72 protein-coding genes, 1 tRNA gene and 1 pseudogene are annotated in these 81,444 nt (G+C 36.8%); 18 read left to right on the top strand and 56 right to left on the bottom strand.

Going from position 1 to position 81,444, the window contains the following annotated elements:
- Positions 1 to 191: 191 nt before the first annotated feature.
- The 9 genes from BLW28_RS10050 to dprA all read right to left on the bottom strand — a co-directional run bounded on the left by BLW28_RS10050 (position 192) and on the right by dprA (position 11,380).
- The gene (locus tag BLW28_RS10050) at positions 192 to 635 is read right to left on the bottom strand and encodes a hypothetical protein (RefSeq protein WP_073220022.1); all 444 of its coding nucleotides are present in this window, start codon (positions 633 to 635) and stop codon (positions 192 to 194) included.
- A 77-nt stretch (positions 636 to 712) separates the two neighbouring features.
- The gene (locus BLW28_RS10045) at positions 713 to 1,933 is read right to left on the bottom strand and encodes a peptidoglycan DD-metalloendopeptidase family protein (protein WP_073220020.1); all 1,221 of its coding nucleotides are present in this window, start codon (positions 1,931 to 1,933) and stop codon (positions 713 to 715) included.
- A 29-nt stretch (positions 1,934 to 1,962) separates the two neighbouring features.
- The gene (locus BLW28_RS10040) at positions 1,963 to 2,736 is read right to left on the bottom strand and encodes a DUF3108 domain-containing protein (protein WP_073220016.1); all 774 of its coding nucleotides are present in this window, start codon (positions 2,734 to 2,736) and stop codon (positions 1,963 to 1,965) included.
- Positions 2,737 to 2,886: 150 nt separating this feature from the next.
- Positions 2,887 to 4,047, bottom strand: a complete 1,161-nt coding sequence (gene hppD, locus BLW28_RS10035) for a 4-hydroxyphenylpyruvate dioxygenase (RefSeq protein ID WP_073220013.1) — start codon at positions 4,045 to 4,047, stop codon at positions 2,887 to 2,889.
- 171 nt (positions 4,048 to 4,218) lie between these two features.
- Positions 4,219 to 5,376, bottom strand: coding sequence for a homogentisate 1,2-dioxygenase (locus BLW28_RS10030; protein WP_073220009.1), 1,158 nt, complete (start codon positions 5,374 to 5,376; stop codon positions 4,219 to 4,221).
- Between the two features lie 226 nt (positions 5,377 to 5,602).
- Positions 5,603 to 7,837 carry a patatin-like phospholipase family protein gene (locus BLW28_RS10025; RefSeq protein WP_073220006.1) on the bottom strand — a complete coding sequence of 745 codons (2,235 nt, stop codon included), beginning with the start codon at positions 7,835 to 7,837 and terminating at the stop codon, positions 5,603 to 5,605.
- A 116-nt stretch (positions 7,838 to 7,953) separates the two neighbouring features.
- Positions 7,954 to 9,774, bottom strand: a complete 1,821-nt coding sequence (gene uvrC / locus BLW28_RS10020; protein ID WP_394331662.1) for an excinuclease ABC subunit UvrC — start codon at positions 9,772 to 9,774, stop codon at positions 7,954 to 7,956.
- A 158-nt stretch (positions 9,775 to 9,932) separates the two neighbouring features.
- Positions 9,933 to 10,160 carry a hypothetical protein gene (locus tag BLW28_RS10015; RefSeq protein ID WP_073220000.1) on the bottom strand — a complete coding sequence of 76 codons (228 nt, stop codon included), beginning with the start codon at positions 10,158 to 10,160 and terminating at the stop codon, positions 9,933 to 9,935.
- Positions 10,161 to 10,279: 119 nt separating this feature from the next.
- Positions 10,280 to 11,380, bottom strand: a complete 1,101-nt coding sequence (gene dprA / locus BLW28_RS10010; RefSeq protein ID WP_073220041.1) for a DNA-processing protein DprA — start codon at positions 11,378 to 11,380, stop codon at positions 10,280 to 10,282.
- A gap of 95 nt (positions 11,381 to 11,475) precedes the next feature.
- Here dprA and BLW28_RS10005 point away from each other — a divergent pair, with 95 nt between their 5' ends.
- From BLW28_RS10005 to BLW28_RS09965, 9 genes are all read left to right on the top strand, one after another.
- Positions 11,476 to 12,429: an HU domain-containing protein gene (locus BLW28_RS10005; RefSeq protein WP_234946492.1), complete on the top strand. Its 954-nt coding sequence runs from the start codon at positions 11,476 to 11,478 to the stop codon at positions 12,427 to 12,429.
- Positions 12,430 to 12,587: 158 nt separating this feature from the next.
- Complete coding sequence (locus tag BLW28_RS10000) at positions 12,588 to 13,097, top strand: acyl-CoA thioesterase (RefSeq protein ID WP_073219995.1); 510 nt, start codon at positions 12,588 to 12,590, stop codon at positions 13,095 to 13,097.
- An 82-nt stretch (positions 13,098 to 13,179) separates the two neighbouring features.
- The gene (locus BLW28_RS09995; RefSeq protein WP_073219992.1) at positions 13,180 to 14,052 is read left to right on the top strand and encodes an ATP-grasp domain-containing protein; all 873 of its coding nucleotides are present in this window, start codon (positions 13,180 to 13,182) and stop codon (positions 14,050 to 14,052) included.
- A 143-nt stretch (positions 14,053 to 14,195) separates the two neighbouring features.
- Positions 14,196 to 14,621: an ATP-dependent zinc protease family protein gene (locus tag BLW28_RS09990; protein ID WP_083540765.1), complete on the top strand. Its 426-nt coding sequence runs from the start codon at positions 14,196 to 14,198 to the stop codon at positions 14,619 to 14,621.
- The gene (gene rimK, locus BLW28_RS09985; protein WP_073219986.1) at positions 14,618 to 15,490 is read left to right on the top strand and encodes a 30S ribosomal protein S6--L-glutamate ligase; all 873 of its coding nucleotides are present in this window, start codon (positions 14,618 to 14,620) and stop codon (positions 15,488 to 15,490) included. The genes BLW28_RS09990 and rimK overlap by 4 nt, the downstream gene beginning before the upstream one ends.
- Positions 15,491 to 15,492: 2 nt before the next feature.
- A complete protein-coding gene (locus BLW28_RS09980) occupies positions 15,493 to 16,494 on the top strand; it encodes a succinylglutamate desuccinylase/aspartoacylase family protein (RefSeq protein ID WP_073219983.1) in 1,002 nt (333 codons plus the stop codon).
- 91 nt (positions 16,495 to 16,585) lie between these two features.
- Positions 16,586 to 17,167: a 5-formyltetrahydrofolate cyclo-ligase gene (locus tag BLW28_RS09975; RefSeq protein WP_073220038.1), complete on the top strand. Its 582-nt coding sequence runs from the start codon at positions 16,586 to 16,588 to the stop codon at positions 17,165 to 17,167.
- A 34-nt stretch (positions 17,168 to 17,201) separates the two neighbouring features.
- Positions 17,202 to 17,483, top strand: coding sequence for a CD225/dispanin family protein (locus BLW28_RS09970; protein WP_073219980.1), 282 nt, complete (start codon positions 17,202 to 17,204; stop codon positions 17,481 to 17,483).
- A gap of 103 nt (positions 17,484 to 17,586) precedes the next feature.
- Positions 17,587 to 17,886, top strand: coding sequence for a DUF2752 domain-containing protein (locus BLW28_RS09965; RefSeq protein ID WP_083540762.1), 300 nt, complete (start codon positions 17,587 to 17,589; stop codon positions 17,884 to 17,886).
- A gap of 34 nt (positions 17,887 to 17,920) precedes the next feature.
- On the opposite strand, the gene BLW28_RS09960 is transcribed toward BLW28_RS09965, so the two are convergent.
- The 34 genes and pseudogenes from BLW28_RS09960 to BLW28_RS09795 form a co-directional block, all read right to left on the bottom strand.
- The gene (locus BLW28_RS09960; protein WP_073219977.1) at positions 17,921 to 18,532 is read right to left on the bottom strand and encodes a lipoprotein signal peptidase; all 612 of its coding nucleotides are present in this window, start codon (positions 18,530 to 18,532) and stop codon (positions 17,921 to 17,923) included.
- Between the two features lie 209 nt (positions 18,533 to 18,741).
- Positions 18,742 to 19,938, bottom strand: a pseudogene (locus BLW28_RS09955) (serine hydrolase domain-containing protein).
- A gap of 182 nt (positions 19,939 to 20,120) precedes the next feature.
- Positions 20,121 to 21,410, bottom strand: coding sequence for a flexirubin biosynthesis putative acyl-CoA ligase FlxY (locus BLW28_RS09950; protein WP_073219975.1), 1,290 nt, complete (start codon positions 21,408 to 21,410; stop codon positions 20,121 to 20,123).
- Positions 21,411 to 21,494: 84 nt separating this feature from the next.
- Positions 21,495 to 23,153 (bottom strand): C45 family autoproteolytic acyltransferase/hydrolase, encoded by a 1,659-nt coding sequence (locus tag BLW28_RS09945; RefSeq protein ID WP_073219972.1) that lies wholly within the window; start codon positions 23,151 to 23,153, stop codon positions 21,495 to 21,497.
- A 104-nt stretch (positions 23,154 to 23,257) separates the two neighbouring features.
- Complete coding sequence (locus BLW28_RS09940) at positions 23,258 to 24,037, bottom strand: cupin-like domain-containing protein (RefSeq protein ID WP_317042282.1); 780 nt, start codon at positions 24,035 to 24,037, stop codon at positions 23,258 to 23,260.
- A 12-nt stretch (positions 24,038 to 24,049) separates the two neighbouring features.
- Positions 24,050 to 25,588, bottom strand: coding sequence for a phytoene desaturase family protein (locus tag BLW28_RS09935; protein ID WP_073219970.1), 1,539 nt, complete (start codon positions 25,586 to 25,588; stop codon positions 24,050 to 24,052).
- Complete coding sequence (locus BLW28_RS09930; RefSeq protein WP_073219966.1) at positions 25,585 to 29,283, bottom strand: MMPL family transporter; 3,699 nt, start codon at positions 29,281 to 29,283, stop codon at positions 25,585 to 25,587. The genes BLW28_RS09935 and BLW28_RS09930 overlap by 4 nt, the downstream gene beginning before the upstream one ends.
- Entirely contained in the window at positions 29,276 to 30,469 is a 1,194-nt protein-coding gene (locus BLW28_RS09925) for a DUF2062 domain-containing protein (RefSeq protein ID WP_073219964.1), read from the bottom strand. The genes BLW28_RS09930 and BLW28_RS09925 overlap by 8 nt, the downstream gene beginning before the upstream one ends.
- 140 nt (positions 30,470 to 30,609) lie before the next feature.
- A complete protein-coding gene (locus BLW28_RS09920; RefSeq protein WP_073219961.1) occupies positions 30,610 to 31,107 on the bottom strand; it encodes a hypothetical protein in 498 nt (165 codons plus the stop codon).
- Positions 31,108 to 31,191: 84 nt separating this feature from the next.
- Complete coding sequence (locus BLW28_RS09915; protein WP_073219958.1) at positions 31,192 to 31,560, bottom strand: ApeI family dehydratase; 369 nt, start codon at positions 31,558 to 31,560, stop codon at positions 31,192 to 31,194.
- A 4-nt stretch (positions 31,561 to 31,564) separates the two neighbouring features.
- Positions 31,565 to 32,188 (bottom strand): flexirubin biosynthesis protein LolB2, encoded by a 624-nt coding sequence (locus BLW28_RS09910; protein WP_073219955.1) that lies wholly within the window; start codon positions 32,186 to 32,188, stop codon positions 31,565 to 31,567.
- Positions 32,166 to 32,795, bottom strand: coding sequence for a flexirubin biosynthesis/transport protein LolA2 (locus tag BLW28_RS09905; protein ID WP_073219953.1), 630 nt, complete (start codon positions 32,793 to 32,795; stop codon positions 32,166 to 32,168). Before BLW28_RS09905 ends, BLW28_RS09910 begins: the two co-directional genes overlap by 23 nt.
- A complete protein-coding gene (locus BLW28_RS09900; protein WP_073219950.1) occupies positions 32,788 to 33,564 on the bottom strand; it encodes a polysaccharide deacetylase family protein in 777 nt (258 codons plus the stop codon). Before BLW28_RS09900 ends, BLW28_RS09905 begins: the two co-directional genes overlap by 8 nt.
- A complete protein-coding gene (locus BLW28_RS09895) occupies positions 33,558 to 34,622 on the bottom strand; it encodes a beta-ketoacyl synthase N-terminal-like domain-containing protein (RefSeq protein ID WP_073219947.1) in 1,065 nt (354 codons plus the stop codon). The genes BLW28_RS09900 and BLW28_RS09895 overlap by 7 nt, the downstream gene beginning before the upstream one ends.
- Positions 34,622 to 35,824, bottom strand: coding sequence for a beta-ketoacyl-[acyl-carrier-protein] synthase family protein (locus BLW28_RS09890; protein WP_073219944.1), 1,203 nt, complete (start codon positions 35,822 to 35,824; stop codon positions 34,622 to 34,624). The genes BLW28_RS09895 and BLW28_RS09890 overlap by 1 nt, the downstream gene beginning before the upstream one ends.
- A gap of 84 nt (positions 35,825 to 35,908) precedes the next feature.
- A complete protein-coding gene (locus BLW28_RS09885) occupies positions 35,909 to 36,166 on the bottom strand; it encodes a phosphopantetheine-binding protein (RefSeq protein WP_073219941.1) in 258 nt (85 codons plus the stop codon).
- Complete coding sequence (locus BLW28_RS09880) at positions 36,163 to 36,780, bottom strand: 3-oxoacyl-ACP synthase (RefSeq protein WP_073219938.1); 618 nt, start codon at positions 36,778 to 36,780, stop codon at positions 36,163 to 36,165. The genes BLW28_RS09885 and BLW28_RS09880 overlap by 4 nt, the downstream gene beginning before the upstream one ends.
- Positions 36,781 to 36,830: 50 nt before the next feature.
- Entirely contained in the window at positions 36,831 to 37,898 is a 1,068-nt protein-coding gene (locus BLW28_RS09875) for a class I SAM-dependent methyltransferase (RefSeq protein WP_073219935.1), read from the bottom strand.
- Positions 37,899 to 39,056 carry a beta-ketoacyl synthase N-terminal-like domain-containing protein gene (locus BLW28_RS09870; RefSeq protein WP_073220030.1) on the bottom strand — a complete coding sequence of 386 codons (1,158 nt, stop codon included), beginning with the start codon at positions 39,054 to 39,056 and terminating at the stop codon, positions 37,899 to 37,901.
- A 2-nt stretch (positions 39,057 to 39,058) separates the two neighbouring features.
- Complete coding sequence (locus tag BLW28_RS09865) at positions 39,059 to 39,487, bottom strand: acyl-CoA thioesterase (protein WP_083540760.1); 429 nt, start codon at positions 39,485 to 39,487, stop codon at positions 39,059 to 39,061.
- Positions 39,477 to 40,745 carry an ABC transporter permease gene (locus BLW28_RS09860; RefSeq protein ID WP_073219929.1) on the bottom strand — a complete coding sequence of 423 codons (1,269 nt, stop codon included), beginning with the start codon at positions 40,743 to 40,745 and terminating at the stop codon, positions 39,477 to 39,479. The genes BLW28_RS09865 and BLW28_RS09860 overlap by 11 nt, the downstream gene beginning before the upstream one ends.
- On the bottom strand, positions 40,738 to 41,481 hold the full coding sequence (locus tag BLW28_RS09855; protein WP_073219926.1) for an ABC transporter ATP-binding protein: 744 nt from the start codon (positions 41,479 to 41,481) through the stop codon (positions 40,738 to 40,740). Before BLW28_RS09855 ends, BLW28_RS09860 begins: the two co-directional genes overlap by 8 nt.
- 55 nt (positions 41,482 to 41,536) lie before the next feature.
- Positions 41,537 to 42,544 (bottom strand): BtrH-related acyltransferase DarH, encoded by a 1,008-nt coding sequence (locus BLW28_RS09850; RefSeq protein ID WP_234946491.1) that lies wholly within the window; start codon positions 42,542 to 42,544, stop codon positions 41,537 to 41,539.
- Positions 42,545 to 42,709: 165 nt separating this feature from the next.
- Positions 42,710 to 43,108, bottom strand: coding sequence for a flexirubin biosynthesis protein DarG (locus tag BLW28_RS09845; protein WP_073219924.1), 399 nt, complete (start codon positions 43,106 to 43,108; stop codon positions 42,710 to 42,712).
- Positions 43,109 to 43,110: 2 nt separating this feature from the next.
- Complete coding sequence (locus tag BLW28_RS09840; RefSeq protein ID WP_073219921.1) at positions 43,111 to 43,569, bottom strand: hotdog family protein; 459 nt, start codon at positions 43,567 to 43,569, stop codon at positions 43,111 to 43,113.
- Positions 43,569 to 44,006, bottom strand: a complete 438-nt coding sequence (locus tag BLW28_RS09835; RefSeq protein ID WP_073219918.1) for a hotdog family protein — start codon at positions 44,004 to 44,006, stop codon at positions 43,569 to 43,571. The genes BLW28_RS09840 and BLW28_RS09835 overlap by 1 nt, the downstream gene beginning before the upstream one ends.
- Position 44,007: 1 nt before the next feature.
- Positions 44,008 to 45,141, bottom strand: a complete 1,134-nt coding sequence (locus BLW28_RS09830; RefSeq protein ID WP_073219915.1) for a dialkylresorcinol biosynthesis protein DarB — start codon at positions 45,139 to 45,141, stop codon at positions 44,008 to 44,010.
- Positions 45,141 to 46,058 (bottom strand): hypothetical protein, encoded by a 918-nt coding sequence (locus tag BLW28_RS09825; RefSeq protein ID WP_073219913.1) that lies wholly within the window; start codon positions 46,056 to 46,058, stop codon positions 45,141 to 45,143. The genes BLW28_RS09830 and BLW28_RS09825 overlap by 1 nt, the downstream gene beginning before the upstream one ends.
- Positions 46,059 to 46,121: 63 nt before the next feature.
- Positions 46,122 to 47,003, bottom strand: coding sequence for an LpxL/LpxP family acyltransferase (locus tag BLW28_RS09820; protein WP_073219910.1), 882 nt, complete (start codon positions 47,001 to 47,003; stop codon positions 46,122 to 46,124).
- Between the two features lie 18 nt (positions 47,004 to 47,021).
- Positions 47,022 to 47,264, bottom strand: coding sequence for an acyl carrier protein (locus BLW28_RS09815; protein WP_073220025.1), 243 nt, complete (start codon positions 47,262 to 47,264; stop codon positions 47,022 to 47,024).
- Between the two features lie 2 nt (positions 47,265 to 47,266).
- A complete protein-coding gene (locus BLW28_RS09810) occupies positions 47,267 to 48,487 on the bottom strand; it encodes a beta-ketoacyl-[acyl-carrier-protein] synthase family protein (protein ID WP_073219907.1) in 1,221 nt (406 codons plus the stop codon).
- Between the two features lie 12 nt (positions 48,488 to 48,499).
- A complete protein-coding gene (gene fabG, locus BLW28_RS09805) occupies positions 48,500 to 49,252 on the bottom strand; it encodes a flexirubin biosynthesis SDR family reductase FlxB (protein ID WP_073219905.1) in 753 nt (250 codons plus the stop codon).
- Positions 49,253 to 49,311: 59 nt separating this feature from the next.
- The gene (locus BLW28_RS09800; protein ID WP_073219902.1) at positions 49,312 to 50,445 is read right to left on the bottom strand and encodes a WG repeat-containing protein; all 1,134 of its coding nucleotides are present in this window, start codon (positions 50,443 to 50,445) and stop codon (positions 49,312 to 49,314) included.
- Positions 50,446 to 50,506: 61 nt separating this feature from the next.
- Positions 50,507 to 52,033: a flexirubin biosynthesis tyrosine ammonia-lyase FlxA gene (locus BLW28_RS09795; RefSeq protein ID WP_073219899.1), complete on the bottom strand. Its 1,527-nt coding sequence runs from the start codon at positions 52,031 to 52,033 to the stop codon at positions 50,507 to 50,509.
- Between the two features lie 103 nt (positions 52,034 to 52,136).
- On the opposite strand from BLW28_RS09795, the gene BLW28_RS09790 reads away from it, so the two are divergent.
- From BLW28_RS09790 to BLW28_RS15725, 3 genes are all read left to right on the top strand, one after another.
- Positions 52,137 to 53,381 (top strand): NAD(P)/FAD-dependent oxidoreductase, encoded by a 1,245-nt coding sequence (locus tag BLW28_RS09790; RefSeq protein WP_073219896.1) that lies wholly within the window; start codon positions 52,137 to 52,139, stop codon positions 53,379 to 53,381.
- A 150-nt stretch (positions 53,382 to 53,531) separates the two neighbouring features.
- Positions 53,532 to 55,766 carry a T9SS type A sorting domain-containing protein gene (locus tag BLW28_RS09785; protein WP_073219893.1) on the top strand — a complete coding sequence of 745 codons (2,235 nt, stop codon included), beginning with the start codon at positions 53,532 to 53,534 and terminating at the stop codon, positions 55,764 to 55,766.
- 243 nt (positions 55,767 to 56,009) lie between these two features.
- Positions 56,010 to 56,168, top strand: coding sequence for a hypothetical protein (locus BLW28_RS15725; RefSeq protein WP_159431774.1), 159 nt, complete (start codon positions 56,010 to 56,012; stop codon positions 56,166 to 56,168).
- 1,022 nt (positions 56,169 to 57,190) lie between these two features.
- On the opposite strand, the gene BLW28_RS09780 is transcribed toward BLW28_RS15725, so the two are convergent.
- Positions 57,191 to 57,263 (bottom strand) — tRNA-Gln (locus tag BLW28_RS09780).
- A gap of 233 nt (positions 57,264 to 57,496) precedes the next feature.
- On the opposite strand from BLW28_RS09780, the gene BLW28_RS09775 reads away from it, so the two are divergent.
- Together BLW28_RS09775 and BLW28_RS09770 are read left to right on the top strand one after the other, a co-directional pair.
- Positions 57,497 to 60,820, top strand: a complete 3,324-nt coding sequence (locus BLW28_RS09775) for a DUF2723 domain-containing protein (protein WP_073219890.1) — start codon at positions 57,497 to 57,499, stop codon at positions 60,818 to 60,820.
- Positions 60,821 to 60,843: 23 nt separating this feature from the next.
- Positions 60,844 to 61,509, top strand: coding sequence for a polysaccharide deacetylase family protein (locus tag BLW28_RS09770; protein ID WP_073219887.1), 666 nt, complete (start codon positions 60,844 to 60,846; stop codon positions 61,507 to 61,509).
- 1 nt (position 61,510) lies between these two features.
- Here BLW28_RS09770 and BLW28_RS09765 read toward each other — a convergent pair whose 3' ends face one another.
- From BLW28_RS09765 to BLW28_RS09750, 4 genes are all read right to left on the bottom strand, one after another.
- Positions 61,511 to 63,010, bottom strand: a complete 1,500-nt coding sequence (locus tag BLW28_RS09765) for a hypothetical protein (RefSeq protein WP_073219884.1) — start codon at positions 63,008 to 63,010, stop codon at positions 61,511 to 61,513.
- Between the two features lie 57 nt (positions 63,011 to 63,067).
- A complete protein-coding gene (locus BLW28_RS09760) occupies positions 63,068 to 64,555 on the bottom strand; it encodes a hypothetical protein (RefSeq protein WP_073219881.1) in 1,488 nt (495 codons plus the stop codon).
- 107 nt (positions 64,556 to 64,662) lie between these two features.
- Positions 64,663 to 64,959, bottom strand: coding sequence for a thioredoxin family protein (locus BLW28_RS09755; protein ID WP_073219878.1), 297 nt, complete (start codon positions 64,957 to 64,959; stop codon positions 64,663 to 64,665).
- A 55-nt stretch (positions 64,960 to 65,014) separates the two neighbouring features.
- Positions 65,015 to 66,241: a metallophosphoesterase gene (locus BLW28_RS09750; protein ID WP_073219875.1), complete on the bottom strand. Its 1,227-nt coding sequence runs from the start codon at positions 66,239 to 66,241 to the stop codon at positions 65,015 to 65,017.
- Positions 66,242 to 66,569: 328 nt separating this feature from the next.
- Here BLW28_RS09750 and BLW28_RS09745 point away from each other — a divergent pair, with 328 nt between their 5' ends.
- Positions 66,570 to 67,571 carry a glycosylasparaginase gene (locus BLW28_RS09745; RefSeq protein WP_073219872.1) on the top strand — a complete coding sequence of 334 codons (1,002 nt, stop codon included), beginning with the start codon at positions 66,570 to 66,572 and terminating at the stop codon, positions 67,569 to 67,571.
- An 86-nt stretch (positions 67,572 to 67,657) separates the two neighbouring features.
- Here the strand turns inward: BLW28_RS09745 and BLW28_RS09740 are convergent, their stop codons facing one another.
- Together BLW28_RS09740 and cphA are read right to left on the bottom strand one after the other, a co-directional pair.
- The gene (locus BLW28_RS09740) at positions 67,658 to 68,479 is read right to left on the bottom strand and encodes an alpha/beta hydrolase (RefSeq protein WP_073219870.1); all 822 of its coding nucleotides are present in this window, start codon (positions 68,477 to 68,479) and stop codon (positions 67,658 to 67,660) included.
- 90 nt (positions 68,480 to 68,569) lie between these two features.
- Positions 68,570 to 71,206: a cyanophycin synthetase gene (gene cphA / locus BLW28_RS09735; RefSeq protein WP_073219867.1), complete on the bottom strand. Its 2,637-nt coding sequence runs from the start codon at positions 71,204 to 71,206 to the stop codon at positions 68,570 to 68,572.
- A gap of 96 nt (positions 71,207 to 71,302) precedes the next feature.
- Here cphA and BLW28_RS09730 point away from each other — a divergent pair, with 96 nt between their 5' ends.
- A complete protein-coding gene (locus BLW28_RS09730) occupies positions 71,303 to 72,175 on the top strand; it encodes a cyanophycinase (RefSeq protein WP_073219864.1) in 873 nt (290 codons plus the stop codon).
- Positions 72,176 to 72,274: 99 nt separating this feature from the next.
- Here BLW28_RS09730 and BLW28_RS09725 read toward each other — a convergent pair whose 3' ends face one another.
- Positions 72,275 to 73,207, bottom strand: coding sequence for an isoaspartyl peptidase/L-asparaginase family protein (locus BLW28_RS09725; RefSeq protein ID WP_073219862.1), 933 nt, complete (start codon positions 73,205 to 73,207; stop codon positions 72,275 to 72,277).
- Positions 73,208 to 73,400: 193 nt separating this feature from the next.
- Here BLW28_RS09725 and BLW28_RS09720 point away from each other — a divergent pair, with 193 nt between their 5' ends.
- Together BLW28_RS09720 and polA are read left to right on the top strand one after the other, a co-directional pair.
- Complete coding sequence (locus tag BLW28_RS09720; RefSeq protein WP_092842563.1) at positions 73,401 to 74,279, top strand: IS982 family transposase; 879 nt, start codon at positions 73,401 to 73,403, stop codon at positions 74,277 to 74,279.
- Positions 74,280 to 74,728: 449 nt separating this feature from the next.
- The gene (polA, locus tag BLW28_RS09715; RefSeq protein ID WP_073222273.1) at positions 74,729 to 77,605 is read left to right on the top strand and encodes a DNA polymerase I; all 2,877 of its coding nucleotides are present in this window, start codon (positions 74,729 to 74,731) and stop codon (positions 77,603 to 77,605) included.
- 196 nt (positions 77,606 to 77,801) lie between these two features.
- Here the strand turns inward: polA and tsf are convergent, their stop codons facing one another.
- The 5 genes from tsf to BLW28_RS09690 form a co-directional block, all read right to left on the bottom strand.
- The gene (gene tsf / locus BLW28_RS09710; protein WP_073222277.1) at positions 77,802 to 78,767 is read right to left on the bottom strand and encodes a translation elongation factor Ts; all 966 of its coding nucleotides are present in this window, start codon (positions 78,765 to 78,767) and stop codon (positions 77,802 to 77,804) included.
- A 97-nt stretch (positions 78,768 to 78,864) separates the two neighbouring features.
- A complete protein-coding gene (gene rpsB / locus BLW28_RS09705) occupies positions 78,865 to 79,749 on the bottom strand; it encodes a 30S ribosomal protein S2 (protein WP_073222270.1) in 885 nt (294 codons plus the stop codon).
- A gap of 226 nt (positions 79,750 to 79,975) precedes the next feature.
- Positions 79,976 to 80,362 (bottom strand): 30S ribosomal protein S9, encoded by a 387-nt coding sequence (gene rpsI, locus BLW28_RS09700; protein ID WP_073222268.1) that lies wholly within the window; start codon positions 80,360 to 80,362, stop codon positions 79,976 to 79,978.
- A complete protein-coding gene (gene rplM / locus BLW28_RS09695) occupies positions 80,362 to 80,817 on the bottom strand; it encodes a 50S ribosomal protein L13 (RefSeq protein WP_073222265.1) in 456 nt (151 codons plus the stop codon). Before rplM ends, rpsI begins: the two co-directional genes overlap by 1 nt.
- 292 nt (positions 80,818 to 81,109) lie before the next feature.
- The coding region (locus BLW28_RS09690) for a transposase (RefSeq protein ID WP_143036862.1) at positions 81,110 to 81,444 on the bottom strand (335 nt) is incomplete at its 5' end.

The raw sequence follows: 81,444 nt of genomic DNA, 5'->3' as shown, positions 1-81,444 counted from the left end.
TGAGTAGTCTTTTTGGGTACGTTTCCTATACCCACTGTTTTCTGATGTTTTCATTACTCTAAGGTTTTAGTGTATCGCTATTTCAGGACGGGACATTATACCATAAAAAGAGGCGTTCGAATTAACGGACGCCTATTTTTATTAATACAACTCTGTGAAATTACGTTCACAGCTATTTCATCAATCAATTATTAAAACCAAAGATTCCAAGGAATTCTACTTAGCATTAACACTAAAGCGATACTGTAGAAAATAGATAGGGTTTTAAATTTTTTATGCGAAAGCAAATTCTTTTTATGTTTTGAATACCCAATTGTTATAAAAACGACTGCTAAAATCATAATAAGAGGGTGTTCAACCGCAAAAAGACGTGCGGTAGAATCTTTCATAACTGCAGCCATTCCCATATTTGTAATGCTGCTTAATCCCCAAACTGGTGAGGTAAAATACAAAACCAATCCAATTAATAATTGAATATGTGTTACAATAAGTCCAAAAAGGGAAATTCTGAAGTCTTTCGGCGCATATTCCCTTTTTGAAAAGAATGCGGCAAGCGCATTAATTGTTGCAAGTACGACAACAAGCAACACTAGATAAGCCCAATAGGAGTGGATAATTTGAATAGATCTGTCCATTTTTTCGTTGATTTTTTTAGATTTTCAAAGATAGCGTTTATAAACAAAAAAAACGTCAGGAAAGATTAGATGTATTTCTAGAACACAATACAGTCCAACTTCTCTTTTAACGGTGTTTGAATTGAAAAATAAGCATCGTGTAATTCTTTTGGAAGTGGTTTAGAAAATGGAGTATCATCCTGAAACGGATCTACCTCTTTACCGTGTTTCCAGAAACGATAGCAAACGTGCGGACCGCTTGTATTTCCGGTCATTCCAATCCAACCAATAATATCCCCTTGACTTACATATTGGCCAACTTTTACATTTCTAGCTTTCATATGAAGGTATTGCGTTTCGTAGGTTCCGTTATGTCGGATTTTAACATAGTTTCCATTACCACCTCTATATTCCGATTTAGTAACAACCCCATCTGCCGTCGCTAAAATAGGAGTGCCAATAGGCGCAGCAAAGTCAGTACCTCTATGCGGACGTACTTTGTATCCATAATATTTAATTCTTCGGTTAAGGTTGTATCGAGAAGATATTCTACTAAATTTAACTGGCGCTTTTAAAAATGCACGTTTCAAATTATTGGCTGCTTCATCATAATATCCAGAAATTTTTTCAGGAGAATCTATGTCAAATTTAAAAGCATATAACGGTTTTCCACGATGTTCAAAGTATGCTGCTTTTATTTCTTTCAAACCAGCAGGGATGGTATCGTCTATAAATTTTTCAGTATAAATAACCTTAAACCGATCTCCAGGCTGAAGTTTAAAAAAGTTAATAGTCCACGCATAAATGTTTGCTAATTGATCGGTCATGTAAGGGCTTAGGTTTTGCTCTTCCATTGTAGCTGATAGCGAACTGCTTATTACCCCTGAAGCTTCACGTTCTTCATATCGAACAGGTTTTTGACGATTATTTATAGAAATAGAATCGCGAAAATCAACGGCTGCATAGTCTATTTTGTTAGATTCATAGATAAAAACCTGCGTGGTATTGAGCGAATCTTTCGAATTAAGTAAAACATAAGGCTTGCCAACAACCATTCGGCGCACGTCGAAACTATCTCTAAACTTGGTTGCCACTTCCATGATTTTATCGTGAGAAACTCCGTTGGCAAAAAGTATATCACCAAAAGTATCGCCCGGTCTAATTGTATCACGAACTACATTAAAGTCGTTAAGTAAGTAACCGTATTGCTCTATTAAAATTTCGGTTTCAATTTCTGTTGGTTCGACTATTTCATCAGTATGATTTTCGCAAGCTGTAAAAAGTGAAATAAACAGTACAGCTATAAATAAATTCTTCAATGCAGGGGAATTTTCAGTATTATAAATTATTATTTTGCTATTATTTTAAATGAGTGTTTTAACCCTTTAAATTCCGACAAGGTTGCTTTAAGCGATCCCACGGCCAAATTAGCTTTAATAAGTAAGGGGATTTTATTATCGTCGTCACTTACCCACACAGTTAGACTCTCTTTTTCTTTAAAAACACGACCAGATTGCACATACGGTCGAAAGATAAGCGTATTAACCCGGCCAAAATTAGTGCTTAAAACTTCTCGACCAATAAACTTTAACTGGAATTTGAAGTTTTCTTTATCAAAAAACATATTCATTTCAATAACATCACCTTCTTTTATTGTTTTTGTGTCTAAATTATTTCGAAGGTAGTAGAAAGCAGAAATCATGTCCTGCGTTTCCTCAGGGAACGAGAAAACTGAAGTTTCATTGTGTTTTTTATCTTTTACTGTCGCCTTTTTTAGGTTATGGTCAAAATCTACTTCAATATCTTTAGTATATCCACCTTCGTCTATTTTTCGTATAAATTTATAAGGGATATTTTTTTCGCTATCGATGTAAGATTGGTAATCGTCTTCTACTTTAAAAAACCATCTTGAAACCCCCACTGTTTCTCCAAATCCGCGTACGTGATACACTTCTTTCCCTTTTAGGGTTTTACTTTCAACTCCAAGGGTTGCATAACCAGCGGTTACGAAACCATAATGGACTCTAAATTTAAACCATTCTCCATCGCCATAGGCCTCTTTTTGCCCAAAGGATATTGCGGTTATAAAAAGGAGTAAGAATATTGGAAGTATTTTTTTCATAAGAATAATAAGTTCTGTTTCGAAGAAAATTACAATTACTGTTCCAAAAAAATGACAACATGTTTTTTAAGCAAGAAGGGCGTAAGAAAAAGAACCAAAAGTCCTCGATTATTTTCTTACGCCCTAAAACTTTAATGTACGTTGAGTAAGTTACAAAGTACCTCTTTGGGCTTGCTCACGTTCAATTGATTCGAAAAGTGCCTTAAAGTTTCCTGCACCAAAGCCTTTTGCTCCCATTCGTTGAATAATCTCAAAGAACAGTGTTGGCCTATCTTGAACAGGTTTGGTGAAAATTTGTAAAAGGTAGCCTTCTTCATCAGCATCAACCAATATTGAAAGTTTTTGAAGCTCTTTGATGTCTTCTTTCATTATTTTCATATGGTCTCCCAATCTACGCGGAATATCGTCGTAGTATGCTTGTGGCGGAGGTGGTAAAAACTCAACCCCACGAGATCTTAAATCTGCAACGGTTTTAATTATATCGTCTGTAGCAACTGCGATGTGCTGAACGCCTGGACCTTCATAAAAATCTAAATATTCTTCAATTTGTGATTTTTTGACTCCTTTTGCAGGCTCGTTAATAGGAAACTTGATTCGTCCATTTCCGTTACACATTACTTTACTCATTAGCGCTGAATATTCTGTAGTAATTTGTTTGTCATCAAACGATAAGAAGTTCACAAAGCCCATTACATCTTCATACCATTTTACCCATGTATTCATTTCGCCCCAGCCCACGTTTCCAACCATGTGGTCAACAAATTTAAATCCTGTTGGCGCTGGATTGTAATCTGAGTTCCATTCTTTAAATCCAGGTAGGAATTTTCCGTTATAATTCTTTCTTTCTACAAACATGTGAACGGTTTCGCCATAGGTATAAATTCCGCTACGCACCACTTCTCCGTGATCATCCTTGTCTACCGTTGGTTCCATAAAGCTCTTGGCACCTCGTTTGGTGGTTTCTTCATAGGCGGCTCTAGCATCCTCGACCCAAAGTGCAATAACTTTTACACCATCTCCGTGTTTTACTATATGGTCGTTTATTGGGGATTTGCTATTTAAAGGAGAAGTAAGTACTAAGCGAATTTTATCTTGCTTGAGCACATAACTAACAGTGTCTTTTGAACCGGTTTCCAGCCCTCTATAGGCAAACGATTGAAAGCCGAAAGCTGTTTTATAATAATGTGCTGCCTGTTTGGCATTTCCCACATAAAACTCGATATAATCTGTTCCCAACAGGGGCAGAAAGTCTTCTGCTCCTTCAAAAATTTTTTCTAGGCCGTACTCGACCGACTTAATTTCTTTACTCATAATATTCAATTAAATGATTTATTAATTAGCGGAATAATACTAATCAAAAGATTAGATTACCTAAATCCAACAAACCGCTAAAATAGCTTATTATTTCTTTTTACCCGAACTATTAACTTTATTCAAGATTTTCAAAATATCTTAAAGTAATCAGTTATAAAACCATAAGGATTACTCCAACCAACTTTGATAATATGTTCCATCAGAAAGTTTCATTCCATCTTCAGTAACTTGTAAAGGTTTAAATGTATCGACCATTACGGCTAATTCTTCAGTTTCGGTTTTTCCTATACTTCGCTCCGCTGCTCCTGGGTGTGGCCCGTGCACGATTCCTGCAGGGTGCAGCGTAATCTGTCCTTGTTTAATGTCGTTTCGGCTCATAAAATCGCCATCTACATAATACAACACCTCATCGCTGTCGATATTACTATGGTTATATGGGGCAGGGATGCTTTCTGGATGATAATCGTATAAACGTGGCACGAAACTGCATATTACCATTGCGGTCGTTTCAAATGTTTGATGCACCGGTGGCGGTTGGTGTATGCGGCCTGTTATTGGCTCAAAATCGTGAATTGAAAAGGCGTAGGGATAGTTATAACCATCGTATCCGACAACATCAAAAGGATGCGTGGCATAGACCATTTCAAAAATATCGTCATTCTTTTTTACTTTTACCAAAAACTCCCCTTTTGCGTCGTACGTTTCCAATTGCTCAGGTTTCCTGATGTCGCGTTCACAAAATGGCGAATGCTCGAGCAACTGTCCAAACCAGTTTCTATATCTTTTTGGTGTGTAGATGGGTTGTCTCGATTCTACAATAAAAAGCCGGTTGTCTTCGGAATCAAAATCGATTTGATAGATAATTCCACGCGGAATCACTAGATAATCGCCGTACTTGAAATCGATATTCCCTAAGAAGGTGCGCAGTTTTCCGCTGCCTTTATGGATAAAGATTACTTCATCGGCATCGGTATTCTTATAAAAATAATCTCTTAGCGACTCCTGTGGTGCGGCAAGGATAATACTACAGTCGCTATTTGTGAGCACTGTTTTTCTGCTGCTAAGAAAGTCTTTTTCCGGTTTTATAGCGAAGCCATCAAGTCGTAAGGAAAGCATATTATTGGCACTTGCAATTTTTGGCGCCACGCTGTACTGTTTTTTAATTTGCTTTACTTGCGTTGGTCTGTGCTCGTGATAGATATTGCAATACATCCCGTCGAAACCTACGGTGCCAAAAAGTTGTTCGGAATATAGACTTCCATCTGGCTTACGGAATTGAGTATGACGTTTAGGTGGAATTTTACCTAGCTTGTGATAAAAGGGCATAATTTCAAATGTTTATCCCACAAATATCGAAAAAAATATCCTGATATCGAATAAATGGAATACTAAAAGAAGCTTACCCACAATGCACTTATAAAGATTACGTAAAGACAGTCTAGTGCAATATATACATTGACTATATTCTTAATAATTTTAGATAATTCGACGCAACGTAATAACGCATACGAACCAATTAAGAAAAAGAACAGGTTTTAAACTTCTGGAACTCTTAAAAACGATATCCCAACGCTACATACCATTCGCTTTCAGCAAGCTCAGGAGAATAGGAGTATTTAATTTCCATTGGGCCCAGAATGGTTTCTAATCCATAGCCTAAAGAATAGCCTGAATAATCTATACCATCAATCCATTTTCCATCTTCAAAAAGATCATTTCCTACGTTGGCAATATTAACTCCAGCAGTGATATGGTTTTTTTTGAAAATTTCGTAATCTAACGTTAGAGATGATTTGAGATACGTGTTCCCTCGAATTGAAATAGCATCATACCCCAAAAATGGAATAATGTTGTTCATTTCTTTAAATCCATAACCGCCGAGAGCAAAATCTAGTGTAGATGTTTCATTTCCTCCCAATTTAAACCCTCCTTCGGCAGTTATATGAGCTGATAAATCTTCATAAAATGTATAGGCATATCCCATTTTTGCTTTTGCAATAGAAAATGGTTCAAAATCTATATTCATTCCATGCGAAAAAAGATACCAGTGAAAATCGCCAGAGAAATATGCTCCTGTTTTTGGAAAGAAACTATTATCGTAGCTATCGTACTTTAAAAAACCATAAGCGCTGTAGTAATTGGTGCTTTCAAAAACTGTGCGAGGCAAGTTGTTTCTGTCGGTTCCGATGGTTTCGGATAAGTATCGCAAGTATTTATGTTCTGCACCACCACCTAACACAAAGGTTCTTCTAAAAGGAGTTTGAAAATATAATTGATTGGTAAAATCGCTATACTTTATAGACAATTTATTAATTGGTAAAGGTGTATCTATTGGAGCATCTACATTGACAAAACTAAGTGGCACACCTGTTTCAAAAAAATGGTACTTGGAGCTAAAACCTACACTCCAGTAATACCCTTTATCTATATAATAATCAAAATTATACCGAAGATTATCTCCAGCAATAAGGTCTAATGAAGCAATATCATTGTTTGTAAACAATCGCTTGCGTGTAATATTAACAAGAGCGGCTGTTCGAAATAAATCGTCATAATGTGCACCAAAGCGTAGGAACATTTGAGAAGTATTTTCTTCCAACTGAACCTTTAATTTGTTTTTACCTTGATTGTCGATAACAAACTTATAATTAATACTTTGGAAATTACCGGTAGCCGAAATATTATTAATACCATCTCTAAACTCTTTATAAGATAGCTTGGCGGGCGTTTTTAGTTTCAGCTTTCCCATTACATAACTTCTTGTATAGCGCTTATTACCATAAATTTCTACTTCATCTATGGTAACAGTATCCAGATTTTTAAAAGTTATTTGCTCCTTTTTTACAGGTTTCTGAAGTTGTGCAAGTTGCTTTAACTCTTCTTTAAACTTAGATGCGCTTTCTTCTCCCGAAGATACTATATTACGACCCGCATCGAAAGAAATTACACTAAAATCATTTATGTCTGGGTCGATGTATATATCTGTTTTTTTACGTTTATCGATCATATCGTGAATGGTTCGGTAGTTATTTACCTGAACCAAAACCTGAAAAGCAGATTGCAGTTTGTCTCGCGTTTTTAGACTATCTTGTACATCAACTCCAATAATTATGTCCATACCCTTAGCCCGGACCTCATCTACGGGGTAGTTGTTTACTACGCCACCATCAAATAACACCGTGTCATTAATTACTACTGGTCTAAAAAGAGATGGCAATGCGCCACTAGCAGATACGGCTTGAGGAAGATATCCTTTATCCAAAATCACCTCTTTGCCCGTTTCTACATCGGTTGCGACGCAAAAAAAAGGAATTGGTAATTTTTCAAAGTCTGAAACATCGCTCACGTGGTTTGTGAGTCGGGATAGCAAGTTATACAGATTTTGACCCTTTGAAAGCCCCGAGGGAATACCTATTTTAAAATTCTCAAAAGGTAAAATAAGCGCATATTTTTCAGACTCCTCCTTTTCGTAAAAAGTTTTAGAACCACGCGGAATTTCATCTTGAATTAAAGTTCTAAAGTTAGTTTGCGTAAAAATACTGTCTAACTGTTTTGCCGAATAGCCAGAAGCATACAAAGCCCCAATTATTGCGCCCATACTAGTACCACCAATATAATCTATTCTAACGCCAGCCTCCTCAATTACTTTTAACGCACCAATATGAGCTAAGCCCTTTGCTCCTCCTCCACTTAACACCAAACCTACTTTTAGGTCGTCTTTCTTTGTTTCTTGTGCTAAAGAAATGCCCGTAATTATTACGAATAGTATTAAGAGTAGTTTTTTCATTTATTAGTCTTTTAAAGTGACGTTGGATATTAGATATTAGGAGTCCGAATGCGCATTATAGATGTTATGTTGCATAACACTTATGGTATTTCTTAAATCTCAAATCTCACCACGTCTCACTCCTTTTTGGCAAAGTGTTGAATCAATTTTTTAGCTCTACTCGCTCCTACAACTTTTGAAAGTTCTTCAAAGCTGGCGGCGGCAATTCGCTTTTTACTTTTAAAATGCCCCAAAAGCTGTACAATCGTTTTCTCGCCAATGCCCGGAATTGTTTCCAATTCGGTATCTAAAGCTTGTTTACTGCGTTTACTTCGGTGAAAGGTAATTCCAAAACGGTGTGCTTCGTTACGTAATTGCTGAATAATTTTTAAAGTTTCACTTTTCCTATCTAGATAAAGCGGAATGGGGTCATCGGGATAAAAAAGTTCTTCTAAGCGTTTGGCTATTCCTATTATTGCAATTTTTCCTCGTAAACCCAATTGGTCTAAGCTTTTTAAAGCCGAAGAAAGTTGTCCTTTTCCCCCATCTATGATGATTAATTGCGGCAAGGGATGCTCCTCTTCAAGCAATCTTTTATAACGACGATACACCACTTCTTCCATAGACGCAAAATCGTCTGGACCGACAACAGTTTTTATGTTGAATTTTCGGTAATCTTTTTTGCTAGGCTTTCCGTTTTTAAAAACCACACAAGCAGCCACCGGATTGCTTCCTTGAATATTACTGTTGTCAAAGCATTCAATATGGCGAGGTTCTTCAGAAAGGCGGAGATCTTTTTTCATTTGTGCCATAATGCGTTTTTCATGACGTTCTGGGTCGACTATTTTGGCTTGCTTAAACCGATCCATTCTATAATATTTCGCATTTCGTTTAGAAAGATCCAGAATATGCTTTTTATCACCGAGTTTAGGAACGTGGGTTTTTATGCCTTCGCCCAAATCTATTTCAAAAGGAACATACACTTCTTTAGACAAGGAATTGAAACGCTGCCGAAGTTCTACGATAGCAAGCTGCAACAGATCTTCGTCGGTTTCATCTAATTTTTTCTTAATTTCTAACGTATGCGAACGGATAATAGCTCCGTGTGAAATTTGAAGGAAATTTACATATCCATACAGCTCATCCGAAATAATGGAAAACACGTCTACATTGTTTATTTTTGGGTTTACAACGGTAGATTTTGCCTGATAGTTTTCTAAAACATCTATCTTTTCCTTTATGCGTTGTGCTTCTTCAAACTTTAAATCGGAAGCCAATTGTTTCATTTGGGATCTAAACTTGTGAAGCGATTCTTTAAAATTTCCTTTTACAATATTTCGAATGGCATCAATATTCTCGTTGTATTCGTTTTCAGAAAATAAATCTTCGCACGGCCCCAGACAGTTTCCTAAATGATACTCCAAACACACCTTGAATTTTTCAGCTTTTATATTTTTTACCGATAAATCGTAATTACACGTCCGCAACGGATATAATCCTCGAATTAAGTCCATTAGAATATGAACGGTTTTCATATTGGTATAAGGACCAAAATACTCCGAACCGTCCCGAATTACTTGGCGTGTGGAAAAAACGCGCGGAAAACGCTCTTTCTTAATACAAATCCACGGATAACTTTTATCGTCTTTCAGCAACACATTGTAACGTGGCTGATATTTTTTAATTAAGTTGTTTTCAAGTAACAGCGCATCGGTTTCAGTTTCTACAACAATATGCTTAATCGTCGCTATTTTTTTAACAAGAATGCGCGTTTTATTATTGTCGAACGTCTTGGTAAAATATGAAGAAACCCGTTTTTTAAGATTTTTCGCCTTACCTACATACAGAATTTTACCTTCTTTATCATAATATTGATAAACCCCAGGCGAATCTGGAAGCGTTGAAACTTGCAGGGTTATTGAAGCATTGTCCATAGGTTCAAAGATACTTGATTGCATCTTTTATTTGAAATGATTTAGGAATGATTTAGCAATGAAAGCAGATAGCTCGGAATTAAGATTTAACTCCTTTTAAACAATTATTGATTGTCCGCAAAATACCATAAAGCTATGAATAACAACTTTGATATAAAGTCTCCAACAACAAATACTTCCATTTATTCTGCGTTAATCCGCTTGATTGGCGGGATATATTTCGCATTCTCAGATTTTTGTTTCCCGCTGATTTGCTTCGCCAGTTCGCTATCGCTCGAGTCGCAGATATTCGCAGGCCTTTTTACTGGTATGACAAAAAACGGATATACAAAACAATTATGAACTAAAGTAGCATAGGCTTTAAAACAGACTGAAAGCCTGTCACTTTCGTGAAATAGATCGTAAATCATTTAAGCTAACGTTTTCAGAAAACGAGTGAATTCGTGAAAATTCATGATCCCGAACCTTCGGAAGTGGCTATATTTATTAAAAGTTAAAGCTAAGCCCTCTAGTTTAGGCCCAATAGTCTTCAAACCAACTGAAACAATTTCCCTGGCAAGGGCCTAATCACACCTTTTAGCTCCATATTCATCAAAATAGTTGCCACTTTAAAAACTGGCAGGCTACATTCAAGGGCGATAACATCCAACAGTTCTTTTTCCTTATCTTTTAAAAACCGAAAGATTATTTTCTCTTCTTCATCAAGTTCAACAAAAAGCTGTGTTTGCCTTGGTTTTGAAGCCTCCTTTAACTCCCATCCAAGTTGATAAATAATGTCTGCCGCCGTGGTAAGTACTTGTGCTTTTTGTTGTTTTATCAAATTATTACAACCTTTACTTTGCGGGTCTGTTGCTCTACCGGGAAGTGCAAAAACCTCGCGGTTATAAGAATGGGCTATATCGGCAGTAACAAGGCTTCCACCCTTCTCTGCAGATTCTATAACAATAGTGGCTTCCGAGAGCCCAGCGATAACTCGGTTACGTTTTAGGAAATTCGTTTTGTCAAATTTGTCGCTACTCCAAAACTCAGTATAAAAACCTCCGTTTTCTTCAATTTTAGCAATGTATTTTTTATGGTCTTTAGGATAGATTTGATCTAAGCCGTGCGCCAAACAACCTATTGTTTGAAGCTTGTTTTCGATAGCCGCTTTGTGGGCACAAATATCTACTCCATACGCCAGCCCAGAAACAATAACAGGATTCAAAGGCGCCAATTCTTCAATAAGGTTTTGACAGAAAGCGTTTCCATAACTTGTTATTTTTCGAGTACCGACAATACTGATGATTTTTTTGTTGCCCAAATCGATGTTTCCCCGCTGGAAAAGTAAAACAGGGCCATCTAAGCAGTGCTTTAATCGCTCTGGATAATTTTTATCCTGAAAATAACTCCATGCCACTTTATTGTCTTCAATAAACTGAAGTTCTTCATCAGCCTGCTCCAGTTGCTGTTTCATGTTTATTTCCCTGAGACGCACTACCCCAATGCCATCTATTTTGGCGAGATTGCTTTTTTTCTCATTAAAAACTCCTTCAGCCGAACCCACTTTCCGCAGAAGTTTCTTAGCGGAAACGTCTCCCAAATTAGGTATTCGTTGCAAAGCAAGGGTATATCGAAGTTCTTGTTTAGACAGCATAGTCATTGAGTTTCAGTGGGGAGGAAATTTAAAAATACAATAATTTTTGTTGTTAATAAATTCCGAAAACAAAAATTGGATAGCCCTTAAAAATGGCTAACTTTGTTTCTATGCAACTTTCCACATACATATCCGATTTATTGTACCGTTACGAGTGCGTAATTATCCCTGGTTTTGGCGCTTTTTTAACGCGATATAGACCTGCGTCTATCGACGAAAACTCCAATACATTTAACCCTCCATCAAAGGTTTTGTCGTTTAACAGGCAACTTCAGGTAAATGATGGATTGTTGGCTAACTATGTTGCTTCAGTGGAAAAATGCAGCTATGAAAGTGCGCTTCAGAAAGTTCGCAATTTTGCTGCTCGTTTAATTTCAGAATTAAATTCGGGAAATACTGTTTCGCTTGATAAAATCGGAAAGTTCTCATTGAATGAAGAGCACTCTATCCAATTTGAGCCACTTCATAAACAAAACTTCAACACTGCATCATTTGGACTTGCTAGTTTTGTATCACCACAAATCAGTCGTAAAGTTGAAACGGAAACTGTTTCAACACAAGAGAAAGCACCTATTGTTCTATCTCCCGAAAAGAAAGGCACAAGACCTTATTTAAAATATGCCGCCGTTGCAGCGATTGCAATTCTAGCAACAGGTTTTGGTGGGATGAAGTATTATGAAGGCGAAGTTCAGAAGTATAATTTTGCAGAGCGCCAAAAAGCCAATTCCTTAATGGAAAGCCAAATTCAGGAAGCTACTTTTGTTATTGAAAATCCGTTGCCAGTTGTAAGCCTTCAACTTCCAAAAGAAATTGGCAAATATCATATTGTCGCTGGAGCTTTTAGAATGGAGGAAAATGCAGACAAAAAAATAGATCAACTACGCGAAAAAGGATATTCACCTATGAATATTGGAACCACCCGCTTTGGTTTACACCAAGTAGTTTATGCAAGTTTTAAAGACAGAATTGAAGCTTTAAATAAACTTCGGGAAATACAAAGTAGCGAAAATCCTGATGCTTGGTTATTAGTGCAAGAAGTAGAATAAAGCTCTTTGGCTTTCAACTATTTTATTAATTTGGAAAGTTTGTTTTTTGAGCGATGAGTCCTTGTATTTCAAAAAACGAATAAACCTCTTTTATTCTATAACTTTTTTCTCCCTGCATCTTTTTATAGTTCGGTATCTTTGCGAAAAAAACATTGAAAATGACAGCCAAAACTCCAAGTGAATCTGCCACTATAATAACCGACTTGGTTTTGCCAAGTGAAACCAATCCCATTGGAAATATGTTCGGTGGTGAATTATTAGCACGAATGGATCGCGCAGCAAGTATTGCAGCCAGAAGGCACAGCAGACGTATTGTAGTTACTGCTTCGGTAAACCACGTTGCTTTCAGCAAAATGATTCCTTTAGGAAGTGTCGTTACCGTTGAAGCAAAGGTTTCCAGAGCATTTTCTACTTCCATGGAAATATTTATGGACGTTTATATTGAGGACCGTGAAAGTGGCGAACGAAGCATTTCTAACGAAGCAATTTACACTTTTGTAGCGGTAGACGAGACAGGGAGGCCTGTAAAAATCCCTGAGTTAATTCCAGAAACAGCTATTGAAAAAGAACGTTTCGAAGCCGCACTTCGCAGAAAACAGTTGAGTTTGGTGTTAGCAGGAAAAATGAAACCAAGTGATGCCACAGAGTTAAAAGCTTTATTCAAATAGCACTGATTAACAACTGTTTAATTGTCGAAAACGACTATAAACCATATCTTTTCACACTTAATTGCAACTATAATAACCCGCTATGAACATTGCCATTCTCTCTCGTGGGGAAGCTCTTTATTCCACAAAAAGTCTTTTCAATGCTGGTGAAGCACGAAACCATACTATTGAGGTTTTAGACCCCTCATATTGCAATCTTGGGATTGAAAACGGAAGAGCCTTTCTTCAAGCTCAAGGCGAGAGAGTGAAAGACCTTCACGCAATAATACCCAGAATAGGGGCTTCAACAACTAATTTTGGCGCAAATGTGGTGAGCCATTTTGAAGCTATGGGAGTTTTCACTGTAGCTTCTTCTGCTGGAATTTTAAACAGTCGCAATAAATGGACTTCTTTTCAAATAATGGCTAAAAACCAAATTCCAACGCCTAAAACACTTTATACATCCTTCTTTGATTACGAACAACAATTGGCAACATTCAATGGAAAGCCAATTGTTATTAAACTATTAGAAGGAACGCACGGCGAAGGAGTTATTTTAACCGAAAGCCCACAAAATGCTTTGGCTACCGTTGAAACATTAACCGCAACAGGTGCAAAGTTTCTGCTTCAGGAATATATTGAAGAATCTAAAGGAAACGATGTACGAGCCATTGTTGTAGACGGCGTAGTTGTAGCTGCAATGAAGCGCAAATCGAAGGTTGGTGAATTTAGAAGCAATCTACATCGCGGTGGCACTTCTGAAAAAATAACCTTATCGATTGCCGAGGAGAAAATAGCTATAAGTGCAGCTAAAGCAATTGGTCTCGGATTTTGTGGGGTGGACATTCTGCAATCTAAAAACGGGCCATTAGTACTTGAAATCAATAGCACTCCTGGTCTTGAAGGCATCGAAAACACTTCAGGTAAAAACATTTCAAAAAGTGTAATTGGATATATTGAGAGGAATAGTCGGTAGTCAATACTTAAAATCGATAATAACCTGATTTTTTTGTTTCACTTTCATCGTTACTGTTTATTTTAATTTGATGCGATTAATTATTCGTGATTTGTCTTTTGAAACTTATATTATTTATATTGCAATAACCAAAAAAATTTATATTGAAAATAAGCATAGGAAGAATAGACAAAGCGGATTTTCCACAACTAAATCTGTTTGATATCGAAGTTAAAATCGATACTGGAGCTTATACCTCTTCTATTCATTGTAAGAATGTAAAAGTGGAAGACGGTTATTTAAAGTGTAATTTTCTTGACGAAGAGCACCCAAGCTATCACGAAAAGGAAATTATTTTTGACGAATACGATGTAAAAGTTGTAAAAAGCAGCAACGGTCAATCCGAACCCCGATATCGGATAAAGACCAAGATTATTCTTTTCGGAAAAACTCAAGATATATATTTAACCTTAAGCGACAGGGAGGAAATGCGGTTTCCAGTTCTATTAGGTCGCAATTTTTTGAGTAAAAAGTATATCGTGGATATTACCAAAACAAATCTTTCCTTCAAACTAAAGAACCAAAAATGAACATTAAGATATTATCTGCAAACGCAAATCTATATTCCACAAAACGCCTTGTTGAAGCTGCAAAAGCCCGAAAACACGATGTAGAAGTTGTAAATCACGCAAAATGCGACATTGTAATCGAGAAGAAAAATCCGGTTATAATGTATAAGGGGCATAAATTAAGCCATACAGACGCCATAATACCCCGTATTGGCGCTTCGGTTACCTTTTACGGAACAGCAGTGGTACGCCAGTTTGAAATGATGCACGTTTTTACTACAACCGAATCGCAAGCCTTAGTTCGATCTCGCGATAAACTACGAAGTTTACAAATTCTTTCGCGTGCGGGATTGGGATTGCCAAAAACGGTGTTCACGAACTACTCTAAAAACGTGAAGGAAATTGTAGATCAAGCAGGTGGAGCGCCTGTAATAATCAAGCTACTTGAAGGAACCCAAGGAATTGGAGTAATCTTGGTAGAAACCAGAAAAGCGGCTGAATCTGTTATCGAAGCATTTAACAACCTTCAAGCCAGGGTAATTGTTCAAGAATTTATTAAAGAAGCTGGTGGAGCAGACATTCGTGCTTTTATTGTTGATGGACAAGTAGTTGGAGCAATGAAAAGACAAGCCAAAGATGGTGAGTTTCGCTCCAATTTACACCGTGGTGGATCTGCTACCGTAATAAAACTAACCGATGAAGAAGAAACCGCAGCTTTAAAAGCAGCACGTGCTATGGGACTAGGAATCGCGGGTGTAGATATGCTGCAATCTGCTCGAGGACCACTCATTCTAGAAGTAAACTCTTCTCCAGGATTGGAAGGAATCGAATTAGCGACAGGTAAGGATATAGCAAACTCTATCATAAAATATATTGAGCGGAACGTATAATTATGGCAAAGAAAGAAGAACGTGACATTGTAATCTTAAACGAACGAATTGCCCTTGGTGAAAGCAGAAGGTTAGATTTCAGTATTGCTAAGCTCTATACTGCTACCAAGGTCGAAATTCCGATAATTATTGAACGTTCAAAAATTCCTGGACCTACAGTTTTAATTACTGCAGCAATTCACGGCGATGAAATAAACGGAGTGGAAATAGTTAGGCAACTAATTGCTCGAAAGTTTAACAAACCCAAGCGTGGCACTATCATTTGTATTCCAATTCTCAATGTTTTTGGATTTTTAAACGGAGACCGCTCTTTTCCTGATGGCCGTGACTTAAATCGCGTATTTCCAGGAACAAAATCGGGCTCACTTGCCAGTCGGGTAGCTTACCATTTTACAAAGAAAATTCTGCCACACGCCGATTACTGTCTCGATTTTCATACAGGTGGCGCTAGTAGGTTTAACGCGCCTCAAATACGTATTAAGCGTGGAAACGAAAGATTGTTAGAGTTGGCAAAAGTTTTTAATGCGCCATTTACGGTTTATTCAAACACCATAGAAAAATCATACCGAATTACGTGTCAGAAAATGGATATTCCAATTCTACTTTTTGAAGGCGGAAAAAGCCGAGAAAGCAACAAACATATTGTAAAAGAAGGGGTTGATGGGGTTCTGCGATTCTTGGATCATTTAGACATGTTGGGAAAAAGATTTATCGCCCCAAAACCAACTGAAAAAACAGTTGTAATAGAAAAAAGCAAATGGATTCGCGCTCAAAAAAGCGGTTTACTTCACGTAAAAGTAGAATGCAATAAACTCGTAGAAAAAGGTGAACTTTTGGCTACAATAACCGACCCGTATGGAAAAATGCGATTTAAGGTTTCATCGCCCCATGAAGGATATATAATAAATGTAAACCAATCGCCCATTGTAAATCAAGGAGATGCTATTTTTCATATTTCTACATTAAATACGTTGGGAACTGAAAATGAAGAGACGGAGGATTAGTTTCCCTTACCGCAATAAGGAAAGACAAACGAACAGATTATCTTTTTTATAAGATCTTAAAATCTTCCTTGAGCTATTAATTTTTATTATGATTGACAAATCCACGTTAAGAAAAAAATACAAAGCATTACGAGAAAATCTAGCCGATGATTCTATAGAAGAACTGAGTCTTAAAATTGCAAATCAAGCTTTAAAACTTGGAATTTGGGATAAAACTTATTACCATCTTTTTCTTTCAATTACGAATAAAAAAGAGGTAGACACAACCTATTTAATGCATATTTTACAAGGAAAAGATAAAAGTATCGTTGTTTCAAAAGTTGATTTTTTAAGTAATGAAATGAAGCATTTTTTATTGCAGGAAAACACTGCTTTAAAAGTTTCAAAATACGGAATTCCCGAGCCTGTTTCAGGAATTGAAATCTCACCAGAGACCGTAGATGTAGTTTTTGTTCCCTTGTTAGTTTTTGATCATAGCGGAAATAGAATTGGGTACGGAAAGGGTTTTTACGACCGTTTTTTACAAAAATGCAACTCAAATGCTGTGTTTATCGGCGTTTCATTCTTTGAACCTGAAGTTGAAATCCCACACGAACCCACTGATATTCCATTACATTACTGCATTACACCCGAAAAAACATTTGATTTTAGACATAACCAATTATTTTTATAAAGTTAAATCATTATCAACCAATTAATTAGAACAAATGCAAACCTCAACCAACCAAAACATTGGAACGCCCCCAGACAACAACTTAGTTTGGGCTATCCTTTGTACCGTTTTATGTTGCATGCCTTTAGGTATTGTAGCTATCATTAAATCAACCAAAGTAAACGAATTATGGGCTCGTGGAGATTACGCTGGAGCTCAAGAGGCCGCTAATGACGCGAAGAAATGGGCTATTTGGGGCGCTATAGCATCAGTTATAATTGGAGTAATCACTGCTATAACAGTAATATTTAGTTTAGGTGGAGCTGTGGCAGGATAGAACTAAGCTTTGGAAAATAGCCCTCATTGCATTACTGCTTGGGGGGTTTATTCTTGTTTATTATTTTATAAATCCCTCAACAAGCTTCTTTATACCCTGTCCTATGTACTATTTCACTGGGTTTTATTGCCCAGGTTGTGGATCACAAAGAGCGATTCATTTGTTATTACACGGCGATATTATTGGAGCTTTTCGGTTTAACCCATTGATGGTTTTAACAATTCCAATTATGGTTTATGGCGTAGGAATTACCGCCGCCAATTGGATATTTGGCACTAGTTATAGACTGCTCCTTTTTTACAGTAAAGTTTTTATTTTCGGTTATTTCGGATTGGCTATTCTATATTGGATACTTCGGAATTTGCCATTTTATCCATTCAATCTTCTTGCGCCTACAGGTTAATTCGATGTAAGTAACAGGATTGAAGTTTATTCAATTATTCAGACTGTTCTTTTTTTGGAAATGCCTTCTTATTAAAGAGTAATAAGAGTCCTACTCCCACGCTAATTGCGGAATCTGCAACATTAAAAACAGGATCGAAAAAGGTAAAATACTCTCCGCCCCAAAATGGAATCCATTCTGGTAACTTACCGCCATACAATGGAAAATACAGCATATCTACTACCTTTCCGTGGAATAAAGTACCGTATCCACCAGCTTCTGGAAACAATGTAGCTACTTGCCTATAGCTGTCGTCAAAAATAATTCCGTAGAAAACTGAATCGATAATATTTCCCATTGCACCTGCGAAAATAAAGGCAATAGAGATAACTAAAATTCGAGGAGCTTGGTTTCTAATTGAATCCCAAAGCCAATAACCTATTCCGCCAATGGCCACAATCCTGAAAAGGGTGAGAATAAGTTTTCCGTGTGTTCCCGGAATTTTAGCACCCCAAGCCATTCCTTCATTTTCGACGAAAAGAATACGGAACCAATCAAAAACCCGAATTTCTTCACCCAACATAAAATGGGTTTTGATGTAGACTTTTGAAATTTGGTCTATCAATAAAATAAGAATAATAATTGCGGATGCTTTTTTTAGGCCCATATTAGTTTTACATGCTACTCCGCTCAACAAAATATTTGATGGAATGTCTGTTTAATTATAATTTAAGAAGCCGAATTGCTTCAACAATTGGTAATTGTTCTAATTCAGCTACTTATTGCGAGCGCAAAAATAGGAATATTATTTGGTTTGTTTTAGCGAAATATTATCTAGGTTATAAAGCGAAAAAACAGCATTATAGCCTCTAAAAGCTAATCCTTTTTAAAGGTAAATTCACCTCCACCTTGTTTCAGCACCATGATTTCTTCTGAAGGATTAAACTCTAAAACTACACCAGCGGCATCAAATTTAAATATGTCTGTTTCAGTTGCCTCCAACGGAAAAGAAGGTTGTCCTGTAGCTTGCCCAATTAAAGTAGTATTTTCCTTCGTAATCGTAATTTTTAATGGAATTTGAGAAGATGAATACACGCCCAAATACTTATCTAAATCTTCAGAAGTAAGTGCAAATGAAGTGAATTCTGGCAATTTGTAAGGTTCATTGAAAACAGCACTTAATACAGCAATTGAAATATCATTGTTACTAAAATTTGTTCCATTTGAAGTTAAAGTATACGAAATGTTCTCATCTTTAAAATGAATTAAAACTGAAGTAAATCCGTCTATACCGCCAGTGTGTCCAAACCCAAGTTTCGTTCCAAATGGAAATTGAAAAAGCCCCATTCCATAATCTTCCTTTAAAGTTTCCATATGCTTTAGGCTTTCTTCCTTAATAACTTTTCCTCCAAACAAAGCGTCACTAAATTTTACAAGATCACTCGGTGTTGAAACTATTCCACCAGCACCCAGCGGTATTGAAGTATCAGTTTCGGGCTCTTGCCTCCAGTTTCCCATCCATCTGTACGATTGACTTTCATTATTGCTTACATCAATTTTACGACCCAAATATGTGTTTTTTAACCCCAATGGTTGGGTAATATATTTTTTAAAAATTTCAGCAAACGGTTTTTTAAAGGTCTTTTCTAGGATATAGGAAAGAAGCACATAATTAGAATTACTATACTCTGATTTACTTCCAGGTTCAAAATCGCTGCCACCTTTTATGATGATATCCATCATTTCTTGTTCAGATTTCGCCTAAGTATTCCAAGTTAAATAATCTTCATTATTTGTAAAGCTATGAATCCCACTTCTATGGTAAAGCAACTGTGCTATGTTTATTTTACTAGCATTGGCTATTGCCGGGAAAAAGGTATCGATAGTCTGTGTAAGTTCTAATTTACCAGCTTCTATAGCTTTTAAAATCATTACGGCAGTAAAGGTTTTGGAGATAGATCCTATTCGGTATTTTGTGTTTACATCTGCATTTATTTCATTTTCAACAGCTGCAAAACCTACTGCTCTTGTGTAAAGAATTTTACCATTTTGTGATACGGCAACGCTGCCCATAAACTTGTCGTTCGCTTCAAGTGCATCAAAATAACTATCCAGTTTATTATTGTTGAAATCTTGAGAGAAGCTCAATTGCGACAAGAGAAGTGCGAATACGAAAAGAATGAAATATTTTTTCATCAGATTAGTTTTTTATGTTGAACAATGAGTCCCGTTTTTTTACAATTTTACAACACGAACTACGAACGTCGATCTATTAAATCAACAGGCTTTCTACTCAATGGTGGAAAACGAAGTGTTTGAATTTCTTCGGAAGTAGCAAATTCTATTTTTGGTGCCACGCGTAATTTTGCTCTAAAATGATCTTTTATATCGAGTAAAAATTCTTCCGACCAATTTCCTGAAGCAATTTTTATCAATATTTCATCGGTTCCCAATTCGTTATGAAATATTTCAATAACATAGTTTTCCACTCCTGAAAAATCATTCAGAATATTGTACATCGCCGGCGGATAAAGCGTTGTCCCCTTGTATTTTATCATTTGCTTTTTTCGACCAACCACGGGGCCTAGGCGCATTGTATTTCTACCACAATTACAAGGATCATTGTACGCTTGAACCATATCACCGGTTTTAAATCGAAGCAGTGGCATTGCCTCAACTCCCAAAGTGGTAATTGTAAGCTCCCCAACTTCACCATCGGCAACAGGTTTATTGCTTTCATTCAAAATTTCAGCAATAATCAACTCTGGGTGATGATGACCGCCAAGGTGATATTCACACTCATTAAAAGCGGTACTCATTTCTGTAGAAGCATAGGTTGAAAACAGTTCAATGTTCCAATCTTTTTTAATTTTTTTCGCCAAAACATTCAACGAAAAATCTTGCTCCCGAATGGGTTCGCCGATGCAAATTGCAGCTTTAAGGCTAGATTTATTTGGGTCGATACCGCGTTGCTGTGCCGATTCTATTAACTTTAAAAGAAATGAAGGTACAGTAATTAAATATGTAGGTTTAAACTTGAGAATGGAATCCCATTGTAGTTCTGGAATTCCAGATCCAACGCGAATGATTCCTGCGCCCAATTTGCGGGCTCCTAAAAAATATGCCAAGCCAGCCATAAACCTGCGATCTATGGTGGTCATTAATTGCAAAACATCTTCCTTTTTAACACCTGCACATTCAAAAGAAATAGCCTCGTTGTATGCCAAGCGATCTAGGTCTTTGTCTGATAGTGCAAACGTCACAGGATCACCCAATGTACCAGAAGTGGTAACGTAATCAATTATTTCGCTTCGTGGAACACAGAAAAAATCGTCATTGAATTGTTGCAGATGATCTTTCGTGGTTACAGGAATTTTATGAAGATCGTCCATCCTAGAAATCGTTGAAATATCAATATTGTTTTCTTGGAAAAAGCGCTGGTAAAACGGAGAGTTTTCTTTCAAATATTGAAGCGTTTCTTTCAATTTTTCTTCTTGAAAGACCTTAATTTCTTCTCTGGATGCTTTTTCTATTTTTGGAATCATATTTCGCTTTTCATCAAGACCTACAAGGAGACCTCGTGCCTCGGCAACACCTTGCAGGTTAATTTCGATAATTATTTAATTCTATTACTTCAGCTTCCGAAGGTATTTCTCAATATTTTTTTTATCGGGAACGGTTGTGATTTCTTTGGTTAAAGCTTTTTCAAAAGCTAGTTTTGCCGCAGCATCATAATTTTTTCCAAAGTAATACTTTCCTGTTAAATAATAAGCCTTCCAATACTCTGGGTTTTTTTGTTGCAAAGCTGAAATCGTTTCAGGAGAAATAGATTCGTTTTCTGAAATCGCTTTTTCAACCTTACGTTCCAAAATTCGATATTCTTCGTAATCTGTGTATTTTTTTGAATGAATAAAAGCGTCTTCAGGGATATTTCCTTGGGTGTTTGAAACTGAAGCAATAGCCGGATTACCATCTCTATTTTTAAAAACTTCATTTAAGTCATACTCCACAAACTCGCCTAACTGATACGGATTTGAAGAAACCCAAACTTTTCCGCTTTCGGGTTTAAAAACAATGCCGTGATGTGCTAAAAGTTGATTTAGTGCTTTTTCATTTCCAAAACCTATTTCCTTGTTATCCAATCCTTTTTTATTCCGAAGGATGGCAACAGCATCAGGAACATTCAGTTTTTCTTCTTCTGCAATCAATTCTTCCATTCTTTCAAAACGGTACATCGAATGGCTTTCCGCAATCCATTTTAGATTTCGAGTATCATTTTTATAGGCTTCACTTTGAAAATGATTGCTACAAATAAGCGCATCGGTATTTTCAACATTGTACACGCCAAAATTATCAGGTGCGACCTCAATTATCGCTGCTTTTTTCTCCTTTGCGCTTCCTATAAAAATAGCTTCGGAAACAAATACTTCACGTTTTTTCGCAATGGTTATAGCCTCATCAATAGTTGAAGCGTATTGGAGAATTTCGCGAGTTACAATTGAAATTGGAGTTTTTGCAACCAGCGGAATTTCAGATTTTCCAGCGTTTATAGTAACCGTTAAACCTTGGTCATTCATTCCTGACACCACACCTATCATTCCGCCCCAAGTAACCGAGATAAACTTGTGCCCTTCGGAAGGGTTTACGAATGCGATTATTTTTTCCTCGGCAAAATCATCACCTGCATAAAAATCGAAGTTTCTGGCAATGAGCAACTCATTATCCTCCGTTTTATCGCCCCAAACTGCGAAAGAAGAGCAGCCAACGAGCATTAAATCCTGCAAGGCGTGACCAATGTCGTGGGCGCCGTGCAAATAGAGTAAGCGTAAATACGGCTCGCCAATTTCACTAAAATTTGAAGCTGAATATTTTGACAGCCCATATATTTCAGCTTTATATTCTTCAGGAATGTGTTGGTACATTTTTCGGTTGTACCACGCCAAAAACTTTCTTAGAAAATATTGCTGCATTTTTGAAGGCACAATTTCTTCTACTTTATTAAAAAAAATGGCCTCTTGCTTTTGCATTACATCTTGGGTAAGACTTCCTGTGATTTCGCCTATTTGCAACGGATTACCTTCAACATAAAGCTCCCATTGACCTTGTTTGTTCTTCAGAAAAAAATTATTCCCAGCTACAAAAGTAGAGTCGTTAATTTTTACTTTTTCGGGAATTGAAGCATCGTAGCCACTAACATCTGGCCGATTTTTTATAGATTTTGATACTCCGCAAGAACTCAGCAGAATTGACAAAACCACAAATGCGAAATATTTTAAAAAATCCTTCATGCTAGTTTTTTCTCATCTTTGAAATACGCTTGTTGGTTCTCGTGTAAGTGAGATTTTCTTTATAATCGATCCATTTTTGTCCGAAGGATTTACGCATTAAATTTTCAAAATGCCGCATAAAAAATCACATTGTACAGCATATTCCCCAACCGGCCAAAATTTCTTGGAAAGGCTCGAAGCGTCATTGAAAACCCACCGTCCAGATATTTTATATAGTGCCAATAACCACTAGGCATATAGAGTGCATCGCCGTGTTTCATTGTGGCTTGTATTCCTTCTAAATATTGAAGCGCAGGGTGTTTTCCAAAGTCTGGATTGTCTAAATCTATGCTTTCTAAGTTGTGTACAGCGAAGGGGATTTTATATAAGTACTTTGTTTGATTTGGAGCGAACAAAGTTACACTTTTGGTGCCTTGGAAATGAAAATGCACCAAATCGGCAAGATCCATATCGTAATGCGGTAACACTTCAGAACCTTCGCCACCAAAGAAAAGGACGGGCAGTCGTTTAAAAAACTTCAAGCCAATATCTGGATATTCAAAATCTTGAAGAAGTTCGGGCAGTTTTACTTTAAGGTCGTAAAAGAATATGCGCAAATCGGTAGGCTTGGTTTTAATAAGCTCAATATAATCTGCCATTTTCATTTCGGTAGCTGGTTCGGCAGAATTTTGTTTCCCTTTGGTAGGTTTGTTGTTGTAAAGTGGTACAATTTGATTGCCCGCATGTTGCTGGATATAATCTAAATTCCATTTTTGAAAAGCCTCCCAGTTTTGTGTTAACCCTTCGATTAAAACAGGTTTCTGTGGTTTATAATATTTTTCAATAAAGTCTTTTTTTGAAATATTTCGGACCCTTTCAACCGGTATTGTTTTGATATGTCCCATTTCTAAAAAACGTTAAGAGGTTTTTTCTTGTTTAGATGCTTCCAATATTTTATTCAATAAATATTCGCCGCCCAATATTTCGGAACACGTTACAACGCCGCTGATGGTAACACCCAAAATGCCGTGCATATTTAAACTTTGCCCTGTGAAATACAAGTTTTTAATTTTGGTTCGAGGCGATACAAAAGATTTTAAAGGATTGTTTGCATCCTTTACATAACCATACATTGAACCTTCGTTACATCCAATATAATCGCGATAAGACAAAGGGGTAGACGAATATACAGCTGCAATGGATTCGCGAAGATTTGGAAACTTCTTCTCTAATTCTTTTATAATTATTTGAGCTTTATAGGCTTTAAATTCCTCATAGGTTTGTCCGCGTTCATTTTTATTTGCTGCAGTATTAAAAGTGTTTATCCACGGTTCCATTTCTTCAAAACGCATATAGGTCATAACCGTAATGTTATCACCATATTCATCACCGCCTTTCTTTATTCCCATGGAAACCATATAAGCTTCAGGCCAACTTTCTTCGGTGTAATTATGTACGTCCCAGATAGAAGTGTAATCTTTAAAATGGTAATAATTATGATTTAAATATTTAAAGCTGTTTGGTTTTAAAACAAGATACAGACTGAATGCTGCAATTGTGCTTTCTATGTTCTCGATACGACTTGTATACGACTTTCTGAAATGGTTTTTACCAATCATATCCAACGTCATTTTAGGATCCACGTTTGATATAAAAATATTGCCCTGTATGGTTTTTCCATTGGCGGTTTTCACCGAAGCAACCAAACCGTTTTCAGTTTCAAACTTAACAACTTCGTGACGTTTAAACGCTTTTCCGCCGTGTTCCCGGAACCTTGCGAGTAAGGCTTTCGTAATCTGGCTCCCTCCATTCACACAGCGATAGGAGCTTTCTATATACGAATTTACCGAAAGCGCATGCATATAAAAAGGAGTTCTGTTACCCTCTCCTGCATAGAGCAAATTACTACCTCCCAAAACAGCTCGCAGCTTTTCGTTTTCGGTAATAGAATCTATAAATTCTTTTGCTCGAACTTCAAAAAGTGATGTGTTTTCATAATAAGGTTTCCCAAGTTTTAAGCCGTATAGCGGGAAAAAGCCACACGTGTCTTGCATTTTTTGGATATATGCATCTAGCGCTTTTTCTTCTTCTGGAAATTCGTTTAGAATTGTCTTTTTAAAGTTTTCGTATCCCTGAGCGTGTTTGTATTCTTTTGGATCATTATCGAAGGTGATTCTGTCAAAACCATCCTCATCCATTTTTTTAAGGGTGATGTCATCCAGAATATCTAAATATTTAAAGTATCGATATAGATTTTGGCCTTCCGAAAGTCCACCAATGTAATGCACTCCCGTATCAAAAATGGTTTTATCGCGCACAAAAGTTTGTAGGTTGCCGCCGAATTGTTGGTTCTTTTCGAGCACACATACGCTATAGCCTTCTTTGGCAAGAATAATAGCCGAAACTAGTCCTCCAAGACCACTACCAACGATTACTACATCATATTTTTCTGTCATTCTGCGTTGTTTCCCGATTTTTTAAAGATACTAATATTCAAATTTTGATATATTCTTTGAAAGCCCAATGTAATAATATTTTCAGTCTCCGCAAGTGAAGCCTGTTTCAACAAAACAATAGTTTGAACAGAAAGATCTGACAATTGGTTCATTATTTCGGCAAGATGTTTTTCTGAAGAAAGAATCAGCATCTCAATATCTGAATTTAATATTTCTGAAACCGAAGCCTTAAAAAAGAGCTTTTCGTACTTATGCGTTATATAACTATTTTGAAGGATTGTTCTACTTTCACTCTCTTCAATTAAACTATAGATTTTCCTATCGGGACTATCGAGGGTTAAAAGGAAATCGAGTTGCCCAAAATCTTCCGAAATATGTGCGATACTTCCTCGTTTTTCTAGTTGACGTATTACTTGGAAGTACACTTCGGCATTTTCTATTAAATCCCTTTTGACGGTTTTATAAATTGAATCGCCTTTATATCGGTATTCTTCCAAAACAATATGATGGAAGTATGTTTCGTCTTCAATTTCATTTCGCAAATTCAAAAACTCATCTCTAAAATAGGCGCCTATTTTCTTTGCTTGTTGCGTATGGTTTGTTCCAAATGACTTGTCTTCTGCTTTTATTCGTGGTAAAATTATAACGGATATACTTCCATCTTTAATGATGAAACTGCCCTTTGGGTTTACTTCGCTATTCCCGTGAATTAGCACTGGAAGAATATCCAGATTGAATTGATTTGCCAAGTAAAACGCGCCTTTGTGGAAACGCTTTATTTTATTGGTGTGACTCCGGGTTCCTTCAGGAAAAGCCATTAAAGAATACCCTTGTTCAATTTTCTTTTGAAGCGGTTCCAAGCTGTTTTCAATTCCGCTAGAAACAGGATAGAAATCTGCTTTTTGCACCGCTTTCCCGAAAATTGGCGAATTATACACCCAGTCGTTCACCAAAAAGCAAATTTTTGGATGTAACATACCAACGGCAACAATATCAAGGAATGAAGTATGATTTGCAATTATTACCGCCGGTTTCGAGAAGTGTTCCCCTGCCCTATTTATGACTTTTTTCTTGACAAACGGATTGGTATAAAGCACCGATTTAAAGAATTTTGCAATTACGATATGAAACCATCCCATCTTCATTTTCTTACTAAACGGCAAAATTGGCATAAGTGTAACGCTGTAAATAGACAGGCAGATTCCGCCAAGCCCAAAATAGCTGAATGACAATACAGAATGTACAAACATTCTCGGGGTTATGGGGCGTTTTTTTGAACTCCCGATAAATAATTTAAAAAGCAATGGTTGCACTGTAAAAGCCGTAAACATTGCTGAAAATATTCCGATTATCGAAACTATAGAAATTGAATATAAAGCGGGATGTTTCGCAAAAACCAAAACGCCAACACCTAATATTGTGGTTAATACCGAAAGCATTATCGATGTTTTATTTGTCACCATTACCTTTTCGCCAGTGCGAAGTTCTTTGAGCAATCCTTTGGTCATAAAAATGCTGTAATCGATACCCAAGCCAAAGATGAAGGTGGAAATAATTATATTGAATATATTAAATTGAATATTGAAAAGTCCCATTATTCCTAGCGTTAAAAACCAGGTTAAAAATATGGGCGTTGCAGTAACGATAGTGAGCGAAAGACTTCTGAAGAAAAGAAACAGTATCAATAAAACCGCTAACAAACAATAACCAATGAGACTATTGAAATCGTTTTTGAGATTTCCCAAAAAGGTTTCGTTCATTTCCTGTCGGTCAATAACTAGGGTGTTGGGAGTTTCATTAAAGATGTTTTTTATGCCTAAATCATTTTCGTCATTGAGTTTTACAAGGGTTGTAATTGTAGTAAAATCGGCTTCAGTTTTAATGTAGTCTTCTAAAATTACAGAAGGAATCTGCTGATAATCTTCTGGTTTCAAAGTTTGGAAATCTGTATTCAGAAAAGCATAAAACCTATTAAAAGTTGACGGTTTAAAGCCTAATTGCTCGCCACTTCTAATCAAATTATTTTCGGTGCTGTCTTTTCGAGATTTGCTCCAGAATTGTTGCCACTCGGCAATTTTATCTCGTTGGTCGCGCTGTGATTGCACTAAAGCTCCAATAGAACTAAAACTGCTTATTTTTCCTTCTTCTTCAAGAAGTTCTAAGGTTTTGTAAATGGAATCATTGAGTTGAAGCGTGCTTTCAACAGATTTGCCATACGTTGCCAAATAGACAGATTTTGAAGAAATATCGGTCAATTCATCCAAATGTTGCATCGCTGCTTTTATTTCCTCTGACTCGTAATTCAGTTTTGAAATATCTTTGTTGAATTCAACTTTATTAAAAGTGAAGAAACTGACGATTAAGGCAGCTCCCAGCCCGATAAGCAACCATTTATTTTTATGAAAAGGATAATCTGCTACTCTATCCAGAACATTAATTTGTTGTTTTGGTGAAAGCGGATTTTTATACACTAAAGGGATAAACAGCAGTGCAAAAACCGAAGCTCCCAAAACACTTATAGCGGCAAAAACACCTAAGTCCTGCAAGGCTTGAGAGTCTAAAAACAGAAGACATAAAAATGCGAGGGCCGTAGTTAAGCTGCTCATTAAAATTGGTTCTGCAACATCTTTATATAGACTTTCAACCGTTTCGTTGTTTCGGATGTGCGTTAAAATATGAAGCGAATAATCTAAGGTTACACCCAATAAAACAGAACCAATTCCGAGTGATATAGCCGAAATATTATCTCGTAATAAATATAATAATGAAACTGCTAATAGCCCTCCAAAAAGTGTAGGAACAAAAAGGATTATAGGCACATATACCTTACGGTAGAAAAGCATGAAAACTAAAATAAGCACGGTAAACGCAATGCCTACGGTAAATTGAATATCACTTTTTATCTGTTGTGCATTGGCGACTGCAATTAAGGCTGCACCAAAATATTCGCTCTTTACTTGCCCCGAATATTTTTGATTTAAGGTGTTTTGTAGCGAGTACAAATCTTCAGCAAACTTGCTGTTTTCAGAAGTCTCACTACTCGCGAATTTTGGAGTGATAAAAAGTAGCAGGTTATTTTCATCCTTACTTACTAGAAAGCCATCTTTCAAAACAAATTCGTCTGCAACACCGAGCTGTCTCAGTTTCTTTAAAGCGATAAAAGAAAGCCCGAGCGGATCTTTGAGAATAACATCTTTTGAAACAATTCCAGAAGGCGAAATAAGGGTTTTGTAATTCGCTTCGGTTAACGCGGAAACACTATCTTTTTCAAGCTTATTGGCGATAGTTTTATAATCTGCTTTATCTAAAAACAACGGCAGATTTTCATAAACAAAATCCATTGTTCTAAGTAAATCGTCATCATCTACTTTTCCGCGGATATTCTTGATGTATTGTGATGAATGAGTCTCAAGACTGTCGATAAACTCAGTTGCATATTGCGTAAGTTCGGTAACATCAACAGAATCATTCCTTCGAATCGTAACAATAATTTTATCGGTAAAATTGACTGTTTTAAGTACTTTTTGAAGGTTCTGCGACTCGCCATTTATAGGAATTAACTTTGAAATGTCTTCTTCAAAACGGGTTTTGGTAACAAGAAACACCAATCCCGAGAGCAACAAAAGAAAGACAAGTGCCGTCCCGATTTTATTCTTCTGAAGAAATTGATGTGTTTTATAAAACCATTTACCCATTGTTGAAAATCTTTTTACGTTCAAACAACGTTAAGATTAAGTAGCCCGAAAGTCCGCAAATAATCGCTGCAGAAACAGAAAGCGCCAAACTGCCAACAATATAAGATTTTAAATATTTCACTAGCTCTAAACTTGGATCTATTTCGTTCATTGAAAGCACGAAGTTTTCGCCTAAAATCCAACCTCCTAATTTTAAACTGAAATAGAGTATAAAAGGTATAAATGGAGGCAAACTAACATTTGAAAAAGCGAAAGCAATGACTTTATTCAACCTGAAAAGTAGTGCCATAAAAATTACAGAAACCGTATGAAAACCCCAAATTGGAGACAAGCCGATAAATACTCCAAGAGCGATTGAAAATGCTTTTTTTTCAGCAGAATCGTTGCTGTGAAGCAGATCTTCCTTTAAAAACCTTTTAAGTCCTTTTTTTTTTAGTTTTCTGAAAAGGTTTCTGGGTTTTATATAGAGAAATGTGATAATAACTAACCAAGTATTCAAGATACTTATTCGGGTGAAATCTTTAAAAGGCCGGAAATGTGACACTCTGTTTTCCAATTCGTAATGAATTTTAATTGGAATATTTTTCACTTCGATTTCGCTCCAAGCTGCTTTTACGATGGCTTCAATTTCAAATTCAAATTTATTGGTGTAAAAGCGCAAATTTTTCATTGCTGCAATTGGATATAACCTGAAGCCCGATTGGGTATCCTGCAAACGCGTTCCTGTTTCAACCCAAAACCAAAAGTTTGAAAATTTATTTCCAAAGCTGCTTTTTTTCGGGACTCCTTCTTGTCCCATATTTCGCGCGCCAATAAGAAGGAGTTTTTTATTTTCGCTGGTTTCTAACGCTTCAATAAAAACTGGAATATCTTCTGGAAAGTGCTGCCCATCGCTGTCTATTGTAATGGCGTAATCATAGCCTAAACTTTCAGCGTGTTTAAATCCCTGACGGAGTGCGTTGCCCTTTCCTTTATTTTTTGAAATGTGAATTTGCTGTATTTGCGGAAACTGCAATAAAATTTCTGAAGTGGAATCCGAAGAGCCATCATTAACAACGATAACATTTTTAGTATAAACCAAAACACCTTCAATAACCTGTCGCAACGTTTTGTGATTATTGTAAGTAGGAATAATCACACAACACTTCAGGATTTCGAAGTTTTCTGAAAGTAGATTTTGGTTCATGTGGAGGCTTTACACTCAGCATTCATTTGCGTCGCTGTGGTTAAATTTACACCGCAGCGGCATCGAGTACGCAAAGCAAATATAGGGTTTCGGAATTAAATTAGAATTGAAGAATTAGAATTGTTTAATTAAGGTGGAAATCATAGTAATTCTAATTTTTCAAGGTCCGAAAACGCTTCAGACTTCAATGCAAACTCTTTAATAATGCCTTTCAATTCTTTTGAAGAGGTAGTTTCATAATTCTTCAAAATAAAGCCTTTATCTGCTTCAATATCCTTATTATACTTTAAAATTTTTGGCGCGTTTTCTTGAACCGAAAGGCGGATATAACGGATTTCAATATTTTGAGGATTGGCTTTTACAGCAGATTCGAGTAATGAAACCCCCTCCTTGAAAAACTCTTTTTTAATCTTTCTATCTTTTGCAAATTTTGCTTTCAGTGTTAAAATTGATCCCTTGTAAGCCAGCAAAACTGGGGTACTTGAGGAATTTATGTTTGAAAGTTCTTTGTCGAGTTTAGAAGAAACCTCATCGCTTTTTACAGCTTCTGGATATTGCGAACGTATCTTACTTAAATCCTGCGAAGTAGCGAGGACTGAAACAAAAAGTGCAAGGATAATTAATAATTTCTTCTTCATATTTGTTGCAAGTCAAAACCCCAAAGGTCTTCCTCCTACGCTGAAAAAGCTTCGGCGGACAGGCTGAGACCTTTGGGGTTTAATTTAATCAATTACTTTAAAAGTTGCACTTAGTTTCAGCGCAACGGTGTCGTCAAAAGATGTTGTGTTCTTCACTTTTACTTCACCCTTTTCTTCTGTGATATCAATAGCTAGCTGCAAATCTGGATTTTTTTCAGGATTAATGATCGCCATAAATTTTATGTTAGATGAAACTGCTAAAAACAAATCCTTTCCAGTGGCTTCCTCAGTGAGTTCCTTAATCATTTGAATCATACAAACACCTGGCATTACTGGGTTTCCAGGAAAGTGGCCTTTAAAAATTTCGTGATCCTTGTGCAAATGTACTTTCGCCAAAATACCTTTTTCGGTGTTTTCGTTTGCGATAACTTCATATAATCCTTCTATGAGCATATTATCATTTTTTGAATTTTTCCAAGTCTATTCTTAACTTGATATTGTTGTGTTTAATGCTGATGATGTCTGCAATATTTTCTTCGATTGCTGTATAGGCAATTTCAACCTTTTCTTTGGTTTTTGAGGTATTGACAATTTTAGACAGCTTTTCAGTTTCTTTATCTAAAAAGTAAAAATTATATCTTTTATCAGACTTGGTTTTAAATACGCTCTGATTGTCAGACTCATAAGCCATTAAAACATTCGCTTTTTCATTTATCAATAACTTAAAATCATCTCTTAAGATATTGATAATAAACTTTCTGTCTAAATCTTCAACCACGAAGTTCTTCGTAAAATCATCTCCTTCGAACTTAAAATCGAATAATTTACTTCCAAATTCAGTAGTAAAAACAACTCTGTGGGTTTTAATTCCCGTTTTTTTTATGATAAGAATTCCGCCAAAGTTTTTATTGTAAACTTCAATTTTTGCCTTGTAAACATAGTCAATTTCAGGGTTTGAGAAATAAGGGTTTTCAACTTCAACCTTAATGAAATCGACCTGCCTTAGACCTTCTGTAGTCTTTAAAGCGCAAGAAGTTAGAAAAACAATTGAGAGAGCACTAATTATTAAAAACCGAATCATTAATTGTGCTGTTTAAAATTCGATTGGTAAAAATTATTCTTGTAAAATCTTGCGACGGCTCCACCATTTTAACCTCATAAACTTGTGCGTCATCTTTGTTAAAAAGCAGTTCAAAAGATGCTATGTACTTCGCTATTTTCGGGTCTTTCGGAACAAAAACCGCTTTGTTATATTTTGAAGATTTGTAAAAAGAAACCGTAAAATCGGCATCGTTAAACATATTCCCCTTCACGCTATTTACAATTAATTGATTTAGCTTTTTGAAGAGTTCACTGTTACCGATATCGACCTTGCTTTTTGTTCCTCCGTCGTTAATAAGCAATTTGTCTTCCTTGAAAATCACACTGTATTGGTACGGATTGGTATATTCCCATTTTACCAGATTTGGTGCTTTAACGACCATTTTGCCTGATGTTTTTACATCTTCTGACAAAAAATCTAAATGTTTATACTGTACAAAATCTGATTTAATGGTTTGAGTGGCTTTTGCTGAAGTGATCACTTTTTCTTTAAAAGTAGCAGTTTCGGAAGCATGCATTACGGCATCCTGAGCTTGGATTGAGCTCCCAATGAAAACAAGAAATAACAATAAGAAGTAATTACGCATAAGCTTCAATTTCGAGCAAACGATCTACGGGAACCGACTGCAATTTGTGCGGAGTTAAAGTTAACAATAACTGTTCCAATACAGCAACGGATTTATCACTGCTGTCGTGGAGTAGAATAATATCACCTCTTTTTAATTCAGAAGTTATGCGTTTTAAAATTTTTTCACCAGAAAGGTTTGTCGTGTCTAGGCTACGTTTACTCCAGCCGATTGAAAAATGTCTTGTACTCTTCAATGCCTTTTTAATATTTGGGTTGGTTACTCCAAAAGGCGGACGAAACATTTTGATTTCTTTTCCTGTAATTTGTTTTAAAATTGAATTGGTTTGCTTCAACTCATCAGTAACTTTTTGAGAAGAAAAAAAACCAAAATTATTGGTGTGAGAATATGAGTGATTCCCGATTGTGTGACCTTCTGCAATAATCTGTTGTACTAGGTTTGGGTGTTTTTCGGCTTTTTTACCAATTAAAAAGAAGGTGGCTTTTGCGTTGTGATCGTTGAGAAGTGATAAAACTTTAGGCGTAAATTCTGGATTTGGACCGTCGTCAAAAGTTATTGATATGTAATTTCCTGATGTTTTATAATTGTGGTTAAAAGACTGAAGGTGATAATTTAACCTAATTTGAAAAGAGCCGATAGCGGTAATTACAATCCAAATAATTATAAAGACCACATATAGCCAAACTGGAACATTTCCCAAAAAACCTGTAAGTAGTAATCCGCAAAAAACCACTAATGCCAAGGCGTTTATGGTGTAGAATTTCAACATTTTTTCAGAAGTACAAAGCTGTGATTTTGACCGCGATATTGGTTATAACACAAAATGGTTTTTATCTCTGAAAGATTAGTATCGTTAATTTTTACAATTTCAGGAATTGTTTGTGTTTTTAACATTTTAGAGGCTAACCAAACTCCAAATGCGGAGACTGTATTGTTTTCTCCAACCAAATGTTTGTAATAAACTTGTTGGGTGTTTTTAAAAATAGCGTCGGAAAGTTGATTGTAAAAACCATCAAAATCCACATCGCCATTATTTCCTAAAACCACTAAATCTATATCTGCTAATTGTACGTTGTTTTGCTGCAAAAAGCTTTCAATTGTTTCAGAAACTTTTTCTTTTTGAAGCGTGTTAAATGTCTCAACGGCGATTAGTTCTGCATAACAATTTTGAAGTTTTTCATTTGAAACCACAAAGAAATTAGCACCTTCACTAAAAACAGCTCCTTGTGTGTTTGATTTTAACATTTCTGAAAGTGAAACGGAAGTTGGTTTTATATGGTTAATAGCCTTGTGGACTTTTGTGGTATGTTCGCCCAATTCCTCGACCCCTCCTACTAAAATATTTTTGGCCTCATCATTTTCTAACTGCATTTTAGCGTCTAGCAGCGCCGATTCAAACGAAATTGCGGAATGTACGTAAGTAAAGTTGTAAGCCTTGCACTCCATCCCTAAAGCTATTTGCCCTGCAACTGTGTTGTGTGTACTTTGAATAAAAGAAGTAGGCGTTAAATATTGTTCGTTATTATCAATAATCGCACTTACGAACTTTTCAGAATCTATCATACAGCCCATCCCCGTTCCGGTGATAATAGCGTCTACGGTTTCGATTTTGGCTTCATCCATAGCTATTTTGGAAGCTACTACGCCCATTTTTATGCCTTTTGCCATTCTTCGCGCTGCGGCTGGTGCAATATATTGTTTATAGTCTGGGTCATGAGCAAAAATAACAGGCTCACTATATTCTATTATTGTATCTAAGAATTCAGTATTCTCAAAGGTTTTCTGTGACGAAATTGAAGCCATACTATTTATGTAAACCCTTTTCATTATGCTTCTTTTGAAAATATTACGGTTGAGCAATTTCCACCAAACCCAAGTGAATTTGAAAGCACAGTTTTCAATTCCTTTTTCTTTAATTTTGTTTGCGGTATCATCGAAAATTCCTTCATCGGTGTTTTAAAATTCAGATTTGGGAAAATTACATTGTGCTGTAAGGCTAAAATTGAATAGACCGCCTCAATCGCTCCTGCAGCTGCCAAAGTGTGACCTGTGTATGCCTTTGTGGAACTAAATTCTGGCATTTCATTACCAAATATTCGAAGTATTGCCCTTCCTTCTGAAAGGTCGTTATTGCCAGTAGCTGTTCCGTGGACGTTTATGTAATCTATATCAGAAGGTTTTAAATTAGCAACCTTCAAGGCTTTTTCCATTGCCAATGTTGCACCATCACCATTCTCTGAGGAAGCTGTTTGATGAAAAGCATCGTTTGCATTTCCATAGCCTTTTACGTAGGCAAGTACTTTTTTGTTTTCAGCTTTTACTACCTTATCACTTTCTAGAACAAGATATGCTGCAGCTTCACCAAGGTTTAATCCCTTTCTATTTTCGTCAAAAGGTGTGTTATAGGTATCGCTTAAAATCATCAAGGTTTTAAACCCGTTGATGGTGAATTTTGAAAGGCAATCGGCTCCACCCACCACTACTCTATCGAGCTTTCCTGATTTAATTAGTCGCGCACCCAACATGATTGCATTGGCTGCCGAAGAACAAGCGGTGCTTATGGTAGTTACTAAACTTTCTTCTATGCCCAACTGTTCGGCAATTTTTTGAGTAGAATCGCCAGCGTGGTGACTTTCTATATATTTTTGAGGTTCTTTTTCGGTAAGATATTCGTAGTAATATTTCTCGGTCATATCCATTCCACCAACACTAGTCCCGGAAACAATTCCTGTTTTATACTTTTTAATATTGGTAATGTGCGCGCTATTTATGGCTTCTTTTGCCGCAATAACCCCTAGCATCGCAGTACGGGAATAGTTGTTTTCTGGCGGAAGATTTAGTTGCGCGATTAATTCGGCATTAATGTGCTTTATTTCACCAACCATTATTTCATCCCGCTGAATAGTTTCAATATTATCTACCCGAGTAATTCCTTTCTTTTCGTTTATGAGCGCATCATAGTTTTCGGCCACATTGTTTCCAATGGCAGAAATAATACCCATTCCGGTTATGGCTACGCCTTTGTTCATATTACATTTGGGAGTAAGACATACAAGGAGATTTTCTTTTTATGTTCCGCAAAAAGAAAATGACACCTTGCAGGTCGATAAAAATTACTTCGTGCGATGTTCTTCAATATAACTCGCCATTACTTCTACAGATTCAAAAATTTTACGTCCTTCTTTTGGGTCGCTTAAACGAATACCGTAATCTTTGTCGAGCATTACGATAAGCTCCAATGCATCAATAGAATCTAGGCCAAGACCATCGCCAAAAAGTGGGTCGTCGTCAGCAATTTCTGCTACTGAAACGTCTTCAAGATTTAGTTGTTCTATTATTTTTGCCTTTAGTTCTTCTTTTAATTCGCTCATAATATTTTATATAATCTAATTATTTCTTCCGTGTTATGTTCAATCTCGCCATTGCTTTCAACTAAATAAAGAAAAGCTTCGTAAATATTTTCTTCTATATCGACCCATCCGCACAATACTTTTTCGGATTTTTCACTTCGCAATAAACTGTTGGCATACAGTTGTAAATGCTCGGGATTGAAGCGGTCAAAGATAAAAAAACTATTCTCAGAATAAAGTTTGTGTTTAATACTTATCTCACCCAAACAAATATTTGGCAAGGTGTAGACAAAAATGGCCGGACTGGGGAAATATTCGGCATCGTTTTTAATAGTGGCTTGATGCTTTCGATCTGTATCGAGACTAGATGCTTTGTTTGAAAATATAAGGGCTATATTGTTTTCATCTTCATTTAAATCTTCTTGTTTCAGCAAAACGTCGGCTGCTAAAAATGCCAATTTACTAAGATTATCCATTTTAAAAAACTTGGAATAACCTGTGTCTAAAAACTTATAAGCAGCTTTTATAAATGTTGTGAAGTCTTCGGAATCATCCGTAAAAAGCACATTACCATTGACTGAAACAGTTTGGTTTTTAATGTGGGAATAGCTACTTATTTTAAACTCTTTATTCAAAATCGATTATAAAATTGAAATTCTTTATAAATCTGATACGCGGGTAATCGTTATTTCTTTTTACAAACCAACATGGTGTGATAATCGCCTAATTGGACGTCTTTGTTCAATTCCAAACCAGCTTTATCGATAAGTTTAAGAAAAACACTGGCAGGGTACATTTTACTGTTTCCGTTGGCTAAGACTGTAAAATATAGCGATGTTGCCTCTAAAATAAACTGAGAAGCCTTAAAGGCCTGTCTATCGGTAAAGGTTTCGACTATAATCAATTCGGCATTTTCGTCCATAGATTCTGCACACGTGGTCAAAACCTTCAAAATCTCTTCTTCAGAAAAACAGTCTAAAAATTGGCACATCCAAATAACATCTGCACCCTCTGGAATTGTTGGATTTTCGGAAAGCCAATTTATTGGATATGCTTTAATTCTATTTTTAAAACCGTTTTGATCTGCATTTTCCAATGCCATTTTAAGTTGACCAGGCAAATCGATTATGGTCACATTTACATCTTCATTAAAACTACAGGCTTTTATAGAAAACTTCCCTGTGTTGCCACCAATATCAAAAAGTGTTTTCGGTCTGTTTTTAAAAATGTGTTCAAGTGCTTCGTCAAAAATATCATCGGAATAATGATGGTCGAAGTCGAACCAAGCTTTTTGTTCGTCTGGTTTTAATTGCGAAAGACCTTCATAAATAGTAGACCATTGGCCTAGTTCTTTTAGGCCTTCTGGTTTTCCATTTTTAATGGAGTCGTTTAAATGAAACAGCCCTTTATAACATACATCGTGTGTAAAATTAAGGTTTACGCTTGCGGTTTTATTGTAATTTAGAAAATAGCCAACCTTAGTTAGTTCATATTTTTCAGCTTCGCTTTTGCTCACAATATTTGAGGTCTGCGCAATTTCCAATAAAACTCCAACGCCGTATTCACTCACTGAAAGTGCTTTGGAAATTTCTGCGACAGTTGGCCCGCCATTATCGCGATTATCGAAAATATAATCGAGGATACCGAGTCTACGGAGCGCTACCGAAGCCTGAAAAACAAAGGGCGCAAAAGCAATTCGATGCGCTTCCTCCAGAGCTTCAATGGCGTTTATATTTTTGGTTATTTTTTGCATTTATTTTAGGTTAGTTGTTTGTTTTTTAAAAATAACCGCCGAGTTACAGCCTCCAAAACCTGAAGCAGTTTTTAAAAAAATATGAAGTTTTTTCGACTCATTTTCTTTAATAACATTAATTTCTTTTGAGACACCAAGGTCGGAAAATCCTTTTGAATAAAATAAAACATTTCGTTCCATAAAATGCATTCCCACAATGGTTTCCAAAAGTCCTGAAGCGCCCAAAGTATGCCCAAAATATCCTTTTAAACTATTGAGTGGAACTTTTTCCATCCCCAATCGATTAAAGGCTATCGCTTCCATTTCATCATTAAACAAGGTGGCAGTGCCATGGGCAGAAATATAATCGATTTGTGAGGCAGTTAAATTTGCTTCATTTAAAGCAGCTTTTATACTTCTATAAAGACCTTCCCCAGTTCGGGATGGGCCCGAAATATGATTTGCATCATTACAGGTTGAATCACCTAGAATTTCTATAGCTTCAGTTGATAGTTTATTTTCTTCTGAAGTAACCAAAACGCTCGCCGCCACTTCTCCCAGGTTAATTCCTACTCGGTTTTTGTCATACGGTTTGCAAGGTTCATCAGATAGTGCTTGGAAAGAGTTAAAACCAGAAAGAATAAATTTTGAAACCAAATCGCCACTAGTAATAAAAACGTGATCGTATTTTCCTTCCGAAATAAACCGCTTTGCTACAGAGATTGCTAAAACACCAGAAATACAAGCGTTTGAAAGTACAATGGCTTCATTTTTAAAACCGAAAAAGTTTTGAATTGTTTTGCCTAATTCACTTAAGTAAGCGCGACTTTCGGGGAAACCGCTATTCTTTTCAAGCACATCTATATTTCCTTTTGTGGTAGAGATAATAAGCCCAACTTTTTCATTTAAAGAAATATTTGAAGCTTTAACAACCTCATTCAACGAAGCAATCAGCATCTTCTCTAACTTGGTGAACTTTGAAGCGCCTGCAATTTTGTTGAACTGTTCGTTTACTGTTTCGGAAGAAACCCGTGAAGCGCAAAATGGAACGGGCAAAAGTGAAGTGTCTTCGTATTTTTTAAGCCCTGTTTTCCCTTGTAACATATTTTCAATTACCGTTTCGCTATCAAGGCCTAGGCTGCTGAAAATATTATTATATGAAAGGAAGGTTTTAGTCATTTTTACAATCCCATTTTCTGTTTCCATTTTGCAAAAAACTCTGGTTGAGTCAATGAAAGTTCACCTTCGTCATTTAAAAACACTTGAATGGTTTCGCCCAAACAGGCTACTCTTCCTTTGGGATCAAAAATTCGATATCGGAATATCAATTTTGCCGCTGGGGAATCTATAAAAGTAGTTTTAATGGTTGCCACATCGCCATAACGCAGAGGCAGTTTGTGTTCGCAGGTAGACCTTACAATTGGTGATGTATAGCCATTTGCTTTCTGCTCTAAATAGGAAATGCCGTGCTCTCGCCCAAATGCTTCCCTACCATCTTCAAAATATTGAATGTAATTGCCATGCCACACAATTCCCAATGGATCGGTTTCTGTGAAGCGAACACGTATTTCGGAAGTAAAGCTTATTTCATTATTGTTATTAGACGGCATTCTTCTTTTGATTATAAATTATTGCTATTAAAATTGTTATAATGAAGAATAACAATAATAACGAAATTTCAGGAAGGATTTTAACAAAATTCACATTTCTTAAGAACACATCATAAAACGCTTCCAATCCCCAATTCATTGGTGATATTTTTGAAATAGATTGCATTAATTTCGGCATTACAAAAACAGGCACCCAAACCCCGCCAAGTGCTGCTAAAATAACAACCATTATTGCTCCAAAAGGCGCTGATTGCTCTTGAGTTTTTGCAATTGTTCCTAAAAGTAACCCCAGACCAATTGCCGCCAATCCTGAAAAAAGAGCCACAGCATAAAGCATCGGTAATTTACCGGAAACATCAAGTTGTGGGAGTCCGATTGCTGGAAAAAGAAAGATTCCAACAAGGAGCATTAACGTAAATTGTATCAGGCAAACCACTAAATAAACGATTGTTTTTCCGCCCAAAACAGTTGCGTAATTAACTGGTTGCGTTCGCAGACGAACGAAGGTTCCTTGATTTTTTTCTTTCACCAAATTAATAGAGAGCGGCACGACAATAAAGAAAATAGCAAAAAGCGCCCAGGCCGGGACATTGTGCTGGGCTGAATTTGGAATAATTTCTTGGTTACCTTTTGTTTGGCGAACTTCTTTAAAAGAAATGAAATTTTCTGTATCGAAAATAGGCACGGCTTCTTCTTCACCTAATTCTGTTTGAAAAGCTTTGTAAATGCTTTGGGTTTCGATTTTTGAAATCATTTTATCGATTCCGTTTTTAACCGACGACTTAAAGCTTAGTTGCGTTGCGGGGTCAAAGTACAATCTCACTTCCTTTGCAGGGATTGCTTCTTTTTCAACTAATGAGTTATCCTCTTCTAATCCGAATTTTGATAAAATCCCTTCTACATTTTGATTTACTTTTTTCTGAAGTGATGCAGATAGGTTTTCTGGAATTATAATTGCCAATTGATATTTTCCTGCAAAAACAGCCTCTTTTGCTTCGTCTTCGGTGTTTTTTTGAAGAATTTCGAATGAATTGGATTCTGAAAGGTTATCAATAATGTTTTTTGAAACTTCGCCATTGTCATTATCAACTAACAAAACTGGAATCTTCACATCGTTTATCGTTTTAAACGTGCTGTCTTGAACGAGTGTAATAACGATTAGCAACAACATGGGCATAATGAAAAGAATTGCTATCCCCCCCAAATCGCGGATTAACAGGAGCATTTCCTTATATGTTGAAGCCCAAAGTTTATGCATAATCGCGAAGGGCTTTTCCTGTTTGTGCTAAAAATACGTCTTCAAGATTATTGGCGCCTGCCTGAGTTTTTATAAGTTCTGAAGGGATGCCTTTTATTATAATTTCACCTTGGTCGATTATTGCCACGCGAGTGCAGAAAACCTCAGCTTCAATTAAATGATGAGAGGTGTACACAATTGTAGTTCCCTGTTGGTTTAAAAACTTTAAGTGGTCAATAATAACGTTTTTGGATTGTACGTCGACGCCCACGGTAGGTTCATCTAGGAATAACACTTTGGGTTGATGAAGAATTCCAGCTATTAGGTTTACACGGCGCTTCATTCCTCCCGAAAATGTTGCGGTTTTCTTAGTAGCGAATTTTGAAAGCCCCATAATTTCTAGATGTTCAAGAATGGAATTTTTTAAAATTTCGCCTTTTAATCCATACATACTTCCGAAATATTCTAAGTTTTCAAAAGCAGTAAGTGTTGGATAAAGCGCATATTCCTGCGGGACAATTCCGATTAATTGTTTTAATTGATTTTTATTCTCTTTGAAATTAAGTCCGTTTATTGTAAAAGATCCAGAAGTTGGTTTTAACAGTGAGGTCAACATCGAGATAAGCGTTGTTTTTCCTGCTCCGTTTGGGCCTAACAAACCATAAATTTCACCAGTTTCAATCTTCAAACTAAGGTCTTTAACCGAAAAAAATTCGGCCCCTTTGTATTTTTTTGAAAGTTGGTTTATCTGTATCATTTATCCCCCTAAAGCCCCCCAATGGGGACTTATACCATTATATCTAATTAACTTTTTAAACTGCCTTTTTCAGCTTTTTAAAAAACACTTTTTCCAGATCGGCTATATAGTCTAATTGGTCAGCTACTTTATTGTAGCTATCAGTTTTTGCACTTCTATTTTTATAAATTCTTGATGCTTCTACGGCAAAATCGCGCCATAAATCGCCAATTTCGGTCATTTCTTTTGAAAGTTCATTCAGCTTTTCATTATTTAATAATTTGGCAGACTCTTGAAGAAAAGCAGCATAAATATATCGGAATCCGCCGCCGCCAGTTCCTATTTCTTCTTGCATTCGCACTACTTGACCTAAATAATGGTTTGCTGTTTTAACGTCTTTTTTCTTTGGCCATTTGCGTATCATTCCTGCTGTTGTGTGTATTCCGTTTACACCAACTATAGGAATGGGAGCCAACATCGTTTTACACGTATCCTTAATTCCTTTTACAATAGCTTTTTCAAACTCAAGCTTTTCTGGAAATGAAACTGGATAATACATATGACCTTTTGGGGCGAACGCTCCTTTTGCAAAACGCACTTTTTCGAGCTCTTTATCTGAAAGCGAAGTAACTTCTTCCATTACAGGGTCGCTTATTAAATAACGATCTCCTTGTTTTCCGTAAACCACCATGTTGTGGGCATTAAAGTGGAAACGATATTCATCAGGAAAGTATAGTAGATTATAAACTCCAACTTGCAAACCAACAGGATTGTTCTTTTTAAGGTTTTCATCCAACCTTGCTTTGGCATCTTTAGGGTTGCTGAATTTTTCGCGCTTCATTTTTACTCCTGTACGCTTGGCGAATTTTTTAAAAATTAAACCAGGCATAGCACGATATGTAAATACAGGCGCGTGATTTACTTTTAGAAATGGAATATAACAAAACAACAAGCCGCTACCGATACCAAAAACCATGGGTTCGCTGACGCTAAAACCGTTGTGTTTCATCAAATTTGAAACTACACCGTTTTCGCAGTGGGCAGCTTGATGGTGGGTGAAGTTAATTATGGTTTCTTCTTTCAAGATTTATTTTTTTATCCCCAACCCTTGAAATGATATGTTTCGAGCACTTTAGGACTAGGATAATTTATTTTCAGTTTTTTAAAAAGGCTTTTAAATTATTCGATTTAAAGGTAATTCCGGTTCCAACTAGAATCACTAGTGAATTCCGAACGAGCAGCAGGTGAGTTATTCTAACTTTTTTAATTTATCTACTGATATCTCAAAAACGTCGGCGTATTTCTGCAAGGTTTTATTATTCAATTTTTTAAAAACAGCAGGTTTAAAATGTCTTTTAACCCGCCATTGCCAAAGGCCAACATAGCTTGCTAAAATACCAACATCCATTTTATGGAGTTCCATGCAATATTCAATTGGGCTCGTTTCACCTTTTTGCACTCGGTTTTTTGCATCTTCTATTCGCTCATTGATTTCCTCAATAGCATTGTTTAAGGCAACTGTTTTTGGCTCCCAACCACTGCTATTTGCAGTAGTGTATTTTCCGTCTTCATCTACTGCATAGCAGAGTTCGCGGAAATTTGCCGATTCTAGATTACTTTTATCTTGGGGTACTTCTTTCTTCTTCATAATCAGACCTCATGGATTAAAAAATTCATAGTAGAAGATACAATTAATTTTTCATCGAGAAATGTTTCTGTTTCAAAACTACACATTGTCATTTCGCCAGTATCAAACCTTGAAAGGAGTTTTGCTTTTGTTACGATAGTTTCATCTACTTTAGGTAATTGAAAAATTTCAATTCTTTTAATTGCACTTATGTAACCAACTAATTTGTTTCCTGTTCCTTCCACGTCATTCTTATCAAAAAAAGTCTGCCCAACTACTCCAGAAGCGGTTTGAGCGGCATTTTCGATAAGTCCAGCCTCCGACAGGTTTTTATTTTTTAAGAAAATACACGTATCTGCGATTTGAAAGTTTGTGGCAACGGAATTTTCATCTATTTCCAATACCGAGCTAACCATCAACATCGGATTTCGGTGCGGGAGAAAGTTTGAAATGTCAATATTTGAAATATCGGAAGACTTCATTAGTTCGCTAATACCGTTTTCATTTCACTAGAAGCAATTACTTTACCTTCGCACTCAGTTTCGGCTGTGACCAAGGTAACGCCCATTATATCGTGAAGTATATTTACTGTTGTTTTTAGCTCTTTTCCAATTGATGGGAGCTCAAAGATTTCAGCTTTTTTTATGGCGCCTATATAACCTACGGGGGCATCTTCTTCTTTTAAATAAAACCGATAGCCCGTATAAAGCGCCACTGTCTGCGCCATATGTTCAATTAAGCCAGGCGCCGTAAATATATTGTTTAGCGTAAATATATTATCTCCGGAAATGGTTAGCCCTGCAACCACCTTGCTTTCTTCAAAATGAAGGAGTTTATCGACCATAACGAACGGTGTTCTTTGCGGAATTAGTTTTCCGATGAAGTTTTTATCCGTTATTTTATCAGTAAACACTTTCATTTTAAACAACCGTTAAGTAAGCGTACGAATATGCGAATCGGGCACTTTCGGGCACTTGAAGGAATATTCTGTCGCCTTTTTTAAGTTTTCCAGAATTGATCAATTCTTCTAACATCAGGTAGATAGATCCAGCGCCAACATTTCCAACCTTTTGAAGATTTAAAAACCATTTTTCCCAAGGCATATGGAGTCCTTGATTTTCAATTTCTTTATATAAGTTTTCTTTGAAATAATACGAAGAAATATGAGGCAAGTAGTACTCTATATCATCTTCGGTGATGTTGTGTTTCTCCATTGCCAATTTCATACTAGCAACACCTTTTTTAAGGATGTTTTCACTTAGTAATTTTACATCTTGCTTCATGGCAAAAAGTGACATTTTCCCCCATACATCTGCTGGATATTCGCTCCACGGTTTTAGGTTGCCATCTTCTAATTTTTCTCCGCCCGCATACATACAGGTTTCAAGTTCAAAAGCGTAGCTATAACCTTCCATCCATTCAATTTTTAATGGTGTTTTTCCGTTTGGTTCACTTTCTAGAAGCACTGCTCCAGCACCGTCAGAAAGCATCCAACGTAAAAATTCTTTGTTAAAAGCTAGAATTGGTTGTTGTTCAACTGCTTCTAAATGGGCCACTTCATCTTCAAAAATATCAGATTTCATCCAAGAGGAAGTTCTTTCTGAACCTGTACAAACTGCATTTTTAACTTGATCTGACTTTACGGCCATATAGCCGTATTTTAAAGCGTTCATTCCTGCGCAACACGCACCCGAAGGAGAGTTTACCTCAAGGTTTCCGCTCTTTAAAAAGCCGTGAACCATAGCTGCATGGCTTGGCAGAATTTGATCTGGGCTTGAGGTGCCACAAGACAGGAGTTCAATTTCGCTTTTATTGAAAGTATCATCACACAAGCCTTCTACAGCTTTTGCTACAAGTTGTGCGTTATTATGAGTTACATTGCCTTCTTTATCTAAGGCGTAATAACGTGTTTTAATTTGGTTATTCCGAAGTATAATTCGGCGAGCTTTGGATGCTTTTCCATTGATGATTCCGAGTTTTTCTTCCATTTCCTCGTTTTCGACGGGCTCGTTTGGTAGAAACTTCGCAATCCTAGTGATGTAAACGTTCTTCATTAATCCTTCTTTAATTCAACTGATGAATAATAAGCTTTATCTTTTTGTATTTTACGATACATGGGGATGTATGTGAGCAAATACACGATGTATACAATTGGGGCGATAAGCCAAATTGCAAATAACAAATAATATTTAAAATAAACGAGCCATTTTTTTCTTTCTTCGCCATTTTTCTTAATTAAATGACTAGCCCATTTCGCAAAAACAACATTACCTCGAATATCTGTTGCAATTAACGAAGGATCTACTTTAACGGCGCCGATTTTTAATAGATTTTCTTGCAGATTTGAATATTCGTTCTGCAACAATGAATTTTTAATAGATGTTCCAAAGCGCGAAGCAGAGTTTATATCGTTATCCGAAACTCCTGGCTTTGGAAAAATGCCAAGCATTCTGGTTTTCTTTCCACCCATTAACCAATGCACAATTGTAATTACGCTAATATGATTCATATTTCTATCAACCAACGCGATGTTGCCAACAAGTTTTGCCTTGTTTTGAACTAGCAATTTCTTCACTTTTTCCTGTGCCATGATCCACATATTTCGACTAGCGGAAACGGTAATAACCGGAGTATTTGCGAGCAATTGGTTAGCCTCTTCAGATTTTAAAAATGAATTCACGGGGATAGATGGTGTTAAATACCAGGTGGTATACCCTAAAATCACCAAGTCATATTTTTTCTGAATAATTTGAGATGGAACAGGTTCTAAAGGAGTGGGAATTTGCAAAAAGGTTTCTGGGAAAGCACCGTAAAACTCTTCTTGTTTCCAGGGGAACGGAAACTTTTTTTTAGGAACAATTTCGTGATAAGAAATAGATACTTCTTCACCAGAAAGTGATGAAGCAATATTCTTCAAGACATCAGTTAACTGACCCGTTTGTGAATAATATATTATTAATACTTCTTTCATACAATAATGATATACCTACAAGATCTTAGAGACCTTGCAGGAAAACCAAGCAAAATCTAAAAATTAGTCATCCGTTTCCCAAAAGTCAAAATAATTAAACCATTGCAGAGGATATTTTTTTAACATCCATTCAACACTTTCGGTATATTTTTTTAGCAATCCTTGAGCGTCACGATTTTTCACATTCGCTTGGCGTGCGTATAAATGGTAGTGCTTATTAGTTTCTTTCATTACATAAACAAAGAGCACTGGTACTTTTAACCGACTTGCTAATAGAAAAGGGCCTGCCGGAAAATTTGCTTCTTTGCCTAGTAACGACTCGGTTAACACCTTTTGGCCTTTCATATATCTATCACCCGTAAAGCAGACCAATTCACCATTACTAAGGGCATTGTTTATTTCGAATATATGCGATAGGTCTTCTTTCACCAGTATGAATTTCACTTTGGAACGTACGGTTACTTTTTCCATATATTCCTTGATGTTTTGATGTTCGGCATCTGTTGTAACGAGACTTATCTGCGAACGCGTGTCGATTTCTTCAAAAAAGAATTCAGCTATTTCGAAGTTTCCAACGTGAGCGCTAATCATAATACCTCCTTGTTGTTTATCAAGCAGGTTTGTTATGTTTTCGATTCCATCGCACTCGTACGTAAATTGATTTTTTAGGCCAGAGGAGATTGCTGCTTTATCGATAATAGTTTTACCGAAGGTGTAATAACTTTTATAGATACTGAAAAGACTTTTAAACGTGGGGTATTTCAGTCTTTTACGACAATAATAATAGATTGATTGTGTGCTTTTTCCTGCGAAAAACACATAATATAGGGCTACAAAATAAAGCAGTACGTATGCTGCCCGCACCCCTAATTTTCTAATAAAAAAAATAAAGATTTTATATCCTAAAACGGTGCCTTTGCTTTTGCCTTCCCATTCGCCCGCCATAATAAGTTACTGAAAATTTCAGCTAATTTTGGTTTCAATAAGATCGTAAAAATCTTGAAGTGTAATTACATTAAGGAAATCTTCACCGGTTAGTTTTACGCCAAAGTTAGCTTCAATAGCAACAACTAGATCTACAAAATCCAGGCTATCTAACTCAAGCGTTTCTTTTAAGTTTGCATTAGGCTCAATGTCATCGCTCTCAACCTCAAACTCATCTACCAAAAAGTAGTTTATCTTTTCGACTATAATTTCTTTATTCATTTCTACCGTTTGCATTTTTTTATAATTAATGCGGAATTGGTTCCACCAAATCCAAAAGAATTGGACAAAAATACATCAATTTTTTTGGTTAACGTTTTGTTAACAAGGTTTAATTTTAAAGCAGCCTCATCGGGAGTTTCAAGATTGATATTTGGTGCAACGAAGGAATGTTCCATCATTAACATTGAATAGATTACTTCGCTAGCTCCTGCCATCCAACATTCGTGGCCAGTCATTGATTTTGTTGAACTTACGCAAGGGCCATTTTCTCCAAAAACATCGGCTATTGCAAGGGCTTCATTTGCATCACCAACTGGGGTTGATGTTGCGTGAGCATTTACATAGTCTATTTCTGAAGCATCAATATTTGCTTGTTTTAGTGCCATTTTCATTGCGCGTGCGGGGCCATCTACGTTGGGTGTAGAAATATGGTCGCCATTTGAAGAGAAACCATACCCAATAATTTCGCCTAAAATAGGTGCTCCACGCTTTACCGCACTTTCGTAACTTTCAATTACTAATGTTGCAGCGCCGCCACTTGGCACTAAGCCATCTCTATCTTTATCGAACGGGCGACTTGCTTTTGCTGGATCTAATTGCGTTGAAAAAACACCCAGGCCATCGAAGCTTCCCATAGCAAGTTCATTAATTTCTTGTGCACCTCCCGAGATTATGCAATCCTGTAAACCATTTTTAATTAAGAAATACGCCATTCCAACAGAATGTGATCCGCTGGCGCAAGCTGCACTAATTGTAAAGTTGATACCTCGCAATTTAAAGATAGTTGCAAGATTCATTGTTACAGATGAGTTCATTGCCTTGAAAATAGCGCCCGAGCCCACTAATGTTGTATCTTTCTTTTCGCGAATTTTATCTACAGACTCAATTACAGATTTTGCAGTACTATCATTTCCGTATAAAATCCCTACTTCGTTTTCATCGAGGAATTTTTGATCAATTTTGGCGTTTTCAAGAGCTTCGACTGTTGCTGCATACGCATACGCACCTTCTTCACCCAAGCTAACTCGTTCGCGGCGAGAAAGAAGTTTTTTCAAATCTGGTTCTTCCACCCATCCTGTTAAACAAGAACGGTAGCCAAAATCCTTGCGTTTTCCATCGCAAATAATACCAGACTTGCCGTTATATAACGATTCCTTTACTTCTTGCAGGTTTTTACCGATGCAAGAATAGATTCCCATTCCGGTTATAACTACTCTTCTCACTTCTAATTCAATTTAAGAATAAATTCCTCCGTTAATATTAATTACTTCACCAGTTATATACGAAGCCTTATGCGATGCTAAAAAACTAACCGCATGAGCCACTTCTTCAGCTTCACCAAAACGATTGGCAGGGATCATTTTTTTAAGTTCTTTTTCGTCTAAATCTGCTGTCATATCACTTTTTATGAAACCTGGGGCTATTGCGTTTACGGTGATATTTCGCTTTGCAACTTCTTGGGCTAACGCTTTTGTGGCACCAATAACCGCACCTTTTGCAGCTGAATAGTTTACCTGCCCTGGAGTTCCTTTTAATCCGGAAACGGAGACCATATTAATAACCCTGCCGTATTTATTGACGAGTAGTTTTTGGATTAACGCATTAGTAACGTTATAAAAACCATTTAGGCTTGTATTTATTACGCTATTCCAGTCTTCGGGTTTCATCCACATAAACAAGCCATCTTTTGTAATTCCCGCATTGTTTACAATTACTTCAATAATAGCGTCTTTATTTGCTTCGTGCCATACGTCAAATGCCTTATTAACTGCTTCTGCGTTTGTTACATCAAACTGCATTATTTCGCCTTTTCCTCCAAGAGCTTCAACTTCGTTTAGCGTTTGTAGGGCGGCTTCTTTATTGCCATTATAATTAATGAGAAGGCCGTAATCCAAATCTTTTGCTAATTGAATACAGATTGCACGACCAATACCGCGTGAACCTCCTGTTATTAAAGCGTATTTCTGTTTTGTCTTTTTTTCTTCCATTTATTTTCTTCTAGCAAAGTTTTTACTTCAAACTTATACTGCTTATCAAATACTTAGCTTTATTTAGAAGTATCTACAAACGTTTCTGCATTTTGAAACCATTTGCCTACTACTTCGCCTTCTTCATTTATAAAGCCCCACTCTTTCTTTTTCTTTACCCGTGCAAGTCCGTTAACAAAGCCTTTGTCGGCTCCTTTTTGTAAAAAGCCAAACATTCCAATTGAAATATCATACTCCATCGGGATCACTAATTTGCCCGATTTATTAATGAAGCCCCACAGCTTTTTTTCCTTTACAGGAGCTATTCCATTGTCTGAAAATATTTCGGCATCCCTGTATTTAAAATCGATTACTTTTTCGCCTTTTTCATTTATGTACCCCCATTCTTTTCCGAGATTAACTGGAGCAAGACCTGCATTAAAAGCACGTGCTTTATCGTATGTAGGTTGGATTATCCATTCGCCTTTTCCGTTAATGAACCCCATTTTTTTATCACTTCTAGCGTAGGTTAACGGAGAGTCGTTAGTGAAGTTCCATATTTTTTCTACATTGCTAATTGGGGTAAATTTTCCGTTGTTAATTACACCAAAACTATCGTCTTTTCTTGCCCAAAGGCCATTTTTACTAAAATCTCCTATTTCGTTATAATCTGCAGGTACGAATACCTCGCCCTTAGCGTTCAACAATCCCCAATTGTCTCCATCTCTATATTTAGCATATCCGTTGTTAAAACTCTTTATCTCTGTGTATTTTGGCTCTAGGATAGCTTTCCCGCTGGTGTCGATTAATCCAACTTTATCGCCATTTCTAATAATAGCTACGCCATTGTCAAAATCATAATACTTATCTGTAGCAGGGGTATTTAAGGTTTCGCCTTTTGCGTTAATATATCGCCATTCTTTATTTTGAAGCACTAAAAAATAGCCTGAATTGTATGGTTTTATGCGGTCAAATTCTGGCTGGAGAACCCATTCACCTGAATTATTAATCACGCCCCACTTTTTATCTTTCATTACAGCTGCATACTTACCAGAAAAGCTATCGGCCTTGTCGTATTGTGGCTTTATAACAAATTCACCTGATTTATTGATATAGCCAAAGCTGCCATTGTCTCGCACCAAAGCTAGTTCCTGAGCTGTTATAGAAGTGATTCCAATAAAAAGAACACACACTAATGTGTAAATTACTTTCATAATATTTTTAATTTAAGTTAGTTAAGGTTAAAATAAGCAATTTCAAGGAAACTACACAAGCTTATTCTGTAATATCCATTAGAAACTCCTTCACGCTATTTACATACGGATACATAACTACGTCTTCTTTAAACACAGGGACTATGGCACGTATTTGATCGTACATTTTTTTGGTTTCGGAAGAAACTTGGTCTTGTACTTTAAGATATTCGATTGCTTGAACGATTGTTATTAACTCTATTGCAACTACTTCAAAAGCATTTTCAATTACTTTTTTGGTTATCAGTGCGGCATTAGTTCCCATACTTACAATATCCTGATTGTCGTTGTTGTTAGGAATACTATGAACATACATTGGATTGCTGAGCATTTGACTTTCTGCAGTTGTTGAAGTTGCGGTAAACTGAACACCTTGCATTCCGAAGTTTAATCCAAGTTTGCCTAGGTTTACAAAGGGCGGAAGTATATCGTTCAATTTGGAGTTTAGCAAATAGTTTAATTGCCTTTCTGAAAGCATTGTCATTTTCGCAACTACAATCTTCAGCTTATCCATTTCTAAGGAAACATAATCGCCGTGGAAGTTTCCACCGTGATATACATTTCTTTTTTCTACATCGACAATAGGATTATCGTTGGCAGAATTCACCTCTTCAATCAATATACTTTCAACAGAGTCCAAGGTATCTAAAACTGGTCCTAAAATTTGAGGAACGCAGCGCAACGAGTAATATTCTTGTACTTTTTCAACAAAAACATCTTCATCTTTATTTCCGTTATACAGATGGTGCTCCCGCTTTCTAGTAAGCGAACTATCCTTTAAGTGAGTGCGCATCATTTTGGCAATTTTACGCTGGCCGTCGTGTCGTTTTGTTTGGTTCAATTCAAAAGAAAGATGATCGTCATACGCTTTTACTATTTCGTTTATGGCCGATGATGCTTTTATCATCCAATCCATAATTCGTCTTGTGTAAAGTACATTAACAACGCCAATACCTGTCATTACAGAAGTTCCGTTCATTAATGCCAAACCTTCGCGCAACTCTACTTTTATAGGTTCAAGGTTTTCGATTTTGAAAACGTCTTCGGTTTTCTTTCGCTCGCCTTTGTAAAAAACTTCGCCTTCGCCTATTAAAACCAATGCTAAGTGTGCCAGTTGCACCAAATCGCCACTGGCTCCAACGCCACCATGTTCATAAATAAGCGGAATAATGTTCTTGTTAAGCAATGCGCTCATCAGTTTAATAACCGAAGGATGTACTCCGCTATTTCCTAGACTTAAGGTGTTTAATCGCGCAAGCATCGCTGCTCGAACGTGTTGTGCTGGAATTGGATTTCCTGTACCCGAAGCATGGCTCCGAATAAGATTGTATTGCAACTGAATTCGCTCTTCATCCTTTATTTTATACTGCGCCATAGGGCCGAAGCCTGTATTAACACCATAAATAATCTTGTTTTCAGAGAATTCTTTCAGAAAATCAAAACTGATTTGAACTCTTTCTATTATATCTTTGTGAAGTTGGACTGCTTCGTTTTTGAAGATTATTTTATCAAAATCGGCTGTCTCCAGTTTTCCGTTTAATATTGGCATCTATAGTTGAATCAAATTTTCGATTAAGTGTTTACTGCGAAAATAATTTACTAACTTTCGACTGCAAATTTAAATTTTTTTTAACAATCTATTTCTTAATTCAATGAATGATATTACTGTCGACGTATTAATTATTGGTGCTGGGCCTTCTGGCTGTGTAGCTGCTGCATACTTAAATAACAACGGAATAAGCTGTAAAGTAGTTGAAAAAAGTACATTTCCGCGGTTTGTAATAGGCGAAAGTCTTTTGCCAAGATGTATGGATCATTTTGAAGAAACCGGATTATTAGATTGCTTAATGGAGCAAGGATTTGAAATAAAAGCTGGGGCTCGATTTTTAAAAAATGATATAGTTTGCAACTTCGATTTCGGCAAAAAACATACGCCGGGTTGGGATTATACTTGGCAAGTGCCACGTGCCCATTTTGACCACACGCTTGCCAAAGAAATTCAAAAGAAAGGTGTAGATCTATCGTTTGGCCAAGAAGTAACCGATGTAGTTTTTGATGAAAAAGGACATTCTACAACCTCGGTAAAATCTGAAAATGGAACTGAATACACAATAAAAGCTAAGTTTATAATTGACAGCAGTGGCTACGGAAGGGTTTTACCGCGCTTACTCGATCTTGATAAGCCTTCGTCACTTGATGCAAATTCAGCGATATTCACTCATGTTAAGGAAACCAAGCGTCCCGAAGGTGTTGAAGGCACACTAATTACTTTTGATGTAGTAAGGGATGATGTTTGGTTATGGGTTATTCCTTTTTCTAACGGCGTTACGAGTATTGGCTTTGTAGGACCAACTGAGTTTATAGAATCTTACGAAGGAACAAACACCGAAAAGCTGAAGGAAATGCTTAAGATTTCGGATTACTATTATAATAGATTGAAAGATCAAGATTTCCTTTTTGACCCTTATATTATTAAAAATTACTCTAAAGCAGTAAAGCAACTTTACGGAAAAGGGTATGCATTAACGGGTAATAGCGCCGAATTTTTGGACCCTGTATTTTCTTCAGGAGTAACTTTTGCAACTGAATCTGGATTAAAATCTGCTAAATTAATAACGAAAGAGCTCAAAGGCGAAACAGTAGATTGGGAAGAAGAATACACTGGTTACATTATGAGAGGTGTAGATGTATTTAGAACCTACGTAAAGGAATGGTACACAGGTAATCTTCAAAAAATATTCTTCCACCGACCAGAAAACCCTGTGATAAAAGAGCAGATTTGCGCTGTACTCGCTGGTTATGTTTGGGATGAATCCAACCCTTTTGTGAAAAACCACAATCGTTTAGTAAAAACGGTTGCGAAGGTTATTGATATGGAGAATGAACAAAAGAAATAACCGATATATCTGAAAAAAAGCTATCTTTAAAACTCTCTTTAATTAACCTGAGTTGTTTCAATCGATAAAAGATAGCTTTTTTCTTTTCATCTCGTATCGTTAGGTACGCGCAAAATGCGTTTGTAACGGTATTCAAAAAAACCTGTTATTATGAAAAACCCTTACCCCCATCAAACCTTACTATTTTTTATTAGTTTCTTTTTTAGTTTTGGGCTTTTTGCTCAAGGTGTTATTGTAGAAGAAAGCACCAATAGAAACTGGAATACGCTTGAACATCGGAGTGATTTTGATAAAAATGAATACGTCAATGTTATAGACACAGATGCGGAAAGGGTTTATATCGCTACCGAAATTCTTAGCCCCAACACTAACCAAAATAATACTGGCATTGAAAGCAATGTGTCTTTAAACCTAAATCTCACTTTCGATTCCAGCATATTTAGCCCGAGCTACATTATAGTTCAAAATGAAAGTGGACATTACGACATTGGAGTATGGCAAGGGTCCAATCCTCTTGTATTTAATGTTCCCGATGGAGAAAGTTATGATGTGTTCATTCCTTTTAATAATCAAATCACCAATCAAAGACATATTGTTGTAAAAGAATTGGTTGCTGTAGGAGGAAACACAACCGTTAATGCGAATGTAACAGAAGCTCAAAACTACATTAGCCTTGATATTTATGATGAAATTGGGACTGCCATAAAGCCTGGAATTCCAAACCCACAAAACGGAGCGATCTCCAAAGTTTCATTAGATACTTATCACTATTTCAATCCAACAAACAACATGTTTTTAACGAAGACTCACGCTAGTGACGACCCAGTTTCTGGAGACAACCGTTGGAATTTTTACATCAATAATGTCAGCAACCGATACACCTTCATTCATAACGCAGCAATTCGAAATTATAAGGATGGATATTATTTTTCGAAATTTCCTGAGCTGACTACTATTTCTGGAGATGCGGACATTAGCAATGACCCGAACAAATGGGCTTCTCATCAAGAAAAATTTGAACCGAGTTTGCTAGGCGCCACCAACGATTTACATAAAGGCTATGCAACATTAACCCTGATGAACGGCTATGTTCAAAGTGAAGTTAGATCATACCAGGACGACCCTTTTGATGCTACTGAACAAGTGCCTTTATGGTTAAATAATTCTTTTGATGGATCCACTAGCGATTTTCTAATTTCGCCTATCTTAATTGACTATAAAACCGAAATAGACCCTGCACGAGGAGAAGAAAGGTTCTTTATAATGGGCAACCTACTCCATTCGGGTGATAATGGTGAGATTAACTACGCTTCGCAAAATATAACTTTCGGAAACCGATATTTCGACGGACTTAATTATTACAAAACCATAAATGGAACAAAGGTTTTACCCTTACATCCAAAATTCACATTTTCAAGTAATCAATCTTCAGAAATAGTTCAAGGTAATAATGTGCCAATTTTTACGTATTCAACGTTTTTAGGAGAACTTACCGTGCTGTACAAAGGGCGCTTTGGAGAATTAAGGCAAAGTGATTTCATTGCGACAGATGTATCTGTTATACACAACGGAAGCAATGTTTTTACAGGTAATTATATAGACTTTACATCATATAACATTCCAGCTTACGGCTCTTTAGAGATTTCTTTTTCAAATGAAAACACAAATGCATTTGGGGTTAACGGAAAAAATGAAGCGAAGTTAACTTATGTAAGTGATGGAAGTGAACGTTTCCCTCCCACCCTTCAAATGTTACAATTTAGAGATACCGACGGAAATGTTACAGAATTATTTGCAACAGCCGATGAAGGAACTGTGCGTTTAGCTGCCGGAGATTTTACCTTCAATTCTTCTCAATACAGTTATGTATATAATCCTGGGAATACAGTAGAAATGTATTACAGCATCCACAACGAAAACAACTGGACAGAACTGCAACTCACAGAAGATCCATCCAACTTTCAAATGCCTGCATACGGAGATTATTACGAGGCATCGCTTTCATCTATAGTGAACACCCAAGATGATGTTTGGTATGACGCCAAGATAATTTGTACAGATGCCAGTGGAAACAAGCAGGAACAACTGATATCACCAGCATTTAAGATAAACGACACTTCCCTTAGTGTTGATGAAACAGGAACTAATTCGACGTTAGCTATATACCCAAATCCATTCTCAAATGAAGTAAACATTATACTTCCAGACAATATTTATGGCGATTACACTTTTAGAGTTACTGATATGCTTGGAAAAACAATCCACACAAGTAGTCGAAGTGAAAAATCTTTTACCTGGGATGCTTCTTTATTGACACAAGGAATTTATTTTCTATCGATAGAAAGCAGTGGGACGGTAATGACAAGAAAGGTAGTCAGGAAATAGATTGCCGCCTTAAGTTGCATTAAATTAGGGCGAATAACCTATTGTAGCCTAAACATTCGCTGTTTCTCGTAACGATTGTAACTTACAGGTTATGGATAAAGACCACTTTTTCAGGATATAAATCTTCTTGACGCTCTAATTAAATTATAAAGCATATATGAAGACCAAATTCTCATTAAATAATCTACAATTATCAAATACCCTTCTAGAGAATAGCTTGCACCCCGAAATGGATTCATATATATGAAGAAATTTTCAAATCCCTTTCTAAAACCTTCTGATGTTGGATTGGAAAAAGAAAGAAATATATTATCAAATCCATCAAAAAACAATACTACTGAAAAGAGAATAAAATTTCCAACAAACAAGTATAAAAACGGCTTAATAAAGCTTTGTCCATAATTACTAAATTTATCACTCCAAATTAGGTTAAGTTTAACCCAAAATTGATTAGTCCACGGACCTTTCCATTTTAAGCTTTCAAAATCTCGATTTCTTTACAACGATCAATCAGCATCTCAACGAATTCTTGAAAGGACATTGTTCGATTTTCAAAATTTGAATTCATTGATTAGTGTTTTAGAAATATACAGACAAGAAATTTTAAATTTAAGGAATTCAATGCGCTTTTAACTCAAAACTCTAATTATTTATATTCTACTAATTCCTATTTTGTATTGACCCTTAAAGACCACTGCGATTCTTGCTATATAAGCATTCAATGCAAACTAGTTTATTAAGCTAATAATTTTTTATTTAGGCGGAAACTAATTTATGTATAAGACAGTAATCGCCCCACAAGAAGGCTTGATTTAGAAACTTAAGGTGAATCGATAATTAAATTTTAAAGTGAATGTGAGTATCGGAAATATTAAGGCGGAATAATAGGTTGGCAGTGGTGTAATCTAGGAGTATCTATGGAGTATAGTCGGCTTTGAGTCGGCTTTGAGTCGGCTTTAGGTCGGCTTACAGTCGGCTTTGAGTCGGCTTTGAGTCGGCTTTGAGAAGAAATAAAGGAGCAGTTTACTTAATTTAATCGATCAAAATATACGATCCTAGCACTCTCTCTGATTGTAAGTCGTTAAGAGTGTTCTAATATACATCATTTGGAAGGTGATGTCAAGTTTATTTGAAAAATTACGAGCTTAAAGTTTAGGTGCTGATTTTATGAACGGTAAAATAAGTCAAGTTGCATTTAGCCGCTTTGCCACTAAATGATGAGCAATGACATTCCATTCTAGGAATAAACTCTGTAACTATGACAATCGAAGCTAACGGTTTCCACCGAACTATTCAGCGCTAAAACGTAGAATTATTACTCTTTAGGTTAACTACATTTTTGTTACTGAACCCTTGACTCTACACTTCTCATCCCTATGTCATTAAATAAAAAATCCCGACCTTTTTCAAGATCGGGATTTCTGTTGGCCCACTAGGGCTCGAACCTAGACTCTTCTGGACCAAAACCAGACGTGTTGCCAGTTACACCATGGGCCAATTTATAATTGGAATTAACTGTAAGCAGTAAATTACTTTCCGCTTAGGTGGCGCAAATTTAATATAAACTTTGGCTTGTACAAACATTTTTATCAAAAATTTTTCCTCCTTACATCGAGTTATAAAATCAAGTTGAAAAATAACGTTGTTTATTGTGCGTTACCCCCTTACAACATGCTTCGTAAGTAAGCATTTTATTACTAAATTCGCACGAACAAAATTTGAACGCACATATGGGGTCTTTTAACTTTACCAAATGGAATAAAATTACAGGATGGCTTGTCTTTGCTATCGCATTGACTACTTACTGGCTTACAGTAGAGCCAACTGCTAGCTTCTGGGATGCGGGCGAATACATTACAACCTCCAGTAACTTAGAAGTAGGACACCCTCCGGGAGCGCCGCTTTATCAATTAATTGGAGCCTTTTTCTCCATTTTTGCACCAGACGCTTCTTATATTGCACTCACCATTAACTTGATGTCTGTTTTCGCAAGTGCCTTCACCATACTTTTTATGTTTTGGTCGCTTACAATTTTGCTGCCAAAAATGATTTCTCAACATGAAGAAATCAATAAAACTAAATCTGTGGCAATTCTAGGAAGTGCCGCCATTGGTGCTTTGGCATTTACGTTTACCGACAGTTTTTGGTTTAATGCAGTAGAAGCGGAGGTTTATGCAATGGCCGCTTGCTTAATGTCCATACTGTTTTATAGTGCCCTGCGCTGGGAACGCGAAATGCTTGAACCTAGAGGAAACCGATGGGCAGTGCTCATCGCTTTTATTATTGGTCTTTCATTCGGAGTTCACTTTATGGCTTTGCTAACTATTCCTGCAATTGGCTTTTTATATTTCTTTAAACACACAGAGAAGGTAACCGTCAAAAACTTTATTGTCGCAAACTTCGTTACAGTGGCGATTTTAATGTTCATTTTTATTTTCTTGTTACCGATGTCGATGAAGTTTTTCAGTGCTTCAGAAGTGTTTTTTGTCAATAGTATCGGTTTACCTTTCAATAGCGGAACGGTTATCGCAGGCCTTATTTTTATCGCTGTTTTCTATTATTTATTGCGATATACCCGAAGCAAGCATTACGTAAAACTCAACACCCTTGTATTATGTGTTTTGTTCATTTTTATTGGATTTTCAAGCTGGTTAATGCTTCCAATTCGTGCAAATGCAGGGACGGTTATAAATGAGAACAACCCAAACAATGCTCGCGAATTATTAGCATACTACAACCGAGAGCAGTATCCAGAAACCCATCTTTTGTATGGCCCATTATTCACTGAAGTATATGTTGGTTTAGATGAAAAAAACCCTTACAAAGACGACAAACCCAATTATGAAAGAGACTACGAGACAGGTAAATATGTAATTGTAAACAACTACAAAAATGCCAGTCAAAATACAGATGATTCCCAAAAAGGATTCCTGCCCAGAATGTGGAGTATTGATCATGCTACAAATTATATGGAATTTACTGGAGGGCTTGAGATTTCTGTTAAAAGCGAATATTTAGACGAGCCACGATTAGTCGAAGAAGTCAATAAATTTAAAATGGCTCACAGACAGGGCTTGGTGGATACTTCAGATTACGATAAATTTTTGAAGAATTTCGGGCAATTTCTAAATATTGAAAGACCCTCCTTTATTCAGAATATGAAATTTATGTTCGAATTCCAATTTGGATATATGTACTGGCGTTACCTTATGTGGAATTTCACAGGGAAGCAAGACGATATTCAAGGTCGCTACGACGATTTGCACGGAAACTGGATAAGCGGTATTAAGTTTATAGATGAAATGCGACTCGGAAACCAAGATATGCTGGCAAGCGATATGAAAAATAATAAAGGCCGAAATACTTACTTCTTCTTGCCTTTAATCTTGGGAATAATTGGTATAGTATTTCATTATAAAAACGACAAAAAGAGCTTTTGGGTCTTACTAGTGCTATTCCTATTTACAGGTCTGGCCCTTAAAGTATACCTCAACGAGCGACCTTTTGAACCTAGGGAACGAGATTACGCACTTGTTGGAAGTTTCTATGTTTACGCTATGTGGATTGGTTATGGAGTTTATGCACTTTTCGATTTGTTGAAGAATTATGTGAAACCAAAAGTCGCACTCCCCGTTGTTTTAACAGCTACTGCTTTGGCAGCACCAATACTTTTAGCTTCTCAAAACTGGGACGACCACGACCGAAGCAACCGATACACAGCCCAATCTATGGGTAAAATGTACTTGGATTCTTGCGACGAAAACGGAATATTGTTCACCATAGGCGACAATGACACGTTTGCACTTTGGTACGCCCAAAACGTGGAAGGATATCGCCAAGATGTTCGTATTGTGAATACGAGTCTATTTCAAACAGACTGGTACATAGACGATATGAAGAAAAAAGCGTTTACGAGTGATCCAATTCCATCGCAACTTACGCACGAAAAGTATCGTTATGGCACCCGTGATTTCATTGTTCATCAACAAACTTCTAGAGACACAGTCGATATTAAAACGTGGATGAACTTTGTGGCTAACGAATCACCAGCGACACAAATTGAACTTCCTAGTGGACAAGTTGCACATACTTTTCCATCAAAAGTAATTCGGATTCCTGTGGATAAAGAAGCCGTATTGAAAAACGGTATAGTCGATCCGAAAGATGCTGATAAAATAGTTTCAGATATTTATATAACATTAAAAAGCGACATCATTTACAAAAATCGAATGATGATGCTGGATATAATCGCCAATAACGACTGGAAACGCCCTATTTACTTCAGTGGTGGTAGTTTTGGCGATGACGACTACTTATGGATGAAAGACTACTTACAACTTGATGGTGTGGTCTATAAGCTTGTGCCGATTAAAACAAAGCTCAGCAAAAACAGTCCGTTTGATATGGGCAGGATTGATACTGAAAAAATGTATAATATCGTGATGAACTGGGATTGGGGTAATAATGGCAGTCCAGACATCTATCACGATACCGAGACTCGAAAAAATGGAATCACCTATAGAAGCAACCTCGCTCGTTTAGCCGAAGCACTTATAAACGAAGGCGAAAATGAAAAAGCTGAAGAAATACTCGATCTGGCAATGGAAAAAATGCCGATAAAGTATTTTGAATATTACTCGCTTTTAGAACCATTTGTCCTGGGCTATTACGAACTTGACAAGCCTGAAAAAGCACGGGCTGTTTATGAAGAGGTTTCAAAGATATATCAAGAGCACTTGATTTATTACAATAGTTTAAAGTTTAATAGGCAACGTAACATTGCTCAGGAAATTATTAGCGACATGGAGCGTTACCGAAGCTTAGTTCAGATTGTTGCTGTTTATGATGAAGAAGCTTATGGCCGTGAAGAGGCTAATAAATTCAATGAATATTTATTGCGCTTCCGTCATTTCTACTCTCCAGATGAAGCGATGGATTTAGATCGAGATATGGAAGAAAGCCCTTCAATGGAAATTCCATTAGACTCTAATTTGTTGAGACAATTCGAACAACAGACGCAACAAAATGAAGAACAACCTCCTGTAATTGAATAAATTTGAGTTTTAAAATAGTCAAAATGCCCAAATTTGTCCAGCGGTTTTACCCTGAGCGAATTTGGGCATTTTCTGAAGATAAAGCTTCCGTTTACATCACTTTTGACGATGGCCCAATCCCCGAAGTTACGCCTTGGGTACTTGATGAATTAAAAAAACACAACGCCAAAGCCACATTTTTCTGTATTGGCGAAAACATTCAAAAGCATCCAGGTATTTTCAGAAGAATTATTCTAGAAGGACATTCGGTCGGCAATCATACGTTTAACCATTTGAACGGTTGGAAAACGAAAACTTCTGAATATGTTGAAAATGTTGAAAAGGCGGGAAGGCAGATGGAAGATAGCAGACTGTTCAATTCTGAAATCGTTAATCGTCAATCGAAAATCGAAAATCATAAATCGCTTTTGCGGCCGCCATATGGCAAGATAACTTCCAAACAAGCTAAAATACTTCAGAAAAAAGGCTTTAAAGTAGTTATGTGGGACATTCTAAGTTATGATTATGACGCAACTGTTTCTGAGGAAAAGTGTCTTCAAAATGTTTTAGAAAATCTAGAACCTGGAAGTGTGGTTGTATTTCACGATAGTTTAAAAGCAGAAAAAAACCTTCGATATGTATTGCCGAAGGTTTTGGAATTTATTGCGGAAAAAAAGTGGTTTTGTAAATCAATAATTTTAAATTCCTAAACTATCGTGCTGTAAGGTTCAAAGAAACTGTAAACATTTTTCCATTTCCCGCTGTTCGCTCCGCCCAAATTTCAATATATTCATCTTTTTCCAAAGCTATCGTTCCCACAATTTTTGTGGCTTCAATGTCATTCGTACTTCCTACACGAGCATACACTTTTGTATCTTCCAATAATGTTACTGGCCCCGAACCTTTTCCTTTTACGAAAAAAAGGACTACGGTAGTGCTTGTATTTGTTAACTGATAGGAAAGGGAAGCATTAACGCGAAAAATTCTCTTTTTTGAACCCCTGTAGGTTATTCTATTATTTCCATCCCTTGTAAAACGATACAAGTTTTTTGAATTTGTGTCGCCCCAAACTTTCTCCATACTACCCCCATTAAAAGAAGTAGTATATCCATCTGCACCGGTTACAGTTCCTGGGAAATTTATATCGCCTGTTGCCACAGCATCACTTTCTCTCGGAATACCAGGAGCATCTACTGTCCAAAAATTATTAAAATTGTAACCTGTATAGGTTCCGGTAGTATATCCTTTAACATATCCTGAAGGAGCTGTCGTGGTGCCTGAAAAAGTTACACTCTGAATAACCCCATTGCTCACAGTAGGATTCGAACTAAAGTCCATGGCAACCGAAGAGCCACTAACAGTACTAAAACCACTCACTTTTCCAATTAATCCAAAAGTACCTGAAAATGTTTCAAAAGCCCCTTGGTTATCTGAGAACCATCCCTGATTGATTAACAACAGATTTCCAATATTTAAATATGTCATACCATTTGCATTTCCTTTGTATTGGATAATGTTACCAAAATAAAGACCTAATCCAGAAATTGTTCCTACACTGGTTGTCATACCGTCAATTACTGTGTTTTGAACAATCAAAGAAGTATTTGTATTCCTGCCTGGTCCTGTAATATTAAACGCACCCCCGCCCTTTAATGTAATATTTCTAACAGTTCCGCCAGTGTTTCCTTGAAAAATGATCCCTCCTGTACCACCTGAGTATTGTATAATATCTTCAAAACCATCTCTTCCCACTACAGTAGCGTTATTTAAATCAATAGAATTGGTCAAATTTACAGTTCCATTTATTTCATAGACAAAATCGGGATTTAAAGTAATTTTACCGCCAGATTGGGCTGGAAAATCAGCTTCACTCTTCACTAGGACACGTTTACTTCTTTCATCAAAATCAGAGGAAATTTTAATCCATTTTGGGCTTGGAGGTATAGAATCGTAATAAAAAAATGCACGTTCATCTGTATCATACACCAAAAGACTATTGGCTGGTTGAGAAATATTTGTACGGTTTAAAGTTGTCATTCTAGGGAACAAAACTCCTAGAGATTGAGAGGCAACCTCCAATGCAGAAGAGGAAGATGGATTTGAAGTTCCTATTCCAACTTGGGAAAATGCAGGAAGGGTTATGATAAAAAGAAGCACGTATAAAGCTTTCTTTTTAATAAAAAAGGATATGTATAGGTGAAAGAATTTCATAATCTTGAGAATTTAGATAGTTCGATGCCATTAAAACTAAGTAGACAACTATTTAGTCTATTGTGCCGAAAGGCTTAGGGAATGAACATTCATCTGGGCACTCCCTGAATAGCGTTCTGCCCATACTTCTATATAATCGTCTTTTCCTAACTCAATTGTCGCTACAATGGGAACAGACGAATAGGTAGTACTTGAAGCTGTTCGACCATAAACTTTTGAATCTAGAACTACACTAGCGGCCCCTGAACCACTTCCTTTAGCTATATAAAAAATATAAATGGTAGCGTTATTAGTAGTTGATTGAAATGATAGCGAGGCATTGACTTGAAAATATCTCTTTTTCGATCCTCTATAGATAATTTTATTATCTCCAGACTTTTCGAAGCGCAACAAATTATTGGAGATTGTTGTACCACTAAGTTTTTTTCTACTACTTGCACCAGTGCCGGTGAAAGTTGTAGATACACTCGACCCTACACCTAGATCCAAAACTATATCGCCCGTTGCTACACCATCACTTTCGTGAGGAATACCAGGACAGTTTACAGTCCATTTATTTGTAAAATTATAGCCAACATAGGGTGCAGGAGCATATCCTTTTACATATTGAGTACTCGTTCCTGAAAATGCGACATTTAAAATAACACCATTACTTACGGTAGGATTAGAACTGAAATCCATAGCGACAGCAGATCCATTGGCAGTACTAAAACCACTTACTTTTTCGATTAAGCCAAACGTACCTGTAAATTTTTCATAAGTCCCTTTGTTGCTGTCAAACCAACCTTGATTGCTCAATAGAAGGTTTGAAATATTGCTGTAGGTAATACCAGCATTGTTGTTCAAATATTGAATTATATTTCCAAAATACATCCATACGTTAGAAATAGTCCCGACGCTAGCCATATTAGAAATAATGGTATTTTGAACAATTAGCGTAGTTCCACCCGTAATTTGAAAAACGGTACCTCCACCCGTTATGGTCAAGTTTTTTATACTTCCTCCATTGGTTCCTGTAAAAACATTTCCAGAAGTTCTAACCAATATGTCTTTATTGGTATTAACCCCCGATATATAAGCGTTATTTAAATCTATGGGAAATGCCAAATTTATAGTTCCGTTAATTTCATAGAACGTGTTTGTATCTAACAAATATTTAGAACCACCACCACTAGCAAGCTCTGGAGCCAAATCTGCTACAGATTTTACAAGTTTAAAATTATTCCTTTTTTGAAATTCGGACGAAATCTTAATCCATTTAGAATTAGAAGGTGCGTCGTCGTAATAGAAATATGTTTTTAAATCTGTGTCGTAGACAAGGAGGCTGTTGGCAGCATCAACTATAGCTGTACGTTCTGCAGTGGTCATTCTTGGAACCAATAGTCCTTGCGAATTGGACTTAATTTCTAATATAGAAGAAGGTTGAGGATCTGTAGTTCCAATTCCTACTTGAGCGTTGATACTGACACTAACAAGGAGCAACCATACATATACTAGTTGCCTGTGAAAAGGTTTCTGAAGGTTGCTAAATTTGGAAAAATTCATATTTCAGGGGTTTTGAAAGTTTAATTATAAATATACAACCTATTTAACTGAAATAAAAATGTTTAACGACGCATTAAGGATTAAAACTGGTTTAAACCTAAGAATGTTTAAATATATTCATTTACAAGATCCATCAATGTTTTTACATCTTGTTCCCCACTTTGGCGCCATTTCATTTCGCCGTTTTTATAAATCATTAAAGTAGGAAGTTCCTTAATGCGTAATGCATCAGAAAGTTCTTTGTTTTTATCAACGTCTATTTTTATTACCCGTGCCTTATCTCCAAGTGTAGCAGCGATATCTCTAAGTACTGCGTTCATTTCATTACTGGCTGCATCGGTGCCAGAATAAAAATCTAACAATACAGGTGTACGGGCTTCAATTAATTCTCCAAATTTTGACATATTCCTATGGTATTTAGGTTAAAATCAGTATTACAAATATAACATTTCCCGAAAATTATACAGTGCGCTGTTTCCTTTTAAGTTGAATTACTGTAATCTCTGGCCAAATTCCAACCCTTCCTGGATATCCTAAAAATCCAAATCCGCGGTTCACGTTGATATACCTGCCCTTCGCTTCATAAATTCCAGCCCAGTGTTCATATCGGTATTTAATTGGACTCCATTTAATAATTCCCGGTATTTCAATTCCAAATTGCATACCGTGTGTATGACCACTTAGGGTTAAATGAAAATTACGCGGATCTTCTTTTATCTGTGCTTGCCAATGGCTAGGGTCGTGGCTTAAAACTATTTTAAAATCGGTATCAGAAATTCCTTCACAGGCTTTGTTTAAATCTCCCGCTTGCTTAAAACCATTCAGGCCCCAATTCTCTACTCCGAGCACTGCAAGCCGTTGGTCATCCTTTTTTATAATGCTATTTTCATTAAGTAGCAGCCTCCAACCCATTTCTTTCTGAATATCTTTTAAACGCTCTAGATTTTTCGCCTTCGCAGCATTACTTTCCCACTGAACATAATCGCCATAATCGTGATTTCCCAACACGGAAAAAACACCATCCTTCGCTTTTAAAGTAGCGAATAAATCTTTCCAAGCAAGCAGTTCATCGGCTTTATCGTTAACCAAATCACCTGTAAAAACAATCATATCGCTTTGCTGTTCGTTTGCAAGATTTACTGCATATTCTACTTTTTCACGATTGTCAAAACTGCCACTATGAATATCACTTAGTTGTGTGATTTTGTAACCATCGAACGCTTCGGGCAGATCGTCAAACGCTATAGCATATTTAAGGACTTTATAATTATATTTTCCGTGAATCATTCCGTAAATCAATGAAGCAAAAGGCAATGCTGCAATTCCCAAAGCAAGTGTGCTCACAAATTTTCTTCGTGAAGCCATAAAAGGAGTTTCGTCGCTTCCAGCAACTTTCATAAAGATTCCGACAAAAAACCGACCAATATCTTCTGCGAACATAAAGAGGATAATAATGAGTTTTGGAACAAATACAGCGAGGAAAATTCCGAAAAAATATATTTTGGGTGGCTGCATCATTTTTCCTGAACCTGCAAACGAAAGTTCATAGAAAAGGCCTGCCAAAACAACAATTGAAATCAGGAAATAAAACCAAAGTACCCACGGACTTTTGGTTAGCGTTCTTACAGCCTGAAAGGCGTAAATATCAACAAGAATGTAAATGAGAATAAATAGGATCCAGCGCATAGAAAAATAATGCTAAAGGTAGCAAGATTGAAATTATAGTAACTTGGCTTCACTTTTATTTAACGATATTAGTATCTTTCCTAATTAATTTGTCGCTTCCTAAGTTGGGTAATTAGAATATATTAAAAACGCAGCTATAGGCGTAAACTTGGCCAAATTGTAAACCGTGTTTTGATTTTTTTTTTGAAGCTAATTCTATTTGGTTTCTATAAAATCGACACCGATTATAGATAAAAAGACCAGCAGCAAAGCCATAAATTAGAATTCACGGAACCATAACCAAATCTAATAGGTTTTAAAACTTTCTAGGTCTGAAAATTAAATTGAAATGAAACGTAGAAAATTCATTCAAAACTTCTCGCTTTCCACCTTAGGAATAGCAGTTGGGAGCACGGTCTTGGCATCGGAAAAAAATAATTATAAAACTGAAGCGAACACAGCTGAATTTGAAAACCCTGAAGGATACCCGATGGTTGTAGCAACTTGGGACGTAAAAGCTAGTACTGAAGCAGCTTGGGATGTGTTACTTAAAGGTAGTTCGGCTTTGGATGCCGTAGAGCAAGGGTGTAGGTATGAAGAAGCAAATGTAGATGACCAAACGGTAGGAATAGGAGGATTACCCGATAGAAACGGCAATGTAACCCTGGACGCCTGTATTATGGACAGTAAGGGGAATTATGGCGCTGTGGTTTACTTACAGAATATTCTTCACCCTATTTCCGTAGCACGAAAAGTGATGGAAGAAACACCACACGTTATTTTAGCTGGAAAAGGAGCTGAAGCATTTGCTATTGAACAAGGCTTTGAATTGATTGATTTGTTAACAGAAAAATCGAAAGAAGAATGGGTGGAATGGAAAAAAACTTCGGAATACAAACCCATCATAAATATGGAAAACCACGATACCATTGGAATGCTCGCCATTGACAAAAATGGAAATATAGCTGGCGGATGCACTACAAGCGGACTTGCATACAAAATGGCTGGACGCGTGGGTGATTCAGCAATTATAGGCTCAGGTTTGTATATTGATAATGAAATTGGCGGTGCAACAGCTTCTGGTTTAGGAGAAGAAGTTTTAAAAACAGTAGGTAGTTTTTTGATTGTCGAGTTAATGCGCCAAGGAAAAAGTCCGCAAGAGGCCTGTGAGGAAGCCATTGCGAGAATTATAAAGAAAAGCCCAGATTATAAAGATTTTCAAGTTGGGTTTGTCGCTGTAAATAAAAAAGGGGAAATTGGGTATTATTCCATTCACGAAGGTTTCTCTGTTACAAAATATCATCAAGGTACAAATAAAAATATTCCTTCAGATTATTATGAGAAGAAGTAAAACCTTTTTATTTAAGCTCTAATTAACTTTAACGCGCTATAGCCTATATGTTGAATTACTTAATAGAAGTAAAACCACAAAAACGGTTATCTCGCATTTAAAACCCAAGTCAAGGCTTTTTCTTTGGTCGCTCTAAATATGGTATTGTGCTTTTCATTGGGTTCGTCGGAATACTTCCACGTTAATTGATTTGGCGATTCTGTTTCTAACGTTTTTGCTAAATTATTTGTGTGCTTTGAAATATCTTCTGCCCCAGAACCGGCAAACCAAAGTCTGGTTTTCTTATTTGGAAAGGTTACTAATAAATTAGATGCATTTCTTTCTAAGTAGTGATTATTCCACCAAAGTGAAGGGTCCATAGCAATATAAAAATCGAATGCTTCGGGGGTTAAAAAGAATGTTTCCATCACAAAAAGCCCAGAAAGTGATTCGCCAATGAGTCCTTTTTCGGCTGTGACTCTATATCTCTCTTCTATTTCTGAAAACAATTCGTCTGTAATAAAGGCTCTGAAGTTTTTGGCACCATCTGTTAACGGACAATATTCCGCATCTTCTTCTACTTCAGAAAAACCCGTTAAATCTCTTCCTCTTTCAGTATTTTCAATGCCAACAAGAATAATAGGCGGAATACTTTTTTTGGCGATCAATTCAGAAAGCGTGTTTGCAATATGTGGAAAATCCTCTTTTATTCCGCCATCGGCCATATACAAAACTGGGAGAGAGTGATTTCCTTCCTCATAATTTGGCGGGGTCCACACGTTTATAACCCTAGTTTCATTAACTAAGTCTGAATTAATAGTAAAATCGTCGTGTGTAGGAATTGGGCCGCTAATTATAGTTTGCCCCCCGCATCCCACGAATAAAGCTGTAATAACAATTACAAACACTGTTTTTATCATTATACTCATTTTTAGAAATTAATTATTGCTAGAACGAAAAACCAAGCGTATAAACAACCAATAAATAAGTGTTTTAACCCCTTTAAACTTTGAAATAAATTATTCAGCAAAAATCATTTCACCCTTGTTTTCCAATTCTTTAAAGTGGGTAACTAGGTCTAAAGCGTCAGGAATTACATCACTACAACAAATGATTAAAGTGCCTTTTTTAGCATTTTTAATGGCGTGAGTAATGGCTTCTTTTTCTGACGGTATAATGGTTGTTTTAATATTTGGATCTTGCTTTTTAATGCCATCATCAAGCATTTTGATAATTTCTTGTTCCGATTTTCCACGTAAATTCTTATCCTGGCGAATTATAATTTCATCGAACATTTGCGCCGCTATACTGCCCAACTCCATTGTATCTTCATCTCGTCTATCACCTACTCCTGCAATTATTCCTATTTTTTCGGTGGCTTCAAGATTATCGGTAAACTTTTTCAAGGCTCTCATTCCCGCAGGGTTATGTGCATAATCTAAAAGAATACTAAAGTTTTCAAACTTGAAGAGGTTTAATCTTCCTGGTGTTTGGGATGCAGAAGGAATAAATGTTTCTAAAGCAACTTTCATATCTTCTATACTAATGCCTCGAACATTGGCTGCAATAATTGCCGGAAGTATATTTTGAATCATAAATAATGCTTTTCCTCCATACGTAAGCGGAATATCTTCAGCTTTCATCACTCGCATTTTCCAAGTTCCTCTGCAAAGGGTTACATAACCATTTTCATAAACAGCGGTTATTCCCCCTAGTTTTTGTAGCGCTTTAATTCGTGGATTTTCCTCATCCATTGAGAAAAGTGCCAAATTACAATTTATCGCCCGTCGCATTTCGTATACTAGATCGTCGTCTGCATTCAAAATTGCATAGCCATCTGGAAGCACTGTTTCAGGAATTACTCCTTTCACTTTCGCCAATTGCTCGATAGTGTGAATTCCTTTTAAGCCCAAATGATCTGCCGCTACGTTGGTTACTATACCAACATCGCATTTTTTAAAACCAAGCCCGGCACGGAGCAATCCGCCTCTAGCACATTCAAGTACCGCAAAGTTCACTGTAGGGTCTTTTAACACAAACTCAGCGCTTGCGGGACCCGTACAATCACCTTTCATCAAAAGTCTGTTTTGAATATAAACCCCATCGCTGGTAGTATAACCAACGCGATGCCCTTTCATTTTTGCAATATGTGCTATAAGTCGTGTAGTTGTTGTTTTTCCGTTGGTTCCAGTAACCGAAATAATTGGAATGCGACCAGTATCACCGTGATTTGGAAACAATTTATCAACTACAGGAGCTGCCACATTTCGAGGTAGTCCTTTGGTTGGCGCCAAGTGCATTCTAAAACCAGGACCTGCATTAACTTCTAGTACAGCGCCACCAGTCTCTTCAAGTGGCTGACTAATATCTGTTGTCATGATGTCAATTCCGCAGATATCGAGATCAATAATTTTTGAAATTCGCTCTGCCATTGAAACGTTAGATGGGTGGACAATATCCGTTACATCCTCTGCGGTTCCTCCCGTACTTAGGTTTGCAGTATCTTTTAATATAACCATTTCACCTTCTGGCGCTACTGAGTCTTCGGTATAACCGCTGGCTGCCAGGATTGTTCGTGTTAAATCGTTAATCGTTATTTGGGTTAGTACGTTTTCATGGCCATAGCCCCTTCTTGGATCTTTATTCGCTTCGGCAACCAGTTCTTTAATTGTAGATTTACCATCGCCAATTACGTGGGCCGGTGTGCGCTTAGCTGCTGCTACCAATTCATTATTTATAACTAATAAGCGATAGTCTTCGCCCGTAATATACTTTTCAATTATAACCTTCCGCGAAACCTCTTTCGCTGCTTTAAATGCGACTAAAGCGTCTTCGTAATTGTTAATATTAACTGTAATTCCGCGTCCGTGGTTACCATCAATTGGTTTAACAACCAATGGATAACCAACATAACGACAAGCTTCCTCTAAACTGCTTTCACGGGAAATAATATCGCCGCGAGGGACTAATACCTCGGCCTGTTCTAGTATATATTTTGTGTCTTCTTTATCACAAGCGAGTTCTACTCCAATGCTACTAGTTTCAGAAGTTACCGTAGCTTGTATTCTTTTTTGATTGGCACCATACCCTAGTTGGCAAAGAGAATATTGATTTAATCGAATCCAAGGAATTCCTCTACTTTGGGCTTCTTCTACAATAGAACCCGTACTTGGCCCAAGTCTTTCACTTTCGCGTAATTCACGCATTCGTTGAATGTCGGTTTCTAAATTATAATCTTCTCCAGCAATAAGTGCCTCACAAATAGCTACCGAAGCTTTTGCGGCATAACGACCTACGTTTTCTTCTATATAGCTAAAAACCACATTATAGACTCCTTTTTCGCCATACCCTCTAGTCCTACCAAAACCAGTGTCCATACCTGCTAGTGTCTGTATTTCCAGTGCAATATGCTCAATTACGTGCCCCATCCAAGTTCCTTCTTCCATTCTTTGGAAAAACCCTCCAGGCTCACCAACGGAACATCGATGGCTATGCATGCTGGGAAACATTGCTTTTAATCTATCATTAAACCCATCGATTTTATTGGTAGGAAGCTCTTCCATTTCTTCGAGGTCTAAGACCATTACAATTAATTTATGGCGGCGTATAGACCAGTAATTTGGCCCTCGCATAGCATTGATTTCCCTAATTTGCATAAGATGTTAGTTTAGTTGGTTTATTTCGGAATTGATAAATATATAATTTATTTCTATAACATTTAGCGTATTTTTGCCTTCAAACAAAAATTATCCATGAGCATAAAAGGAATTTTAATCCCCATAGGTGGAAATGAAGATAAAGGAAATGGGAAAAATGAACGACATACATTAGAATATATCGAAGAAGGTATTTTATCCCGTGTAGTAAAAGAAAGCGGAGGAATTGAAGCAACTATTGTTGTAATTCCAACAGCATCGAGTATTCCTGTAGAAGTTAGTGAAACTTACCAGAAAGCTTTTGAAAAACTAGAGTGCACCAATGTTCACGTAATGGACATTAGGAGCCGTGAAGATGCTGAAAACCCTGAATTTCTGGAGTTAATGAAAAGAGCTAACTGCGTAATGTTTAGCGGTGGTGATCAATCTAAAATAGTTAAATATATAGGCGACACCTCTTTAGATAAAATAATAAAAGAAAAGTATAAAAACGAGAAATTTGTTATTGCAGGAACCAGTGCGGGTGCCATGTGCATGAGCGAAGAAATGATAACAGGTGGAGGCATTCAAGAAGCTTTTACTAAAGGAGCTACGAGTATGGGTAAAGGAATGGGCTACATCCATAACTTTATTATTGACTCTCACTTTATACGTCGTGGACGATTTGGAAGATTGGCAGAAGCCGTAGCTAGGTTTCCAAATAGAGTAGGTATTGGTTTGGCTGAAGATACTGGCCTAGTAATTAAAAAAGGAAATAAATGTGAAGTAATTGGTTCCGGAATGGTTATTCTTTTTGACCCAAGAAGATTGATACACAATAATCAAGCGGTAGTAAAAGAAGGCTCCCCAATGTCTATTACCAACCTGAAAATCCATATTCTTGCTAATGGCGATTTACTGAATATTAAAAAGAGAAAGGTGAAGTTTTCACCCATGCACCTTAAATTAACAGATGCTGAAACAGTTTGAATTAGTGGGCAGTTGCAATAGCAGTGGGCAATAAATCAGTATGTAGTTTCACTTTCCCTTTGGGGCCTGCCTATTGTAGGAAGGGGCCAGGGGAACGTTTTATTTATAGATTAAAATCTCTTTTTCGTTTTCGGAAGTTTTAAAAGCGCGGTACATTCCTTCGGTATTAAAAGGCATGGCTATAGTACCTTTGGCGTCTACTGCAATTAGGCCGCCATCACCGCCTATTTCTAAAATACGCTTATTTATTACTTCTGTTGCGGCGGCTTCCAGAGACATTTCTTTGTATTCCATTAAGCAAGAAACATCGTACGCTACAACACCACGAATAAAAAACTCACCACTACCTGTGCAACTTACTGCACAGGTTTTGTTGTTTGCGTAGTTTCCAGCGCCAATCATTGGGCTGTCGCCTACGCGTCCCCAACGTTTATTGGTCATTCCTCCTGTTGAAGTGGCAGCGGCAACATTTCCTTCTTTATCACAAGCAACAGCGCCTACGGTTCCAAACTTACTGTCTTTTTTTAAACTATGGTCTAGCTGAAAAGAATCGCTATCCTTTATTTCTTGCCATTGTTGGTAACGAAGTTCATCATAAAAATACGCTGGCGATTCCAAACCATACCCCAAGCTATCTGCGAATAACATAGCGCCTTCACCTGCTAAAAAAACATGGTCGCTTTTATTCATCACATCACGAGCTAACGAAACTGGATTTTTTATTCCGGTAATTAATGAGACGGCACCGGCATTCAACGATTTTCCGTCCATAATAGCGGCATCCATTTCATGCGTGCCTTTATTGGTAAAAACACTTCCTTTTCCTGCGTTGAATAACGGAGAATCTTCCAGTTTTTTAACCGCTGCTTCAACTGCGTCGATTGCTTTTCCGTTGTTTTCGAGAATAGCATAACCAACTTCCAGAGCTTCTTCGAGAGCTGTTTTGTATTTTTCTTCTTTTTCGGGTGTCATCAATCCTTTTACCAAAGTGCCAGCACCGCCATGAATTGCCAAAGAAAATTTATTATTCATTATTACCTAAATTTATTTCAACAAAAGTACGCTTTGATTTTAAATGCATTACGCTTAAATGAAATCTTTTCCCAATTATGTTTTCTAATTTATTTTAAAAAAACATTAACCCGTTGTGCATTATGATTTAAAAGAAAAAAGTTGTCCATATTACTGATAATCAGCATCTTGTTTTAGCTATAAAACATTATATATGAACAACTTAAGTGCAAATTACGAAAGAATATTGGAAGTTTTAAGAAAAATATCAAAAGATCAACTTTTACCCTATCAAAGGCGAGAACCAAAGCTCTGTGACTTGGAACTGATAAGTTTGAGTTTAACGGCTGAGTTTATGGGCATAGATAGTGAAAACGATCTTTTCAGAAAGCTTCCCGCAATGATTTCTTCAAAAATTGAGCGAAGTGTATACAACAGGCGAAGGCGAAGGCTCGCCAATGAGCTTGATAAAATTCGCTTAAAACTGGCATCGCATTTCAATGAATTTGAAGATTATTTTGTCGTTGACAGTATGCCCTTGGAAGTTTGCAAACTATCACGAAGCTACCGATCGAAAATATGTAAAGAGGCTACCTATGCTTATCCCGATAGAGGTTATTGTGCATCTCAAGGTTCCAGTTATTATGGTTATAAGCTGCACGCGGTTTGTTCGGTAAACGGTGTTTTCCAGAGTATGGATTTGAGTCCCGCTTCAGTGCACGATGTTAAATACTTAAAAGATATCCAAACCCAGATCAGCGATTGCATCTTGATTGGCGACAAGGGCTACCTATCGGCAGAAATACAGCTCAACCTTTTTGACAGCTATAACATAAAATTGAGCACGCCGATGAGGAGTAACCAAAAAGAATATAAAAAACAACCTTATGTCTTCAGGAAAAAAAGGAAAAGAATTGAAACCCTTTTCTCGCAACTATGTGACCAATTTATGATAAGACGTAATTACGCCAAAACCTTTAGAGGTTTTAAAACCAGAATAATATCCAAGATTGCTGCACTGACAACTGTTCAATATATCAATAAGTTCATCTTCGGGAGAAACATCAACAACATTAAAATCAGCATTATTTAAAATGCACAACGGGTTATATAACTAAAAATCACCAAAAGGGGTGAGCACTTGGAAGCCTTGTATCCGTAGTTTTGATGTATAAAGTTTCCTATAAATAAGAGCTAGTTTTTATTTCATAATTCAACTAGTTTTGGGGGAAAAGTCGCTGTGGGGGCGACTTTTTTTTATGGATTAAAGTGTTCTAATCAGTTTGATATTTACTCTACACCACTTTTTAAAAACATCTTTGATCGTTTCAATTAGAAAAAATCACCTAAAAAGGCGAGAAGGCTCATAAGCATTTATAATATTTTTGAAATACAAAGTTCCTTTTAGTTAGGAGCTAGTGTTGTTTTCATAATTCAACTAGTTTTAGAGAAAAAGTCGCTGTGGGGGCGGCTTTTTTTTATTGGTATAATGACCAAATTCCAAATACTTCTTTCTACTTTTGAAGCATAAGCTTCTTTATTATGTCAGAAAAAAAACGTCTTTTCCTTATTGATGCCTATGCGCTTATATTTCGTGGATATTTCGCATTTATAAAAAACCCACAAATAAACAGCAAAGGGCAAAATACCTCAGCCATTATGGGGTTTATGAATTCACTTATAGATGTAGTAAAAAGAGAGCGTCCCGACCATCTTGCCGTTTGTTTTGACAAAGGTGGCAGCGAAGCACGAAACGATATATTTCCAGATTATAAAGCTAATAGAGACGAAACTCCAGACGCTATTAGGTTTGCTATTCCTTATATTTATAATATTCTGGAGGCCATGAAAATTCCAATTATGGTAAAAGAAGGCTTCGAAGCAGATGATGTTATTGGCACCTTAGCAAAAAAAGCCGAAAAGGAAGGATACACAACTTATATGGTAACGCCAGATAAGGATTTTGCCCAATTAGTTTCAGAAAATATTTTTATGTATCGCCCCGTTTTTGGTGGTGGCTACGAAACTTGGGGTATTCCTGAGGTTCAGAAAAAATTTGAAGTTTCAGATCCGTTACAAGTAATCGATTTTCTAGGAATGATGGGCGATAGCAGCGACAATATTCCCGGACTTCCAGGTGTAGGTGAAAAAACTGCTAAAAAGTTTTTAAAAGAATTCGGCTCTATGGAAGCGCTCCTTGCCAATACCGATAAGTTAAAAGGTAAAATGAAGGAAAAGGTAGAAGCCAACGCAGAAATAGGATTATTGAGCAAGCAATTAGCAACTATAATGCTCGATGTTCCTGTAGAATTCAATGAAGAAGATTTTGAAGTATGTCCGCCCGATACTGAAAAAGTTTTGGAAATCTTTGACGATTTAGAATTTAGAAGACTTAAGGACAACTTCCTAAAATCCTTCTCGGTAGAAGCAATGGCATCTAACGGTACCAGCCGTGAACCCAACAACAATACCAACCCCACATCTAATGTTTCAAGGAAATCTGCACCAACATCAGCTGAACGTGGTTCGAGTGCGGGTCAGGGACAATTCTCGTTATTTGGTGGCGACGGTGAAGCCGCAGTAGGCCCTAAAGGCTTCAACACCCGCGCTACAATAGAAAACACCGAACATTTCTACCAAACCGTTCAACCTGGAATAGGAACCAAGTTGTTTCTTCAGAGTTTGATGAAGCAGAAAAGCGTATGTTTTGATACAGAAACCACAAGTTTAAATCCGTTAGAAGCAGAATTGGTCGGAATTGCTTTTTCGTGGGAAAAGGGAAAAGGTTTTTACGTTCCCTTTCCTGAAAATCGCGAAGAAGCACAACAACTTCTGGAAGAACTGCGTCCGTTTTTTGAAGACCAAACCATTCAAAAAATTGGCCAGAACTTGAAATATGATATTAAGGTCCTCGCCAAATATAATATATCGGTAAAAGGAAAATTGTTTGATACAATGCTCGCCCATTACCTCATAAACCCAGATATGCGTCATAATATGGACGTTTTGAGCGAAACGTACCTCAATTACACACCTGTTTCCATTAGCGAACTAATTGGCAAAAAAGGAAAAAACCAACGCAGTATGCGCGATGTTGATGTTACGAAACAAACCGAATACGCTGTTGAAGATGCCGATATTACTTTTCAGCTAAAAGAACATTTTGAAAAAGAGTTAGGTGAAGCCAATACGCAAAAACTTTTTGACGAAATTGAAGTGCCGTTACTTCGTGTTCTTGCCGCTATGGAATTGGAGGGAATTAACCTAGACAAAGAGTTCCTGGCGAGCCTTTCAGGAGCTTTAGACAACGACATTCTTAGACTGGAAAAAGAAATTTATGAAGAAGCGGGTGAAACCTTCAACATCGCTTCTCCAAAACAGTTAGGCGAAATTCTCTTCGGAAAAATGAAACTGATAGACAAGCCGAAAAAAACCAAAACGGGACAGTATTCCACCTCTGAAGATGTGCTTTCTTTTCTAGCAAAAGATCATAAAATAATTAGAGATGTACTTGAATATCGTGGTCTTGCCAAACTAAAAAGCACCTATGTTGATGCACTACCTAATCAAGTAGAGCCTACAACAGGGCGGGTTCATACAGATTATATGCAAGCCGTCGCCGCCACAGGTCGATTGAGCAGTAACAATCCAAACCTTCAGAATATTCCGATTAGAACCGAGCGCGGCCGTCAAGTGCGAAAGGCTTTCATACCACGAAATGAGGATTATGTTTTGATGGCAGCGGATTATTCACAAATTGAACTTCGGATTATTGCTGCATTAAGCGAAGAAGAAAATATGATCGACGCTTTTAAAAATGGCGAAGATATTCACGCTTCTACGGCTGCAAAGGTTTTTAATGTTCCTTTAAATGAAGTAACCCGTGAACAAAGAAGCAACGCCAAAACTGTGAACTTCGGAATTATTTATGGAGTTTCTGCTTTTGGACTTAGCAACCAAACCGACCTTTCAAGATCTGAGGCAAAAGATTTGATTGACACCTATTACAAAACGTATCCAAAACTTCGAAATTACATAAGCGACCAAATTGATTTTGCACGTGAACACGGATATGTGCAAACAGTTTTAGGCCGCAGACGTTATTTAAAAGACATAAACGGCAGCAACCAAGTTGTTCGTGGCGCAGCAGAAAGAAACGCTGTAAACGCACCAATTCAAGGTAGCGCGGCAGATATTATAAAAGTTGCGATGATTAATATTTACAACAAACTTGAAGGAGAAAATTACCAAAGCAAAATGCTACTTCAGGTTCATGATGAATTGGTTTTTGATGTTTACAAACCAGAATTAGATAAGTTAAAAGCAATGGTAAAACACGAAATGGAAAACGCATATAAACTTACCGTTCCATTAGATGTTGAATTGGGCGTTGGGGAAAATTGGTTAGAGGCGCATTAAGCAAATAAGTAGTTTTCTGGGGCTGTTGTACTTTTAGTTGAAGAAAAGACCGATTAGATGAGACCCTCTAAACCATAATATTACTGTCAATTTCAAATAAATTAACAAGCCGTCTACATAAATTGCAGAAAAGCAAGAAGCCGTCTCAATAACTAAAATGAGACGGCTTCTTCGCTTTATAAAAGTATCTTAAAGCTTATGCCAAAGAAACTCTTTTAAATCCAACTACTTCTACATCACCAAACGATTTTACGTGATCGGCAACATTCTTTTTGTCGTCTTTAATAAAGTTTTGGTCAAGTAACGCTTTTTCGTGATCTAACGTAGTATTGTCACTGATGAAACGCTCAATTTTTCCAGGAAGGATTCTATCCCAGATTTGTTCTGGCTTTCCTTCAGCTTTCAGTTCGGCTTTTGCATCTTCTTCTGCTTGTGCCAATACTTCTGGAGTTAATTGCGCTCTAGAAATGTATTTTGGTACATTTTTAAGTGCTTTACCCAAACGACCTAACTCAATATTGTCTTTTTCAATAACGGCGATTCTTGCCTCAGTTTCTGAAGCGATAAAATCAGCATCAAAATCTTTGTAAGAAAGCGTAGTAGCTCCCATTGAAGCAACTTGCATAGAGATGTCTTTTGCCAATTCTTCAGCATTATCAACAGCTTTCGACAAACCTGTTAAGGCAGCAATTTTGTTAACGTGTACGTAAGACCCTACGAATGGAGCTTCTAATATTTCAAAACCACCGATTTCAATTTTCTCACCGATAACACCAGTTTGCTCAGTTAATTTTTCGGCAATAGTCATTCCGCCAAAATCTGAAGCCAAAAATTCTTCTTTTGAAGATGTATTTAATGCAACCTCAGCCATTTTGTTTGCCATTTCAACAAATGAGTCGTTTTTAGCAACAAAGTCAGTTTCACAGTTCAAAGAGATGATAACACCCTTAGTATTATCACTGTTTAATTTAGCTGTTGCAACACCTTCACTGGAATCGCGATCTGCTCTTTTTTCAGCAATTTTCTGACCTTTTTTTCTAAGGATAGAAATTGCTTCTTCCATATTTCCTTCTGCCTCAACTAAAGCTTTTTTACAGTCCATCATTCCGGCACCTGTAGCTTGTCTTAGTTTATTTACTTCTGCGGCTGTTATTTTTGCCATTGTTTTAAATTTTATAGGTTTAATATTAAAAAAGTCGTTCAATTAATTTTCAACAAAGAAAAGAACCAAACGACTTTTAAACTTTAAAATGTTGTTATTATTCTTCTTCGTTAAGAACTTCCTTCTTAGATTTTTGACGCACTGGCTGCTTTGCTTCTTTCATAGCTTCTACATCTTCTTTATCAGTAGATGGCACCTCAGCTTTTTCTTTCTTAGCTGGTTTTGCGTCTTTGTCTTTTTTGGCTGCTTTTTCCATTTTTACCTCATCGTCTCCATCCTCAGAACCTCCAGATTTTCTTTCAGAAAGTCCTTCAATAATCGCTTCAGAAACAACACTCATAATAGCTTCAATAGATTTTGAAGCATCATCGTTACTTGGTATTACGTAATCAACCTGACGTGGATCACTGTTAGTATCTACCATTGCGAAGATTGGAATATTCAATTTCATTGCTTCTGCAACTGCAATGTGCTCACGTGTAGTATCTACAATGAAAAGTGCAGCAGGAAGACGGCTCATATCGGCAATAGAACCTAAGTTTTTTTCCAATTTAGCGCGAAGACGATCTACTGCCAAACGCTCTTTCTTTGAAAGCGTCATAAAAGTTCCATCTTGCTTCATTCTGTCTATAGACGACATTTTTTTAACAGCTTTACGGATAGTTACAAAGTTAGTAAGCATACCACCTGGCCATCTTTCAGTGATGTAGGGCATGTTTGCAGCTTTTGCTTTTTCAGCAACTATGTCTTTTGCTTGTTTTTTAGTAGCTACAAAAAGGATTTTGCGACCACTAGCTGCAATTTTCTTTAGAGCCTCGTTCGCCTCGTCGATTTTTGCAACCGTTTTGTAAAGATTGATAATGTGGATTCCATTACGCTCCATATAGATATACGGTGCCATGTTTGGATTCCATTTGCGCGTAAGGTGACCAAAGTGTACACCTGCGTCTAGTAATTTTTTTACTTCTACTCTTTCTGCCATTTTTGTTTTAGTTTACGTTCTGTGAAAGGATAGCCAACCTCTCCGCTAGGCGGATATGATTTAGATGCTAAACTAACTCCGCCGTGGCGGATAACAGCTTTTTTAATTAATAATGATTATGAACTTTCAACTGTAATTGGGCACCTCCAAAGAGATACCCAATCTAGTTGAGTAATTTATTTTCAACAAGTACTCGTAACCAAGGTTATCGAGCCAAGCCGAAGTATTAACGTTTCGAGAATTGGAATTTCTTACGAGCTTTCTTCTGTCCGAATTTCTTACGCTCTACCATTCTTGGGTCTCTTGTAAGTAAACCTTCTGGTTTCAAGATGCCACGGTTTTCATCGTTAAGCGTACACATAGCGCGTGAAATTGCAAGACGAATTGCTTCTGCTTGTCCTGTAATTCCTCCACCAAATACATTTACTGTAATATCGAAAGTATTTTCGTTTTCTGTAAGTACTAAAGGTTGTTTTACTTTATACTGAAGCGTTCCTGTTGGGAAATAATTCTCCAATTCGCGCTTATTAATAGTAATATTTCCTTTTCCTTCTTTAAGGTAAACTCTTGCAACTGCAGTTTTTCTTCTGCCTATTTTGTGAATTGTCTCCATTATTTGCCGTAGTTAAGGTTAATAGTTCTAGGTTTTTGTGCTTCTTGACCGTGATTGGCATCTGCATAAACCTTTAAGTTTCTGAACAATACTGCTCCTAATTTGTTTTTAGGCAGCATTCCTTTTACAGCTTTTTCAACAAGCCTTGTAGGATCTTTTTTGTACATCTCTGCAGCGGTAAGGCTACGTTGCCCTCCAGGGTATCCTGTGTGGCGGATGTAGGTTTTGTCATCCCATTTGTTTCCAGAAAGGCTTACTTTACTGGCGTTAATAACGATTACGTTGTCACCACAATCTACGTGAGGGGTGAAACTTGGCTTGTGCTTACCGCGCAGTAAAACTGCAATTTCGGTAGCAAGACGACCCAATGCCTGGCCGTCCGCATCTACCACTAACCATTCTTTTACAACGGTTTGATTGTTGGCAGATACTGTTTTGTAACTTAATGTATCCATTTAGTTTTTGTCAATTGTTAATAAATCATTGTTTTCTCACCCTCAAACAAATAGGATTTGTCTAAGAGGGGTGCAAATGTAGTGTTATTTATTTGAATTACAAGGGATGAAAATAAAATTTTGAAGTTAACACCACTTATAGGAGAGACTTATGTTAAAACCATTTTGACGCAAAGTCAAAGCCACTTTACTATAGCGTGTAAAAACTATGCGCCTTACGGATTTGCGAGTATACCAACATTCGCAAAGCCATCAAGGCGCAAAGTGAATAGTTAAAAACCCGTTGTGCATTTTAAATAATGCTGATTTTAATATTGTTGATGTTTCTGCCAAAGATAAACTTGTTGATATATTGAATAGTTGTAAGTGCCGTTATCTTTGAGATTATCCTTGTTTTGAATCCCTTAAAGGACTTTGCATAATTGCGTCTTATCATAAACTGGTCACATAATTGTGAAAACAACGTTTCTATTCTTTTTCTCTTTTTTCTAAATATATAGGGTTGCCTCTTATATTCTTTTTGGTTCGTTCTCATTGGTGTGTTGAGCGTTATGTTACAGGTTTCAAAAAGGTTGAGCTGTATTTTTGCAGACAAATAACCTCTATCGCCAATTAACGTACAGTCGC

The organism is Aequorivita viscosa, assembly GCF_900106795.1.
Taxonomy (GTDB): domain Bacteria; phylum Bacteroidota; class Bacteroidia; order Flavobacteriales; family Flavobacteriaceae; genus Aequorivita; species Aequorivita viscosa.
This window is presented reverse-complemented; position numbering and strand designations above follow the sequence as displayed.

Coding starts and splice junctions, on each gene's coding strand:
- BLW28_RS10050 (WP_073220022.1), bottom strand. CDS start 635: ATGGACAGATCTATTCAAATTATCCACTCCTATTGGGCTTATCTAGTG.
- BLW28_RS10040 (WP_073220016.1), bottom strand. CDS start 2,736: ATGAAAAAAATACTTCCAATATTCTTACTCCTTTTTATAACCGCAATA.
- hppD (WP_073220013.1), bottom strand. CDS start 4,047: ATGAGTAAAGAAATTAAGTCGGTCGAGTACGGCCTAGAAAAAATTTTT.
- BLW28_RS10030 (WP_073220009.1), bottom strand. CDS start 5,376: ATGCCCTTTTATCACAAGCTAGGTAAAATTCCACCTAAACGTCATACT.
- BLW28_RS10025 (WP_073220006.1), bottom strand. CDS start 7,837: ATGAAAAAACTACTCTTAATACTATTCGTAATAATTACGGGCATTTCT.
- uvrC (WP_394331662.1), bottom strand. CDS start 9,774: ATGCAATCAAGTATCTTTGAACCTATGGACAATGCTTCAATAACCCTG.
- BLW28_RS10015 (WP_073220000.1), bottom strand. CDS start 10,160: ATGATTTACGATCTATTTCACGAAAGTGACAGGCTTTCAGTCTGTTTT.
- BLW28_RS10005 (WP_234946492.1), top strand. CDS start 11,476: ATGGCTAACTTTGTTTCTATGCAACTTTCCACATACATATCCGATTTA.
- BLW28_RS10000 (WP_073219995.1), top strand. CDS start 12,588: ATGACAGCCAAAACTCCAAGTGAATCTGCCACTATAATAACCGACTTG.
- BLW28_RS09995 (WP_073219992.1), top strand. CDS start 13,180: ATGAACATTGCCATTCTCTCTCGTGGGGAAGCTCTTTATTCCACAAAA.
- rimK (WP_073219986.1), top strand. CDS start 14,618: ATGAACATTAAGATATTATCTGCAAACGCAAATCTATATTCCACAAAA.
- BLW28_RS09980 (WP_073219983.1), top strand. CDS start 15,493: ATGGCAAAGAAAGAAGAACGTGACATTGTAATCTTAAACGAACGAATT.
- BLW28_RS09970 (WP_073219980.1), top strand. CDS start 17,202: ATGCAAACCTCAACCAACCAAAACATTGGAACGCCCCCAGACAACAAC.
- BLW28_RS09965 (WP_083540762.1), top strand. CDS start 17,587: ATGTACTATTTCACTGGGTTTTATTGCCCAGGTTGTGGATCACAAAGA.
- BLW28_RS09960 (WP_073219977.1), bottom strand. CDS start 18,532: ATGGGCCTAAAAAAAGCATCCGCAATTATTATTCTTATTTTATTGATA.
- BLW28_RS09950 (WP_073219975.1), bottom strand. CDS start 21,410: ATGATTCCAAAAATAGAAAAAGCATCCAGAGAAGAAATTAAGGTCTTT.
- BLW28_RS09945 (WP_073219972.1), bottom strand. CDS start 23,153: ATGAAGGATTTTTTAAAATATTTCGCATTTGTGGTTTTGTCAATTCTG.
- BLW28_RS09940 (WP_317042282.1), bottom strand. CDS start 24,037: ATGGGACATATCAAAACAATACCGGTTGAAAGGGTCCGAAATATTTCA.
- BLW28_RS09935 (WP_073219970.1), bottom strand. CDS start 25,588: ATGACAGAAAAATATGATGTAGTAATCGTTGGTAGTGGTCTTGGAGGA.
- BLW28_RS09930 (WP_073219966.1), bottom strand. CDS start 29,283: ATGGGTAAATGGTTTTATAAAACACATCAATTTCTTCAGAAGAATAAA.
- BLW28_RS09925 (WP_073219964.1), bottom strand. CDS start 30,469: ATGAACCAAAATCTACTTTCAGAAAACTTCGAAATCCTGAAGTGTTGT.
- BLW28_RS09920 (WP_073219961.1), bottom strand. CDS start 31,107: ATGAAGAAGAAATTATTAATTATCCTTGCACTTTTTGTTTCAGTCCTC.
- BLW28_RS09915 (WP_073219958.1), bottom strand. CDS start 31,560: ATGCTCATAGAAGGATTATATGAAGTTATCGCAAACGAAAACACCGAA.
- BLW28_RS09910 (WP_073219955.1), bottom strand. CDS start 32,188: ATGATTCGGTTTTTAATAATTAGTGCTCTCTCAATTGTTTTTCTAACT.
- BLW28_RS09905 (WP_073219953.1), bottom strand. CDS start 32,795: ATGCGTAATTACTTCTTATTGTTATTTCTTGTTTTCATTGGGAGCTCA.
- BLW28_RS09900 (WP_073219950.1), bottom strand. CDS start 33,564: ATGTTGAAATTCTACACCATAAACGCCTTGGCATTAGTGGTTTTTTGC.
- BLW28_RS09895 (WP_073219947.1), bottom strand. CDS start 34,622: ATGAAAAGGGTTTACATAAATAGTATGGCTTCAATTTCGTCACAGAAA.
- BLW28_RS09890 (WP_073219944.1), bottom strand. CDS start 35,824: ATGAACAAAGGCGTAGCCATAACCGGAATGGGTATTATTTCTGCCATT.
- BLW28_RS09885 (WP_073219941.1), bottom strand. CDS start 36,166: ATGAGCGAATTAAAAGAAGAACTAAAGGCAAAAATAATAGAACAACTA.
- BLW28_RS09875 (WP_073219935.1), bottom strand. CDS start 37,898: ATGCAAAAAATAACCAAAAATATAAACGCCATTGAAGCTCTGGAGGAA.
- BLW28_RS09870 (WP_073220030.1), bottom strand. CDS start 39,056: ATGACTAAAACCTTCCTTTCATATAATAATATTTTCAGCAGCCTAGGC.
- BLW28_RS09865 (WP_083540760.1), bottom strand. CDS start 39,487: ATGCCGTCTAATAACAATAATGAAATAAGCTTTACTTCCGAAATACGT.
- BLW28_RS09860 (WP_073219929.1), bottom strand. CDS start 40,745: ATGCATAAACTTTGGGCTTCAACATATAAGGAAATGCTCCTGTTAATC.
- BLW28_RS09855 (WP_073219926.1), bottom strand. CDS start 41,481: ATGATACAGATAAACCAACTTTCAAAAAAATACAAAGGGGCCGAATTT.
- BLW28_RS09845 (WP_073219924.1), bottom strand. CDS start 43,108: ATGAAGAAGAAAGAAGTACCCCAAGATAAAAGTAATCTAGAATCGGCA.
- BLW28_RS09840 (WP_073219921.1), bottom strand. CDS start 43,569: ATGAAGTCTTCCGATATTTCAAATATTGACATTTCAAACTTTCTCCCG.
- BLW28_RS09835 (WP_073219918.1), bottom strand. CDS start 44,006: ATGAAAGTGTTTACTGATAAAATAACGGATAAAAACTTCATCGGAAAA.
- BLW28_RS09830 (WP_073219915.1), bottom strand. CDS start 45,141: ATGAAGAACGTTTACATCACTAGGATTGCGAAGTTTCTACCAAACGAG.
- BLW28_RS09825 (WP_073219913.1), bottom strand. CDS start 46,058: ATGAAAGAAGTATTAATAATATATTATTCACAAACGGGTCAGTTAACT.
- BLW28_RS09820 (WP_073219910.1), bottom strand. CDS start 47,003: ATGGCGGGCGAATGGGAAGGCAAAAGCAAAGGCACCGTTTTAGGATAT.
- BLW28_RS09815 (WP_073220025.1), bottom strand. CDS start 47,264: ATGAATAAAGAAATTATAGTCGAAAAGATAAACTACTTTTTGGTAGAT.
- fabG (WP_073219905.1), bottom strand. CDS start 49,252: ATGGAAGAAAAAAAGACAAAACAGAAATACGCTTTAATAACAGGAGGT.
- BLW28_RS09800 (WP_073219902.1), bottom strand. CDS start 50,445: ATGAAAGTAATTTACACATTAGTGTGTGTTCTTTTTATTGGAATCACT.
- BLW28_RS09795 (WP_073219899.1), bottom strand. CDS start 52,033: ATGCCAATATTAAACGGAAAACTGGAGACAGCCGATTTTGATAAAATA.
- BLW28_RS09790 (WP_073219896.1), top strand. CDS start 52,137: ATGAATGATATTACTGTCGACGTATTAATTATTGGTGCTGGGCCTTCT.
- BLW28_RS09785 (WP_073219893.1), top strand. CDS start 53,532: ATGAAAAACCCTTACCCCCATCAAACCTTACTATTTTTTATTAGTTTC.
- BLW28_RS15725 (WP_159431774.1), top strand. CDS start 56,010: ATGAAGAAATTTTCAAATCCCTTTCTAAAACCTTCTGATGTTGGATTG.
- BLW28_RS09775 (WP_073219890.1), top strand. CDS start 57,497: ATGGGGTCTTTTAACTTTACCAAATGGAATAAAATTACAGGATGGCTT.
- BLW28_RS09770 (WP_073219887.1), top strand. CDS start 60,844: ATGCCCAAATTTGTCCAGCGGTTTTACCCTGAGCGAATTTGGGCATTT.
- BLW28_RS09765 (WP_073219884.1), bottom strand. CDS start 63,010: ATGAAATTCTTTCACCTATACATATCCTTTTTTATTAAAAAGAAAGCT.
- BLW28_RS09760 (WP_073219881.1), bottom strand. CDS start 64,555: ATGAATTTTTCCAAATTTAGCAACCTTCAGAAACCTTTTCACAGGCAA.
- BLW28_RS09755 (WP_073219878.1), bottom strand. CDS start 64,959: ATGTCAAAATTTGGAGAATTAATTGAAGCCCGTACACCTGTATTGTTA.
- BLW28_RS09750 (WP_073219875.1), bottom strand. CDS start 66,241: ATGCGCTGGATCCTATTTATTCTCATTTACATTCTTGTTGATATTTAC.
- BLW28_RS09745 (WP_073219872.1), top strand. CDS start 66,570: ATGAAACGTAGAAAATTCATTCAAAACTTCTCGCTTTCCACCTTAGGA.
- BLW28_RS09740 (WP_073219870.1), bottom strand. CDS start 68,479: ATGAGTATAATGATAAAAACAGTGTTTGTAATTGTTATTACAGCTTTA.
- cphA (WP_073219867.1), bottom strand. CDS start 71,206: ATGCAAATTAGGGAAATCAATGCTATGCGAGGGCCAAATTACTGGTCT.
- BLW28_RS09730 (WP_073219864.1), top strand. CDS start 71,303: ATGAGCATAAAAGGAATTTTAATCCCCATAGGTGGAAATGAAGATAAA.
- BLW28_RS09725 (WP_073219862.1), bottom strand. CDS start 73,207: ATGAATAATAAATTTTCTTTGGCAATTCATGGCGGTGCTGGCACTTTG.
- BLW28_RS09720 (WP_092842563.1), top strand. CDS start 73,401: ATGAACAACTTAAGTGCAAATTACGAAAGAATATTGGAAGTTTTAAGA.
- polA (WP_073222273.1), top strand. CDS start 74,729: ATGTCAGAAAAAAAACGTCTTTTCCTTATTGATGCCTATGCGCTTATA.
- tsf (WP_073222277.1), bottom strand. CDS start 78,767: ATGGCAAAAATAACAGCCGCAGAAGTAAATAAACTAAGACAAGCTACA.
- rpsB (WP_073222270.1), bottom strand. CDS start 79,749: ATGGCAGAAAGAGTAGAAGTAAAAAAATTACTAGACGCAGGTGTACAC.
- rpsI (WP_073222268.1), bottom strand. CDS start 80,362: ATGGAGACAATTCACAAAATAGGCAGAAGAAAAACTGCAGTTGCAAGA.
- rplM (WP_073222265.1), bottom strand. CDS start 80,817: ATGGATACATTAAGTTACAAAACAGTATCTGCCAACAATCAAACCGTT.